This window comes from Amycolatopsis sp. cmx-4-83, assembly GCF_046548815.1.
Lineage (GTDB): Bacteria > Actinomycetota > Actinomycetes > Mycobacteriales > Pseudonocardiaceae > Amycolatopsis > Amycolatopsis pretoriensis_A.
This window is the reverse complement of sequence record NZ_JAEBEF010000018.1, coordinates 1-112,657: the sequence shown is the minus strand read 5'-3', so window position 1 is coordinate 112,657 and position 112,657 is coordinate 1. Positions and strand designations below refer to the sequence as shown.

Sequence of the window (112,657 nt, the reverse complement as noted above, 5' to 3'; positions counted from 1 at the left end):
GTACGCGCTCGGCATCCTCGGCGACATCGAGCACGCGCGCGGCCGGTACGACGAAGCCGCGGAGCACCTCGAGCGGGCGATGGAAATCGCGCGGGAGACGGGCAGCCCGACCAACCGCGGGGTCGCCTTGAAGCACCTCGGCGACGTCCGGCTGGCGCAGGGACGGCCCGAGGAAGCGGCCCGGCACCTGGAAGAAGCACTGGGCCTGGCCCGGGAATGCGGCGACCGGGGCGTCGAATCCCGCGTGCTCAACAGCCTGGGCGCGGTGGCGGCGGCGCGGGGAGCGGCGTCGGACGCCCTCGACCACCACCGCGCCGCCCTCGCCGCGGCCAAGAAGACCGGGTGCGGTCCCGAACAGGGCCGTGCCCACTGCGGCCTCGGTGAAGTCCACTGTGGACTCGGCGACGCCGTGGCCGCGCGCGAGCACTGGGAACGCGCGCTGGCCTGCTACGCGGGGGAGTGCGTACCGGGCGCGATCCGCGTCCGCCACCACCTCGCCGCCTTGGACCGCACCGTCGGGTGACGGCGGTCAAGCGCGGCGAGGTCGTTTTCCAGCCGTTCGCGGTCGCGGTCGACGAAATTGGTGCTGCCCGCGAGCCGCCGGGTGATCACGACGTCCTCGCGGTGGCCTTGAAGAACGTGTAGTGGAAGGTCTCGGTCCGCCGCAGGTCCGCGACACCGCGAGCCCAGCTCTCGGTGGTCGCCAGACCCCGGGCGACGGCGGTTTCGCCGACGCCTTCGACCATCGCGGTGAACGTGTCGCGGGTGAATCCGGTGACCAGCCCGGGCCGGGACGCGTCGACGTAGACGGTCCGCGGCTCGACCACGACGTCGTCGAAGCCGGCGCCGTCGAGCAGCGGGTACAGCCGCCGCCCGATCAGCGCGTCACCGCCGGCGTCGGCCTGGAGGCGGACGAGGCAGTCGATCGCGGCCTGGGCGGGCTCGCTGCGCGGGTGGAAGAACGCCGAGCCGTGGTCGCCCTCGATCACGGTGAGCGTGCCGCCGGGCCGCAGCAGGGTCTTCAGGTGGGTGAGGGCCTTCTCCGGCTCCGGCAGGTGTTCCAGCACGAAGCAGACGAAGAGGTGGTCGTACTCGCCGTCGAGGGCGAACAGGTCGGCCTGGCGGAAGTCGACGCCAGGGACCCGCGCGGCGGCCTGCCGCAGCGACGCTTCGGAGACGTCGACCGCGATCAGGTGCGCGTCCGGGCTGCGGGCCGCGAGGTGGACGGTCTGGGCGCCGACGCCGCAACCGACCTCGAGCACGCGGCTGCCGGCGGGGAACGCCGTGCCGTCGTGCAGGAGGGCGGCGAGGGTGTCGGCCTGGTCGCCGAGGCGGCGGGCTTCGGGAGCGGCATACCCATGCACGTAAGTGGTGTCCATGAGCCCAGCGTGCTGCGACAATGGTCCGGTGGACAGAGCCAAAGCAGGTCCTTCGGAGGGGTCCATAGGGTCGGATTTCCTCCAGCTCGACGTGCGCGAGGCCCCGCCGGGCGGCCTCGCGGACTGGCTGGCGGGCCGGCTGCGCGCCGCGATCGCCGACGGCAGGCTCCCGGTCGGCGGCCGGCTGCCCGCGTCCCGGGTGCTGGCGGCCGAGCTGCGCGTGTCGCGCGGCGTCGTCACCGAGGCCTACCAGCGGCTCATCGACGACGGGCACGCCGCCGGGCGCGGCCGCGCGGGCACGGTCGTGGTCGCCGCGCCGGTGCTGCCGCCGGACCCCGCGCCCGCCCGGGTGCCGTCGAAGGTGATCACGCCGCTGCCCGGCGTCGAGGTCTTCGACGCGATCCGCGCGATCCCGGCCCGGCTCGACCTGACGCCGGGCGTCCCGGACCTGACGGCGTTCCCGCGCGCGGCGTGGCTGCGGGCCGAGCGGGCGGTGCTGGACGAGCTGGAGCCGTCCCACTTCGGCTACGGCGACCCGCGCGGCGCGCCGTCGATGCGGCTGGCGGTGTCGCACTGGCTGGCGCGCAACCGGGGCATCCGCGTCGACCCGGGCGAGATCATCGTGGTGGCCGGGGTCGCGCAGGCGCTGACGCTGCTGGGGGAGGTGCTGCGGCAGCACGGGATCTCGGAGATCGCGGTCGAGGACCCGGGCTCGCTGGGCGCGCGCCAGCACCTGCACCACTGCGGCCTGGCGACCCCGCCGGTCCCGGTGGACGACGACGGCGTCCGCGTGGCCGATCTGCGCGCGCCGGCGGTGCTGCTGACGCCCGCCCACCAGTTCCCGATGGGCGTGGTGCTGGGCGGCGAGCGCCGCCGCGAGCTGATGCGCTGGGTGGCCGGCGGCGGGATCGTGGTGGAGGACGACTACGACGCCGAGCACCGCTACGACCGCTCGCCGGTGCCCGCGGTGCGGTCGATGCTGCCGGAGGTCTGCTACACGGGGAGCGTGTCGAAGCTGCTGGCGCCCGCGCTGCGGGTGGGCTGGCTGCTGGCGCCGCCCCGGTTCCGCGACGACCTGGTGGCGGCGAAGCGGTTCGCGGACCTGGGCAACGCGGTGCTGGCCCAGCTGGTGCTGGCCCGGCTGATGGAGACGGGCGAGCTGGAGCGGCAGCTGCGCGTGGTGCGGGCCCGCCACCGGCGTCGCCGGGACGCGATGATCCGGGCCTTGGCGACGTCGATGCCGGCCGCGCGGGTCCACGGCGCGGCAGCCGGTCTGCACCTGACGATCACGTTCGACGGCGAGGTCGACGACGTCGCGGTGGCGGCGGCCGCGCTGGCGGAGGGGGTGAAGGTCCAGCCGCTGTCCTGGCACCGCCAGCGGCCGGGCCGCCCCGGCCTGGTGCTGGGCTACGCGGCCCGGACGGCGACGGAGATCGAGGAGGGCGTCGCGCTGCTGGGCCGGCTGGTCCCTCGGTAAAGGATCCACAAAGGACAGTCAACCCATTGTGATCATGCTCTCCCAAGTGTTTCGCGTACTTGGTTGCCATACGCAAGCAACTTGCTTAGCCTAGCTAAGGGACTTGCCAGCAGAAGGGTTGCACAGTGGCGGAACGCCGGACGTATTCGATCGCGGAACTGGGGCCGCGGTACAAGTGGATCGCGCTGTCCAACACGACGCTGGGCATGCTGATCGCCACGATCAACTCCTCGATCGTGCTGATCGCGCTCCCCGACATCTTCAAGGGCATCGGGATCAACCCCCTCGAGCCGGCCAACACCAGCTACCTGCTGTGGATGATCATGGGCTTCCTCGTGGTCACCGCGGTGCTGGTGGTGAGCTTCGGGCGGCTCGGCGACATGTACGGCCGCGCGAGGATGTACAACCTCGGCTTCGCCGTCTTCACCGTTTCTTCCGTCATGCTGGCCGTCACCTGGTTCGGCGGTGACGCGGCCGCGCTGTGGCTGATCGGCTGGCGGATCGTGCAGGGCGTCGGCGGCGCCTTCCTGATGGCGAACTCCTCGGCGATCCTCACCGACGCCTTCCCGGCCAACCAGCGCGGCCTCGCGCTGGGCATGAACGGCGTGGCGGCCATCGCGGGCTCGTTCCTCGGCCTGGTCGTCGGCGGCGTCCTCGCGCCGGTCGACTGGAACCTGATCTTCCTCGTCTCGGTGCCGTTCGGCGTGATCGGCACGATCTGGGCGTACCTCAAGCTGCACGACACCGGCATCCGCAAGCACGCGCGGATGGACTGGTGGGGCAACATCACCTTCGCCGTCGGCCTGATCGCGGTGCTGGTCGGCATCACCTACGGCATCCAGCCCTACGGCACGTCCCCGACCGGCTGGGGCAGCCCGATGGTCCTGAGCTGCCTGATCGGCGGCGTCGCGGTGCTGGTCGCGTTCGTGGTCATCGAAACCAAGGTCGACAACCCGCTGTTCCGGCTCTCGCTGTTCAAGATCCGCTCGTTCACCTGGGGCAACATCGCGAACCTGACGGCGTCGCTCGGCCGCGGTGGCCTGCAGTTCATCCTGATCATCTGGCTGCAGGGCATCTGGCTCCCGCAGCACGGCTACACGTTCGAGCAGACGCCGTTGTGGGCGGGCATCTACATGCTCCCGATGACGGTCGGCTTCCTGCTGGCCGCCCCGACGTCGGGCATCCTCGCCGACCGCATCGGCAGCCGCCTGCTGGCGTCCAGTGGCCTGCTGATCACGGCGATCACGTTCCTGCTGCTGATCATCCTGCCGGTGAACTTCGACTACTGGGCGTTCGCGGCGATCCTGCTGGTCAACGGCATCGGCATGGGCATGTTCTCCTCACCCAACCGCGCCGAGGTGATGAACAGCCTCCCGGCCGACGCGCGCGGCTCCGGCGCGGGCATGATGACGACCTTCCAGAACGCGGCGATGGTCCTGTCGATCGGCTTCTTCTTCAGCCTGATCATCTCGGGCCTGTCGAGCAGCCTCCCGTCGACGATGCACGACGGCTTGGTCTCCCACGGCGTCCCCGAGGCAGCGGCGGCCCAGGTGGCCAACCTCCCGGCGGTGGCGGTGCTGTTCGCGGCGTTCCTGGGCTACAACCCGATCCAGCAGCTCCTGGGCAGCCAGCTGTCGTCCCTGCCCCCGGACCAGGCGTCGTTCCTGGCCGGCCGCAGCTTCTTCCCGAACCTGATCTCGGGCCCGTTCCAGTCCGGCCTGGCAGTGGCGTTCGGTTTCGCGATCGTGGTCTGCCTGATCGGCGCGGTGGCGTCGTTGCTGACGAAGGACGCCCGCCCGAAGGACCGCGAGTCGGTGGGTTCGGAGCTGGCGGCGGTCGCCGGGGAGGCCGGTGGCGGGCCGAGCGAATTGGTGTCGCCTTCGCGCGAACGCTAGACAGAGCACGGAAAACGGGCCGGGTGTCACCTTCGCGGTGGTACCCGGCCCGTTGTTTCCGGTGGCTGGCACACTTCCCCGGTGGATGCTTTCGACCTCGGACGGCTGAGTCCCTACGACTTCGAAATGCTCTGCCGCGATCTTTTCGAGCAGATCACCGGGCTGGCTTTCGAGGTCTTTCCGCAGGGACGGGACCAGGGAATCGACCTCCGGCACGTCGCGGACGACGGACGGTTGACGATCATCCAGTGCAAGCACTGGCCACGTGGCAGCAGCGCCCGCCTGGTGAGAACGATGCTCGGGGACGAACGCACGAAGGTCCGGGCGCTGGCTCCGGCCCGGTACCTGCTCGCGACCAGCATCGAATTGACCGCCGCCGCGAAGGACCAACTTGCCGAGGGTCTCGCCCCGTACGTCACGGGAGTGGGGGACATCTACGGTGTGGATCAGCTTGTTGAAGAGCTTCGCAAACGGCCGGAGATCGTCGACCGGCACTTCCGGTTGTGGCTGAGCAGTACCGCGGTGCTGCAGACGCTTCTGCGCAAGGAGAGCGTGGTGCGGTCCGCCGCTCTGTTGTCGGACATCGAGCAACGCGCGCTGACCTTTGTGCCGACGCCGGCGTTCCTCGAAGCGAAGCTGCTGCTGGCCGAGCACTCGGTCTGCATCGTGACCGGCGGTCCGGGAATCGGCAAGACCAGCATCGCCAAGATGCTCGCCGCCACCTATCACCAGCAGGGTTACGAGCTCGTCGAAATATCGCGGGACGCCGACGAGATCAACGCCGCTTGGCGGGAGGACACCCCGCAGTTCTTCTACTACGACGACTTCCTGGGCCGCAGCACGTTCGGCGACAAGCTGGGGAAGAACGAAGACGGACGTCTCCTGCAGGTCGTCGAACGCGTCCGGAGCACGGCGGGGAAACAGCTCGTGATGACGACCCGTGACTACCTCTTCAAGCAGGCCGAACAGGCTTACGGGCGGCTGGGGGAGACGGATCTTTCACCGGTCATGTACTTCGTCAACCCAGTCGGGTTCGACGCCGATGTAGCCGCGAAAGTGCTCTACAGCCTCGTCCACCATTCCGGGATCCCCGTTGCCGAAAAACGCCGCTTCGGCGACCAGTGGGTCTGGTTCGGCCTGGTTTACAGCCCGAACTTCAACCCACGGCTGGCCGAGCGGACGCTCGGGCTCAGCGGGTTCTCCGGAGCTCCGGCCTCACGGGTCGCGGAAGAGATGGCGCTCAACTTCGAGAAGCCGGAGCGGGTGTGGGAGCGAGTCGTCGAGGAGGAACTGGACGACACTTGCGTCCACGTTCTCGAGCTGATCTCGGTGCTCGATGCCGGCTCGGGTGTTTCGGTGGAGGAACTGGGTGGGGTGTGGCGCCGCTACGCCCGGGCCGCCGGGAAGTCGCACGACCTGCCGGTTCTGCACCGGTCGCTCAAGGCGCTCGATGGCGCGCTGCTGACGATCTTCGACCGCGGGGCGGGGCGCCCGTGGGTGCGCCTGCACAACCCGTCAGTGCAGGAGTACCTCCAGGGGCGGCTGCATCGAGGTCGCTGCGACCTCGACGCCTTGATCGATTGTCTTGAAGAGCCGGAGCACCTGGCCCGGCTGTTCATCGTCGGAACCAACGTGCGGGATGGTCTGATCACCGAAAAGCTGAGCCAGCGCCCGCAGGTGATGACGGGAGTGGTCTTGAACCACCTCGCCGATCCCTGTCCTTTCGAAATCCGCGATGTCCCCCGGATCTTCCGGCGCAGGCCGTTCAGTCGGTCAGGTTCGATCGGCCACCTGACAGATGTCGTCGTGCACGCCAACATCTTGCGGTCGGTGCCGCTCGCCCAGCACGCCGCGGACGATCTGGCGGAGCTCGAGGATTTCCGGCCGGTTCCGGAAAATTTCCCCGACCTCGCCGACTTGCTGGCCTCCGCCGAGGACTGCGAGGTGCTGCCTCGTACCCTCGTCGCTCAGTTCCGCCGCTCGGTGCTCGCGTGCGCGCACGAGCTGGTCCGCGGCTTCGAACCCCAGTCGTATTCCGAGTCGGAGTGGACGGGCATGGGGTGGGCGGTAGATTTCATCAAGAAGTCTTCGCCGGATCATCGCCCGCCGGGGTTCGACGTCGTCGAGGCGACCGTCGAGTCACGTCGACCTCGGAACGGTTCGGCGCGGCAGCCGGCTCTCCGAACCAGTCGGGCCGGCAGCGCGGAAGGTCGGCAGGACAAACCCACGTTCGTGATCGAACAGCTTCGGGTTCTGCTGGCGACCGCCGAGGACGAATGACCTACCAGCCCACCGAAGCCCGCTGGATCTTCACCGGATGAGCCGGTGCCCCGTCCAGCGGTCCGTCCGGGTCGGTCGGGATGATCCCGTCCGCCACCATGTGATCGATCGCCGACATCCCGCGCACCACCGTCCCCAGCACCGAATAGTTCGCCGGGATGTTCGCGAACGAATGCACGATGAAGAACTCCGACCCGTTGGTCCCCGGCCCCTGGTTCCCCATCGCGACGGTCCCGCGCGGGTAGGTCTCGGCACCCGAAACCTCGTCCGGGAACTTGTACCCCGGCCCGCCCTTCTCGACCTCGTAGATGTCCCCGCACTGCAGGACACCCAACCGGGAAGAGTTCGAAAGCCGCCAGCACTGGGACCGGTCGTAGAACCGCTGCAGAATCAGCGAAACCATGTTGTGCACCGCGCACGGCGCCGCCCCCGCGCGGTTCAGCCGGACCGTCACCGGCCCGTAGTTGAACCGGAACGTCACATCCACGGTCCCGCGGGTCGAAGCGAACGGCAGTGGGCGCACCACCGGCCGCGCCGCCGGGTTCGAAGGGGTCGGCGTGAACGTGCACCGGACCACCGGCGCGGATGCAGCCGAAGCCGCCCCCGGCGCCACCAGCAACGCACTCAGGACAGCGAGCAGAGCCAAACCCCAGCGCAGCTTCATGCCCGGAGACGTTAGCGAAAAACGGACTACTTGCGCCAGGCCGTGCGCCGCTTGCGGATGTCCAGCACGAGCAGCAGGATCAGGAACAGCGAGAGGCCGACGAGCCACACGTTCTCGGTGTTGTTCTCGTGGTTGCCCTTGATCATCACCAGCAGGATGATCGCGCTGACCCAGCCGGCGATCCGGGTGCCCTTCGGGAACGAACCGTGCCAGCCCCAGGCCGCGGACGGCTCGTCGCGGGGGTCGACCTCGGGCCGCTTCTCGACCGCCTTGCCTGCCACGATGAACTCCTCAAGACCCGTGAACCACGTACGCGCCGATGATCCCACACCTCCGGGTGCGCCGCGGACACGGGCCGCGCGACAATGGCCCGCGATGACTACCTCGCGAAGCGTTCTCGTGCTCGGCTCGACCGGGTCCATCGGTGTGCAGGCCCTCGACGTCGCGGCCCGCAACCCGCACCTGTTCCGGGTGGCCGGGATCGCCGCGGGTGGGGCGGATCCGGCCGCGCTCGCCGCGCAAGCGCTCGCCCACGGGGTCGAGGCCGTCGCCGTGACCAAGGCCACCGCCGCCGAAGATGTGCAGCTTGCGCTGTACGCCGAAGCGCAGCAGCGGGGCTACTCCCGGGGCGAGTTCAAGCTGCCGCGGCTCTTCGCGGGCTCCGACGCCGTCACCGAGCTGATCGACGCCGTCGAGGTCGACACCGTCCTCAACGCCCTGCCCGGCTCCCGCGGCCTCGAGCCCACGCTCAAAGCGCTCGCCACCGGCGCCACCCTCGCGCTCGCGAACAAGGAGTCGCTGATCGCCGGCGGGCCGCTGGTGCTCGCCGCGGCCAAGCCCGGGCAGCTGGTGCCCGTCGACTCCGAGCACTCCGCCATCGCCCAGGCCCTGCGCGCCGGGCGCAAGGAAGAGGTCGCGCGGCTCGTGCTCACCGCGTCCGGCGGTCCCTTCCGCGGCCGCAAGCGCGCCGAGCTGGCCGGGGTCACCGTCGAGCAGGCGATGGCGCACCCGACCTGGTCCATGGGCCCGCTCATCACGATCAACTCCGCCACCCTGGTCAACAAGGGCCTGGAGCTGATCGAGGCGGCCCTGCTGTTCGACATCGAGCCGGCGCGGATCGACGTCACCGTGCACCCGCAGTCGATCGTGCACTCGATGGTGACCTTCGCCGACGGCTCGACGATCGCCCAGGCCAGCCCGCCCGACATGCGGCTGCCGATCGCGCTCGCCCTGCACTGGCCGGACCGCGTTCCCGCCGCCGCACCGGCCTGCACCTGGGACAAGGCCGCGACCTGGACGTTCGAGCCGCTCGACGACGAGGCCTTCCCGGCCGTCGAGCTGGCCCGGCACTGCGGCACCGTGGGCGGCTGCCTGCCCGCCGTCTACAACGCCGCGAACGAGGAGCTCGTGTCCGCTTTCCTGGCGCAGAACACCAGCTTCACGTCGATAGTGGACACTGTTTCCGAGGTGGTGGGAGCCGCCGACGAGTGGCGTCGCGAACCGCGCGACGTCGACGACGTTCTCGCCGCCGAGCGCTGGGCTCGCGCGCGGGCCGGTTCGATCATCGAGGGGAAGTAGCGGTGTCCTACATCATCGGCGTGGTGCTGTTCGCGCTGGGGATCTGCATCTCGGTCGCGCTGCACGAGGCCGGGCACATGGTCACCGCGAAGGCCTTCGGCATGAAGGTCCGCCGGTACTTCGTGGGCTTCGGGCCCACGGTGTTCTCCTGGCGTCGCGGCGAGACCGAGTACGGCCTCAAGTGGATCCCGCTGGGCGGGTTCTGCGACATCGCCGGCATGACCGCGCTCGACGAGGTGACGCCGGACGAGGCGCCGCGCGCGATGTGGCGGTTCAAGACCTGGAAGCGCACCGTCGTGATGTCGGCGGGGTCGATCACCCACTTCATCCTGGGCTTCGTGGTGCTCTACCTGATGGCCGTGACGATGGGCCTGCCGAACCTCACGCCGCCCCCGGCGGTGCTGTCGGCCACGTCGTGCGCCCAGTCGATCACGACGGAAGAGCAGGCCAAGGCGCAGGCGCAGAACCCCACCTGCGCCGCGGACGCGCTCACCCCGGCCAGGACGGCCGGGCTCCTGGCGGGTGACAAGATCCTGTCGGTCGGCGGGAAGCCGATCGCGAGCTGGGACGAGATGCTCACCGCGGTCCAGGCCACCAGCGGCCCGACCGCGTTCGAGGTGCAGCGCGGTGAGCAGCGGCTTTCGCTCACCGTCGACGTGCCGAAGGTGCAGCGCTGGACCGCCGAAGGCGTCAAAGAGGTCGGCATGATCGGTGCTTCGCCGCAGAAGTCCTCGGCGACCACGCAGTACGGCCCGGTCGCCGCGGTCGGCGCCACGTTCAGCTTCACCGGCACGATGTTCGCCGAGACGGCGCAGCGGCTCGTCGAGTTCCCGGAGCGCATCCCCGCCGTGGTCACCGCGATCTTCGGCGGCGAGCGCGACCCGAACACCCCGGTCAGCGTCGTCGGCGCGAGCCGGATCGGCGGCGAGGCCGTCGAGCGGGGCATCTGGGTGCTGTTCTTCTTCCTGCTGGCCAGCCTGAACTTCTTCATCGGCGTGTTCAACCTGCTGCCGCTGCTGCCGCTCGACGGCGGGCACATCGCGGTGGTCTGGTACGAGCGCGTCCGCGACTGGATCCGCGCCCGGCGCGGCAAGACGGCGGGCGGCCCGGTCGACTACACGCGGTTGTCCGGGATCACCATGGTCCTCGTGCTCATCGGCGGCGCGGTGACGCTACTCACGGTGACGGCGGACATCGTCAACCCGATTCGAATCGGGCAGTAGCCGCCACGGAGGGGTTCCGGCCCCTCCCTGGCGGGTCGCACAGGCCGTAATGCTGCTCACCGTGACGGTTGACATGGTGAAGGTGGCTCGGTCGGGGTAGGTACGCTGGAAAGCGTGACCGTCGCACTCGGTATGCCCGCCCTGCCCCCGCCCGTCCTCTCCGAGCGCCGCAAGACCCGCCAGCTCCAGGTGGGCGCGGTCGGCGTCGGCAGCGACTTCCCGATCTCCGTCCAGTCGATGACGACGACGCTCACCTCCGACGTCAACGCCACCCTGCAGCAGATCGCCGAGCTGACCGCCGCGGGCTGCGACATCGTCCGCGTCGCGTGCCCGTCGGCCGACGACGCCGAGGCGCTGCCCGCGATCGCGAAGAAGTCGCAGATCCCGGTGATCGCCGACATCCACTTCCAGCCGAAGTACGTCTTCGCGGCGATCGAGGCCGGCTGCGCGGCCGTGCGCGTGAACCCGGGCAACATCCGGAAGTTCGACGACCAGGTCAAGGAGATCGCGCAGGCCGCGAAGGACCACGGCACGCCGATCCGGATCGGCGTCAACGCCGGCTCGCTCGACAAGCGGATCATGGACAAGTACGGCAAGGCGACGCCGGAAGCGCTGGCCGAGTCGGCGCTCTGGGAGGCGTCGCTGTTCGCCGAGCACGACTTCCACGACATCAAGATCTCGGTGAAGCACAACGACCCGGTGGTCATGGTGCGCGCCTACGAGCTGCTGGCCGAGCAGTGCGACTACCCGCTGCACCTCGGCGTCACCGAGGCCGGCCCGGCGTTCCAGGGCACCATCAAGTCGGCCGTCGCGTTCGGCGCGCTGCTGCGCCAGGGCATCGGCGACACCATCCGCGTCTCGCTGTCCGCGCCGCCGGTCGAAGAGGTCAAGGTCGGCATCCAGATCCTGCAGTCGCTGAACCTCAAGCAGCGCAAGCTGGAGATCGTGTCCTGCCCGTCGTGCGGGCGCGCGCAGGTCGACGTCTACACGCTCGCCGAGCAGGTCACGGCCGGGCTCGAGGGCATGGAGATCCCGCTGCGCGTGGCCGTCATGGGCTGCGTCGTCAACGGCCCGGGCGAGGCCCGCGAGGCCGACCTGGGCGTCGCGTCCGGCAACGGCAAGGGCCAGATCTTCGTCAAGGGCGAGGTCATCAAGACCGTGCCCGAGCACGCCATCGTCGAGACGCTGATCGAAGAGGCCATGCGCATCGCCGAGGAGGCCGGGGAGTCCCTCGGCCAGGGCGAGCCCGTGGTCACCGCCGGCTGAGTCTGGCCTGGGGGGAGCGTCAGCCCTGCAGGTGGTGCTGAGCGGCGTCCCGGATCTGCAGGCGGACGTTCTCGAGCGCGGCCGCCACCTCGTCGATCTGCTGCGAAGCCAGCTGGATGGCGCCCTGGATCGAGGTCGCGGTGGACGTCTCCCCGAGCAGGCCGAGCACCTGGGCCTGCAGGTCTTCGAGGTCGCTCTTGGTCGCGAGCGCGATGCCGGTCGGCACCTGGTCGGCGAGCAGCTCCAGCTGCTGCGCCTGCTCCTGGATCGTCATCGGTGGTTCCTTCCGCGGTGGGGGACGCACCCTCCGTGTTAGCAGAACCGGAACTGTCGGTGGTGACGTTTACGCTGGCATTCGTGACCGTGACCTGGGCTGTTCACGAGCCGCACCCCGTGGTGCGGCCCCTGGTCACGCGCTATGTCGGGTACCGGCAGGACGAGGTGACGCTGCCGGTCCACCGCGGCCTGCCGTCCCGGCACGTGACGTTGGTCATCAGCCTCGCCGGGCCGGTCCGGATGGCCGGGCACAGCCTGCGGGCGCTGATCGGCGGGCTGCACACGAACGCGGTCCTGATCCGGCAGGACCGCGTGCAGGAGGGCCTGCAGCTGGAGCTCGACCCGCTGGGCGTGCGCACGCTCTTCGGCGTCACGGCGGCGGAGCTGAGCGGCGAGGTGGCCGACCTCGCCGGCTTCGGCCTCGGCTCGCTGCCGGACCGGCTGCGGGAGCTGCCGACCTGGCCGCAGCGGTTCGCGCTGCTCGACGACGTCCTGGCCGCCCGGGCCGTCGAGCCGGTGGCGCCGCCGCCCGAGCTGGGGGAGGCGTGGCGCCGGCTGCGGGGTTCCGACGGGCGGGTGCGCGTCGGCGACCTCGCCGGTGAGGTCGGCTGGAGCCGCCGTCACCTGGGGGAGCGGTTCCGCGCGGAGCTGGGCCTGGCGCCGAAGCAGGCGGCGCGGGTCCTGCGGTTCGAGCGGGCCGGGCGGCTGCTGCGCCGGGGCCGCACGGACCTGGCCGCGCTGGCGGTGGAGTGCGGCTACTACGACCAGGCGCACCTGAGCAACGAGTGGCGCGCGCTGGCCGGGTGCACCCCGGGCACGTGGATCGCCGAGGAGCTCCCGTTCCTCCAAGACCAGGAGGGGGCCGCCGGGCAAGACTCGCGAGCATGACTCCTGAACCGAACGTCTGGCCCGCTCTCCGGTACGACGACGCCCCGGTCGCGGTCCGGTTCCTCGTCGACGTCCTGGGCTTCACCGAGGCACTGGTGGTGCCCGAAGGCGACCTGATCGCGCACGCCGAACTGCGCTGGCCCGAGGGTGGCGCGGTGATGCTGGGCAGCGTCCGCGGCCCGGACGGCGTCCACGACGCGATGAAGCCGGGCACGGGCGCGGTCTACGTCGTCTCGGACGAGGTGGACGAGATCCACGCGCGGGTGCGGGCCGCCGGCGCGGAGATCACGGCCGCCCTGACCGACACCGAGTACGGCTCGCACACGTTCAGCCTCCGCGACCCGGAGGGCAACTCCTGGACGATCGGCACCTACCGCGGCGCGGCCTGAAGCTCGTGAACGACTCGTTCACGTCACCAGGCGACATGAACGAGTCGTTCACGCCATCAGTCCACCGGCTTCTCGAAGGTGACCAGCAGCCCCTCGACCCCGCCGGGCCCGACCCGGCCCTTCACCTCCGCCGAAGTGATCGCCTTGAGCTGCCACCCGTCGGCCGCGTGGTCGTTGAGCAGCTTCTCGAGCTTGCCGCCCGACATCTTCCCGCCGAGCAGCTTCTCGCGGACCTCGACGACCTTGTACGTGTACCGCTGCATACGCCCGATTCTGCCCGCGGAACGCGAACCGGGCTGTTCATCTCAGCGTGTCGACGACCTCGCGTTCCGTTTACCGGCCGAATCTGGCACCCTGGACCTCGTGTTGCGGCTTGCAGGTGCACGGCTGCTCGATGATCGGGACTATCCGGCGGTCCGTGCCGCGCTCGCCGCCGACCCGGTGGGCAGCTGCATGGTCAGCGCCCGGGTCGAGGCTGCCGGTCTCGACCCGTGGCGGCTCGGTGGTGAGCTTTGGGCCGCCGACAGCCGCCCGGTTCGCGCCGGGCGGCTCCAAGGGCTGTGCTTCTCCGGGCCGAACCTGATCCCCCTGCGCGGCAACGCGCCCGCGTTGCGGTCCTTCGCCGACCGCGCGCTGCGAAGACAACGCACCTGCTCGTCCCTCGTCGGCCCGGCCGAGCAGGTGCTCGGGCTCTGGGACGAGCTGGAAGACGAGTGGGGCCCGGCCCGCGAGGTCCGGGACGACCAGCCGCTGATGGCGCTCGACGCCATGCCGCTCGTGGCCGCCGACCCCCTCGTGCGGCCGGTCCGGCCGGACGAGCTCGAGCGGTACCTGCCCGCCGCCGTGTCGATGTTCATCGAGGAGGTCGGCGTCGACCCGCGCAGCGGCGACGGCGGCGCCAGCTACCGCGCCCGCGTCACGGAGCTGATCGGCGCCGGGCGCGCGTTCGCCCGGTTCGAAAACGGCGAAGTCGTCTTCAAGGCCGAGATCGGCGCCATGTCGGCGACGGTCGGGCAGATCCAGGGTGTCTGGGTGCACCCCGAACGCCGCGGCAGCGGGCTCGGCACCGCCGGCACGGCCGCGGTCGTCAACCGGCTCGTCCGCGGCCTGGGCCGCACCGCGAGCCTGTACGTCAACGCGTTCAACACCCCCGCGCTCGCGGCCTACCGCAAGATCGGGTTCCAGCAGGTCGGCCAGTACGCGACGGTGCTGTTCTAGCCACTCTTCCGTGGCGGCGTTTCAGCCCGGCGGACACCCGCTGACCAGGCATTATCCCGCCATGAGTGCACGTCGACGCCGCGGTGTGCTCGCGGTGCTGCTGCTCGCCGCCGCGACCACGGCCGGGTGCTCGGGCGACGGTCCCGAGGACGCCCTCTCCGCCTTCCTGGACGCCGTCGCGTCCGGGGACATCGCCGCCGCCGCGGCGAACACCGACTCGCCCGACGCCGCGAAGACCGTGCTCAGCCAGGTCCGGGGCGTGCTCGATCCCGAGTCGCTCGACGTCGACGACGAAGAGGTGAAGCAGCCGGACGGCGACGTCGTCACGGCCGGCTACCGGCTGACCTGGCACCTGCCGCACGGCCGCAGCTGGTCCTACCGCGCCGACGCGCAGCTGCGCGCGGCCGAGAACGGCTGGCAGGTGCACTGGCAGCCGACCGTCGTGCACCCGCAGCTGGCCGTTGGCCAGACCCTCGGCTTGCTGCCCCAGCTGCCGGAGACCGCGCCGGTCCTCGACCGCGACGGCGTGCCGCTGATGCGCCCGCAGACCGTGATCGGCGTGGTCGTCGACCCGCAGAAGGCCGGCGACCCGAGCGCCGTCGCCGGGACGCTCGCCAAGGCGCTGCACCGGTACGAGCCGTCGGTCACCGGCCGCTCGGTGCTGGACGGGATGAGCAAGACCAAGCCCGGCGACGCCTACCCGGTGATCAGCCTGCGGGCCGGCGACTACCAGCGGGTCAAGCCGGTGATCTACGACCTGCCCGGTGTCCGCTTCGCCAGCCAGGAGCGGCTGCTGCCGGTGACCCGCGGGTCCGGGCAGCAGGTCCTGCCGGGCATCCGCGCGCTGGTCGAGCAGGAGCTGGCCGGGGCGGCGGGCTGGCGGATCGTCACCCGGGACGTCACCGGCGGCGAGTCGGCCGAACTCAAGGCCGAGCCGCCGCGGCCCGCGCCCGCCGTGACCAGCACGCTCAGCGCGCGGATCCAGGTCGCCGCCGAGAAGGCCCTCGAGACCGAGGAGTACCCGGCCGCGCTGGTGGCGATCCAGCCGTCGAGCGGCGACATCCTCGCCGTGGCGCAGAACGCCGCCGCCGACGGCGAAGGCTCGCTGGCGCTGGCCGGGCGCTACCCGCCGGGGTCGACGTTCAAGATCGTGACGGCGGCGGCCGCGCTGTCGACCGGCGACGTCGACGCCGAAAGCCCGGTCGACTGCCCCGGCACCACGACGATCGAAAACCGGGTCGTGCCGAACGAAGGCCGCTTCGACCTGGGCCGGGTCCCGCTGAAGACGGCGTTCGCGCGGTCCTGCAACACGACCTTCGCCCGGCTCGCCGCGGGCCTGCCTGCCTCGGCGCTCACCGACACCGCCCGCTCGTTCGGGCTCGGCGCGGACTTCGTCGTGCCCGGCCTGACCACGGTCACCGGCGCCGTCCCGGCCAGCGACTCGGCCGTCCAGCGCGCCGAAAACGGCTTCGGCCAGGGCACGGTGGTGACCAGCCCGTTCGGCATGGCGCTGGCCGCGGCGACCGTGCAGGCCGGGAAGGTGCCGACGCCGTCGCTGGTGAAGGGGATGCCGGCGAGCACGAAGAACGTCGGCGACGCGCCGTCGCAGGACGTCCTCGACGCGCTGCGCGGGATGATGCGCGAGGTCGTCACCGCGGGGACGGCGACCGGCCTGCGGGACATCCCCGACGTCGCGGGCAAGACCGGTACCGCCCAGTTCGGCGACGGCTCCCGCTCGCACGGCTGGTTCGTCGGCTACCGCGGCGACCTGGCGTTCGCCGTGCTGCTGACCGAGGCGGGCTCGTCGAAACCCGCGGTGCAGGCGGCCCACCGGTTCCTGGCGGGGCTCGGCTGAGCGGGCCGTCGTAAAGTGGGGGCATGTCCGTTCGTGCCCCGCTGGTTCCCGGCGTCCAGACGCCGCGCCGTGACGTCCCCAGTTCCATCGCCCGTCCCGAGTACGTGGACAAGCCGGCGCCGAAGCGGGACACCGGCAACGGCGTGCGCACGCCCGAGGTGATCGAGGCGATGCGGATCGCGAGCCGGATCGCGGCGCAGGCGCTGGAAGAGGGCGGCAAGGCGGTCAAGCCGGGCGCCACCACCGACGACATCGACAAGGTGGTGCACGAGTTCGTCCTCGACCACCACGCCTATCCCTCGACGCTGGGCTACCGCCACTTCCCGAAGTCGTGCTGCACCTCGCTCAACGAGGTCATCTGCCACGGCATCCCGGACTCGACGGTGATCGAGGACGGCGACATCTGCAACATCGACGTCACCGCCTACATCGGCGGCGTCCACGGCGACACGAACGGGACGTTCCTGGCCGGCGACGTCTCCGAGGAGGCTCGCCTGCTGGTCGAGCGCACCCGCGAGGCGACGATGCGGGCGATCAAGGCGGTCCGGCCGGGCCGCCGGCTCAACGTGATCGGCCGGGTCATCGAGTCCTACGCCAAGCGCTTCGGCTACGGCGTGGTCCGCGACTTCACCGGCCACGGCGTCGGCCCCGCGTTCCACACGCCGCCGACGGTCCTGCACTACGAAGAGCCCTCCGTCGACACGATCATCGAGGAGGGCATGACCTTCACGATCGAGCCGATGATCACGCTGGGCACCATCGACTACGACATCTGGCCCGACGACTGGACCGTCACCACGAAGGACAAGAAGTGGACGGCCCAGTTCGAGCACACCCTCGTGGTGACGGCCGACGGCAGCGAGATCCTCACGCTGCCGTGAGTCAGTGGCTCGTGGCCTTCTTGTAGCAGCGCACCGAAAGCGGCACGAAGACCGCCAGCAGCACCGCGATCCACAGCACCGAAGCCAGCACCGCGTGCTGCATCGGCCAGACGTCGTGCACCGGCATCGACGCGCTCGTGTTGCCGAACAGCTCCCGCGCCGCCTGCGTGATCGCCGAGACCGGGTTCCAGTCCGCGATCACCCGCAGGGGGGTGGGCAGGCGGCCGCTGTCGACGAACGTGTTGGCCAGGAACGTGAGCGGGAAGATCGCCACGCTCGAGACGTTGTTGAACACCTCGGGCTTGCGCACGGCCAGGCCGAGCGTCCCCATCACCCACGAAAGCGCGTAGGCGAAGGCGAGCAGCAGGACGACGCCGCCGAGCGCTTCGAGCGGGCCGGTGTGGATGCGCCAGCCGACGAGCAAGCCCACGATCCCCATGATGAGCAGGCTCGTCACGTTGAGGATCAGATCCGCCGTGGTCCGTCCGATCAGCACCGCGGCCGGGGACATCGGCAGCGATCTGAACCGGTCGATGATGCCCTTCTGCAGGTCGTCGGTCAGCCCGTAGCCGGTGACGATGCTGCCCATCGCCACCGCGAGGGTGAAGATCCCCGGGAGCATGAACTCGCGGTACGACATGCCGGGGATGTCGATCACGCTGCCGAACACGTAGCCGAAGAGCAGCACGAACATCACCGGCATGAACACGATGGACCCGAGCAGGTCCAGCGACCGGACGATCTTGATCGAGTTGCGCTTGGCGACGGTCACGCCGTCGGTCACGGCCATCTGCACCGCGTTCATCACACGGCCTCCTTCGCGGTCTCGGCCACGTCGTGGCCCGTCAGAGTGAGGAAAACGTCGTCGAGGGTGGGGCGGCGGACACCGACGTCGCGGACGTCGACGCCGTCGGCGGCGAGCAGGGCGAGCGCTTCGGTAAGCGCTTTCGCGCCGTGGGTCACGGGCACGGTGAGCCGGAACGCCTCGGCCTGCGGCTCCCCGCTGGCCAGCCGCGCCAGCGCCCGCTGCGCGACTCCGACGTCGGCGTGCGTGCCGACGGTCAGCTCGATCCGCTCGCCGCCGACCAGGTCCTTGAGCTCGTCGGCGGTGCCGCGGGCGATCACGCGCCCGTGGTCGACGACGGCGATGCTGTCGGCCAGCCGGTCGGCCTCTTCGAGGTACTGCGTGGTCAGCAGCAGCGTGGTGCCGCCGGCGACCAGTTCGGTGATGACGTCCCACAACTCGGTGCGGGCGCGCGGGTCGAGCCCGGTCGTGGGCTCGTCGAGGAACAGCACCGGCGGGTTGGCCACCAGCGCGCCGGCCAGGTCGAGCCGGCGCCGCATGCCGCCGGAGTAGCCCTTCACCGGCCGGTCGGCGGCGTCTTCGAGGCTGAACCGGGCCAGCAGTTCCCGGCCGCGGGCCTTGGCCCGCTTGGTGCCCAGGTGGTAGAGCCGCCCGACCATTTCGAGGTTCTCGGCCCCGGTCAGCTCCTGGTCGACGGCGGCGTACTGCCCCGACGCGCCGATGTGCGAACGCAGCTCGTGCGCGTCCTTCACGACGTCGAACCCGGCGACGGTCGCGTGGCCGGCGTCCGGCTTCTGCAGCGTCGTGAGGATCTGGACGGTGGTGGTCTTCCCGGCGCCGTTCGGCCCGAGCACGCCGAGCACGGTGCCTTCCGGGACCCGCAGGTCCATCCCGTCGAGCGCGGTGACGGAGCCGTACTTCTTGACGAGCCCTTCGGCCACGATGGCGTCTGGCATGGTCTTCCCCTTGTCTGCGTGGAGTTCAGGCCCGGCGGATGACGATGTCGCCGGTGTAGGTGTGGGCTTTGACCTCGACCGTTTCCGTGGTCCCGCCCGGCCCCTCGGACGGGGTGAGCGTGTTGCGCACGGAGCCGGTCAGGGAGTTGAGCTCGAGCCAGGCTGCGGTGCCTTCGCGGACGCCGACCTCGATCTCGCCGACCGCGGTCTCCAGGACGACGGCGTCGCGGATGACCTCGTTGATCCGGATGTCGCCGGACGCGGTCTTGGCGTGCACGGCCGCGTGGGCGAGGGAGACGAAGATGTCGCCGTTGGCGGTGCTGACCCGCAGGTCGCCGGTGACCTCGCCGATGCGGGTCTCGCCGTTGGAGTTCTTCAGCACGGCGGTGCCGTCGATCTCGCGGATCCGCAGCTCGCCGGAGCCGGTGTGGGCCTCGACGTGCCCGGTGGCCCGCTCGACGGTGACGTCGCCGGTGGCGGTGCTCGCCTCGAGCCGGGCGGCTTCGTCGACGTGGATGTCGCCGACCGAGGTCTTGATGCGGCTGTCGCCGACGTGACCGCTGACCCGGATGTCGCCCATGGCGGCCGTGGACCGCAGGCGCGAGCCGGCGGGCAGTTCGACCGTGATGTGCAGGGAGCCGCCCCGGCCCCACAGCTTGGTGGCGTACTTCGGGCCCTTGACCAGCAGCTCGCCGCTCGCGAACTCGACGCGGGTCTTGGCGACCGCCTTCACGTCTTCGGGTTCGGACGGGTCGGCGGGCTCGACCTCGACGGTGGTTTCCGCGCGCTCGCCGGCGACGATCCGGATGTCGGCGATGCTGACGTCGAGCGTGGCCGAGATCGGCTCGGGGGTGGCGAAAACGGGCATGGCTGCGCCCTCCTGGGGTGCTCGGGTGGCGTCTCCGCAGGTCGGAGACGTGCAGGGAAGAGGGGTGGGTTACTGGACCCAGCCGGTGTACTTCTCACCGAAGGCCGAACGGCGCTGGGTCTGGCTCTTGCCGGGACGGAGTGCGGCGTTCGCGGCCCGGACGAGCCACGCGTTGGTCGAGAGCATTTCGCGGTTCGCCGCCTCTTCGACGCGCTGCTTGAGCGCTTCGGGCAGCCGGAGGTTGATCCGGGCCACGGCGCCGTCATCGGTTTCCGGGGGTGCCGGCGGCGTTTCCTGGGGCGGCGGTTCGGGAGCGGTCGGCAGCGCGACGGCGAATTCGGCTTCGCGGCGGCGCAGGCGGACTTCGACGGAACCGGGCGCGAGGTCGCGGGTGATCTCGTCGGCCGCCGCGGAAAGGGCGTCGAGCAGGGTGAGCCGGATCGCCGATTCGAGCGGCGCGGTGAGCCGCTCGGCGAGTGCGACGGCTTCCTCGCCCGCCGCTTCGGCGGCGACCGCGAGCTCCCGGCGGAGTTCGTCTACGAAGGGCGTCAGGTCCATGGCACAACTATGGCGCCACGGTGGTGCCATGGCAACCCTGAACTGGCACCCTTAGGGGTCGATCGTGGTGCCAGCGTGGCGAATGTGCAGGTCAGGCGCTTTCGATGCGCTCCAGCAACTCGTCCAGGAACCCGCACGCCTCGGCGGCGGCCCGATCCGCGTCGCGGTCGGCGATGGCCCGGGCGAGCCCTTCGTGGCCGATCTCGGGCGCATGCTCCGCGCCCGGAGTGATGCTGGACGTCGCCGCGACGCTGGCCGTGATGACCTCGGTCAGCCCGCGGTAGAGCTCGGTGAGCAGCCGGTTGTGACCGGCGCGCACGACGGCGCAGTGGAACTCCGCGTCCGTGCGCGCGAAGTCCTCCCACCGCCCTTCTCGCAGCTCGGTCTCCCGGCGGGAGAGCACGGCCCACAGCCCGGCGACGTCTTCCTCGGTTCGCTCGGCTGCGGCCAGGCGCGCGCCTTCGACTTCCAAGGTGCGCCGGACCTGCAGGACTTCGCGCAGCTCCGACCCGCAGAGCCGCCGGATCGCGCCGGACACCTCGCTCGTGGCGCGCACGTACGTGCCATCGCCCTGCCGGACCTCCAGCAGGCCGGTGTGGGCGAGCGCGCGCACGGCTTCGCGGACGGTGTTGCGCCCGACGCCGAGCTGGTCGACGAGCTCGGCCTCGGTGGGGATGCGTTCGCCGATGGGCCATTCGCCCTGCGTGACCGCGGTCCGCAGCTGGTCGATGACCTGGTCGACGAGGCCTGCTCGCCGGGTGGTGGCCAGAGGCACAGGATTATCCCTTCATCCAATCATCCTACGTATGCGATAGTAGCGGTCATGCACGTCGAACACCGTGAATCCGGCCTCGAACCCGAACTGGACGGCGCCGTGGAGTTCCGCGCGCCGGGCGTGGTCGCCGCCGGCGTGCTGCTCGCGGTCGCGGTGGTGCTCACCGCCCTCAACCTGCGCCCGGCCATCACCGGCGTCGGCCCCATGCTCGCGGAAATGCGCCAGGACCTGGGGACGTCCGGCGTCTGGGCCGGTGTGCTCACGACGTTGCCGACGCTCTGCTTCGCCGGCGCCGGGCTGGCCGCGCCGCTGCTCGCCCGCCGGGCCGGCATCGGCGCCGCCATCGGGATCGCGCTCGGGACGCTCGCGACCGGGCTCGTGCTGCGCGTGCTCGACGGCCCGGCCGTGGTGCTCGGCGGGACGCTCGTGGCCACTGCCGGCATCGCCCTGATCAACGTGCTGATCCCGGTGGTCATCAAGGACTCCTTCCCGGCCCGCATCGGCGTCATGACCGGTGTCTACACCGCGGCCCTGCAGGGCGGCGGCGCGCTCGGGTCGGCGGTGACCCCGCAGCTCGGCGACGCGTTCGGCGGCTGGCGCCCGGCACTGGGCAGCTGGGCCGTGGTGGCCGTCGTCGCGTTGCTGGCGTGGATTCTCGCAGCCCGCGGCACCGGCCGGGCACCGAGGCACACCGATGCCGCCCAGGCCGGCCGGTCGCTGCTGCGCAACCGCCTGGCCTGGATCGTCACGGTGTTCTTCGGGCTGCAGGCGTTCTACGCCTACGCGGCGATGGGCTGGTTCCCGCAGGTGCTGATGGACGCGGGCGTGTCCCGCGACGACGCCGGCCTGCTGTTCGGCCTGGTCTCGCTGATCGCCGTGCCGATCAGCCTCTTCGTCGCGCCGATGGCCGCCCGGCAGCGCGGGCAAGGTCCGTGGATCGCGGCCCTCGGCGTGTTCGGCTTCGCCGGCACCGCCGGGCTGATGCTCGCCCCGGCGTGGTCGCCGCTGCTCTGGAGCCTGCTGATCGGGCTCGGCATGAGCGTGTTCTCGCTGGCGCTGACCGTGATCGCGCTGCGGGCGCGGACCGGCGCGGACACCGCCCGGCTGTCCGGGATGGCGCAGGGCTTCGGCTACCTGTTCGCCGCGCTCGGGCCGTTCCTCTTCGGCCTGCTGCACGACGTCGCGGGCGGCTGGACCGTGCCGCTGGCGATGCTGCTCGGCCTGCTCGTCGTGCAGGTGGTGTTCGGCGCGCTCGCCGGTCGCGGCCGGTTCGTCTGATTCTTAACTGTTAACGCCGTTCGCCGGGCCGGCGCGGCTTAAGCTCGTCCGGTGGCCGTGCCGTCCCCCGACCTCGGGGCGTTGCTGCGCGAGGGCCCGTTCGACGCCGCCCTGCGCGCGGCGATCCGCGCCCGCGGGCTGAGCCTGGACCGGCTCCGCGAACACCTGCGCACCCGCGGCGTCTCGGTGACGACGGCGACGCTGAGCTACTGGCAGTCCGGCCGCAGCCGCCCGGAACGGCGGGAGTCGGTGCGCGGGCTGCGGCAGCTCGAAGCCGTCCTGGAGGTGCCGGCCGGGTCGCTCGTCGCCTTGCTCGGCCCGCCCCGCGCGCGCCGGTCCGCGGCCGCGGAGATCGGCCGGTTCTGGCCGGACGAACGGCGGATCGACGCCGCGGTGTCCGATGTGGACACCCGGTGGGACGAGCGGCTGACCCGGCTCAGCCAGCACGACGTCGTCACCGTCGGAGCCGGCCGCGAGGAGCTGGAGTTCCGGTCGCGGCAGGTGCTGCGGGCCGAGGCCGACGGCCCGGACCGGTGGGTGGTGATCCTGCACCTGGACGAGCACGACCGGCCGCTGCCGGAACTGCGTTCGCTGCGCGGCTGCCACCCCGGCCGCAGCGTGCTGAAGCCCGAAGACGGCCTCCTCGTCGTCGAACTGCTCTTCGCCCGGCCCCTCGAACGCGGCGAAACGGTGATCACCGAGCACACGCTCGTGAACCGCGCGCCGTACCCGGTCGCGACGAACTACGAACGCAAATTCCGGCTCCCGGTCCGCGAATACGTACTCGAAATCCGGTTCTCGCCGGCCGCGGTCCCGCCGGTCTGCCGCCGCTTCGCCGAGCCCGGCGAAGAAACCGAAGTGATCCCGGAAGCCGGTGCGGTGCACGGAGTCGCGCTCAACTTCGGCCCCGGCCGGTACGGCTTCGAATGGGAATGGCCCGCCAGTTAACTGTTAAAGACTTGCGGATCTGCAAAACCGGCTTTCCGGCGGCTTACCGTCTGCGCACCCCACTCGCCGATCCGAGGAGAAAATCGATGCGCAGATTCGTTTCCGTCGCCGGCGTGGCCGCGCTGGCCGCGCTCGGGCTGGGTGTCTCGCCCGCCGAAGCGGCTCCGGGGCACCCGGACGCCGAGGTGACGGGCGTCGCCGCGGCGTTCGGGCTCACCGCGGACGAGGCCCGGGCCCAGCTCACCGCCCAGGACGACGCCCACCGGCTGGCCGCCGCCCTGCCCGCTTCGGTGCGCGCGCGGTCGGCCGGGCAGTGGTTCGACGCCGCCGCCGGGAAGCTGACCGTCGCCGTCACGACGGCCGAAGCCGCCTCGCAGGTACGTGCCGCGGGGGCGGAGGCTCGCGTAGTCGCGCGGAGCCAGGCCGACCTGGACCGCACCGGCGCGGCCGTCCGCGCGCTGGTCGGCACAGGCGTGCCGGGCGTCTACGGCTGGGGCGTCGACGTCCGCGGCAACGAGGTCGGCGTGGACGTCGACCGGACGAAGAAGACCGCGGCGACCGAGAGTTTCCTTTCGCGCGTACGGGAAATCGGGGTCCGGATCACCGAAACGGGCTCGTCGCCGCGGCAGCAGTCCGGGACGATCCAGACCGGGAACCCGTGGTGGCCGGGCAGCGAGAGCAACTGCTCGGTCGGCTTCCCGGTGACGGATCCGGGCGGTGCCAAGCACTTCCTGACCGCGGGCCACTGCACGAACGACCGCGACCAAGCCGCGTACGGCGCGTCGGGGCAGCAGAACCGGATCGGCACGTCGAACGTCGGCGGCACCCACAGCGTCAACGCGCGTGAAGGCGACATGGGCGTCGTCGCGGTGACCGAGGCCGGGTGGAACCTGTCGGCGTCGGTCAACACCTGGGGCCAGCCCGCGATCACGCTGACCGGCGCGGCCGAGGCGATGGTCGGCGACCGCGTCTGCCACTCCGGCAACACTTCGCACTGGCAGTGCGGCGAGGTGAAGTACACGCACAAGTCCGCCGACTACGGCGGCGGCCTGGTCATCGACGACCTCACCTGGACGACGGCGTGCTCCCTCGGCGGCGACTCCGGCGGCGGCTGGCTGCTCGGCGACAAGGCCACCGGCCTGCACGACGGCGGCCCGTCGCAGTGCGTGGACAACCCCTCCGACGGAGACCTGTCCCTGTTCCAGCCGGTGGCCGAGGCGTTGACCAAGTGGCAGCTCAGGCTGGTGACCAGCGGTGGTACCACGCCGCCGGGCGCACCCGCCGCCCCGCGGGTCACCGGCACGACGGCCACCAGCGTCTCGCTGGCCTGGGACGCGTCCACCGGCGACGTCACCGCGTACGACGTCTACAACGGCTCCGCGCTCGCCACGAGCGTCACCGGGACTTCGGCGACCGTCACCGGGCTCTCGCCGGACACCGCGTACACGTTCACGGTCAAGGCCCGCGATGCCGCCGGCAACGTGTCGCCGGCCAGCGCCCCGGTTGCGGCGAGGACCCAGGCGGGTGGCAGCGGCCGGACGTTGACCAACGACACCGACTACGCGATCCGCGACTACCAGCAGGTGCTCAGCCCGATCACGTCCACCCTGACCGGCCAGGCGGCGACCCCGCTGTCGGTCGCGGTGACCATCCGCCACACGTGCGCCGAAGACCTCGGCGTCACGCTGCTGGACCCGAAGGGCAAGGCGTACGCGCTCAAGTACAGCGGCGGCGGCACGTGCACGGCCTGGACCGGCTTGCGGACGTTCACCGTTCCCGCGGCCGCCACGCCGGCGTCGGGCAAGTGGCAGCTGCGCGTCACCGACTACGGGCCCGGCGACACCGGCACCCTCGACACCTGGTCCCTCACGCTGTAGGACTCCCGCGGGCCGGGCGCTGAACCCCGCCCGGCCCGCGGTGACTCAGTCCAGCGGCAGGTTGAGCAGGGCGTTCTCGATCAGCTCCGGCATCGCCGGGTGGATCCAGTACTGCCCGCGCGCCATGCTCCGCGCGTCGAGCCCGAAGCTCATCGCCTGGATCAGCGGCTGGATCACCGACGACGCCTGCGGCCCGATGATGTGCGCGCCGAGCAACCGGCCGGTCGCCGGGTCGGCCAGCAGCTTCGCGAAGCCCGTGGTGTCTTCCATCGCCCAGCCGTAGGCGATCCCGGCGTAGTCCTGCTTCGAAGTCACGTAGGAGACGCCCTTTTCGCGCGCCTTCCGCTCGGTGAGCCCGACGGACGCGACCTGCGGGTGGGTGAACACCGCGTGCGGCACGAACCGGTGGTCGGCGGTGATCCGCTCGTCCGGGTGCGCCAGGTTGTGCTGCACCACACGGGCTTCGTGGTTGGCGACGTGCTTCAGCTCGTGCGGCGAAGAAAGGTCGCCGAGCGCGTAGATGCCCTCGACCACGGTCTCCTGGTAGTCGTCGACCACGACGTGCCCACTGTCCATTGTGGTCACGCCGGTGGCGGCGACGTCGAGCAGGTCCGAGTTCGGCCGGCGGCCGGTCGCGACCAGCAGCACGTCGGCCTCGACGGTTTCGGCGCCCTGCGGTCCTTCGAGGTCCAGCGCGACGCCGTGGCCGGTCTTGCGCGCCCGCACGGTCTTGCGGTCGAGGCGGACGTCGAAGCGTTCCGAAGCCAGCTCGGTGAACCGCGCACTGACGTCGTCGTCCTCGGAGCGCAGCAACCGCCCGGACCGGTTGACCAGCGTGACGTGGACGCCGAACGACGCGAAGACGTGCGCGAACTCGGCCGCGATGTACCCGCCGCCGAGGACGACGATGCGCTCGGGCAGTTCGTCGAGCCGCATCACGGTGTCGGAGGTGTGGTACTCGACGGTGTCGAGGCCGGGGATCTCCGGGATCACCGGGCGCCCGCCCGCGGCGAGCACGAACTTGTCGGCGGTCAGCACCTCGTCGGGGCGCCCGTCGGCGAAGCTGACGCGCAGCTCCTTGTGCCCGGTGAAGCGGGCGGTGCCGTCGTAGACGTCGACGTTCGCGTTGTCCTCGTGGCTGCGGCGGTACTCCGCGCCGCCCGCGGCGATCGGGTCGATCCGGCCGAAGATCCGGTCGCGGACGTCCCGCCAGCGCACGCCCTTCAGCTCTTCGTCGACGCCGTACTTCGCGCTGTGCGAAGGCGTGTACGCGACGTCGGCGGCGTACACGAACATCTTCGTCGGGATGCAGCCGACGTTGAGGCAGGTGCCCCCGAACGTGCCCTTCTCGACGATCGCCGTCTGCTTGCCGGCGAAATCCGGGCCGAGGATCGAATTCCCCGATCCCGTCCCGACGATCACCAGGTCGTAGTGGGGCACTGCATCCTCCGCGGGGTCGGCTCCGGTCGATTCACCCTAGCCAACCGGCTGCGGGGAGCGGGTGTTCCCCGATGTGCTTAACGTCGTATTACGTGGTCAGTGGCCGTTGCCGGTGAAGTGCATCCGGTCCTTGGGGCTGGTCCACGCGCCGCCCCAGCTCCAGCCGATCGCGGCGAACGCCCGCACGGTCGCGTCGCCGGCCAGGACCATGCCGGGCCGCCGGTTCGAGCGGTCGACGTAGGCCGAGGCCAGCTCGGGCAGCACGAGATCACCCTGGGTGTAGGGGTTGCAGAACGGGTTGACGTCGACGGCGAGGCCGTACGCGTGCGCCGACCACGACGTCTGCCCGCGGGCCGGGCGGCAGACGAACGCGCTGGTCGAGTTGCCGTCGCCGGTCGGCGGCAGCGTCAGTTCTTCCGGGCTGGTCACGCGCATCTCTTCGAGGGGGAAGCGCGCCGCGAAGAGCTTTCCGAAGACCTGGGTGATCCCGGCGGCGCCCTTCGCGTTGACCAGCATTTCGCCGGTGTGCGCGCGGCCGTCGAAACCCCAGAACGACATCGTCAGGTAGCGCAGGTCGGTCGCTTCGACCGGGCACCCGGCCTGCCAGGTGCTGCGCGCGAGGACGTCGGCCGGCACCGCGCTGACCGTCGAGGCGTACTGGTCGCCGGCGGGCGGCGGGAGGAGGTCTTTTGTCGGAAGTGCCCGGTTCACCAGTTCGGGTGGCGTCGGTTCGACCTCGCCGAACCCGTCCGGGCGCCGGGGGAGTGGCCGGGCACCCACCTGCCAGGTGACGGCGGGCGCGCTCGGCGCCGTCACCGGCGCTCGGGTTGTCGGCGCCGGGGTTGTCCTGGTGCTCGGCGTCGAGGGCACGGGTTGCGGCGTCGACGGCACTTCGGAGGCGCACGAGGTCAGCGTCAGGGCCAGTACCGCCCCGAACACCGCTGCCGTCCGCCGCATCCGGCCAGCTTGACAGAGGCGGCCGGAAAGCGCGGAGTCCACCCGTTCCAGTGACACCGCTTTGGGCCCACTCGGATTAGGGTATTCAGCGCACGGCGTTCACGCACCGGAGTCGCCCGGGTGCCGAGCGCTTGTTCTTTGCCGTGTCTGATGAGGGGAACGTCCCATGTCCGTGAAGTCCCGTCGATCCCTGCTGCTCGCGAGCGGCGCGCTCCTCGCCGTGGCCGCGGTGGCCGTCCCGGTCGTGGTCGGCACGGCGTCGGCGGATCCCGGATCCGGCAACCAGGCGCGCATCGTCGGCGGCGAAAAGGCGTCGCTCGGCGAACACCCGTACGCGGTGTACCTGACCGACAGCGGCGGAAACCAGTTCTGCGGCGCGGTGATCGTCAGCTCCACGGCGGTCGCGACGGCGGCCCACTGCGCGAAGGCGGTCGCGAAGCAAGACGTCCGCGTGGTGGCGGGCCGCGAGGACAAGCGCACGGAGGACGGTCAGGTCCTCAGCGTCTCGAAGGTCTGGATCAGCAAGGGCTACAGCGACCCGACCCAGGGCGACGACGTCGCGGTGCTGTCCGTCCGCGGCCAGCTCGACTACCGGCCCGCGCAGCTGCCGGGCAAGGGCGACGCGAGCCTGTACGCGGCAGGCACGAAGGCGACGGTCCTCGGCTGGGGCCGCGTCGCCGACGGCGGCGCCCGGTCGGACTACCTGCGCAGCGTCGACGTCCCGCTGGTCTCCGACACCGACTGCAGCTCCGACTACAACGTCTACAACCAGAGGACGATGGTCTGCGCGGGCTACCCCGACGGCGGCAAGGACGCCTGCCAAGGCGACTCCGGCGGCCCCCTGGTCGTGGGCGACACCCTGATCGGCATCGTCTCCTTCGGCGACGGCTGCGGCAAGGCGGGCAAACCGGGCGTCTACACCCGCGTCTCGGCGTACACCGACGACATCGAAGCCCAGGCGAAGCCGCGCACGCTCTTCCCGTAGAGCGTGGTAAGCAGGGGTATGCCGACCCTGCACGACGCGACCGGTCCCGGACTGACGGCCGCCCAGCTCCACGACATCCTCCGCCTGCGCGTGGACGTCTTCGTGGTGGAGCAGAAAGCCGCGTACCCCGAACTCGACGGCCGTGATCTCGCGCTCGACACCCGCCACCTGTGGTTCGAGACCCCGTCCGGCGTCGCGTCCTACCTCCGGGTGCTGCAAGACCCCGACAACGTCCGCCGCATCGGCCGGGTGGCGACGGCGGCGAACGCCCGCGGCCAGGGCCTGGCCGCCCGGCTGATGGACGAGGCACTGAAGATCCCGGGCGAGTACGTCCTCGACGCCCAGACGTACGTCCAGGGTTTCTACGCCCGCTACGGCTTCATCGCGGAAGGCGCGGAGTACACCGACGAGGACGGCATCCCCCACATCCGCATGCGCCGCTTAGCGCGCTGACTCGTTGCCACGCTGACTACGGCGGCCCGGTCCGACTGCGGACCTGAAGTTCACCCGCTGCTCGAGCACCCTCGCGGCGTCAGGCGATCGCGCCCGGCGGGGCGGTCGCGGTGATCACCTTCACTGCGCGGTCCACGTCGGCCTCCGTGAGGTCGGCCCGCGCGGTCAGCCGTAGCCGCGAGATGCCGTCCGGCACCGACGGCGGCCGGAAGCACCCGACGCGGATGCCGTGCTCCGCGCAGGCCGCCGCCCACGCGACCGCCGTCTCGGCCGAAGGAGCCTGGACCGAGATGACGGCGGCGTCCGGCAGGCTCGCCTTCAACCCGGCCGCCTTCAACGACATCGCGAGGTTGCCGGCGTTCTCGACGACCTTCTCCGCCATGCCGGGCTCTTCCTTCAGCGCGTGCAACGCGGCCAGCGCGGCAGCCGCACTCGCCGGCGCCAGCGCGGTGTCGAAGATGAAACTGCGAGCCGTGTCCACGAGGTGCTTGATCACGCGCCGCGGCCCCAGCACCGCCCCGCCCTGTGCACCCAGCGACTTCGACAGCGTCAACGTCGTGACGACATCGGGCGCACCCGCGAGCCCCGCCGCGTGGACCGCGCCGCGGCCGCCTTCGCCGAGGACACCGAAGCCGTGCGCGTCGTCGACCAGCAGCGCCGCACCGTGCTCGCGGCAGATGCCGGCCAGCTCGCCGAGCGGCGCGAGGTCGCCGTCCACCGAGAACACCGAGTCGGTCACCACCAGCGCGCGCGGCTTGCGCCGGGTCGAGAGCGCGTGCTTGATCGCCGACGGCGTCGAGTGCGCGACCGCGGCGACGTCGGCGCGCGACAGCCGGCAGCCCTCGATCAGCGACGCGTGGATGTACTTGTCGGTGACGATCGCGGACTCGGCGCCCGACAGCGCCGTCACCGCCCCGAGGTTCGCGGCGAAGCCGGAGGAGAACACGAGCGCCGACTGCACGCCGCAGAACCGGGCGAGTTCCAGCTCGAGCTCGGTGTGCAGCTCGGTCGACCCGGTGACCAGCCGGGACCCGGTCGCCCCGGCACCCCAGCGGAGGGCGGCGGCCGCGGCAGCCCCGGCGACGCGCTTGTCGCGGGCCAGCCCGAGGTAGTCATTGCCGGCCAGGTCCAGCTCGTCGACCCGCGCGGGACGCGGCCGCAGCTGCCGCACGAGCCCCGCGTTCGCCCGCTTCTCCGCCTCGACGTCGAGCCAGTCGAAAACCTCATCGGGCGGGGGCGTCGGCGGCGTAGTCACGTCCCGCAGTCTCCCATCCGCGATCCGCGTGCTCGTGTGGCGGGCCCTGGAAACGCCGGAAGCCCCGGACCGAGGTCCGGGGCTTCCTGGAGTGGATCAGCTGTCGTAGCCGCGACGCGGGCCACGGCTCGGGCGGCCGTAGCCACCGCCGTTGCCCGTCCGCGGCTGACGGGCACGGCCGCCGAAGCCGCCGGGGCGGCCTTCGCGGTGGCCGGAACCCTCACGCGCACCCTGGTACCCGCCACGGTCGCCACCGCGGTCACCACGGTCGCCGCCGTAGCTGCCCCGGTCGCCGCCGCGGTCGCGGTCGCCGCGGTAGCCGCCGCGACCCGAACCGCCGAAGCCGCGGTCGCCGCGGAAGCCACCGCCGCCACGACGCGGGCTCTCGCGCCGCCGCTCGATGACCGGCTCGCCGCTGGGCTCGCGGGCACCGGTGATGCGGGACAGCGCGTCGTCACCCGGACGGACCATCGTGGACTCGGCGCGCACGCCGGCCCGGTCGGTCATCCGCTTGACCATCCGGCGCTGGTCGTTGGTGACCACCGTGACGACGACACCGGACGCCCCGGCGCGCGCCGTGCGGCCCGCGCGGTGGAGGTAGTCCTTGTGGTCGGCCGCCGGGTCGACGTGCAGCACCAGCGAGATGTCGTCGACGTGGATGCCGCGCGCGGCGACGTCCGTGGCGACCAGCACCGGGGTGTGGCCTTCCTTGAAGTCGGCGAGGACTCGGTTGCGCTGCCCCTGCGTCTTCCCGCCGTGCAGCGCCGCCGCGTTCACGCCCTGCTCACGCAGGCGCTCGGCGAGGCGGTCGACGTGGTGCTTGGTGCGGACGAACATGATCGTGCGGCCCTCGCGGGCGCCGATCTGCGTGATGACGTCCTGCTTGTCCTGGTGCGAGACCTGGAGCACGTGGTGGTCCATGGTCGTCACGCTCGCGGTCGACGGTGCGACCGAGTGGGTGACCGGGTCGGTCAGGTACTGCTTGACCAGGCGGTTGACGTCACCGTCGAGCGTCGCGGAGAACAGCAGCCGCTGCCCGCCCGCCGGGGTGAGGTCCATGATCTCGCGGACCTGCGGCATGAAGCCCATGTCCGCCATCTGGTCGGCCTCGTCGAGGGCGATGAAGTTGCAGTCGCCCAGGTTCGCGGTGCCCTGCCGGACGTGGTCCGACAGCCGCCCCGGGGTGGCGATCAGCAGGTCGACGCCACGGGAGAGCGCGTCCGCCTGCCGGGCGAAAGCCATGCCGCCGACGGCGGTGCGGCACCACAGGCCGAGCGCCCGGGCCAGCGGGGTCAGCGAGTCGGCGACCTGCATGGCCAGCTCGCGGGTCGGGACGAGGATCAGGGCGCGGGGGCGCTTCGGGCGGGCCTTGCCGCCGTCGAGCCGGGCCAGCATGGCCAGGCCGAAGGCGAGGGTCTTGCCGGAGCCGGTCTGGGCGCGGCCCAGCACGTCGCGGCCGGCCAGCGCGTCCGGGATGGTCGCGGACTGGATCGGGAACGGGCTGTTGATGCCCGCGTCAGCGAGCGCGCGGAGCAGCGGCTCCGGCAGGCCCAGCTGGGCGAAGGTCTTGGTGGCCACGGTCTCGACCGCGTCGTCGCGCAGCATGTCCCCACCGGCCGGGCGGGTGCGCGGCTTGTGGTCGGGACGGTCCGCGCGCGCGGACGTCGAGGTGTGGCCGGAATTGAACGTGACTGTCACAAATGCCTCTCGGACGCGGTTCGTCACAAGGGAGGCCCGGGCTGCCCGCGCGCAGGCAGGGCAAGATGGTGTGCGGTGGGCGTTCACAGGGACGGACCCGGCACACCGTGTCTTCGCTTGCCGACACTGCGCGCCGCATGGGATTTACGGATCACCGCGAGCCATTCGGTGGCTCTGGAGGCGACGGACACCAACTCATCCACGCCGCCGGTTGCGGTCTGTACATACTGTACCCGAGTCGGAGCTGGGACTTCGCATGGAGGTCACTGGTTGTGGGCGGCGTCGCAGACGTGTTCCGCGCCACAGCCGCGACGCCGCCCCGCGTTCACCCGAGCCCGGCGGCGGACAGGAGCTCCGCCAGCAGCTCGTCGGTGTTCGTCACGTGCTCGCCGAGCCCGCGGCCGTGGAACCAGCCCGCCAGGTTGCGCACGTCCCTGGCCAGGAACTCGGCGCCGCCGGGGTTGGCCACGACGTCGACGATCTGCGGCAGGTCGATCACCATCAACCGGCCCCGGTGCACGAGCACGTTGTACGCCGAGAGGTCGCCGTGCGCGAGCCCCTCGGCGGCGAGCAGTTCGAGCGCCGCGGTGGCCTGGAACCAGAGGTCCTTCAGCTCCCCGGGCCCCGGGCGCGCCTGGGCGAGCCGCGGCGCCGCGGTTCCGTCCTCTTCCCCGAGGAATTCGAGGAGGAGTTCGGTCCCGTTGCGCTGCACCGGGTAGGGCACCGGTGCCCCGAGCGTCCACAAGCGACTCAGCGCGGCGAACTCCGCGACGGCCCACTGTTCGGCGATGAGGTTGCGGCCGAACGCCGTGCGGTGCTCGATCGCGCGCATCTCGCGGGAGCGGCGCATCCGCCGTCCTTCGAGGTAGCCCGCGTCGCGGTGGAACAGCTTGTGCTCGTCGCTTCGGTAGCGCTTCGCGGCGAGCAGCGTCCCGGGTGTGCCGGGCAACCCGCGCCGCAGCAGGTGGACGTCGGCCTCCTTGCCGGTCTTCAGGACGCCGAGGTCGGTGTCGACCGCGGCGAGCTCGGTGACCACCCAGTCCGGCCGGGGTCGCGGGCCGTGTTCGGCGTCGTCCCAGGTCGACCAGCGATCGGCGCCGTCGGGCAGCTGGTTTTCGGTGTAGGCGTCGTCACGGAGCTTGGCGAGCCGGACGCGCTCGCCTGCGGTGAGCCGCCCGCTGCGCGTGGGCTCCGGGTCGTCGAACCGCCCGCGGCGCGAACGCGCTCCGCGACGGCGGGAAGGTTGGTCGTCGAAGTGGTCGAAGTCTTCGAAGTCGTGCTGGCGCACTGGTGGGGTTCTCCTCGATCAGGGATGCCCCACCGGGCGCGTGGTCAGCTCCAGGGGGCGGGTGGGCAAGGGCGCGAAAGGGCCCGGACATCCATCACGACAGGCACCTCCCCGCTCTTGCACACCGGCTCCCTGCCGGATGCGTTCAGCTTGCCGGACCGTTCCCCGGCCGCGCAACCGAATAGCGCGAACGGTCCGTTCGTGACGTTTCCTTGAATTCCGCCCGCGGCCGTGGCCACGATGAACCGGCAGGCAGAACAAGGGAGGGCAGATGGACGCGTACGACGTGGTGATCGTCGGCGGTGGGCACAACGGCCTGGTCGCGGCCGCGTACCTGGCGCGGGCGGGCCGGTCGGTGCTCGTGCTCGAACGGCGGGGGGAGACCGGTGGCGCCGCCGTCTCGTTCCGCGCGTTCGAGGGCGTGGACGTCCGGCTGTCGCGCTACTCGTACCTCGTCAGCCTGCTGCCGAAGAAGATCGTGGCCGACCTCGGCCTCGACGTGGAGCTGCGACGGCGCCGGATGTCGTCGTACACCCCGTCGGGCGGCTCCGGTCTCCTTGTCGACACGGGCGACGACGGCCGGACGGCTGCGTCGTTCCGGGCGCTCACCGGGTCCACCTCGGACTTCGCGGCCTGGCAACGGTTCTACGAGCTGACCGGGCGCGTCGCCGGGCGCGCGTTCGGCACGCTCACCGAACCACTGTTGTCCGAAGTGGACTTCCGCGAACGCATCGGCGACGCCGATGCGTGGTCCTCGCTGTTCGAACGGCCGATCGGCGAAACGCTCACGTCGTGGTTCGGCCACGACACGGTGCGCGGCGTGGTGCTCACCGACGCGCTGATCGGCACGTTCGCCCCGGCGGGCGACGAGGACCTGCGGCAGAACCGGTGCCTGCTCTACCACGTGATCGGCAACGGCACCGGCGACTGGGACGTCCCGGTCGGCGGCATGGGCGCGGTCACCGGTTCGCTCGCGGCGGCCGCGGCCGCCGCGGGTGCGCGCCTGGTGACCGGTGCGGAGGTGCTCTCGGTGGACCCCGGCGGCGAGGTGCGGTACCGGCGTGACGACGCCGAGCACGTCGCCGTCGGAGGGCACATCCTGGCCAACGTCGCGCCGTCCACGCTGGCGAGGCTGCTGGGCGAGGAGCCGCCGAGCCTGCCGGAAGGCGCGCAGCTGAAGGTGAACATGGTGCTCTCGCGGCTGCCGAGGCTGCGTGACCCGGACGTCGACCCGGCCGAGGCGTTCGGTGGCACCTTCCACGTCAACGAAACCTTCACGCAACTGGAGGCGGCGTACCGCGAGGCGGCAGCGGGAAGGATCCCCACGCTGCCGCCGTGCGAAATCTATTGCCACTCGTTGACGGATCCGTCCATCCTCGGCCCGGCCGAACGCGCGGCCGGCGCGCACACCCTCACCTTGTTCGGCCTGCACATGCCGGCGCGGCTCTTCGAGGGGCGCAACGAAGAGGCGCGGGAAGCGGCGTTGCGCGCGACGCTCGCTTCTCTGGACAGCGTGCTGGCCGAGCCGATCGAGGACTGCCTGCTGTCCGCGCCGGACGGGAAACCCTGTGTGGAAGCCAAAACCCCGCTGGACCTGGAAGCCGAGCTGGGCCTGCCGGCGGGGCACATCTTCCACCGGGACCTTTCCTGGCCGTTCGCGGAGGATCCGGCCCAGGCCGGCCGCTGGGGCGTGGAAACACCGCACGAACGCGTTCTGCTGTGCGGCGCGGGAGCCGTGAGAGGAGGTGGTGTGAGCGGCATCCCCGGCCACAACGCGGCGATGGCGGTTCTCGGCGTCCGGTGATCCGGGTCAGGCGTCGTGTTCGGTGCACAGACACGCGACGCCCGGCTCGATCCACTCCCGGCCCGCCCATTCCGGGTGCCGTTCGACGAGCAGCGAGCGGACCTCGGCGACGACCTCGTCCACGCCCATCGCCGAGTCCCGCCGAAGCCAGGTCTCGTCCCGCAGTTCCCGCAGGTAGTCACGGACGTCGGTGAGTACGGCACCGCCGCCGACCTCTCCGTGCCCGGGAACCACCACGCGGTGCCCGGCGGCGGCCAGCCGGTCCAGGACGGCGAGCCAGCCCACGCCCGAGACGTCGGCGTCGTGCGGCGGGAACCACGGGAAGATCGCGAACTGCCCGGTTTCGGCCAGGTCGCCGGTGAACAGGACGCCGGCGTCCGGCACCTCGACGACCTGGTCGCCCTTGGTGTGGCCGCGGCCGGTGGGGCGCAGCCGGACGGTCCGGCCGCCGAGGTCGAGGTCGTACCCGTCGTCGAAGACGAGGTCGGGCACCGGCACCCGGACACCGTCGAGGCGGCGGGCGACCACCTCGCCCAGGCCCCGGAACATCTCCAGGTAGCCCGGGCCCTTGGTGGTCAGGTCGTCGGCTTGGGCGCGGTTGACCAGGTAGGTCGCCTCGCCGGCGAACACCTGGGCGCCGAAGGCGTGCTCGGGGTGGAAGTGGGTCGTGGTCAGGTACAGGCGACGGCCCTTCGCCACCTCCGTGGCGAAGGCGAGCACCTGCTCCGCGTTGGCGGTGCCGATGCCCGTGTCGACGACGAGGACGGCTTCCGAGCCGCCCACGACGCCGATGTTGGGCACCAGGTCGACCCGGCGGTTGGGGATCACCAGCAGGTCCGGGGCGATCTCGTCGGCGCCGTCGACGTGCACGGCGGGATCGGTCAGTTCGGTCATACCCCGATTCCACCGCCGCCGGTGCACGGGCGTCCAAGACCGGTTCGGTGGTGCCGATACCGGATGACTATCGTCGCCGGTCATGGAGCTGCGCACGCTGCGGTACTTCGTGGCCGTCGCCGAAGAACTCCACTTCGGCCGGGCCGCCGCGCGGCTGCACATGAGCCAGCCGCCGCTGAGCCGGGCGATCAAGCAGCTGGAGCGCGACGTCGGTGCCGTGTTGCTGCTGCGCTCGGCCACAGGGGTCACGCTCACCCCGGCCGGTGCGGCGCTGCTCGCGGAAGCACGGTCCCTGCTCGACCAGGCCGACCGCGCCCGCGTGCGCGTGGCCGCGGCGGCGGGCGAAGCGGTGCTCACCGTCGGCCTCCTGGGCGACAGCACCGACCCGCACGCGGTCCGGCTCGCCGACGCCTACCGGCAGCGGCACCCGGACGTCGAGGTCCGCGTGCGCGACACCGACCTGACCGACCCGACCTGCGGCCTGCGCGCGGGCCTGGTCGACGTGGCGCTGACCCGCGCGCCCTTCGACGAGACCGGCCTCGCGGTGCACGAGCTGCGGACGGACCCGGTCGGCGCGGTCCTGCGCGCCGACGACCCCTTGGCCACGCGCGACCGCTTGGACCTGGCCGACCTGGCCGGCCGCCGCTGGTTCCGCTTCCCGGACGGCACCGACCCGCGGTGGCAGTCGTACTGGCACGGCGGCGAACCCCGGGCGGGCCCGGTGGTGCGCGCGGTCCAGGAATGCCTGCAGGCGGTCCTTTGGAACGGCACTGTCGGCCTGACCCCGCTTGGGCACCAGCCGGCCGGCGACCTGGTCGTGGTGCCGCTGCCCGCGATGGCGCCCAGCCGGGTGGTCATGGCGTGGCAGCAGGGCACCACCAACCCGCTGGTCCACTCGTTCGCCCACCTCGCGACGGCCGCGTACCGCACCTGAGCGTCCTTGCGGCTCCGTCCTAGATCACCGGGGGGCGGCGGACGTCGTAGAGGTCCCAGTCCAGCTGCCAGAACGCGTCGATGCCGTGCTCGCGGATGAACTTGCGTTCGGCGTCGTGCACCGGGTAGCAGCCGGCGATGCTGATCGGGGCGCCGCCGACGTCGATCAGCGTGTACTGGTGCGCGTCGAGGCCCGCGGGTGCGGAGACGGCGAACGCCGTCATGGCGGACTCCTCGGCGATCGGCTGGCCGAAGTCGATGGTGTCGCCGTAGACGAACGGGCAGGTGCCGCGCAGCTGCTCGGCGAGGTAGCCGATGGCCAGGGCCCACGTCGGGTCGTCGGACCGGACGCTGATCCACAGCTCCGGTCTCATGCCGTGCCAGTCCGGGTGCTCGGCCAGCGAAAGCCCGTAGGTCGCGCCGGTGAGGTAGCGCGGTTCCGGTTCGTCGGCGTAGACGAACGCGATGACGTCGTCGAGCCCGTCGTGGGTCGACGCGATCGGCTGCAGGCGGGGTTCGCTGGTCCCGGTCAGGGTGTCGAGATGGGCGACATACCGCTCGGCACGGCTGGGCATGGCGCGCAGCATACGACCGACCGGGCGGCCGTGCGGGACAATCCCGCTGGCTCGGGCGCGGCATGTTCGGGCAGGGTGGAAACCATGCGAGTGCTCGTGATCGGAAGCGGAATCGGCGGCGCGGCGACGGCTTGGCACCTGGCGCGCCGCGGTGTGGAAGTGGTCGTGGCGGACGCGGCGCGGCCGGGGACGGCGACCGAAGCCGGTGCCGGGATCGTCAGCCCGTGGACGTCGCGGTGGGAAGACGCGGTGTACCCGCTCGCCTCGGCCGCCGGCCGGTACTACCGCGAATTCGCCGCGGAGCTCGAGGGTTCGTCGTTCGAGGTCGTCGGCGGGATGATCGTGTCGGCCGACGAGGCCGAACTCGACGAGGCACAGGAACGGCTGGCGAAGCGGGTGGCGGACGCGCCGGAAGTCGGCGAGGTCCGCCGGCTCGACCCGGCGCAGGCCCGCGAACTCTTCCCGGCGCTGGCGCCCGGGCTGGCCGCGGTGCACCTGAGCGGTGCGGGCCGCGTCGACGGGCACGAACTGCGCCGCGCGCTGCTGCGCGACGCCGAACGCCACGGCGCGAAATTCGTCGAAGTGGAGGTCGCGTTCCGGGCCGACGGCACGGTCGCGGGTGAGGCGGGACCGCTGGCGGCGGACAGCGTCGTGGTCGCGGCCGGCGCGTGGAGCCGCGGTCTGCTGGCGCCGCTGGGCATCGATCTGCCGGTGACGCCGCACCGCGGCCAGATCAGCCACTTCGACCTGCCGGGCACGGACACGGCGGCGTGGCCGGTGGTGCTGCCGCGCACCAGCCACTACCTGCTCGCGTTCGGCGGCGGCCGGGTCGTCGCGGGCGCGACTCGCGAGGCGGAGGCCGGCTTCGACTACCGCGTCACGGCCGCCGGGCAGCGTGAGGTGCTGGACAACGCGCTGGCGGTCGCGCCCGGCCTCGCGGACGCGACGCTTTCGGAGACCCGGGTCGGCTTCCGCCCGGGCACGCCGGACGGCCTGCCGATCCTCGGCTTGCTCCGCCCCGGGCTGGCCGTTTCGACGGGGTTCGGCGCGGGCGGGCTGACGAACGCGCCGTTCGCGGGCAAGCTCGTCGCGGCGCTGGCGGTGGGGGAGGACCCGGGCTTCGACCTGACGCCGTTCAGCCCGGATCGCTTCTGAACGGCCACCGCCTCCGCCCAGCGAAGGAGGCGGACCTCGCCGCGCTGCTCATGATTCTCGACGGCGCCGTCTCGTGGCTCGGCTCGCAGGGATTGGACCAATGGGCGGGAGCGCCGTGGCGTGCCGACGAGCTGCGGCCGGGCCTCGCGACCGGTGCGCTGCGGGTGGCGGAAACCGCGGGGCCGGCGCCGGTGCCGGTGCCGGTCGCGACGATGACTCTCGGCGAAGAAGCGGCGTCCTTCTGGCGTCCGGCGGACGAGCCCGCCGCCGCGCTGTACGTCAGCCATCTCGCGGTCGACCGCGCTGCTGCCGGGCACGGGGTCGGGGCGTGGTTGCTCGACGAAGCCGCGGAGGAGGCCGCGCGGCGCGGCAAGCGGTGGCTGCGGCTCGACGCGTGGAAGAGCAATGCCCGCCTGCACGCCTACTACCGGCGGTCGGGCTTCCGGCTGGTGCGGATCGCCGACGGGGCCGGCGGTTCCGGCGCACTGTTCGAGCGGGCCGTCAGCCTTCGGTGACCAGTTCGAGCGCGTGCTCGCCCGTGCGCTCGACGACCAGGCCCGCCTTCGTGATGACCTTCGCCAGCTGGTCCACAGTGGACGGTTCGGCGCGGGTGGCGGCCAGTACGTGCGCCAGACGGCCTTTGTACGCCTTGTTGAAGTGGCTGACCGTCACGCGTTCGCCGCGGGCTTTCTCGGTGACCACGCGGACCGTCACCGCGTCCGGGCGGAGCTTGGCGAAGGCCGAGTACGTCCCGGAACGCAAGTCCACGACCAGGCCTTCGACCGCTTGCAGCACCGGCTCGAGGACCGGCTTCCAGTGGCCGCGCACGGTGCCGAGGGAAGGCAGGGAGTTGCCGCCCGACAGGCGGTACGCCGGGATCGGATCGGTCGCCGAGACCACGCCGAACAGCGAGGACGTCACCGCCAGGCGGCGGTGGGCCTTCTCCAGGCCCGCTTTCGTGAAACTCTTCACGTCGAGTGCGTCGTAGAGGACGCCGGTGTAGCGGCGCAGGGCCGGCATCGTCGGGGACGTCCAGAGCTCGGCGTTGCGCGCGACCTCCCCGGCCTGGCGCTCGGTGAGGCCCAGGGTCGCGAGGCTGGCCGGGACGTCGGCGGCGAGCTCGACCAGCGCGTCCGCGAGCTTCGCGCGCGCCGGGTTCAGCTCGGGGAACGACAGCGCGCCGAGGTCGAGGGGGCCGCCGCGGCCGCCGTCGGCTTTGGTCTCTGAAGGGGGGAGGAGGACCAGCACGGTCCGAGCGTAAATCGGGGTGCGCGGGCGCCGCCGTCCGGCCTAGCCTCCCGGCATGGACCTGACCTGGCGCCCGTTGACGCTCGCCGACGTTCCGGCGCTGACCCGCCTGTACGCGGCGGCCGAGGAAATCGACCGGACGGGTGAGCACTTCAGCGAGGAAGACCTCCGCGAGGAGCTGGAAGGTCCCAGCATCGACCTGGCCCGCGCCACGACCGGCGCCTTCGCGGGCGACCGGCTCGTCGGGTACGGCCTGATCCGCCGCCGTGACGCCGCCGACCCCGTGCACATGATCCGGCTCCAGTCGATCGTGCACCCGGACCACCGCGACGACGTCCTCGGCGCGCACCTGGCCGAGTGGTTCTCGCGGACGAGCCGCGAGGTCCACGAGCGCGCCTTCCCGGGCGCGCCGCTGGAACTGCACCACGGTCTGCACGAGAACGAGCGCTGGGTCGCCGGGGTGCTCGCCGGAGCGGGCTACCGGCATCGCCGGACGATGGTGACCATGCGCGTCGGGCTGGCGGACCTGCCGCCGCAGCCGCCGTTGCCGGACGGTTTCGAGGCGGTGCCGTTCGGGTTCGAGCACGACCGCGCCGTCCTGGACGCGCGCAACGACACGTTCGCCGACCACTGGGGCAGCACGCTCTACGAGCCGGAGGCGTGGCGGCACCTGGTCACCGGCTCGAAGGACTTCCGGCCGGACCTGTCGTTCCTCGTCCTCGACGGGGAGAAGGTGCTCGCGTTCGTGCTGAGCCACTTCTACGCGTCCGACGCCGCCGCGACGGGCATCCGCGAGCTCAACGCCAGCTGGGTCGGAACGCGCGAAGCGCTGCGCGGGCGCGGGGTCGCCTCCGGCCTGCTGGGTCACACGCTCCAGGCCGCGAAGGCGGCGGGGTTCGACCGGTCGGCGCTCAACGTCGACGTCGACAACGCCCACCGGGCGCTCGGTGTCTACGAGCGGTGCGGGTACCGCGTCGCCGAAGAGTGGTACGTGTACGTGCTGGCGTGAGCCGGAGCCTCAGTGCTCCACGAGGTTGAGGAGTTCCTCACCCTGCACGTACCGCCGCAGCTGTTCGGCCGCCAGTGTCTTCGCGCGCGGGTAGAAGGACGCCGAGCCGCCCGCGATGTGCGGGGTGATCACCACGCCCGCAACAGTCCACAGTGGATGGTCGGCGGGCAGGGGTTCCGGGTCGGTCACGTCGAGGCCCGCGCGCAGCCGGCCGGTGCGGGTCTCCGCCACCAGCGCGTCGGTGTCGATCGCCGTGCCGCGGCCGACGTTCACCACCAGGGCGTCGTCCGGGAGCGCCGCCAGCTCCGCGCGGCCGACGAGGCCGCGGGTCGCCGGCGTGTCCGGCAGGATCAGCACCACGATGTCGGCGTGCGGCAGCAGCTCCGGGAGCTCGGCGACGCCGTGGACGTCTTCGTCCGGACGCGGGTGGCTCGCCACCCTCGTCACCACCGCCTCCGCCGCCACGAGCTGGCGCTCGATCGCCTGCCCGATCGAGCCGTGGCCGATCAGGAGGACACGGCTGTCGGCCAGCGACCGCGTGTGCTCGCGCACCCATTCGCCCCGCGCCTGCTGCGCGAACCAGCGGGGCAGGTCCCGCTGGGCGGCGTGGATCAGCGCGAGGGCGTGCTCGGCGACGCTCAGGTCGTGCAGCCCGCGCCCGTTCGCCAGCCGGACGCCCGGGGGCAGCAGCGGCACCAGCGCCTCGACCCCGGCCGACAGCGACTGCACCACCCGCAGCGCGGGCAGGTCCTTGATCAGCTTCGGCGGCTCGGGCCCGCGGTCGTAGGGCAGCACGTAGAACTCGACGTCGGCGAGGCCGTCCGGCACCGCCTCGCCGCCGTCGTAGTACGCGGCCTCGACCCCTTCCGGCACCTCGATGTCGGTCCAGGGCAGCAGTACGCGAGCGCTCATGCCGCCTTTCTACCCGCTCGCCGGGCGCCGCCGCGCGCTCAGTGCTCACCTCCCGAAACGCAGAACTCGTTGCCCTCGGGATCGGCCAGCACCGTCCAGGTCAGGCCCGGTACCTGGTGCACCGCGAGCTCCTTCGCACCCAGCCCCACCAGGCGTTTCACCTCGACTTCGCGATCGTCGCCGCCGAAGTCGACGTGCATTCGGTTCTTGCCCGCCCTCGGCTCCGGGACCCGCTGCAGCGCCAGCGGGAGACCGCCCTCGGCGGGCGCGAGGATGAGGAACTCGCCCGCGTAGTCCTGCGCGACCGTCGTCTCGAGCGCCGCCGTCCAGAACTGCGCCAGACCGCGCGGGTCCGCGCAGTCGATCGTGATCATGCCCATGTGGATCGCCATGCCCCGAAGCTAGCGGCGACCTCCGACGAAAACGGCCGCCGAGTAACCCGTTGGAGTCACGGCGGGGTGAGTGACTACCCTGAGCGGGACTTTCACACCCGCCCGGCGCAGGGAGCCCCGCAGTGATCACCAGGACTTCGTCGTTGTTCCTTCGCACGTTGCGCGAGGATCCGGCGGACGCCGAGGTACCGAGCCACCGGCTCCTGGTACGCGCCGGCTACGTCCGCCGGGTCGCCCCGGGCGGGTACTCCTGGCTGCCGCTGGGCCTGCGGGTGCTGCGGCGCGTCGAGAACGTCGTGCGTGACGAGATGAACGCCATCGGCGCGCAGGAGATCCAGTTCCCCGCGCTGCTGCCGAAGGAGCCCTACGAGGCGACCGGCCGCTGGACCGAGTACGGCGACAGCCTCTTCCGCCTCAAGGACCGCAAGGGCGCCGACTACCTGCTCGGCCCGACGCACGAAGAGCTCTTCACGCTGACGGTGAAGGGCGAGTACAGCTCGTACCGCGACTACCCGGTCACGCTGTACCAGATCCAGACCAAGTACCGCGACGAAGCGCGCCCCCGTGCCGGCATCCTGCGCGGCCGCGAGTTCGTCATGAAGGACTCCTACTCCTTCGACCTCGACGACGAGGGTCTGGAGCGCTCCTACCAGGCCCACCGCGACGCCTACACGAAGCTGTTCGACCGCCTCGGACTCGAGTACGTCGTCGTGAAGGCGACGTCGGGCGCGATGGGCGGCTCGGCGTCCGAGGAGTTCCTCGCGGTCGCCGAGACGGGCGAGGACACCTACGTCCGCAGCACGGACTCCGGTTACGCGGCGAACGTCGAAGCCGTCGTGACGCCCCCGCCGCCCGCGCAGCCGATCGAGGGCCGCCCCGAGGCGCAGGTGCACCACACGCCGAACACGCCGACCATCGAGTCGCTGGTGAACTTCCTCAACGCGGCCGGGCTCGGCCGCGAGTTCACCGCCGCGGACACGCTGAAGAACGTCATGCTCAAGACGCGCCAGCCGGGCGCGAAGGAGTGGGACCTGGTCTGCGTCGCGGTCCCGGGTGACCGCGAAGTGGACATGAAGCGCCTCGAAGCGTCGCTGGAGCCCGCCGAGGTGGCGCTGCTCGAAGAGGCCGACTTCGCGAAGAACCCGTTCCTGGTCAAGGGCTACATCGGCCCGAAGGCGCTGCAGGACAACGGCGTGCGCTACCTCGCCGACCCCCGGATCGTCCCCGGCACCGCCTGGGTCACCGGCGCCGACAAGGTCGACCACCACGTCGTCGACCTGCTGGCCGGCCGCGACTTCACCCCGGACGGCACGATCGAGGCCGCCGAGGTCCGCGAGGGCGACGCGTCGCCGGACGGCCAGGGCACCCTGGTCGCCGCGCGCGGCATCGAGATCGGGCACATCTTCCAGCTGGGCCGCAAGTACGCGGACGCGTTCGAGCTGGACGCGCTGGGCCCGGACTCCAAGCCGATCCGGATCACGATGGGCTCGTACGGCGTCGGCGTCTCGCGGCTGGTCGGCGTGCTCGCCGAGCAGAACCACGACGACCTCGGCCTGATCTGGCCGCGCGAGGTGTCGCCGTTCGACGTGCACGTCGTCATCGCGGGCAAGGACGACGCGGTGCGCGCCGGCGCCGAGAAGATCGCCGCCGAGCTGGACAACGCCGGTCTGGAGATCATCCTCGACGACCGCAAGGCCACGCCCGGGGTCAAGTTCGCCGACGCCGAGCTGGTCGGCGTGCCGACCATCCTCGTGGTCGGGCGCGGCCTGGCCAACGGCGTCGTCGAGGTCAAGGACCGGCGGACGGGCGAGCGCGAGGAGATCGCGGTCGACGCCGTCGTCGAGCACCTGGTGAAGCTCGTCCGGTCCTGATGGCCCGGTTCCACCGGCGATCCGACGACCCGACGCCGGGGTACGAGGACAACGCGGCGCTCCGCGGGTTCGGCGGTTACGAACCCGCGGACACGCCGGAGTTCCAGCGCGCGCGGCCGAAGCGGATCCGCCCGGCCGCGAAGCCGCTGAAGTGGCGGCGGGCGCCGTGGTTCGGCCTGGTGTTCATCGCGCTGGTCGCCGGGGTGCTCAACGCGCTGGGCGTCGGCAAGCCGCGTGACGCGTCCTCGACGCCGTCGCCGCGTTCGCCGGTGGTGGTCACGCCCTCGCCGCGCGCAGCGGTTCCGCCGGCGGTCACGGGCTGGCAGTCGGTGGCCGGCCGCGACGGTTCCTACGCCTACGACGTTCCGCCGAGCTGGAAGCCCGAGCCCGGCACGCTGCACGGCTGGGAGCAGACCGGCGCGATCCCGGGGCTCCGCCTGATCACGAGCGCGTTCCTGGGCGAGCACTTCTGCGGCACCAGCGACCTCGGTGGCGCCGGCGTGTCCACGGAGCCGCTGACCGATCTCGACGCGGCGGCCCGGAAGGCGGTCACCGACGTCGGGGTCAGCGCGTTCAGCCCGGTCGACGGTCCGCTTGCCGCGGTGACCGCCGGCGCCGGGACCGACGCGCAGCTCACGAAGGCCGACGGGACGAAAGCGCCGTCGCGGATCGTCGTCGCGGAAGTCGTCCCCACGGAAACGGGGGAGTGCGCGGCGAAGCACGCGCTCGTGGCGGCGATGGCGTTCGGCGGGGACTCGGGGACGGCCGGGATCGTGGTGGCGTACGCGGACAGCGACCGGGGCGGCCCTTCGGTGCGTGACGACCTGGTCGGGATCGTGCGGAGCTACCGGTTCGTGCCGCCGGCCGACCGCGGCACGACGACTCCGCCGCCGACCACCTACCGCTAGCCGGAATTCGGCGAGCCGCTCGCATGGGCGGTGACGCGGACAGACGGCTCACACGGATCCGGAACTGCGCGAGCGGCAGGAGCAGGCGGCGAAGGTCACCGCGTGGACCGGGGCGGGCGAGGACGACGGCACCGTGCTGATGGCCGCCGCCGACGCCGAGGCGGTCCACCACGTCGTCGTCTCGTTCGACCGCTTCCCCCTGCGGATCAGCGTGCCCGAGAGCTGCTGACCAGCTTCGCCAGCTCCCGCAGGCGGACGTCCGGCAGGTACGCCCGGCTCAGCGCCAGCCCGATCCGGGGGAGGTCGGCTTCGTCGCGGAACGCCAGGTACAGCGGGACGTGGCGCGGCTGGAACTTCGCCTTGAACGCGTGCAGCGACCGGAAACCGTAGTACGGCTCCATCACGCGGCCCAGCGACTCCAGTGCCCGGTCCACCGGCCGCGCGGAGCCGGAGCCGCTGCGGGCCAGGGGTGCGCCGGACAGCGAGACGAACCGCGCGCCCTCTTCCCGGAACGCCAGGCAGGCCGAGGCGATGAGGAACTCCATCACCGGGCGGAAGCCGTGGGCGCTGCGGCGCATGACGTCGAGCGTCCAGCCGCCGATCTTGCCCGCGCCGGTGTGGACCGGGAGCCACGACGTCACGCCGTGGACGGTGCCCTCCGCGTCGACCGCGAGGCCGACCCGGGTGGCCGGGTCCATCGCCTCGTCGAGCCCGCCGAGCGTGAAGCCCATCTCCGGCATGCCCTTGTCGGCGATCCACTCCTCCGAGAGGGCCCGGACCTGGGCGAGGATGGGTTCCGGCTGGTCGGCCAAGCGCACCAGCCGGAAGTCGATCTGCTGCTTGGCGGCCTTGTTCAGCGCGGACCGGACGTCCTGCCACGCCTTGCCGCGGAACTCGAGGCCCTCGAGGTCCAGCACGTTGTCCTCGGCGACCTGGACGTGCTGCCAGCCCTGTTCGCGCGTCGCCGCGACGGTGGCCTCCGTCGCCGAGAACACGCACGGCACCAGGCCGGAGTTCTCGCACATCGTGGTGAACTCGGTGACCGTGGCCGCCGCGGTGCCGTCCGGTGCGATCGGGTCGCCGAGCGCGACCGCGACCCCCGCGTGCCGCCGGTAGGCGAGGTAGGACCGGCCGTCCTCACGGACGAAGTAGGTGTTGCGCGGCCAGGTCGTCATCCACGACAGCGTGCTGCCGCCGTGGTGGCCCAGGAGCGTGCGGGCCAGCGCGGGACCCGGGCCCTGCGCGTGGCGCCGCAGCCGGCGTCGCGAAGGCACGCGGAAGGCGTGGCGGGCGGCGATCAGGACGCCCAGCTCGACCGTCCACAAGAGATTGTCGACGAAGAACAGCGGCAGGCCCTCGGTGTCGTAGTCCCCGCCGAAGACGTCGGCCAGCCCGACGAGCGTGGCGACGGCGAGCCCTTGCAGCGTCACGAAAGCCGACAGCGCGACGGCCCAGCGCCACGCGACGCGCCCGCCCCGGCGCAGCCCGTTGAGCATCGGTACCACGAGCACCACCAGGACCGCCAGCTCCGGCGCCGACAGCGAAACCCCTTCGTCCGAGCCGAACGGGCCGTCGCCCGGCACCAGGAACATCACGATCTCGGCGACGGTGAGCAGCAGCAGCCCGGCGACGGCCAGCAGCCGCCATTCCCGCAGGTTCGGGCCCGTCGTTTCCTCGGCGCGGTGCCGGCCGACGAGCCGCTTGCCGAGCGGGATCGCGAGCAGCAGCGCGAAGAAGTGCACGAGGTCGGCCAGGGTGCCGACGTAGACGATCGCGACGCCGGCGTACACGCACAGCCCGGCCCGCAGCCGCAGCGCCCACGGCGGCCGCAGCGTCGCGCTGGCGACCGCGACCGCGGCGAGCGCGCCGCCGGAGAACCCGACGTCGAGGCTGCCCGCGACCCGCTCGGCCCACAGCCAGCCGGAGTTGCGGCACAGCGCGAGGAACTGGGTGGCGACGAGGACGGAGGCGAGCTGGCCGCCGATGGTCACGGCCATCGTCCGCCGCGTGCCCAGCTGCCACTCGGCGAAGCCGGCGAAGAGCGCGAAGCTGCCGACCATCGGGAGGTAGTACCAGGGGATGACGGCGAAGAACGGCCCGGTGAGCATGGTCCACCACCGGCCCGCTTCCAGCGACGGCAGGCCGTAGGCGATGAACGGGTAGGCCGCGCGGTCTTCGGCCGCGCTCCAGAGCGCGCCGGACGCGACGGCGAGCACGAGCATGGCGGCCGTGACGCTGCTGGTGAACGGCAGCCGCTCTCTGAGCACCGCGACGGTCCCCCGGACGCGTCCCCCTCCGGCGAGCTTCCCCGCCGCCCCTGTTTGAGTCATGGGAAGAGTCTGTCGAGCGGTGGCGCCCGTGGACATCGGGCATGGGGACGAGATTTCCCCTAGGGGAGTCGTCCTTTCGACTGAGGGGTTTCCCCCTCCTCAGGAGGATGTCAGCGGAGGACGGCGGCCCGGACGGCGTCGGTGTCGGCCAGGTCCGGCAGCACGGTGTGCGCGCCCGCCGCGGACAGTTCCCCGGCGGAGAAGTGGCCGGTCGCGACGGCGACGGAGACCGCGCCGTTGTCCAGCGCCGCCTTGACGTCGTTGGGGGTGTCGCCGATGACGACGACCTCGTCGGCGTCGAACTCGGTGCCGTGCTTGGCCGCCGCCAGCCCCATCGCGTGCGGGACCAGGTCCGGGCGGTGCACCGAGAGCGTGCCGTAGCCGCCGATCTCCAGGTCGAGGTGCTCCTGGAGGCCGAACGCGACGAGCTTGTGCCGGGAGATCTCCGGCAGGTTGCCGGTGACCAGCGTCTGGACGACGCCGTCGTGCCCAGCGAACGCGGTCAGCGCCTCGGCCGCGCCCGGCAGCACGCGGGCCTCCACCGGGAAGCGGTGCGCCGCGCGTTCGGACTCCGCGACCAGGGCCTTGAACAGCGCCTCGATCGTCTCCGGCGCGGCCTCGAAGCCGTTCGCGGTGAGCAGGTCGGTCGTCGTGGCGAGCTCCGTGCGGCCCCCGAACACCGGGTTGACGCGCAGGGTGGCCCCGGTCGCGGCGGTGAACGCCGTCGCGTACCAGGCCGAACCCAGCTCGGTGAAGTCCACGAGGGTGTGGTCGATGTCCCAGAGCACCAGCCGCTTCTTCGTCACGGGATCGAGGCTACCGGGGACGCTATTCAACACGTGTTGACTTCTGGGGTCAGGACGTCGTAGCTTGAATTCAACAAGCGACGAATAACTGGAGGTTGTCATGACCGGTCCTGTCCGGCGTCCCGCCGGGGCGCTCGCCCTGGTCGCCGCCGCGGCCGGCGCGCTGGTGGCGGTGGTGCTCGGGTTCCTCACCTTCGGCGCGCAGGCCACCGTCGCGCCCGACGGCGTCCCGGTCGCCGTCGCCGCACCGCCCGAAATCGCCCAGCGCCTCGCCGCGCACGGCGGGGGCCAGCTCGCCTGGACCGTCGCGACCCCGGCCCAAGCGCGGCAGCTGCTGGCGGACAAGAAGGTCTACGGCGTGCTCGAACTGGCGCCGGGCCCGGTCGCCACGGTCGTGACGTCGGGCGCGGTCAACCCGGCGGGCACGCAGGTCGCGCAGCAGGCGCTGACCGGCGCCGCGACCGCGCTGGCCGGGCCGCCGAAGCAGGAGGTGCTGCACCCGGTGAGCCCGGCCGGGCGGACCGCGCCGCTGGCCGCGTCCGCGCTGACCTGGATCGGCGCGCTGGTCGCCGGCCTCGGCCTGACGCAGCTGGCGAAGCGGACCGGCCGCGAGATCGGCGCCGGAGCGCGGTTCCTGCAGGTGGTCGCAGTCGGCGTGCTGCTCACGGCGGCGGTGGCCGGGTTCTTCGCGCTGTGGGACTCCGCGCTCCCGCTGGACGCCGGCGTGCTCGGCTTCGTCTTCTTCGCGGCGACGGCGTTCGCGGCGGTGCAAGCCGGGCTGCTGCGCCTGCTCGGGCTGCGCGCGATGGCCGTGCTCGGTCCGCTCTACCTGGTCGCGCCCGCGGTCGCCGGCCAGGTGCCGGAGCTGCTGAACCCGGCCTACCGCGCGCTGCTGTGGTCGTGGACGCCGTTCCGCTTCCCGGCCGAGGGACTGCGCAGCCTGCTGCAGGGCGTGCCGGGCGCGCCCGACGTCACCACCGGGCTCTGGGTGCTGGGTGCCCTGCTCGCCGCGGGCCTGCTGGTGACGCTGTGGCCGGCCCGCTCAGCCCGCCAGGAGGCTGAACCGCACCCGGCGGACCGGGTTGTCGAGGTTGGTGTCCACTAGGCAGATCGACTGCCAGGTGCCCAGCGCGAGCACGCCGCCGAGCACCGGGATCGTCGCGTAGGGCGGCACCAGCGCCGGGAGCACGTGGTCACGGCCGTGACCCGGGGTCCCGTGCCGGTGCCGCCAGCGGCCGTCGCGGGGGAGGAGCTCGTCGAGCGCGGTCAGCAGGTCTTCGTCGCTGCCGGCGCCGGTCTCCAGGATCGCCAGCCCGGCGGTGGCGTGCGGGACCCAGACGTGCAGCAGCCCGTCGGTCGCGTCGGCGTCGCGCAGGAAGGTCTCGGCCTCGTGGGTGAGGTCGTGGACGACGGCTTCGGAGCCGGTGCGGACCTCGATCTCGGTGGAGTACATGACTCCCAGCGTAAGGCTCAGGAGTCCAGGTAGCGCAGCACCGCGAGCACCCGGCGATTGTCCCCTTCGGACGGTGGCAGGCCGAGCTTGCCGAAGATGGACGTCACGTACTTCTCCACCGAACCGGCCGAGAGGAACAGCTTCGCCGCGATCGCGGAGTTCGACCGGCCTTCGGCCATCAGGCCCAGCACTTCGCGTTCCCGCGGGGTGAGGCCGCCGAGCGCGTCGGTCTGGCGCGTCGCGGAGAACAGCTGGCTGACGACTTCGGGGTCGAGCACGGTTTCGCCGTCGGCGACCCGGCGCAGCGCGTCGAGGAAGTCCGACACCTCCGCGACGCGGTCCTTCAGCAGGTAGCCGACGCCGCCGGCGCGGTCGGCCAGCAGCTGGGCGGCGTACTTCGTCTCGACGTACTGGGAGAACAGCAGGATCGCGCAGCCGGGGAGCTCACCGCGCAGGGCGATCGCGGCCCGCAGGCCTTCGTCGGTGTGCGTCGGCGGCATCCGGATGTCCACAATGGACACGTCGGGGGTGTGGCTCTCGACGGCGGTCCGCAGCGCGTCGGCGTCCTTCACCGCGGCGACGACTTCGTGGCCGCGGAAGGTCAGCAGCTCGACGAGACCCTGGCGCAGGATGGTGGAGTCCTCCGCGATGACGATCCGCATGCCGCGACCCTAGCGGGGGAGCGGCACCCGTGCGATCACTTCGGTCGGACCACCCACCGGGCTCGTGACGGCCAGCTCGCCGTCGACCGTCCGCAGCCGTTCGGCGACGCCGGCCAGCCCGCCGCCGGGCACGATCCGGGCGCCACCGGTCCCGTCGTCGCGCACGCGCAGCCAGAGGACGTCGCGCTCCTCGGTGACTTCGACGGACGTCGTCCCGCCGTGCTTCGCGGCGTTCGTGAGCAGCTCGGCGGCGCTGAAGTAGACGATCGTCTCCAGCGACGGCGGCGGGCGGCGCGGCAGGTGCACGGTGACCCGCGCGTCGATCCCGGACGTCGCGACGAGCGTGGCGAGCGCGACGTCGAGCCCGGCGTCCAGAGCGGGCGGGTGGATGCCTCGGGCGAGGTCGCGCAGCTCGGTCAACGCCTGCTTCGCGTTGGCGTGCGCGGCGGTGACCAGCTCCTTCACCTGGGGCAGGTCAGCGCCTTCCAGCTCTTCCTTGGCCAGCCCGAGTTTCATCGACAGCGCGACGAGCTGCGCCTGGGCGCCGTCGTGGAGATCGCGTTCGATGCGCCGCAGCCGGAGAGCGGCGTCCTCGACCGCGGTCGCGCGGCTCGCCTCGAGGTCGCGGACCCGTTCGGACAGCACGCGTTCGCCGAGCAGGCCGACGACGAGCAGCCGGTCGAGCGCGGTGAAGGCGTGGGTCACCCACGGAAGCACCACGAGCACCAGCAGTCCCGACGCGGACCAGGCGAGCGCGCCCGCCCAGTGGTCGGCCCGGATGCCGAAGGTCGGCAGCTCCCGTTCGCCGAGCGGGAACCAGAAGAGGGCGAAGCTCGACGCGGCCACGCCGTAGACCGTCGCGGAGCCCACGGCGAGCAGGCCGGCGAAGGTCAGCGGGAGGCGCAGCAGCAGGTAGCCGGCCGTGCGCCAGCCCGCGGGGTCGCCGACGCGGGCCTTCACCCAGCTCCAGAGCCCGGGCTTCAGTTCGGGACGGCGCGGCGCGGGGACGCTGACGCCGAGCAGGGCTTTCGCCAGGCCGCGGTGGGCGGCGCCGAGGGCGCGGGCGTAGAGGAGCGCGCCGGCGAGGACGAGGAAGCCGAGCAGGACCGGCGTCAGCCAGAGGCCGGCGATGACGACGACGACGAAGGTGAAGAGGGCGAACAGGCTGAGCGGGCCGGCGAGCCACAGCCAGGCGTACTCGGCCCAGAAGTCCCGCGCGGCGAGGGGGCCGAAGACCCGGCGGAGCGGGTGGGGACGGGGCAGGTCGAGGCTGGTCACGCGTTCAGTTTCGCCGGGGTGGGGAGCGTTGCCCATCCGGTTTTCCCCCGGGGCGGACTCGGGGAAGCGCCCGGGTTGGGGCCGGTTCGGATGTTGTGAACGGGTCGTTCACGGCGTCTGGTGACGTGAAAGGGTCGTTCATGACGTCCCGGGCCGGGCTCTCCGCGGTCGGCGAGGCGGCTCGCTCGCGTCGCGAATGACTCGCTGGGGACCTCGGAGGTCGCGAATGAGTCATTCGCGACCTGCGCGGCGAGCGGAGGTGGCCCGGTGCGGATGACCGGGCTCGCGGGGCGCCGCTCTTGCCGTTGCGGTGGGGCGTGGAGCGGCGGTCCGCAGACGGGTCGGTTCGGCGGCCGGCCGAGAAATCGCGGAAGCCGGCGCGGACGACCGGTGCCCGCGGGGGCGCCCCCCCGTCTTCCACGCTACCGGGGACCACTGACAGTTCCGGACCGCGAAAGCCGTGAAGGCCACCTTGAGGAACGCTGGGTTCCTCGAGGTGGCCTTCACGAAGGTCGGGTCACGGGGTGTCCGGGTCGTCCTCCCGGGCGCGCTGCGCGGCCTCGCGCATCTCGATGACGTCCGTGAGCCAGTCGCCCGTTTCGCGGGCGATGTCGCGGATCGCGCCGGTGATGATCGACGCTATGTTGCCGACGTGCGTCGCGGCCGATTCGGTGATCACCTGCAGGGTGTCCTTGTCTCGTTCGAACTGGCCCACCATGTCACCCTCACGCTGCTCGGAGCTGCCGGTCGGGTTCCACGGTAGTCGGCGACGGCGAAGTCTGCGGGAGAGCCAGCTTCACGATCTTCTTGGCGACCGACCAGAGCTGCTTGTGCAGCGGCCCCGTGTGGTACGGCAGGCCGTACTTCTCGCAGATCGCGCGCACCTCGCCCGCGATCTGCGGGTAGCGGCGAGCGGGGATGTCCGGGAACAGGTGGTGCTCGATCTGGTGGGACAGGTTGCCGCTCATGATGTGGAACAGCGGGCTGCCCGAGATGTTCGCCGAGCCGAGGATCTGGCGCAGGTACCACTGGCCGCGCGACTCCGAAGCCGTCTCCTCTTCGGTAAAGCTCTCGACGTCGGCGGGGAAGTGGCCGCAGAAGATGATCGCGAACGCCCACAGGTTGCGCGTCAGGTTGGCCGTCGCGTTGCCGAGGAACGTCAGCGGCGCCAGCGGACCCGTCAGCAGCGGGAAGAGGACGTAGTCCTTGCCGACCTGCCGGGACGCCTTGCGCAGGATCTTCTTCAGGACCGGCACGTTGTCGGCCCACGACCGCTCGCCCTTGACGACGTTCTCGACCTCGAGGTCGTGCAGCATCACGCCCCACTGGAAGAACAGCGCCAGCAGCGTCGCGTACACCGGGTTGCCCAGGTAGTACGGGTGCCACTTCTGGGCGGTGTCCATCCGCAGGATGCCGTAGCCGACGTCGCGGTCCTTGTCGACGATGTTCGTGTACGTGTGGTGGATGTAGTTGTGCGAGTGCCGCCAGTTCTCCGCCGGCGCCACGGTGTCCCACTCGAAGCGCTGCGAGCTCAGCGCCGGGTCGCGCGTCCAGTCGTACTGGCCGTGCATGACGTTGTGGCCGATCTCCATGTTGTCGAGGATCTTCGCCACCGACAGCGCGCCGACGCCGGCGAGCCACGCGGGCGGGAAGAACCCGGCGAACAGCAGCGCCCGGCCCGCGACCTCGAGCCCGCGCTGGGTCTTGATGACGTTGTGGATGTAGTCGACGTCCTCCTGGCCGAGGTCGTCGACGATCCGCTGGCGCAGCGCGTCGAGCTCGCGGCCGAACTCCTCGACCTGGTCCGGGGTCAGCCGGTCCTGCAGTCCCGTCATGGCAGTCTCCTCACGCGTCGATCTCGACGTCCCCGACGGGGACGGAGATGCAGAGCTGGATTTCTTCGTCTTCGTCGCCGGAGATCTCGCCGGTGCGCGCGTTGCGGACGCGCCCGGCGGTCTTGAGCTGGGTGCAGGAGAAGCAGATGCCCATCCGGCAGCCGTGCTCCGGCGAGAGCCCGGCCTCCTCGGCCTGCTCCAGCAACGGCTTCCCCGAATTCGCGCACTCCCGGCCACTGCGCTTGAAGCGCACCTGGCCTTCCGCGTTCGCCGTGTCGAAGGTCAACGCCGGCGGCGTGAACTCTTCGGTGTGCACGCGTTCACCGAGCTTTTCGCGCACCGCGTCCATCAGCGGCTTCGGGCCGCAGACGAACGTCTCCGCGTCGCGGAACCACGGCGCCACCTGGTCGAGGTGCGCCGGGGAGAAGAAGCCGTGCAGTTCGCCGCCCTCGGCGTGGGTGTGGGCGTGCACGACCCGCAGGCCCGGGTGCCGCGCGGCGAGCTCGGCCAGTTCGGTGCGGTAGAGCGCGTCGGCCGGGCCGTTCGAGTACTGCACGAACACGATCTCGCCGGTGTGGCCCTCGTCGACCAGGGTGCGCGCCATGGCGAGCACCGGCGTGATGCCGCTGCCGCCCGCGATCAGCAGCACGCGCTCCGGCCGGGTGGCGGGCAACGTGAAGCCGCCGTCCGGAGTGGACAGGTTGACGACCGAGCCGACGCCGAGCGCGCGGTTGAGGTGCCCGGACACCAGGCCCTGCTCCTTGACCGTGAACTCCAGTTCGCCGTCGTACTGCGAACCGCACGGCGAATAGCACCGCGTGCGCCGGACGCCGTCGATCTCCACCTGCACGCGGACGTACTGGCCGGCGGTGAAGCCCGGCCACGCGCGGCTCGGCCGTACGGTGAGGGTGACGCTGTCCGGCGTTTGCTTGCGCACCGCCGTGACCAGCCCGCGGATCTCGCGGCGGACCAGCATCGGGTCGACGAGCTCCAGGTACCGGTCCATCCCGTGCGGCGTCAGCAGGGCCTCGGCCAGCGAGGCGAGGCTGCGCACCCGCCGGGGGATGAGCGCCGTCATCTCGTCCTCCTCGATTACAGTGAACGACTGTACACTGAACAGTGCACTGCAGGAGTGGAGCCGCTGTCAACGCGGGAAGGCGAGGATGTGACGTGAGCAACGCGGTGGACATCCGTACGCTGGTCGATGTGTCAGAGGAGCCGGTGAGCCGTCAGGAGCGCAAGCAGCGCACGCGTCAAGCGCTGCTGGACGCCGCCCTCGACCTGCTGGCCGACCGCCCCTTCGCCACACTCTCCCTGCGTGAGGTCGCGAAGGGCGCGGGCCTGGTGCCGACGGCGTTCTACCGGCACTTCGCCACGATGGAGGAACTCGGCGTCGCGCTCGTCGAAGAAGCGACGCGGACGCTGCGCGGCATGATGCGCTCCGCCCGCACCGACCCGGACACCTACCAGGGGATGATCAGCGCCTCGGTGGCCACCGTGCACCAATTCGTGCGCGCGAACGAGGACCATTTCCGGTTCCTGACCCGCGAGCGCTACGGCGGCGGGCCGCTCGCCCGCGCCATCGCCGTCGAACTGCGCATGTTCTCCGGCGATCTGGCGATCGACCTGGCCCGGTTCGCGCCGCTGCGGTCGTGGAGCACCGAAGACCTGCACATGCTGGCCGACTTGATCGTTTCCGTGATGATCACGACGACCGTCGAACTGTTGGAAGCCCGCCCAGGTGAAGACGCGAAAATCACCGGAACGGCGGAAAAACGGCTGCGGTTGATCCTGCTCGGCATCCCGCACTGGAAAACTCGCTGAACGTTTCCCGCACGACGTTCGTATTTCCCGGCAGAACCCCGAGACTTGCGACTCACGTCACTGGGGACTGTCGGTCCGGCGTGGTACAACCCTCGGACCGTGCCTCGCCGATGAGGAGGTCGTGTGACGGACAGCGAACAGAGTCAGCAGCTCACCGTGGGTGTGGTGACCGAGTCACGCCCCGGGGAGCGCCGGGTGGCGATGGTGCCCAAACTGGTCGGGCGGCTGGCGCAGCGAGGGCTGCGCGTGGTCGTCGAACCGGGTGCCGGGGCCAGGGCGCACCTGAGTGACGACGCGTACACCCAAGCGGGCGCCGAGCTCGGCGACGCGTGGGGCGCGCAGATCGTCGTGAAGGTCAACGCGCCCGCGCCGGAGGAAGTCGCGAAGCTGAGCCGGGGATCCGTGCTCGTCGGCTTCCTCGACCCGCGCGGCAACCCGGAGGGGCTCGCGAAGCTCGAAGAAGCGGGCCTGCGCGCGTTCGCGATGGAGGCGATCCCGCGGATCTCCCGCGCGCAGGCGATGGACGCGCTGTCGTCGCAGGCCAGCATCGGCGGCTACCGCGCCGTGCTGCTCGCGGCGCAGAAGCTCCCGCGCTTCTTCCCGATGCTCACCACCGCGGCGGGCACGGTCCCGCCGGCCAAGGTGCTGGTGCTCGGCGCCGGTGTCGCCGGCCTGCAGGCGCTCGCCACGGCGAAGCGGCTCGGCGCGCAGACCACCGGCTACGACGTGCGGCCCGAGGTCGCCGAGCAGGTCAAGTCGCTCGGCGCGCAGTTCCTCGACCTCGGCATCGAAGCGGTCGGTGAAGGCGGGTACGCCCGCGAGCTGACGGCCGAGGAGCGCGAGGAGCAGCAGCGGCGGCTCACCGAGGCCATCACGAAGTTCGACGTCGTGATCACCACCGCGCTGGTGCCGGGCCGCAAGGCACCGACGCTGGTCACCGCGGACGCCGTCAAGGGCATGCCCGCCGGGTCGGTCGTGGTCGACCTCGCGGGCGAGACCGGCGGCAACTGCGAGCTGACCAAGCCGGGCGAGGACGTCGTGGAGCACGACGTCACCATCTCGTCCCCGCTCAACCTGCCCGCCGAAATGCCTTCGCACGCGAGCGAGCTGTACGCGCGCAACGTCACCGAGCTGCTGGAGCTGCTGGTGACGAAGGAAGGCGCGCTGGAGCTGAACTTCGAAGACGAGATCGTCGCCGGTGCCTGCGTGGCCGGGCGCGAAGGGAGCCCGGCATGAGTCCCCTGGTGCAGAACCTCGCGGTGCTCGTGCTCGCCGGGTTCGTCGGCTTCGCCGTCATCTCCAAGGTGCCCAACACCCTCCACACGCCGCTGATGTCCGGCACCAACGCCATCCACGGCATCGTGCTGCTCGGCGGGCTGGTCGTGCTCGGCCTCGGCGTCGACGGCGTCTTCAACAAGATCCTGCTGGTGATCGCCATCGCCTTCGGCACGATCAACGTCGTCGGCGGCTTCCTGGTCACCGACCGGATGCTGTCGATGTTCAAGGGCAAGAAGCCCGCTCCCGCCGATGAGGAGGAGCAGAAGTGACCGACTTCGTCGCGATCCTCTACATCATCGCGTTCGCGCTCTTCATCTACGGCCTGATGGGCCTGACCGGCCCGCGCACCGCCGTCCGCGGCAACTGGATCGCCGCGGTCGGCATGGGCATCGCGGTGCTCGCCACCCTGCTCACCCCGGGCATGGGCAACTGGCTGCTCATCGTCCTCGGCGTCGCGATCGGCGCGGTGGTCGGCGTCCCGTCGGCGCGCAAGGTCAAGATGACGGCAATGCCGCAGATGGTGGCCCTGTTCAACGGCGTCGGCGGCGGCGCGGTCGCGCTCATCGCGTGGGTGGAGTTCAACTCGACCGACGGCTACGCGCACGAACCGGCCTACATCGCGATCGCGTCCCTGTTCGCCGCGATCATCGGGTCGATCTCCTTCTGGGGCTCGAACGTGGCGTTCGGCAAGCTCCAGGAACTGATCAGCGGCCGCCCGATCAGCATGGGCAAGCTGCAGCAGCCGGTCAACGCGCTGTTCCTGCTGGTCGCGCTCGCCTGCGCGGTGGCCATCATCGCCGGCGGCGACTCCTGGCTGCTCATCGTCGGGCTGCTCGTCGCGGCGGGCATCCTCGGCCTGACCGTCGTGCTGCCGATCGGCGGCGCGGACATGCCGGTCGTCATCTCGCTGCTCAACGCCTTCACCGGCCTGTCGGCCGCGGCGATGGGCCTGGCGCTGGACAACACGGCGCTGATCGTGGCGGGCATGATCGTCGGCGCGTCCGGCTCGATCCTGACCAATCTGATGGCCAAGGCGATGAACCGGTCCATCCCGGCGATCGTCGCGGGCGGCTTCGGCGGCGGCCCGGCGGTCTCGGCCGGCAGCGGGACGAAGGAAGAGCGCCCGGTGCGCTCGACCAGCGCGGCCGACACGGCGATCCAGATGGCGTACGCGAGCAAGGTCGTCGTGGTGCCCGGCTACGGCATGGCCGTGGCGCAGGCCCAGCACACCGTCCGCGAGATGGCGAAGCTGCTGGAAAAGAAGGGCATCACGGTCGCGTACGCGATCCACCCGGTCGCCGGCCGGATGCCCGGGCACATGAACGTGCTGCTCGCGGAGGCCGACGTGCCCTACGAGCAGCTCAAGGAGATGGACGAGATCAACTCCGAGTTCGCCCAGACCGACGTCGCGCTGGTGATCGGCGCGAACGACGTCACGAACCCGGCGGCGCAGACCGACCCGAGCTCGCCGATCTACGGGATGCCGATCCTCAAGGTCAACGAAAGCCGGTCCGTGATCGTGTTGAAACGCGGCATGAGCTCCGGCTTCGCGGGTATCGACAACGACCTGTTCTACGATCCGAAGACCAGCATGCTCTTCGGGGACGCCAAGTCGTCGGTGGGCGAGATCGTGGAGGAACTCAAGGCGTTATGACGACCGGGTCGGATGTGCGTGCCGCGTTCACCGACCCCGCCGAGAACCTCGCGTTCGACGAAGCACTCCTCCGGGTTGCGCCCGAGTCACCGGTCCTGTGGCTCTGGCGCAACCCGGTTTGCGTCGTGGTGGGGCGCGGCCAGCGGATCGCGCGCGAGGTGCGCGTTCCGGAGTGCGAGCGCGACGGCGTCCCGGTGCTGCGGCGGGCCAGCGGCGGCGGCACCGTGTTCCACGACCCGGGCAACCTGAACGTGACCCTGGTGCTGCCCGGCCCGGCCGACCGGCCGCTGGAGGCGCTCGGCCAGGTGATGAGCGCCGCCGTCGACCAGCTCGGCCTGGTGCCGCGGATCGGCGACCGCGGGCTGTTCATCGGCGACGCGAAGCTGTGCGGGTTCGCCGTGTTCCGCACCAAGACCGGGCTGCTGGCGCACTCGACGCTGCTGGTCGAGACGTCGGCGGCGCTGGTCGGGCGCTACCTGACGAGCGCGCCGGCGGACCCGCGGCCCCTCGATTCGCACCGCAGCCCGGTCGCGTCGCTGGCCGAGCACGGCGTCCGGCCCGGCTTCCCGGCGGTCGAGGCGGCGGTGCGGGCGGCGGCTTCGCAGATCCTCGGGACCTTCGTGCCGCGCCCGCCGACCGAGGCCGAACGGACGCGGCAGCGGGCGTTGCTGCACACCCGCTACCACTACCCGTCGTGGCACGCGGACGGCGCCCAGCGCGCGGCCTGATCGCTGTCTACAGTGGACTTACTCGGCGGCCGAAAACGTGACGCCGGGCACCTTCCGCGTCGTCGCGCGCGTGGTCTTCTTCGGCTCCGCCGCCTTCCGGGTGCGGGTGGTCTTCGCCGGTTCGGCCTTCGCGGTGGCCGTCTTCGCCTTGGCCGCGGCCTTCGGCGCCGCCTTCGTGGTCTTGGCAGTGGTCTTGGTGGTGGTCTTCTTCACCGCGGCCTTCGCACGGGGCCGCTTGGCGCCCGGCACGATCCGCGGACGGCGCTTGCGGCCCCCGGTGCGGCGGCCGGCGTCGGCGTAGCGCTGCAGGAGCTCGCGCAGCGCGTCGGCGTTGGCGAAGGAGAGGTCGATGTCGTAGTCGATGCCGTCCAGCCCGAACCCGACCGTCTCCGCCGCGGCCTCGCCGGTCAGATCATCCAGCACCCGCACAGCCGTGTTCTTGGCCACGACAACCTCCCGTGCTCCGGTCTTCGCGCGCACCGGGCCGACGGCACCCGGTACCGCCGAGGAAAACTTGCAGCTTCCTGACGAGGATAGCCGCTGGCTTGCGCGATCCCGCGCGGTGGTGTGCGCTGAACCCATGGCTGCACAGACTTTTGACGTAGTGGTGATCGGCGCGGGCCCGGTGGGGGAGGTGGCCGCCGAACGGGCCGCTCGCGGCGGCCTGAAGGTCGCCCTCGTCGAGCACGAACGCTTCGGCGGCGAGTGCTCGTACTGGGCCTGCATCCCGAGCAAGGCGTTGCTGCGGCCGGGAAACCTCCTCGCCGCCGCTAAGCGCGTGCCCGGCGTGCCGGTCGGCGACCGGGTCGACCCGGAGGCGGTCTTCGCGCGCCGTGACTGGTTCACCGGCAAGGGCGACGACTCGGGACAGGTCGACTGGGCGCGCGGCGCCGGCATCGAACCGGTCCGCGGGCACGGCGCGATCACCGGTGAGCGGGAGGTGACCGTCGGCGGCGACCGCGTGCTGACCGCGCGGCACGCGGTGATCGTGTGCACGGGCAGCGTGCCCAGCACGCCGAAGATCCCGGGCCTCGACACGATCCGGCCGTGGGGTTCGCGCGAAGCGACGTCGGCGGAGTCGGTCCCGGCGCGGCTCGGCGTCCTCGGCGGCGGTGTGGTCGGTGTCGAGATGGCGCAGGCGTTCGCCTCGCTCGGCTCCGAGGTGCACCTGGTGATCTCCGGCGAGCGCCCGCTGCCGCGCAACGCGCACTTCGCCGGCGACCTCGTGCTGCACGGGCTGCGCGAAGCCGGCGTGTACGTCCACACGGAGTCGGGCGTCGAGCGGGTCGCCGCCGGGGCGGCCGGCACCGAGCTGACCTTGAAGGACGGCGAGACGGTCGTCGTCGACGAGTTCCTGGTGGCGACCGGGCGCCGTCCCGCGACCGCCGGGCTCGGCCTGGAGACGCTCGGCGTCGAGGCGGGCTCCGCGCTGGAGGTCGACGACACCGGCCGGGTGTCCGCAGTGGACGGTGGCTGGCTGTACGCGGCGGGCGACGTCACCGGGCGCGCCCCGCTGACCCACCAGGGCAAGTACGGCGCCCGCGCGGCCGGCGACACGGTGGCGGCGCTGGCGGCGGGGACCGAAGTGGCTCCGGCGCCGTGGAGCCGCTTCACCGCGACGGCCGACCACCACGCCGTGCCGCAGGTGGTGTTCACCGACCCGGAGGTCGCGGCGGTCGGGCTGGCGGACGCGCGGCCGGGGTCGGCCGACCGGGTCGTCGACATCGACATCGCGGTGGCGGGCTCGTCGCTGCACGCGGACGGCTACACCGGCAAGGCCCGGATCGTCGTCGACACCGAGCGGAACGTGCTGCTCGGCGTGACGTTCGTCGGCCCGGACGTCTCGGAGCTGCTGCACTCGGCGACGATCGCGATCGTCGGCGAGGTGCCGCTGGACCGGCTGTGGCACGCGGTGCCGTCGTTCCCGACGATCAGCGAGGTGTGGCTGCGGCTGCTCGAGGCCTACGGGCTCTGAGTCACTGCGTGGGCAGGTCGAGCGCCGCCTTCGCGGCGCGGCCGAGGCCGGGATCGTCCGGAGTGGACGGTCCCGGCGCCCAGACGGCCTGCACCAGCCGCACGGACGTGCCTTCGACCTTGGAGGCGTAGGCGGCGTTCTCGAAGCGCGGCGGGGCGGTGTCGCCCCACTTGCCGGTCTCGGTGGCGAGGTCGAGGATGCCGCCCCCGCCCGGCGTGTCCGCGACGGCCTTGAAGGCGGCCGCCTGCGAGGCGTCGGGGAACTGGACGATCCCGACGGTGACGGCCCCGGGCCGCCCGTCGACGGTCGCGGCGTAGCTGGCGCGCCGCACCCCGGAGCAGCTGGTCCGCTGCAGGCTGGCTTGGGCGTCCCCGAAGGCGTGCGATGCGCACCGCTGATCGGCGTCGGCGGCGCGCAGGGCGAACTGCAGGCTCTGCGCGGGAGCGGCGTTGCTCGGACTGGCCGGCGGCGGCTGGGTACCGGGCGTGGGCGGCCCGGTCGGCGCGGCGGCGGTGTCGTCCCCGGTGGTGGCGACGGCGATCGCGGCGACGACCAGGAGCACCAGCAGGCCGATGGCGCCGAGGGGGAGCCAGCGGACGGTGCGGGAGGTTTCTTCCGGTTGGGGCTGGGGTCGGGGTCGCGGCTGCGGCGAGGGCTGTGGCGCTCGTGCTGCGGGGAGGGGGAGCTTGTCGGTGCGCTCGGTGCGCTCGGTGTCCGGGGTGGACGGTGCGGGCTCACTCGGCCGGGTGGACTTCGGTGCTTCGGTGCCCGGGAACACCGGCGGTGCGAGGGGGAGGACTTCGGTGCGTTCGGTGTCCGCGAGCGCGGGGTCCGGAGCCGACGCGACCTCGGCGAGCGAGATTTCGGCGGCGATGGGGAGTTTCGGCTGCGGCGCGGGCTTGGCGGGCGAGGTATCGGCGGCGGGAGGTGCCGGCATGGGCTTGGCAGCCGCGGGTTCGGCGGTGGGAGGCTCGGGCACGGCTCCGTAAGCGGCGGACGGGCTCAGCACGGCCTCGGCGGGCGGGGTTTCCGAGGTGGCGGGTGGGTTCGGCGTGGGCTGAGCGGCCGCGGTTTCGGAGGTGGTGGGCGGGTTCGGCGCGGCCTCGGCAGGCGTGGCGTCGGTGGCGGGAGCTTCCCGCTCCGGCGCGACCTCGGCTTCCGCGAGCGGTGCGGCGAGCGCGGGTTCGGCCGGTGGGAGTTCCGGCTCTGGCGCGACTGCTATTTCCGCGAGCGGTGCGGCGGGCTCGGCGGCCGTGGGCTCGGCGGCCGGAAGGAGTTCTGGCTCCGGTGCGGGCTCGGCGAGTGCGGGTTCGGGGGCCGCACTGGTGTCGGCGAGTGCGGTTTCGGGCTCGGCGACGGGCGCTTCGGCCGGCACCGGCACCGGCATCGGCACCGGCTCGGGCTGGGGCTGGGGCGGGACCGGGGTCGCGGTCCGCCAATCGGACACGCCGGACGGGGCCGAAGCCGCGGCCGGGCCGGCGGCGGCCGCCGGGCTCGCCGTTTGCTTCGGGACCTCCGGGCCGCTGTCCCAAAGGGACTCCGGGGGCGCGTCGTCCGTGAAGCGGCTGAAACCCTCGCCCACCAGGATGTCGTCCGAAAACTCCGGGGCCTCCGGGGCCAGGCCGCGGATCAGCGCCCTGACCTGGTCGACCGACCGGGGCCGGTGCGCTGTTGCCAGCGAGACCGTCGCCGCCAGCATCGTCGTCGGGGTCGGGTGCAGGACGCGGACCGGGCCGGCCAGGTCGCTCGCCGGCTGGTCGACCGTCTCCACGTACGGGCCCACCGCGATGATCGTGCCCACCGGGGCCGTGCCCGGGACCACCGCCGCGATCTTCCGCTCGCACGCCTGGGAGACGTCCAGGGCCTCCGTGGCCGGGTTGACCGCGTCGTCGTCGGCCACCAGGGGCCAGCCGTCCGCGCGCCACGACGCTCCCAGCGGGGCTTCCAGGCGCAGGGCCGGGTCCGGGAGGTCCACGCCGATGACGATGATCACGCCGTGGGGCAGGATGACCACCGCTTCGATCGGGCGGTCCGTCACCGTGCCGACGCCGATCAGGGCGATGCCGCCGATCACGGTGCTGCCGCGGCCCAGGGATGCCAGTGCCGCCCGGATGTCGTCCGCCACCCGGGACTGCTGCCGCTCCAGGCGCACCAGTCGCACCGAAAACCCCTCCCTGCTCGTCGTTCCGGGTCATCACGCTAGCGCGCGTGGCCGTATCCATCGTGCGACACGGGGACGACGCGGCCGCGTGCCCTCCGAAAGTGGTGCCCCGGGTGACTTGTGGTGTTCATGTGGCCAAACAGCACGGTTGGGGTGCAGAATGTGCTTCAACGCATCGGAGGCGGCATTCGGGAGCCGCACTGAAGCCGTTCCGCAGCTCGAGTCAGGGCGTAGGGGAAGACGTCCCTCGTCGAGCAACAAGCGGAGGTAGCAGTGAGCACCCGTGGCAGCACCCGAGGTGTGGTGTACGTCCACTCGTCGCCGTCTGCGGTGTGTCCGCACGTCGAGTGGGCCATTTCGGGCACCCTGGGTGCCCGCGTTGACCTGAAGTGGACGGCGCAGCCGGCCAGTCCGGGTCAGCTTCGCGCCGAATGCGGTTGGCGCGCGCCCGCGGGCACCGGCGCCAGACTGGCGTCCGCCCTCAAGGCGTGGCCGATGATCCGGTTCGAAGTGACCGAAGAGCCCAGCGCGGGCGTCGACGGCGAACGGTACTGCTTCGCGCCCGGCCTCGGCCTGTGGCACGGGCGGACCAGCGCCAACGGCGACATCGTGGTGGGCGAAGACCAGCTGCGCGCCCTCGTCGCCATGACCCGCGGAGGTGAGTCCCTCGCGCACAAGCTCGACGAACTCCTCGCCGCGAGCTGGGACGAGGCGCTCGAGCCCTACCGCCACGCCGGGGACGGCGCCCCGGTGACCTGGCTGCACCAGGTCGGGTAGCCGCGGGACGGGGGCCGGTACGCTCACGGCGTGACCACCCCCGCCCCCAGCTCTCGCCAGCGCTGGCTGGTGCCCGTCGTGGTCGTCGTGCTGTCCGTGACCGTCGGGGCCGGCCTGCTCGCGCGCGAGCTCTACCGCCGTCCCGACCAGTCGGCCGACGACACCTCCGCCGCGGTTTTGCCGCCGTCGACGTCGGGCAGTGGCGAGCCGGCCGCCGCGGACGCCGTGCGGATGACCGACGACGCGCGGGCGCACCCGCAGGCCGACGCCGTCCGCCGGGTCATCGAGACGTACTTCTCGGCCATCAACACCAAGCAGTACCAGCAGTGGACGAGCGTGGTCAGCGCACAGCGGGTGGCCGAACAGTCACTCACCGCCTGGAAGAACGGCATCCGGACCACAAAGGACCGGGACGCCGTCGTCTACCGGATCGAGCGTGGCTCCGGCTCGTCGTTGCGGGTCCTGGTCGGGTTCACCAGCGTGCAGAACCCCGAGGACGCCCCGCAGTTCTTCCAGGAGCCGTGCATCAAGTGGCGGCTGGTGCTGCCGATGGTCGTCGAGCAGGCGGCGCTGAAGATCGATTCGATCGACAAGGGCCCGCCGCCCGAACACGAAAAGTGCTGACGAAAAAAGGGGCCCGGCCGAAGCCGGGCCCCTTTTCTTTCGCGTCCGTCAGGCCGCGGGGGTGAACAGCAGGGCGGTGTTGTGACCGCCGAAGCCGAACGAGTTGCTGATCGCCGCGGTCAGCTCGACCTTGCGCGGCTCACCCGAAACGACGTCCAGCTGCACCCGCGGGTCCAGGTCGGTCAGGTTCATCGTGGCCGGCACGATGCCGTGGTAGAGCGACAGGATCGTGATGATCCCCTCGACCGCGCCGGCGCCGCCGACGAGGTGGCCGAGCGCGCCCTTCGGCGCCGTCACGACCGGGTGTTCCCCGACCGCGTTGCGGATCGCCGCCGCCTCGCCGATGTCACCGACCACAGTGGACGTCGCGTGGGCGTTCACGTGCCCGACGTCCGCCGCGGTGACGCCGGCCATCTTCATCGCCGCGCGCATCGCGGCGATCTGGCCGATGCCCTCGGGGTGGTTGCCGGTGATGTGGTAGGCGTCCGAGGTGATGCCGTGCCCGGCGATCGTCGCGTAGATGCGCGCCCCGCGGGCCTTCGCCAGGTCCGCGCGCTCCAGGATGACCACGCCGGAACCTTCGCCGAGGACGAAGCCGTCCCGGTTGGCGTCGAACGGCCGCGAGGCCGCGCCCGGGTCGTCGTTGCGCGTGGACACCGTGCGGGCCTGGGCGAACCCGGCCAGCGTGATCGGGTGGATGCACGCTTCGGCACCCCCGGCGACCACGACGTCGGCGCGGCCGGAGCGGATCATCTCGACCCCGCTCGCGATGCCTTCGGCTCCCGAAGCGCAGGCCGAAGCCGGCGAATGCACGCCGGCCCGCGCCTTCAGGTCGATGCCGACGTGCGCGGCCGGGCCGTTCGGCATCAGCATCGGCACGGTCAGCGGCGACACCTTGCGGAGACCCTGCTGGTGCAACAGATCGTTCTGGGTGAGCAGGGTGACCGGGCCGCCGACGCCGGTGCCGATCGACACGCCGAGGCGGTCGGGGTCGACGTCGGTGTGCTCGTCGGTCGGCTCGCTGTACCCGGCGTCGGCCCACGCCTGACGCGCGGCGATCAGCGCGACCTGCTCGCAGCGGTCGAGCCGGCGGGCCTGCACCCGCGGGAGGACCTCCGAGGGATCGACGGCCAGCTGACCGCCGATCTTGACCGGCAGCTGCAGTTCCTCGACCCAGTCGGCCTCGATCGCCCGGACCCCGCTCCGCCCGGCCAGCAGACCGTCCCAGGTGGACGTCACGTCCCCGCCGAGCGGTGTGGTGGCGCCGAGACCGGTGATCACGACGTCGATGTTGCTCATGGGAGTCTCCTCAAGGAGGGGAAGAGGACTTACTTGGAGTTGGCCGAAACGTAGTTCACGGCGTCGCCCACGGTCTTGAGGTTGGCGAGCTCGTCGTCCGGGATCTTGACGCCGAACTTGTCCTCGGCCTGCACGGCGATCTCGACCATCGACAGCGAGTCGATGTCCAGGTCGTCCACGAACGACTTCTCGGCGGTGACGTCGTCCTGAGCCACACCGGCCACCTCTTCGACGATCTCGGCGAGGCCGGCGAGGATCTCAGCGTTGTCAGCCATGGGGTAGTTCCCTTCTCGGTGTTTCTGGGGTCTCTGGTCCGCGGGCGAAATTGCCCGCGGGGAGCGTAACGGTGGTCAGGGGCAGACGAACGCCTGCCCGGCGTAGGACAAGCCCGCGCCGAACCCGACCGCCAGCACCACGTCGCCGGACTTCGCCGTCCCGGCCTTGCGCATGTGGTCCAGCGCGAGGGGGATGGACGCCGACGAGGTGTTGCCGGAGTACTTGATGTCGTCCGCGACGACCATGTCCTCACGGGCGCCCTGCGCCCGCAGCTTCTTCGCGATCGCCTCGACGATGCGCAGGTTCGCCTGGTGCGGGATCAGCACGTCCACATCGGACGGCTTCAGCCCGGCGACCTCCAGCGCGCGCAGGGCGATCGGCGCGATCTGGGTGGTCGCCCACCGGAAGACCGACTGGCCCTCCTGGTAGATGAACTTCTCTTCGGTCATCCCGATCAGGTCGACCAGGTCGCCCGCGCTGCCCCAGGAAACCGGGCCGATCATCGGCTCGTCGGACGCGCCGACGACCGCGGCACCGGCGCCGTCGGCGAAGATGATCGCGTTCGCGCGGTCGGTCGGGTCGATCGAGTCGGTGAGCTTCTCGGCGCCGATCACGAGGACCTTCTTGGCCGAGCCGCCGCGGATCAGGTCGGAGGCGACGCCCAGGCCGTAGCAGAACCCGGCGCACGCGGCGTTGAGGTCGAACGCGCCGGGGCTCGGGATGCCGATCCGCGCGGCGACCTGCGCGGCCGCGTTCGGGATCGGCGTCGGCATCGTGCAGTTCGGCAGGATGACGGTGTCCACTTCGGACGGATCGACCCCGGCGTCGGCCAGCGCGGCGGTGCCGGCGGCGACCGCCATGTCGGTGAGCAGCTCGCCCTTGTCGGCGAAGCGGCGCTCGATGATGCCGACGCGCGTCCGGATCCACTCGTCGTTGGTGTCCATGACCTTCGAGAGGTCGTCGTTGGTGACGACCTTCTCGGGCTGGTAGCTGCCGACGCCCAGCACGCGGCTGCCGCGGGAGCCCGGGTTGAGGCTCAGGGCCGGTCGGTCGGTCACGAGGCGTCCTCCTGGCGCAGCGCGGCCAGTTCGGCCGGCGTCTTCAGCGCGGTGGTAGTGGTGACGACGCCCTTGAGCTGCCGCTTGACCAGGCCGGTCAGCGTGCCCGCGGGCGCGAGTTCGACGGTGCGGGTGACGCCGAGCGAGACCAGGCCGTCCATCGTCAGGTCCCAGCGGACCGACCGGGTGACCTGGGCGACCAGGCGCTCCAGGTACTCGGCCCCGCTGGTGACGACGGTGCCGTCCGCGTTGGACAGCAGCGGCCGGGTGGGGTCGGCCGGGGTGAGCTCGGCGGCGTGGGCGCGCAACGCCTCTTCGGCGGGCGCCATGTACTGCGTGTGGAACGCGCCGGCGACCTTGAGGGCGCGGATCTTCGTGCCTTCCAGGGGCTCGGCGACGATCTTCGCGACGGCGTCGGCGGCGCCGGAGGCGACGATCTGCCCGGCTCCGTTGCGGTTCGCGGCGGTCAGGCCGCGTTCTTCCAGCCAGGCGACGACCTGCTCGGGGTCCCCGAGCATGACCGCGGCCATCGACGTCGGTTCGAGCGCGCAGGCCTTCGCCATCTCGGCGCCGCGGACGGCGGCGAGCGCGACGGCGTCCTCGGGCTTCAGCACGCCGGCGATCGCGGCCGCGGCGAGTTCGCCGACGGAGTGGCCGGCGACCGGCGCGTCCGCGGCGACCGGGGCGGTGGCCTGCAGGTGCTCGAAGGTGAGCAGCGAGAGGGCGACGATCAGCGGCTGTGCGACCGCGGTGTCCTGGATCTCGTCCGCGTCCGCCTCGGTGCCGAGGTGGAGCAGGTCGAGCCCGGCGTGGTCGGACCACTGGGCGACGCGCTCGCGCGCGCCGTCGAGGTCGAGCCAGGGCGTGAACATGCCGGGGGCCTGGGACCCCTGACCGGGAGCGAGGACTGCTGCTGTCACCCTCTAAGACAACACGGCGAGGGTGCTTTCCCGGGATGCCGACGCTCACAGTGTCTACGCGGCGTCTTTGTCGGAACCCTCCAAAGACGCGCCGGAGAAGCTCGCGCGTAACCCGGATGCCTTGTCGGGTTCAATCACCTTTCGCTGTTAAGTCCATCACGTGACGCGGCCCTCACCAGAGGCCGCGGGCGCGGGCCAGCCTGCCCACCGTCAACGCGATCCGCAGCACCAGCGCGTCCCGCGGGTCGGTCGGCTGGCAGCCGGTCAGCTCCGCCGCCTTCCGCAACCGGTACCGGACGGTGTTCGGGTGCACGAACAGCGTCTTCGCGCACGTCTCGAGCACGCCGCCGCTCTCCAGGTACGCCTCGACCGTGCGCTGCAGCGTCGGGCCCGCTTCCTCCAGCGGGCGCGCGATCGAGTCCACCAGCAGGCGCTCGGCCTCGGCGTCCCCGGACAGCGCGCGCTCGGGCAGCAGGTCTTCCGACCGGACCGGCCGGGGCGCGTTCGGCCAGCCGACCACCGCGCGCAGCCCGGAGAGCGCCTCCGTCGCGCTGTGGTGGGCTTCGGCCAGCGACGGGACCGTCGGGCCGGCGACCACCGGGCCCTCGGCGAACGCGACCGACATGCGCGCCAGGATTTCCCGCTCCTTCACCCCGCCGTCGGTCGGCCCGCCGACCACGACCACCAGCCGTGAGCCCTGGACCGAGAGCAGCACCGGGCGGCCGACGCGGGCGGCGCGGCTGCGGACCTCGAACACCACGGCGGGCGGGTCGTCCGACGGCGGGTTGCCGACCAGGACGGTCGCCGCCGCGGTTGGGTCCCACCCCAGCGCCGTGGCGCGCGAAAGGACCGACTCCTCGGCGTCGCCGCGGACGATGCCGTCGACGACCAGCGCCTCCAGCCGGGCGTCCCACGCGCCGCGCGCTTCCGCCGCGGCGGCGTAGGAATTGGCCGCCGCGAACGCGATTTCCCGGCCGTACCGCAGGATTCCTTCGATCAGCGCCGCGCGTTCCCCTTCGCTCGCGGCGAAATCGGGCAGCTGCTCTTCGAAAACCTCGATCGCCAGCCGCACCATGCCGACGGCCTGGCGCAGGCTGATCCACCGGGAGAGCTCGGCCGGCGCGTCGCGGAACGCCTCGGTCGTCAGCTTCAGCGCTTCCTCCGAGTCCCGCAGCCAGCTGACGAACCCCGCGGCGCCGGCCTGGGTGATCAGCAGCACGCTCGCGCGCTGGTCGGCGGGCAGCCGGGCGAACCAGGTCAGCCGCTGCTCCATCACCGCGATGCTGGCGCTGGCCAGGCTGCCGGACGCGTGCTCGAGCCGCCGGAGCGTCTTCGCGGACAGTCCGTGGTGCTTCGGCACCCGGCGCGGCGTGGGGGTTCCATCCATGGCTGACGCGATCCTACGTGCTCCGCAACTTTCGTAGCCCCCGGTGGCAACGCCGGACGCTATGCGGTGCGTGCACGTACTGCCTAGGATCGCGGGCACCGGGGAACACAAGAGAATGGGGGACCGGGATGACCGGTTTAGAGATCGACGCGATCTCCAAACGCTACGGCGACGTGGTCGCTTTGCGGGAAATGACCTTCGACGTCCGGCCGGGCGAATTGTTCGGGTTCGTCGGCAGCAACGGGGCGGGGAAGACCACGACGATGCGCATCGCGCTCGGCGTGCTGTCGGCCGACGCCGGCGAAGTCCGCTACGACGGGCGGCCGGTGACGCACGAAACGCGGCGCCACATCGGGTACATGCCCGAAGAACGCGGGCTCTACCCGAAGATGAAGGTCGCCGAGCAGCTGACCTACCTCGCGCGGCTGCACGGCATGTCCGCGGCCGAGGCGCGGACGTCGACGGAGAAGTGGACCGAACGGCTGGGCGTCGCCGCCCGCCGCGAAGACGAGGTGCAGAAGCTCAGCCTCGGCAACCAGCAGCGCGTCCAGCTGGCCGCGGCGCTGGTGCACGAGCCGCGGATCCTGGTGCTCGACGAGCCGTTCTCCGGCCTCGACCCGGTCGCGGTCGACGTGATGAGCGCGGTGCTCAAGGAAAAGGCCGCCGAGGGCGTGCCGGTCGTGTTCTCCAGCCACCAGCTCGACCTCGTCGAGCGGCTGTGCGACCGCGTCGGGATCGTCCGGAGTGGACAGATGGTCGAGGTCGGCACGGTCGGCGAGCTGCGCTCCGGCGGCGCCGTGCGGCTGCGCGTCGACGTCCCCGAAGCCGGTGACGGCTGGGCCGACGGCGTCCCGGGTGTGCGGGTGCTCGGCCGCAAGGGCACGGTCACCGAGCTGGAGCTGGGGGAGGACGCCGACGACCAGGACGTCCTCAAGGCGGCGCTGGCCTCCGGGCCGGTGCGCGAGTTCGCGCGCGAACAGCCTTCGCTGGCCGACCTGTTCCGTTCCGTCGTGACGACCGAGGAGGTTCCCGCATGAGCACGCCGCTCCCGGACGTGCGGATGAGCCCGATGAGCGCGGTCGGCCTCGTCGCCTCGCGCGAGATCGGCACCCGCGTCAAGTCGAAGGCCTACCGCGTCACCACCGTGGTCATGCTGCTGCTGATCGTGGTCGGCATCGTGCTGATCAAGCTGATCTCGGGCGGCGGCAGCGCCGACTCGACCGTCGGCTACACGCCGGCGACCGCGCCGCTCTCGGCGTCGCTGAAGGCCGGTGGCCAGGCCGTCGACGAGAGGATCGACGTCACCCAGGTCGCCGACGAGGCCGCCGGGCGCGCCAAGCTGGCCGACGGCTCGATCGACGCGCTGCTCACCGGCGACGGCAAGACCGTGCACGTCCAGGTGAAGAAGGACCTCGACGGCAAGCTCGCGAACGTCCTGCAGCTGCTGTCCCGGCAGGTCGCGCTCGACCAGCAGATCACCGCGCTGGGCGGGAACCCCGCGCAGTTCGAGGCGGCGATCGCCTCGGCGAAGTTCATCGAGGACCCGCCGCTGGAGCAGCCGTACGACTACAACGGCCAGCAGCTGGTGCTGGGCATCGCCGCGGGCATCCTGATCTACCTCTCGCTGATGATCAACGGCCAGAGCGTGGCGCAGGGCGTGGTCGAGGAAAAGACGTCGCGGGTCGTGGAACTGCTGCTGTCGACGATCAAGCCGTGGCAGCTGATGGCCGGGAAGGTGCTCGGCATCGGCGTGGTCGGGCTGATCCAGATGCTGGTGATCGGGGCCGGCGGGGTGATCGCCGGATTGGCGTCCGGCGTGCTCACCATTTCCGTTTCGGCCGCCGTCGGCACGGTCGTCTGGCTGATCGTGTGGTACCTGCTCGGGTTCTTCATGTACTCGATCGTGTTCGCCGCGCTGGGCGCGCTGGTTTCGCGCCAGGAAGACGTCGGCGGCGCGACGATGCCCGCGTTGATGTTCGTCATCGCCGGGTACGTCGTCGGCATTTCCGTGCTGCCGTCGGACCCGGGGAACACGTTCGTCGAGGTGCTTTCCGTGATTCCGGTGTTCGCCCCGACGCTGATGCCGATGCGGCTGGCGATGGGCGGGGTCCCGGTCTGGGAAGCCGTGTTGTCGGTGGGGCTCGTGGTGCTGATGATCCCGGGGTTGATCTGGCTCGCCGCGCGGATCTACCGGAACGCGGTCATGCGCAGCGGCGCGAAGGTGAAACTGCGCGACGCCCTGCGCGCCGCCTGAGGTTCGCCGATTGTTCATCCGGCCCTCGGACGCTCAGGTGTCCGGGGGCCGGAACACTGATGTCCGATAATTGCTCGAGGCCGCCCGGCGCTCGCGGTTTACGCTGCGCCGGACGGCCTCGTCTCCCCGGTCCCCACCGGTAGAACCAGTATGGCCACCGGTGATCTTTCCGCGCCAGTCGTCTCACTCGATCGTGGGGCGCACGAGTTGCCGTCGCTGGGTACCTGATCAACGATCCGGTGCAACACAGCGGCACCACCCCGAATCCGCGGGTGGAGATTCGGGCGCAAAACCCGTGGAGGGAGTCATATGGGCCAGCAATTGAAGGACGGGCTCGGGCAGGCGTGGAACCTGGTGGCCACGTTCGTCCCGAAACTCGTGGGATTCTTGATCATCCTGCTGATCGGCTGGCTGATCGCGAAGGCGATCTCGAAAGCGCTGGGGCTCGTCCTCGGAAAGGTCGGGTTCGGGAAACTCGTCGAGAAGACCGGGCTTTCCGGCAGCGTCGGCAGCCAGAAGATCGACGCGGCCGGGATCCTCGTGAAACTGGTCTACTACTTCGTCCTGCTGATCGCGCTGCAGCTGGCGTTCGGCGTGTTCGGGCCGACGAACCCGGTGAGCCAGCTGCTCAACGACATCATCGCGTTCCTGCCGCGGATCGTGGTCGCGCTCGTGCTCGTCGTGGTGGCCGCGGCCATCGCGAAGGTCGTGCGTGACGTCGTCGCGTCGGCGCTGTCCGGCCGGGGCGCGGCGCGGCCGCTCTCGATCGGCGCCTACTGGCTGATCATGGCGTTCGGCATCATCGCGGCCCTCGGCCAGGTGAACATCGCGACGGCGATCACCGGCCCGGTCCTGATCGCGGTCCTCGCCACGATCGGCGGTGTGATCGTGGTCGGCTTCGGCGGCGGCCTGATCAAGCCGGCCCAGGACCGCTGGCGCGGCTGGATGGCGAACATGGAGCACCAGCTGGAGACGCCGCAGCAGCGCACCGGCGAGATGGGCACCGCCGCGCGCCCGCGCACGCCGGTGGGTGCGGACAACACCCCGACGCCGCCGGCGGGCACCCCGCGTCCGCCGGTCTGATCCGGCAGCGGTGAAAACGGGAACGGGCCCGGCGGACGAGGAAGCCGCCGGGCCCGTTCCCGCGTTCCTGGCTTTCTCCTGCCGGTCCAGGCGCCGCAGGCGACGTCATGAACGAGTCTTTCACCGCGTCGGACGCGGTGAAAGGGTCTTTCACTGCGTTAGGGGGAGGCCCGCGACTCCGTTCGGGCTTGGTGGAGGAGGAAGCTCCCGTTCAGGCGAGTCTTGAATGGGTCATTCAAGACCTCCGAAGACCTGAATGACCCATTCAAGACGGGCGGGCGGCCGATACCCTGGGGCGATGGGGGTCGTCGCGGCGCTCTGGCGCTATCCGGTGAAGTCGATGGCGGGGGAGCGGCTGACCGAGGTCGCGGTCGGGGAGCGCGGCCTCGACGGCGACCGCCTCTACGCGGTCCACGATCCCGGCGGCAAGTTCGGCAGCGGCAAGAACTCCACCCGGTTCCGGCGGATGCCGGGGCTGCCCGCGTTCGCCGCCCGCTACGACGGCGACGTCCCGGTGCTGACCTTCCCGGACGGGCGCGTGCTGCGCGGTGACGACGGCGGCGTGCACGCCGAGCTCGCCGCCGCGCTGGACTTCCCGGGCGTCAGGCTGGTGGCGGAAGGCGAGCTCCCGCACCACGACGAAGCCGCCGTCCACCTGGTCACGACGTCGTCGCTGGCCTGGCTGGCCGAGCGCACGCCGGGTGTCGCGCTCGACGAGCGGCGCTTCCGGGCCAACCTGCTGCTCGACACCGGCCCGGCGCCCGGGCTCCCCGAAGAAGCCTGGGTGGGGGAGCGGCTCCGGATCGGCGAGGTCGAGCTGGAGGTGCTCCGCAAGGCCGTCCGCTGCGTGATGGTCGGGCTGCCGGCCGGCGGGCTGCCCGCCGCGCCCGGGCTGCTGAAGACGATCTCCGAGGTGAACGGCGTGACGTTCGGCGTGCAGGCGCGCGTGGTCCGCGGCGGCGCGCTGCGCGTCGGGGACGTCCACGAGGTGGGATGTTCCGCCCCTCACACTCCCTAGGGAATTCACCTCCCGCGGAGCATGTTGGGAGCGGTAGGACGAAAGGGGCGTGCCGTGGACTTCCTGCTGCACCACGGAATCACCGTGCTGGGCCAGTGGATCTCGATCGCCGAGCTCGCCGGGCAGGTGTTCGCGCTGGCGGTCGTGTTCCTCGCGCAGCGTCGCACGCTGTGGACGTGGCCCGTGCAGGTCGGGGCCACCGTGCTGCTGTTCGCCGTCTACGTCTCCGCGCACCTCGGCGGGCTCGCCGCCCGGCAGGTCGCCATCCTCGCCATCTCGCTCTACGGCTGGTGGGCCTGGACGCGCCGCAAGGACCCGGTGTTCGGCGTCGTCGTCCGCTCGGGCCGGCTCGCCGAACGGCTGGCCATGCTGGGCGCGTTCGTCGTCGGCACGACGGTGATGGCGCTGGTCCTGGACGCGCTGCACGCCTCCTGGGCGCCGTGGCCGGACGCCGCGATCTTCGTCGGCACCCTCGTCGCCTTCGGCGCGCAGGGCGCGGGGCTCGTCGAGTTCTGGCTGGTCTGGCTGGTCGTCGACGCGATCGGCGTGCCGCTGCAGATCTCCTCCGGCCTGTACTTCTCGGCCGCGATCTACATCGTGTTCGCCGGGCTCGTCGTGCACGGCTGGTGGAGCTGGAACCGCTCCGCCAAGCGCGTCGCGGCCTCGGCCGGGGTCATGGCAGCATCCAGCTGAGCACCGGCGTGCTCTGCCCGAGCACGATCAGGCACATCACCAGCAGCAGCCCCAGGCTCCACGGCAGCACCTTCCGCAGCAGCTTGCCCTCCTCACCGGGCAGGTTCGCGGCCACGCAGGCGATCGTGAGGTTCTGCGGCGACACCATCTTGCCGAGGACGCCGCCGGAGCTGTTGGCCGCGGCCAGCAGGTCCGCCGGCAGGCCGGTCTTGGTCGCCGCGGTCACCTGCAGCGCGCCGAACAGCGCGTTCGCCGAGGTGTCGGAACCCGAGACGGCGACGCCGAACCAGCCCAGCACCGGCGACAGGAACGCCAGCCCGGCGCCGGCCGCCGCGATGAACGTGCCGATCGCGGGAGTCTGGCCGGACAGGTTCATCACGTAGGCCAGCGCGAGCACCCCGGTGACGGTGAGGATCGCGAACCGCAGCTCCTTGACGGTGGCCAGCCACTCCTGCGCGGTGCCGCTCGCCGGGACGGCCAGGATCACCGCCGTCAGCACGCCAGCGATGAGCACGAGCGTGCCGCCGGTGTTGAGGAACGGCAGCGAGAAGGTGTTGCCGGACACCGGTTTCCCGTTCGGCCCGGCCACGTCCAGCCCGGGCCAGTGGAACTTCCAGGTCGCCTTGTCCAGCAGCTTCTTCACCGGTGGGAGGACGGCGATCGAGAAGATCACGATGATCAGCGCGTAGGGCAGGTAGGCCTTCACGACGTCGTTGCGGGAGTCGTGCGGCGGCTCCTCGGCGGTCGCCGTCCCGCCGGTGCCGATCCGGACCTCCGCCGGGACCGGGCGGCGGGTCTGGGGCAGCGCCACGAGCGCGGCGGCGCCGGCGAGCGCGGCGCCGATGTCGGCCAGCTGCGGCGACACGAAGTTGGACGCGAGGAACTGCACGAGCCCGAACGCGACCCCGCAGACCAGCGCGGGCAGCCAGGTGTCCTTCAGTCCGCGCTTGCCGTCGACGATGAGCACCAGCAGCAGCGGCACGACCAGCGCGAGCAGCGGCGTCTGGCGCCCGACGATCGAGGACACCTCCTGCAGCGGCAGGCCGGTGACCTGGGCCAGGGTGACCACCGGCGTGCCCATCGCGCCGAACGCGACCGGGGCGGTGTTCGCGACCAGCGCGACGACCGCGGCCTTCACCGGGTGGAAGCCGACGGCCACGAGCATCACGGCGCTGATCGCGACGGGCGCGCCGAAGCCGGCCAGTGCCTCCATCAGGGCCCCGAAGCAGAAGGCGATGATCAGCGCCTGGATCCGCGGGTCGTCGGAGATCCGGCCGAACGAGCGGCGCAGGACGTCGAAGTGCCCGGTCCGCACGGTGAGGCGGTAGATCCACAGCGCGTTGACGACGATCCACATGATCGGCCACAGCCCGAACGCGGCGCCCTGCAGCGCGCCGGAGACGGCCTGCACGACGGGCATCCCGAACGCGGCGATCCCGACGACGAGCGCGACGAGCAGCCCGATCAGGGCCGCGTGGTGCGCGCGCATCCGGACGGCGCCGAGGAGCACGAGGACGGTGGCCAGCGGCAGCACGGCGACGAGCGCCGACAAGCCCAGCGAGCCGAGGGGAGTCACGTCTTGCACGAACACTGCCTGCACGAACACGGGCGACCTCCGTTTTCCACGATGCGAAAACGGCCTTTCGGCGGGTGCCCGAGATCTTCGTCACAAACCGGTCGGTCCGTCAAGAACTTGAGACCGGTTGGCCCAACGCGTCAGCCGTTCACTTCCGGGGCAGCACGGCGAGCGCCGTCTCGGCGATGGCGCGGAGCTCCGCCGGCTCGACGCCGCCCTTGCCCAGCGCTTCGAGGCCGCGCAGGACGGCCAGCACGAGCCCGGCCAGGTGGGCGGGGTCCGCACCGGCGTCGAGGTCGCCCGCGCGCTGGGCGCCCGCGATGCACGCCGTCAGGTAGTCCTGCAGGTCGTGGAACGCCCGCCCGGTCCGCGCGGCGACGGCGTCATCGTGCTCCGAGCATTCGGCGGCGCCCTTCGCCATCAGGCAGCCGCGGCGCTCCCGGTCGGCGGCGACCGACTCGGCGATGGCCCGCACGTGGTCGCCGAGCCGCCGGAGGGCCGTGTTGTCGGGGCCTTCGAGCTGGTGCCGCACGCCATCGGTCGATTCGGTGCAGTAGTAGTCGTAGACGCGCAGGTAAAGCGCGTGCTTGTCCCCGAAGGCGCCGTAAAGGCTGCCCTTGCCGAGGCCGGTCGCGGTGGCGATGTCGTCGACCTTCGTGCCCGCGTAGCCGTGCTCCCAGAACTGGTCCCTGGCCGCGCGCAGGACCGCTGCCTCGTCGAAGCTCCGGGGTCTCGCCATGAGATCAGCCTACCCATTCTTGACTATCTCGTCCAGAACGGCGTACGTTCTGGACGAGATAGTCAAGAACTCGGAGGGCATCGTGAACCTGGAAAACAAGACCGCCGTCGTGACCGGCGGGAGCACCGGCATCGGCCTCGCCATCGCGAAGCGGTTCGCGGCCGAAGGCGCGCACGTGTTCATCACGGGCCGGCGCAAGGAGGCCCTCGACGACGCGGTCGCCGAGATCGGCGGCGACGTGACGGCGGTGCGGGCGGATTCGGCGAACCTGGCCGACCTGGACGAGCTCTACCGCGCGGTGGCCGAGCGCGGCCGCGGCCTGGACGTCCTGGTGGCCAACTCCGGCGGCGGCAGCTTCGCCCCGCTCGGCGAGATCACCGAAGAGCAGTTCGACAGCACCTTCGCCACGAACGTCAAGGGTGTCATCTTCGCCGTCCAGAAGGCGCTGCCGCTGCTGAACCCGGACGCCTCGATCATCCTCACCGGCTCGACGGCGTCGACCCGGGTCGACCCGGCCTTCAGCGTCTACGGGGCGACGAAGGCCGCGGTTCGCAACCTCGCCCGCGGCTGGGCGGTCGACCTGAAGGGGACCGGGACGCGGGTCAACGTCCTGAGCCCGGGGCCCACGCGCACCCCCGGCCTGCTCGGCCTCGTCGCCGAGGACGAGCAGCAGGGCTTGGTCGACAACCTCGCGGCGCAGGTCCCGCTCGGCCGGGTCGGCGAACCGGCCGAAATCGCGGCCGCCGCGCTGTTCCTGGCTTCCGCGGAGTCGAGCTTCGTCAACGGCGTCGAGTTCTTCGTCGACGGAGGCCTCGCGCAGGTCTGACTAACGCAGGGTGGCGTGGCCCGGGGTCAGGTCCTTCAGGGTCCGGACTCCCAGCAGCTGCATCGTGCGGACCATCTCCGTGCGCAGGATGTCGACGCAGCGCTGGACCCCGCGCTCGCCCCCGGCCATCAGGCCGTACAGGAACGCGCGGCCGATCAGCACAGCGTCCGCGCCGCGCGCGATCGCCGCGACGATGTCGCCGCCGGAGAGGATGCCGGTGTCGATCCAGACCTCGGCGCCGCCCTGGAGCTCGTCCAGCACCGCCGGGAGGAGCTCCAGGGGCGTCGGGGCGCGGTCGAGCTGGCGGCCGCCGTGGTTGGACAGCAGGACGGCGTCCGCGCCGTGCTTGACGACGTCGCGGGCGTCGTCGACGTTCTGCACGCCCTTGACCACGAGCTTGCCGGGCCAGGTCTGGCGGACCCAGTCGAGGTCGTCGAAGTTGAGCGTCGGGTCGAAGAGCTTGTTCAGCAGCTCGGCGACGGTGCCGTCGAAGTGGCTGAGCGAGGCGAAGTTCAGCGGCTCGGTGGTGAGCAGGTTGAACCACCACGCCGGGTGCGTGGCGCCGTCGAGGAACGTCTTGAGCGTCAGCGCCGGCGGGATGGTCAGGCCGTTGCGGACGTCCCGTAGGCGCGCGCCGCCGACCGGGGTGTCCACGGTCAGCATGAGCGTGTCGAAGCCGTTTTCCCACGCCCGATTCATCAGATCTTCACCGGCGGCGTGGTCGCGCCAGACGTAGAGCTGGAACCACTTGCGGGCGCCGGGCGCGGCCGCCGCGAGGTCCTCGATCGACGTCGTCGCCATCGTCGAGAGGCCCATCGGGATGCCGTTGCGCTCGGCGACGCGCGCGACCGCGCTCTCGCCCTCGTGCTGCATCATCCGCGTGAACCCGGTGGGGGCGAAGGCGAACGGCAGCGCCGAGGTCTTGCCGAGGATCTCCCGCGTGGTGTCCACATCGGACACCCCACGCAACACGTTCGGGTGGAACTCGACCCGGCGGTAGGCCTGCCGGGCGCGGAGCAGGCTGTCCTCGAGCTCGGCGGCGCCGTCGGTGTAGTCGAAGGCCGCTCGCGGGGTGCGCTTGCGCGCGGCCGTCCGCAGGTCGGCGATGGTGTGCGCGTTCGCCAGCCGCCGTTCGGTCGGGTTCAGGACGATCGGCTTGGGTCGCAGGATCTGCTTCAGCTCGGCCGGCTTCGGCAGGCGGCGCTTGGTCACCTTCATCAACTCCCTAACGAACTACGCGGCAAGAGGAGCCCGGCAGACATCGGATGTCTGCCGGGCTCCTTTCTAGCACCAGGTCACGCGCTCCCGGAATCCGACGTCTGCGGCCCGGCGGCCGCGATGTCGTCGAGCCGGTACTTCGTGGCCGCTTCGAGGACCTTCGCCTGCTCGACCTCGCCGCGCTTGGCGAGGATCGACAGCGCGCCGACGGTGATCGACTCGGCGTCGACCAGGAACTTCCGCCGCGCCGCCGGCCGGGTGTCGGAGAACCCGAACCCGTCGGTGCCCAGCGTCAGCATGTCGGTCGGGACGTACGGGCGGATCAGGTCCGGCACCGCGCGCATCCAGTCCGACACCGCCACGACCGGCCCGTTCGCGCCCTGCAGCTTCTCGGTCACGAACGGCACGCGCGGCTCGCTGCCCGGGTAGAGCAGGTTGTCGTGGTCGATCGCGACGGCTTCGCGCCGCAGCTCGGTCCACGACGTCGCCGACCACACCGCGGCCCGCACGCCCCACTCTTCGGCCAGCAGCTGCTGAGCCTTGAGCGCGTCCGGCATCGTGACGCCGGAGACGAGGATCTGCACCTCCGGGCCGTCGCCTTCCGGGGCCTCGGCGTACTTGTAGAGACCCTTGAGCAGGCCGTCGACGTCGAGGTTCTCCGGCTCGGCGGGCTGCTGGTACGGCTCGTTGTAGATCGTCATGTAGTAGAAGACGTTCTCGCCGTTGCCGTCCGGGCCGGTCTCGCCGTACATCCGGCGCAGGCCGTCCTTCACGATGTGCGCGATCTCGAACGACCACGACGGGTCGTACGCCACGGCGGCCGGGTTGGTCGCCGCCAGCAGCAGCGAGTGCCCGTCGGCGTGCTGCAGGCCCTCACCGGTCAGCGTGGTGCGCCCGGCGGTGGCGCCGATGACGAACCCGCGGGCCATCTGGTCGGCGGCGGCGTAGAGGCCGTCACCGGTGCGCTGGAACCCGAACATCGAGTAGAAGATGTAGATCGGGATCATCGGCTCGCCGTGCGTCGCGTACGACGTGCCGACGGCGGTGAACGACGCGGTCGAGCCCGCCTCGTTGATGCCCTCGTGCAGCAGCTGGCCCTTCTCGGACTCCTTGTAGGCCAGCATCAGGCTCGCGTCGACCGACGTGTACGTCTGGCCGTGCGGGTTGTAGATCTTGGCCGTCGGGAACATCGAGTCGAGGCCGAAGGTACGGGCCTCGTCCGGGATGATCGGGACGACGCGCTTGCCGATCTCGGAGTCCTTCGCCAGCTCGCGGACCAGCCGGACGAACGCCATCGTCGTGGCGACCTCCTGCTTGCCGGAGCCCTTGCGGACGCCTTCGTAGATCTTGTCGCCGGGCAGCACGAGCGCCTTCGCGGCCTTCGGTCGGCGTTCCGGCAGGAAGCCGCCGAGCGCCTTGCGTCGCCCGATCAGGTACTCGATCTCGGGCGAGTTCGCACCCGGGTGGTAGTAGGGCGGCAGCTTCGGGTCGCGCTCGAGCTCCTCGTCGCTGATCGGGATCCGCTGCGAGTCGCGGAACAGCTTCAGGTCGTCGAGGGTGAGCTTCTTCATCTGGTGCGTGGCGTTGCGGCCCTCGAACGCCGGGCCCAGGCCGTAGCCCTTGATCGTGTGGGCCAGGATCACCGTCGGCTGGCCGTGGTGCTCCAGCGCCGACTTGTAGGCCGCGTACACCTTGCGGTAGTCGTGGCCGCCGCGCTTGAGGTTCCAGATGTCGGCGTCGGAGAGGTCCTTGACCAGGTCCTTCGTCCGCGGGTCGCGGCCGAAGAAGTGCTCGCGGACGAACGCGCCGTCGTTGGCCTTGTACGTCTGGTAGTCGCCGTCCGGCGTCACGTTCATCAGGTTGACCAGCGCGCCGTCGCGGTCGGCGTGCAGCAGCGAGTCCCACTCGCGGCCCCAGATGACCTTGATGACGTTCCAGCCGGCGCCGCGGAAGTACGACTCCAGCTCCTGGATGATCTTGCCGTTGCCGCGCACCGGGCCGTCGAGCCGCTGCAGGTTGCAGTTGATCACGAAGGTCAGGTTGTCGAGGCCCTCACCGGCCGCGATGTGGATCAGGCCGCGCGATTCGGCCTCGTCCATCTCGCCGTCGCCGAGGAACGCCCAGACGTGCTGGTCGTTCGTGTCCTTGATGCCGCGGTCGCGCAGGTAGCGGTTGAACCGCGCCTGGTAGATCGCGTTCATCGGGCCGAGGCCCATCGACACCGTCGGGTTCTCCCAGAACTCCGGCATCAGCCGCGGGTGCGGGTACGACGGCAGGCCGCCGCCCTCGCCGGCGTGGCTGTACTCCTGGCGGAACCCGTCGAGCTGCTGCTCGGACAGCCGGCCCTCGAGGAACGCGCGGGCGTAGATGCCGGGGGAGGCGTGGCCCTGGATGTAGATCTGGTCGCCGCCGCCCGAGTGGTCCTTGCCGCGGAAGAAGTGGTTGAACCCGACCTCGTACAGCGCCGCCGAGGAGGCGTAGGTCGAGATGTGGCCGCCGACGCCGACGCCGGGGCGCTGCGCGCGGTGCACCATGATCGCCGCGTTCCAGCGGATCCAGGCGCGGTAGCGGCGCTCGATCTCCTCGTCACCGGGGAACCAGGGTTCGTTCTCGGTGGGGATCGTGTTGACGTAGTCCGTCGAGGTCAGCGCCGGGACGCCGACGTTCCGCTCGCGGGCCCGCTCGAGGATGCGCAGCATCAGGTACCTGGCCCGCTGCTGCCCGCCCCTCGCCAGAGCCTCGTCGAACGAGTCCAGCCACTCGGCGGTCTCCTCCGGGTCGATGTCGGGCAGGTGCGCCGCCAGTCCGTCACGGATGACGCGTACGCGTGCCGGGGTCTCCTTGCCGGAGGCGCCGTCGTTCTGCGGGGCCAAGGGGTCTCCTTGCGAAAAAGTCGTAGCCGGTGGTGCTCGTGCGCGGGCGTGTACGACTCTCCATCGTCGTCTTCCGTCCCGGCTTCCGCACCGCTACTTGGCGGTAACATGGGCCGACCCGGTCGGGCCACTCCCTGCGCGCGGTGTATCGCGCGCGCGTTTTCTTCTCCCCCACCCTAGGGGACGGCCCCCGGCGGGGTGGCAGACCGGTGGTGCGAGGCACCCGAAACGCCGTCGCGGCGAGCCCCTCCCGGGCCGTATCCTGCGACACGAGTTGTCACAGATCCGGTGTGGACGGTTGCGCGCGGAGCCGCACCAGTGTTCGCTATCGGCAACCGGGTAGCCGAGTGTGGCGGAGCCGTACTCTCCGAAAGAGGGTGGGGAACGCCACGCTCCGTCGCAGTTGGAGGAGTGAAAGCAGTGGTCGCCGCGGGAGACGCTGATCAGAGCAGCGTCGCCGAGAGGCTCGGCATCAAGCCCGAGATGGTCGTCCAGGAGATCGGCTGGGACGAGGACGTCGACGACGACCTCCGTGCGGCGATCGAGGAACAGATCGGCGGGGACATCCTCGACGAGGAGGCCGACGAGGTCATCGACGTGGTGCTGCTGTGGTGGCGCGAAGACGACGGCGACCTCGGCGACGCTCTCATCGACGCGAGGGGTCCCCTCGAAGAGACCGGCGTGATCTGGGTGCTGACCCCGAAGACGGGACAGCCCGGGCACGTCGAGCCGAGCGAGATCGCCGAAGCGGTACCCGTCGTCGGACTGGCCCAGACCGCCAACATGAGCGTCGGCGCGAACTGGATCGGCACCAGGCTGGTGTCCCCCAAGTCGAAGTCGAAGCAGCGCTGACCCGGCCCGGGCCGGCGGACACGATAGGGTTGTCGTCGCAGGCACGTGTCCGTACGGGAGAGGAAACGCGGTATGGCAGTCGAGGTCGGTTCCGAGGCCCCTGACTTCACGCTCAACGACTACAACAAGCAGCCGGTCCAGCTGTCCTCCTTCCGGGGCGACAAGCCGGTACTGGTGGTCTTCTACCCGTTCGCGTTCAGCGGCATCTGCACCGGCGAGCTCTGCCAGCTCCGCGACGAGTTCGCCGACTACGACGGCAAGGGCGTCCAGGTCCTGGGCGTCTCGGTCGACACGCCGTTCTCGCTCAAGGCGTGGGCCGAGAAGGAGGGCTACCAGTTCCCGCTGCTGTCCGACTTCTGGCCGCACGGCGAGGTGGCGCGCGCGTACGGCGTGTTCAACGAGCAGGCGGGCCTGGCCGTGCGCGGCACCTTCCTGATCGACACGTCCGGCGTCGTGCGCTTCGCCGAGGTGAACGCACCGGGCGAGGCCCGCGACCAGCAGGGCTGGAAGAAGGCCGTCGCCGAACTGGTCTGATTTCTTCCCGGCGGCGGTCCCCCTGGTGGGGGGATCGCCACCGGCGGGGCGCATAGCTCAGCGGAAGAGCACTCGGTTTACACCCGAGCGGTCGCAGGTTCGAACCCTGCTGCGCCCACCGAACGACCACCCGGGAGAGGACAGGCTGAGCTCGTGCCCGCTTCCGCCTGGATCTTCGTGGTCCTCGGTGCGCTCGAAGCCGTGGCCGGCGGTGTCTGGCTGTGGTTGCGCCGGTGGTTCGCCCGCGGGCTGAGGCCGTTCCGGGTGGAGGCCGTTCGCCCGCTGCCGTCGATTCCCCGCGTTCCCCTGGTGGCCGGGACCGTCGTCGACGAGCGGACCGGCGAGGAACGCGAACTGCTGCGCACCACCGTGCCCGTCCTGGCCGGTGACGTCGCGCGGTGCCGGCCCGCCGGTGGCGGGCGGGCGCGGTTGCTGCCGACGCCCCGGACCGCCTTGCCCGGCACTTTCCTCGTGCGGGGCGCGCTGCTCGTCGTGTTCGGGGTCGCGGTCGGCCGGACCGGGCTCGACGAGGACGTCACCGGTGGTCAGAACGCTTCGTACCTGTTCGTGGCCTGGTTGTTCACCCTGTTCGGCGCGGTCGCGGTCGGGATCGCGGCGGGCCGCCTGCGGTTCGCGCGGCACGTGCGCGAGGTCGAAGGTCACGTCGTCGACGAGCGGCGGTGGCTGAACCGGGCGCCGAGTGAGCCGAAGGTGCGCTACACCGCCTACGGCCGGACCCGTTCGGCCTGGGCCGGCCGGTACAGCTTCCGGTCGCCGCGGCCCGGGAAGCCGGTCGTCGTGCTGCTGGACCCGCGCACCGAAGCCGTCGCCCGCAGGGTGGGCGGCAGCTTCGGCCTCCTCCAGTTCTTCGGCGTTCTCGCCGGCCTGCTCGGCGCGCTGCAGTTCGTCGGCGCGCTCGGCCTGCTCGGCTGACGCTCACCCCGCCATGGCGGGTTCCGGAGCGGGCGCCGGGCGCATCGCCCGGACCAGCACCGCCAGTCCCGCGAACAGCACCGCCGCGAGCACGCCCGTCACGTTCAGCGCCGTCGTGAACGCCTCCTTCGCCTGGGCCGCCAGTTCCGGGTGCGTGACGTCCACGGCGAGCGTGGAACCGGCCGGGAAGACGCCGTGGTAGATCGTCGTCGCGGTCAGGCCGATCAGGGCCAGGCCCAGGGAGCCACCCAGGTAGTTGCCCGTGTCCGCCATCGAGGCCGCCGAACCCGCGCGCTCCGGCGGGACCGCGCCCATCACCAGGCCGATGCCCAGGGCGAACAGCGGGCCCGTGCCCAGCGTCAGGATCGCGATCGCCGCCATCACCGGGGCCGCGCCGTCGGCGAAGACCAGCAGGAGGCTGCCCGCCGCCGAGACGACCAGGCCGCCGGCGATCGCCGTGGCCGGGGTGAGCCGGCGGGTCAGGGACAGGGCCGTCATCGTGCCCAGGGCCACGCCGAGGCCCATCGGGGCGAACATGACCGCCGACAGCAGCGGGGAGTAGCCCAGGACGCTCTGCAGGTACTGCGTCACCAGCAGGCCGACGCCCGCCATCGCGACACCGGCGAAGACCAGGGCCACCAGGACTGCCGTGAACGGGCGGTTGCGGAACAGGCGCAGGTCCAGCAGCGGGGACGCCGTCGTCAGCTGGCGGTGGGCGAAGACCGCACCGAGCAGAGCGCCGAGGGCGATGGCACCGAGGGGGACCAACAGGCCGCCGGTGGTCAGCTGCTTCAGGCCGAACACGATCAGCAGGACCGCCGCCAGGGACAGCGCGACGCCGGGGAAGTCCAGGCGGCCGGCTGCCGGGGCGCGGAACTCCGGGAGCAGGAACGGGCCGGCCGCCAGCAGCACCGCCACCGCCGGGACCGCGACCAGGAACACCGAGCCCCACGTGAAGTGCTGGAGCAGGAAGCCGGCGAACACCGGGCCGGCCGCGCCGCCCGCGAACTGGCACGTCGCCCAGATCGAGATGGCCTTTCCGCGCCGGCGGCCGTCGCGGAACATGTTCGTGATCAGCGCCAGCGTCGACGGCATCAGCGTCGCCCCCGCCACGCCGAGCGCGCCGCGGACCACGATGAGCATCTCCGGGCTCGTCGAGAACGCGGCGACGATCGAGAGGATCCCGAAGGCCGCGCCACCGATCAGGAGCAGGCGGCGACGCCCGATGCGGTCGCCGAGGGTGCCCATCGTGATGACGAACCCGGCGACGACGAACCCGTAGCTGTCGGTGATCCACAGCTGCTCCGTGGCGCTCGCCCCGAGATCCGCGCTGAGCTGCGGCAACGCGAGGAACAGCGAGGTCATGTCCATCGCGACGAGCAGCGTGGGCAGCACGAGCACCGCCAGGCCCAGCCACTCCCGACGTCCGGCGACGTTCTCCATTTCGACTCCTTCTCGGTGGTGCGGACACCAGGGGGTCGGAGCCGCCCGCGCGGACCGGACACGGCGCGGAAACTTTCTTGAGGCGATCTTGAGGAACGGCGGAGGGACGCCGGAGGTCCGGGCCCGAACCTGGTTCCAGCGCACCACACCGGGTGGTGCCCGCCGGACAAGGACCGCCATGGCCGACCACGCCCTCCCCGCCCGCCGCCGCTCCCCGTGGCGCCCCGTCGCCCTCGCCGTCGTCGGCGGCTCCGTGCTCGTCGCCATGGGCGCCGGCGTCTGGGCGACGCTCTCGGCCACCGCCGCGAACGTGACGCCCGAGACGATCAGCAGCGGCACCCTCAAGCTCACCCTCGCGGCCAACGGCGCCGGGTTCGACCAGGCCGTCGCCAACCTCGCCCCCGGCGACACCGTCAACCGCTACGTCGACCTCACCAGCGGCGGCAGCCTCGACGCCCAGGCGCTGACCGTGCAGGTCGCCGCCACCGGCTCGGGCGCCCTCGTCACCGACGGCGCCACGACCAAGGCGCTGCGGGTCACCGTCAAGCAGTGCCCGGGCACCTGGAACACCTCGACCGGCGCGTGCGGCGGCGGCACCGCGACGACGCTGCTCCCGGCGACCGCGCTGAGCGGCCTCAGCAGCGCCCAGTCGCTGATCGCCGGCGCGGTGACCGCGGGCTCCGTCTCGCACCTGCAGGTCTCCGTGCAGCTGCCGGACCAGGCCGAGACGACGGTCAACGGCGCGCTGCCGGCGTCGACCATCCAGGGCCTGACCGCGAACCTGACCTACACCTTCGCCGAGACCCAGCGCTCGGCCACCACCACGAACTCCTGAGCCGTGCGCCGGTCCTGGTCCGTCCGGGCGGCGGCCGTCACCGCGACGGCCGCCGCGCTGGCCGCCGTGCCCGCCACCGCCGGCGCCGCCGGTCTCGCCACCGCCGCCGACGCGGTCCGCGCGACGACGGTGACGTGGTCGGCGGTGCTGGCCGACAGCTCGGGCGCGGTCCAGACCGGCAAGCCGCTCACCGTCTCGTGGGGGCTGTTCGACACCTCGCCGCGCTACGCGTCGGTCCGCAACAACGGCACGGTCGCGCTCACGGGGGAGACCTACGCGGTCGCCGTCACCGGCGGGTTCCTCCCGGCGGGCGTCCGCCTCGACGCCTGCGCCGGCGGCAGCTGGTCGGGCGGCACGTGCCCGGGCACGGTCGTCGCGCTGACCGACTCGGCCGCGGGCCCGACGGCCGTCGTCCGCGCGCTCGCCGCCGGCGACCAGCTGAGCCTGCGGATCGCGCTCACCGGCACCGGGGTCACGACCACGGCGACGGTCGGCGTCTCCGTGTCCCGCACCCAGATCCGCGCCGCCACCACCACGAACTCGTAGGAGCCACCCGATGGTCACCACCGCGCCCGCCCCCGGACGGCACCGCACGAGCCGCCCGCCGCGCCGGCTGCCGGGCGTGCTGCTCGGCCTGGTCGCGGTGCTCGCCGTCGCCGGTGCCGTCGCGGTCTTCGTGCTCCGGGCCGGGTTCGCGCCCGTCCTGTCGCCGAGCATGGAGCCCGGGTTCGCGCCGGGAGACCTGCTCATCACCCGTCAGGTGGACGCCCGATCGGTGGATGTCGGCGACGTCGTCGTGCTGCCCCGCCCGGACGCGCCGGCGGAGCGGTACGCCCACCGCGTCGTCGAGGTCGACCGGTCGCAGGCCGAGCCGCGGGTGCGGACGAAGGGCGACAACAACGCCGCCGCCGACCCGCAGCGCCTGCGCATCACGTCGCCGGCGGTGCCGGTGGTCGCCGGGCACGTGCCGTGGATCGGGCGCGTGGCGCTGCTCGGCCAGTACGGCGGGGTGCGCGTCGCGGTGATCGTGTTCGCCGGGCTTTGCCTGCTGGTCGCGGCGAAGCGGGCGTTGTGGTGAAGCTGCCGGCCCGCCGCCGGGCCGTCACAATCGCGACCATGGCCAAGGTTCTGGTGGTGGAGGACACCGACAGCATCCGGGAGGTCGTCGAGCTCGCGCTGGACGACGCCTGTTTCGACGTGCGCACCGCCGCCGACGGCGACCGCGCGCTGGCCGAGCTGCGGGCGTGGGACCCGGACGTGGTCGTGCTCGACCTGAACATTCCCGGTCCGGACGGCCTTGAAGTGTGCCGACGGCTGCGCGGGTTCTCCGAGGCCTACGTCGTCATGCTCACCGCGAAGTCCGACGAGGTCGACAAGCTGGTCGGGCTGGCCAGCGGCGCCGACGACTACCTGACGAAGCCGTTTTCGCCGCGCGAGCTGGTGGCGCGGATCCAGGCGATGCTGCGGCGGCCGCGTTCGTTCGCCGCCCCGGCTGCCGGCCGGGTGGTCGGGCCGGTCCGCATCGACGTCGAAGCCCGCGACGTGACGGTCTCGGGGGTGCACGTCGAGCTGACCCGGATCGAGTTCGAGCTGCTGGACGCGCTCACCGAGAACGTCCGCGCGGTGTGCGGCCGCGAGGCGCTGCGCCGCCGGGCGTGGGGCGAGAGCTGGCTGGCCGACGACCACGCCGTCGACGTCCACCTGTCCAACCTGCGCCGCAAGCTGGCGGCGGCGGGCGCGCCGGGACTGATCGCGACCGTGCGCGGGGTCGGCTACCGGATCGACCGGGGCGTCCGGTGACGCGCACGGTCCTGGTGGTCGACGACGACCCGGACGTGCGGGAGGTCCTGAGCCTGGCCCTGAGCGCTTTTGCGGACTGGCGCGTGGAGACGGCGGCGGGCGGCGCGGAGGCGGTGCTGCGGTGCGGCTCCGGCGGGGTGGACGCGGTCGTGCTGGACGTGGAGATGCCGGGCTACGACGGCCGCCGCACGTTGCGTGAACTGCGGGCGGCGCACGCGGCGCTGCCGGTGGTGTTCCTGACGGCGGCCGCGGACACGACGGGGCTGGCGGAGCTGGGCGCGCTCGCGGTGCTGGCGAAGCCGTTCGACCCCCTGGGCATCGGCACGCGGCTGGCGGGCCTGCTGCGCTGGGACGGCTGAAGCCGCCGAGCTACCACCAGGCGCGTTCGGTGTCCGGGCCCGCCGAGGGCAGGCGGACCGTGAACGCGCTGCCGCCGCCCGCTGCCGCGCTCGCACGGACCGTGCCGCCGTGGGCCTGGACGATTCCGCGCGTGATCGCCAGGCCCAGGCCCGCACCGCCGGTGGGAGCGCCTGCTTGGGCGAACGGCTCGAAGATGCGCTCCTCCTCACCCGGGGGTACGCCGGGGCCGTGGTCGCGGACCGAGACCTCGGCCCACGTCCGGTCGTCGCGGGCGCCGACCGTGATGGCCGTGCCTTCCGGGGCCACTGCCGCCGCGTTGGCCAGGAGGTTCGTGAACACCTGGACCAGGCGGTCGGCGTCACCGCGGACCGGGCCGGTTTCGCCCGCGCGCTCGATGCGGACGCCCATCCGCTCGGCCGCGCCTTCGACGCTGTCCACCGCGCTCTCCAGCACTGCCGCCATGTCCACATCGGACAGCCGGAGGCGCAGTCTGCCGCCCTGCAGGCGGGTCAGGTCGAGGACGTCGTCGGACAGCCGGATCAGCCGGTCGGTGTTCTTCGCCGCGATCGCCACCAGACGGGCGGCGCGCTCGCCGAGCTCGCCGAAGCGGCCGGAACCCACCAGCTCCAGCGAACCGTGGATCGACGTCAGGGGCGTCCGCAGCTCGTGGCTCACCAGCGAGACGAGCTCCTCACGCACCTCGCGGGCGCGGTTCGCGTCCCGCCGCGCCTGGACGACCGCCACCTCCAGTTCGACCCAGTGCGCGAGGTCCCGCAGCCGGCCGCGCTCGGCCGCCGTCAGGCGCCGCGGTTCGCGGTCGATCAAGCACAGCGTCCCGGCCTTGTGCCCGGACGGCGTGGTCAACGGCTGCCCGGCGTAGAACCGGATGTACGGCGGCCCCGTCACCATCGGGTTGTCCGCGAAGCGCGGATCCAGGTGGGCGTCCGGGATCTCCATCAGGTCGTCGCGTTCGATGGCCCGCGCGCAGAACGAAACACTGCGCGGGGTTTCCCGCTCGTCGAGCCCGGCGCAGGACTTGAACCACTGCCGGTCCAGCTCCACCAGCGACACCAACGCGATCGGCACGCCGAAGGTGTGCTGGGCGAGCCGGGTGATCCGGTCGAAGCGTTCTTCGCTGGGGGTGTCGAGCAGGTCGAGCGCGCGCACGGCGGCGACCCGCGCCAGCTCCGCGTCCCCGTCCACGGCCCCAGTATCGAAGCGCGCGGCCCCGCTGTCCTGCCGGCGACCCGATCAGGTGACGGTAGCGTCAGCGGGGTGAAGATCATCGTGCTGGGCGCGACCGGGCTCGTCGGGCGAGCCGTCGTCGCCGCCTTGGAGCCCCGCCACGACGTCGTCCGTTCCTCGCGGACGTCCGGGATCCGGGCCGACCTGGGTGCTCCCTCCTCTCTCGACGCGGTGCTTTCCGCCGGTGCCGATGCCGTTGTGTGCTGCGCCGCCAACGTGCCGCTGCGGGCACTCGCCGACCTGACCGACGAGCAGGTGCTCGACGACCTGCGCGGCAAGCTGCTCGGCCAGGTCGCCCTCGCCCGGCGCGCCGCCGGGCACCTGAGCGACGGCGGCTCGATCACGCTCACCGGCGGCACGTTCACCGAGCCGATCCCCGGCAGCGGGCTCGGCGCGCTGGTGAACGCCGGGCTCGAGGGGTTCGTCCGGTCGGCCGCCGCGGAACTGCCGCGGGGCCTGCGGATCAACCTCGTGAGCCCGGGCTGGATCAGCGAAACCCTTGAGGCCATGGGGGAAGACGGCGCCGGCGGGACGCTGGTGGCGGCCGTCGCCGAGGCCTACCGCGGCCTCGTCGAAGGGGACGCCACCGGCACCACCGTCGTTCCCCGGTAGCCCGGCTCAGCGGGGCACGAAGCCCACGTCGTTGTTGGCCTTGTACTGGTCCGGCCACACCGGCATCGGGTCGGTCGACAGCGTGCTTCCCAGTCCACCGTGGAAGTCCGAGTCCAAGTACCACTCCGTCGCCGCGTGGAACTTCGTCGCCGTCAGGCCCGGCGGGGGCGTCGTCCGCAGCTTGTACGTACCTTGCGGGACGTCTTCGAAGTAGTAGACCTCGCCGCCCGTCGTGGTCACCGTGCGGTTCAGCAGGCCTTCGAACGCGCTCGGGCCCACCAGCGAAATCTGCGTTTCGCGCAGGGGTTCCGTGCTCTGGCGGACGCCGTCGCCGTTCGTGTCGTCCCAGGCGCGGCCGTGGATGCGGGCGCCGATCTGGGCGAATTCGTCGTACCCGGACCAGTACTGCGCCGTCAGCGTCCGGTCGTGGGTGTTCGAGCTGATCGACCGGTAGCCGTCGTCGACCGCGTGGATCCGGTAGTCGCCCAGTGGCAGGCCGGTGAACGCGTAGCCGCCTTGGGCGTCGGTGAACGTGACGTAGTCCGTGGGTGGCGCGACCAGGTGCAGCGTCACCTTGGCGCCCGCGCGGCCGGGGTCGCCCGGGTCGTGGCGGAAGTCGCCGTTGCGGTCGAACCAGACCAGGCCGGTCAGGTCACCGATGTCCGCCGCCGCCGCGGCCGGGCCGGCCAATACCCCCGTCAGCACCGCGGCCACGGCCCCCAGAACAGCCGCTCTTCGCCGGAACTCCATGGTGGATCCCCCTTCTCGGGCGGCCCCTCGCCGCCGGTGGAAAGAAACTACCGCGAGGCACCGACAGTTTCGGGATCCCAAGCGTGAGCAGCGAAAGCTTCGTCCAGCGGCGCCTGGATCAACCGGTTCGCGTACGTCGAAACCGTGTACGTCCCGATCCCCAGCACCACCTCCAGCGCGTTGCGCGGGGTGAAGCCGGCCTCGACGAAAGCGGCCAGCGACGCGGGCGGGACATCGCCGGTCGTGTCCATCACGGTCGACGCGAACCGACGCAGCGCTTCCAGCCGCGCGGACGGCAGGGGAGCCTGCGCCCGCAACGCCGTCACCAGCTCCGGCGCCGCCGACAGCCCTTCCAGCGAAGCGGTGTGCATCGCGACGCAGACGTGGCAGCCGTTGCGCGTGGCCACCGTCATGATCACGACCTCGCGCTCGAGCGCCGGCAGCGTCGTGGCTTCGAAGATCGCGTTCAGCTTGAGGAAGCCGTTCAGCAGTTCCGGGGACGTCGCCATCCGGGCGACGGCGGCCGGGACGTGGCCGAACTTCTTCGCGGTGGCCGCCATCGTCGGGCGCGCGGCCGGGGGTGCAGACTCCGGGGTGTGATCGGGGAACAAGACGTCTCCAGAGGTAGGATCGACAACGTGGTTGTCGAAACCGTAAACCTGGTTGTCGAAAAGGGCAAGGGGCGATGACCGAACCGCCGGGCTACGAGCTGCCCTTCCTCCTCTTCGGCGGCTTCCGCACGCTCATCGACCGCCTGCACGCCGAGCTCGCGCGCCGCGGCCACCCGGACGTCCGGCCGTCGTACGGCTTCGCCATGCAGGCCATCGGCGCACAGGGCGCGACGGCGTCGGAGATCGGCCGCCGCCTCGGCGTGTCCAAGCAGGCCGCGGGCAAGACCGTCGAACGGCTGGAAGCGCTCGGGTACGCCGAACGCGCCGACGACCCCGCCGACGCGCGCCGCAAGATCGTGCGGCTCAGCGCGCACGGCGTCGACGCGCTCACGAAGTCGGCGGAAATCTTCGACGACCTGCGCGCGGAGTGGGCGCGCGCGGTCGGCGCCGAGCGGATCGGCGCGCTCGAAGCCGACCTGCGCAAGGTCGTCGGGCCCGCGGCCTACCGGCTGGACGCCGCGGGCTGGTTCACGAGCTAGTACCCGCAGCCCGGGTCCGGCGCGTCCTCCGACAGCGGGCTGCCCGCCGGCAGCACGTACAGGACCTCCAGCACCAGCGGCGTCGACCCGAGGTTGCGGCCGATGTGCACCTGGTCGGGCTTCTCGGTGAACGCGCGCCCGGTGCCGAAGACGCCGTCGAGGCTGCAGTCGGCCAGGTTGTGCGTCAGCGTCCCGGCCTTCACGTACGCGTAGAGCGTGCCGTCGTGGAAGTGCCAGCCGGTGTAGCCGCCGGGCTGGATGGTGATTTCCCGCAGGGTGTAGTCGGTTTTGCCGATGGTCTTCTGAGCCAGGACGGTGCCGGCGACGCCGCTGCCGGGCGTCGCGGACGCGGTCCCGGAGGCCAGCGTGACGGCCAGGGCGGTCGTGGCGAGGATCGTGACGAGTTTGCGCATCGGGCGGTACTCCTCAGGACGGGCGCAGGGTGCGCCGCATCATCTTGCCCGATTCGGTGCGCGGCAGGCGATCGGTGAAGTCGAACCGCTTCGGCGTCTTGAACCCCGCCAGCTCGGCCCGGCAGTGCTCGGCCAGCCGCGCGGCCAGGTCGTCGCCCGGAAGAACGCCGGGCACCGGCTCGACGACGGCGACCACGCGTTGTCCCCATTCGTCGTCTGGCTCGCCGATCACGGCCGCGTCGGCGACGTCGGGGTGCGAGAGCAGCCGCGCCTCGACCTCGGCCGGGTAGATGTTGACGCCGCCGGAGAGGATCAGGTCGGTCCGGCGGTCGAGCAGGAAGACGCGGCCTTCGGCGTCGCGGTGCCCGAAGTCGCCGACGGTGATGAACTCGCCGGACCGGTTCGCCGCGGTCTTCTCCGGATCGCCCAGGTAGTCGATCGCGGTGTGGGCCGAGCTGAACCAGATCGTGCCGGGCTCGCCGTCCGGGACCTCGGTGCCGTCGTCGTCGAGGATCTTCAGCCGCACGCCGGTCAAGGGCCGGCCCACGGTGCCCGGCGCGGCCAGCCACTCGGCTGCCGTGACGCCGCAGATCAGCCCTTCCGAAGCGCCGTAGTACTCGTGCACCACCGGGCCGAGCCAGGCGATCATCCGCTCCTTGACCTCGCGCGGGCAGGGCGCCGCGCCGTGGATCACGCTCACCAGGCTCGACGTGTCGTACCGCGCGCGGACGTCTTCGGGCAGCCGCAGCATCCGGTGGAACATGGTCGGCACGAGGTGGGTGCTCGTGACGCGGTGCCGTTCGATGAGCCGCAACGTCCCTTCGGCGTCGAAGCGGTCCATCAGCACCGCGCTGTGCCCGAGGTGCATCGCGTTGACGGCGAACGAACCGGGCGCCGCGTGGTAGAGCGGGCACGCCACCAGGTGCACCCCCGGCCCCGGGAGAACGCCGAACGCGGCCAGCAGGTCGCGGTGGATCGGGTGCAGCGCGGGCGGGTTCCCGCTCAACGCGCGCCGGACGCCCTTGGGCCGCCCGGTGGTCCCCGACGTGTAGAGCATCGTCTGGCCCGCGGTCCGCGGCTCGGGCGGCGTCGACGGCTCGTCCTCGCCCCAGGTCGCGTAGTCGCCCCAGCCCCCGGCCGCACCGATCGAGAACCGCGGCACGTCGAGGTCGCACTCCCGCGCGATGGCCGCCTCCGCGACGACGACCCGGGCGCCGCTGTTCGCCACCACGTAGGCGACTTCGGCAGGCGAAGACCGGTAGTTGACCGGGGTGAAGTACATCCCGGCCTGCAGGGTCGCGAACAGCAGCTCGAAGTACGGGAGTCCGTTGTGGACGATCGCGACGACGCCGTCGCCCGGGCCCAGCCCGAGCCGGTGCAGCGCGTGCGTCAGCCGGTTCGCCCGCGCCGCCAGCTCGCCGAAGGTCGCGGCGGTCCCGTCGGGCGCGAGCACCGCGAGCCTGCCCGGGTGCTGCTCGGCGACGTCGAAGAAGGTGCTCACGCACCGCACGCTACCGGGTACCGTGCGACGCATGGACGCGGACGTTTTCGGGCAGGTCCTCGGCGCGGTGCGGGAGTTCGTGCGCAAGGAGGTCGTGCCGCGCGAGGCGGAGATCGACGAGCACGACGAGATCCCGGCCGGGATCCGGGAGAAGGCCGCCGAACTCGGGTTGTTCGGCTGGGCGCTGCCGGAGGAGTACGGCGGACTCGGCCTCGCCATGGCCGAGGACGTCCGGCTGGCGATCGAGCTCGGCTGGACGACGCCCGCGTTCCGGTCCCTCTTCGGCACCAACAACGGCATCGCCGGCCAGGCGATCGTGCACTACGGGACGCCCGATCAGCGCACCCGCTGGCTGCCGCGGCTGGCCGCCGGGCAGGCGATCGCCTCCTTCGCGCTCACCGAGGCCGAGGCGGGCTCGGACCCGGGCGGGCTGACCAGCCGCGCGGTCCGCGACGGCGACCGCTACCGGCTCTCGGGCACCAAGCGGTTCATCACGAACGCGCCGCTGGCCGAGGTCTTCGTCGCCTTCGCGCGCACCGACCTCGAAAGCACCGGCAGCCGCGGCATCTCGGCGTTCCTGGTTCCCGCCGGCGCGGAAGGGGTCACCGTCGGCCCGCACGACGCCAAGATGGGCCAGGCCGGGGCGTGGACGTCGGAGGTGGTCTTCGACGACGTCGAGCTGCCGGTGGACGCGCTGGTCGGCGAGGAGGGCAAGGGCTTCGGCATCGCGATGGCCTCGCTCGCCCGCGGCCGGCTGCACATCGCCGCGCTGTGCGTCGGCATGGCCGAACGCGCGCTCGCCGAAGCCGTCGAGTACGCGCGGACCGCACGGCAGGGCGGCCGCGTGATCGGGGAGTACCAGCTGGTCCAGGCGCTGCTCGCGGAGTCGCACGCGGAGCTGGCGGCCGGTCGCGCGATGGTGCACGAAGCCGCCGCCAAGTACGACTCGGGCGAGGACCGCAAGCTCGGGCCGTCGTCGGCGAAGCTGTTCTGCACGGAGATGCTCGGCCGGGTCGCCGACCGCGCGGTGCAGGTGCACGGCGGCATGGGGTACGTCCGCGGGGTGACGGTCGAGCGGATCTACCGGGACGCGCGCCTGTTCCGCATCTACGAGGGCACCAGCGAGATCCAGAAGCTCGTGATCGCGCGCCAGCTGCTCAAGGACTGAACTTGCGCTGGAGTCCGCTCCAGCTCTTACTGTCGGGAGCATGAGCACCCCACAGCACAAGATCGGCTCCGGGTTCGGGGCCGAAAGCACCGCGGCCGAGGTCGTCGCGGGGATCGACCTGACCGGCGAGCTGGCGATCGTCACCGGCGGCTACTCCGGCCTCGGCCTGGAAACCACCAGGGCGCTGACCGCGGCGGGCGCGCACGTCGTCGTCCCGGCCCGGCGGCGGGCCACCGCCGAAGAAGCGTTGCGGGGCATCGGGAACGTCGAAGTCGACGAACTCGACCTGGGTGATCTCGGCAGCGTTCGCGCCTTCGCCGAGCGGTTCCTCGCTTCGGGCCGGGGGATCGACGTCTTCATCGGCAGCGCCGGGATCATGGCGTCGCCGGAGACCCGCGTCGGACCGGGCTGGGAGGCGCAGTTCGCGACCAACCACCTCGGCCACTTCGCCCTGGTGAACCGGCTCTGGCCTGCGTTCACCGACGGCGCCCGCGTCGTCTCGGTGTCTTCGCGCGGCCACCACTACGGCCCGGTGCGCTTCGACGACCTCGAATTCCGGCAGGGCTACGACAAGTGGCTCGCCTACGGCCAGGCCAAGACGGCGAACGTGCTTTTCGCGGTCCGGCTCGACAAGCTCGCCGGGGACCGCGTCCGCGCGTTTTCCTTGCACCCGGGCCGGATCCTGACCGACCTCGTGCGCCACCTCGACCGGCAGGAGCTGGTCGACGCCGGGATGGTGGACGCCGACGGCCGGGTGACCGGCGGTGCCAAGACGCCGGAGCAGGGCGCCGCAACACAGGTCTGGGCGGCGACGTCCCCGCAGCTCGACGGCCTCGGTGGCGTTTACCTCGAAGACTGCGACGTCGCCGAGCCCGCCCCGGCCGACGGCACGCGCACGGGCGTCAAGGACTACGCGATCGACCCCGCCCTGGCCGAGCGCCTGTGGACGGTGTCGGCCGAGCTCACCGGCGTCAACGCCTTCTAGAGCTTCTCGATCTGCCGCACGAGCAGGTCGATCTCGTCCTCGGTGTTGTAGTAGTGCACCGAAGCGCGGAGCAGGTCCGGCAGGCCGCGCGCGGTGAAGTCGTACTGGGCCGACGGCCGTGACGACACCGACGTGTTGATGCCCGCTTCGGCCAGCCGGGCCTTGATCTCCTTGGCCGGCGTGCCCTCCACGGTGAAGGTGACGATGCCGCACCGGCGGGCGCCGATGTCGCGCACGAGGGCGCCGGCTTCGGTCAGCCGTTCGCGCAGCGTGGCGGCCAGCGAAGTGACCCGCGTTTCGATGGCCGGCAGGCCCCACTCGAGCGCGTAGTCGATGGCGGCGCCGAGGCCGAGGACGGCGGCGAAGTCCTTCTCCCACACCTCGAAGCGCTTGGCGGTCGGGTCGACGACGTACTCCGCCGGCGACGTCCAGCTCGCGGAGTGCAGGTCGAGCATCGCCGGCTCCAGCCGCTCCCGCAGCCGGGGGTGCGCGTAGAGGAAGCCGGTGCCGCGCGGGCCGCGCAGGTACTTGCGGCCGGTCACCGACAGCGCGTCGCACTTCAGGCGGGAGACGTCGAGGTCGAGCTGGCCCGCCGACTGGCAGGCGTCGAGCAGGAACGGGATGCCGGCGGCCTCGGCGATCGCGCCGATCTCCTCGGCCGGGTTCACCAGGCCGCCCTGGGTGGGCACGTGGCTGACGGCGATCAGCTTGACGTCGCCGCCCACGCGCCGGCGCAGCTCCTCGACGTCCAGCTGCCCGGACTCGTCGTCGCCGATCACCTCGACGACCGCGCCCGTGCGCTTGGCGACCTGCAGGAACGCGATGGCGTTGCTCGCGTACTCCGCGCGGGAGGTGAGGATCCGGTCGCCGGGACCGAACGGCAGCGCGTAGAACACCGCCTGCCACGAGCGCGTCGCGTTGTCGGTGAGGGCGATGTCGTCGGGTCCGGCGCCGACCAGCCGCGCCGCGGACACGTACACGGCGTCGAAGCGGTCCGACGCCTCGGCGATCGCTTCGTACCCGCCGGTCAGCGCCTCGTGGCGCAGGTAGTCGACGACCGTGTCGGTCACGACGGACGGCGGGAGCGCGGAGCCCGCGTTGTTCAGGTGGACAACTTCGGCGCAGCCGGGGGTCTCACGGCGTGCGCGCTCGACGTCGAAGGCCATACCAACTGAATACAGTAGATGGGTACTGTATGCAATACTTCCGGCCATGGCCCGGACCCCGCTGCGCAGCGACCTCATCGAGCGGATCACCGCCCGCGTGCTCGACGGCCGGCTCGCCGCCGGCAGCCGCGTCAACGAGGTGCACCTGGCCCATGAGCTGGGCGTCAGCCGGACGCCGCTGCGGGAAGCGCTGATCGGGCTCGCCGACCGGGGCCTGCTCGTCTCCGCGCCCGGCCGCGGTTTCCTCGTGCCGCCGTTCGACCCGGACGAGGCCCGCCGGCTTTACCCGCTGGTCGCCGAGCTCGAAGCCCTCGCGCTGCGCTGGACGTCGCCGCTGGAGCTGGCCGGGCTGCCGGACGCGCTCGACGCCGTCGCCGAAGAAATGGACGCCGTGCTGGCCGACGGCGGCGATCTGTCCGATGTGGACGACCGGTGGCACGCGCTGCTGCTGTCCCGCTGCCCGAACCCGCACCTGCTGCGGCTGCTCGGGCAGACCAAGCCGCTGCTCAAGCGGTACGAATCGTGCTACTTCGGCGGGGTGGGCCGGGCCGCGGAGAGCATCGGCGAGCACCGCCGGATCGCCGCGGCCCTGCGCGAGGGCGACCTGCCCGCCGCGTCCGCGGTGCTCGTCCGGAACTGGGTGAAAGCACTGGCCTACCTGGGGAAGGACGATCGATGATCATCGCGCACCTGAGCGATCTCCACCTCGACGGCGAGCCGCGGGCCGAAGAACGCGTCGCCGCCGTGATGGCCTACCTGGGCGGGCTGGCGCGGCCGGTCGACGCCGTCGTCGTCACCGGCGACATCGCCGACCACGGCGCGGCCGCCGAGTACGCGCGCGCCGCCGAGCTCCTCGAGCACCCGGCGCCGGTGCTGGTCTGCCCGGGCAACCACGACGTCCGCGCGGAGTTCCGGGCCGGGCTGCTCGGCTCTGCGCCGTCCGACGAGCCGATCGACTTCGCCCGTGAGGTCGGCGGCGTGCTGTTCGCCCTGTGCGATTCGACGATCCCCGGTGCGGGTGCGGGTTTCCTCGCCGACTCGACCTTGGACTGGCTCGACGGCGTGCTTTCCGGCGGGGACGGCCCGGCGATCGTCGCCTTCCACCACCCGCCGGTCGAGGTCGGCGTCCCGCTGGTGGACGCGATCCGCCAGAGCGGCGAAGAGCGGCTGGCCGCCGTCCTGGCCCGGCATCCCCGCGTGAAGGCGCTGCTGGCCGGGCACGTGCACACCGGCGCCTCGACGGTGTTCGCCGGGGTGCCGCTGCGCATCGCGCCCGGCGTCGTCTCGCAGTCGCTGCTGCCGGTCGAGCCGGGCGCGGACCGCGGCTGGGCCGACGGCGGCCCGCTGGACCACGAGCGGCCGCCGTCCCTGCTGCTGCACGTCCTGCACGACGACGGCCGGGTGACCAGCCACCACCGGGTCGTCGGCTGACCGGTCCTCGGCGAGGCGCGCGCCCGGTGCCGTCTGACCGGGTGGCGGCGATGCCCACAAGCGGCCGGTGCGCATCGCACACCGAGTGACTCCGCTTGACACGCGGTGGTGGAGGTCCTGAACGACGGCCGGGAAACCAGCCACCACCGGGCCGTCAGCGGCTGAACACCGGCAGCGTGATCCGGGACGGCCGGGCCGCGTCGTGGAAGATCTCGAAGCGGTTCGGTTTGCCGTCCACCGCCGACGTGATCGGTTCGCCCGTGCCGTGGTTGCGCGCGAAGCGGGGGAAGCCGCCGCCCGCCACCTGGACGCGCAGGCGGTGGCCGCGGCGGAAGCGGTACGCCGTCGGGTCGAGGTCGATCTCCGCCGTCACCACGCCGTCGGGGTCCGCGGCCGGGAAACCCGGGCGCAACCGGAGGATCCCGTCGGTCACGTTGCGCGACACGCCGTCCGGGTCGACGTCGCAGAGGCGGACGTAGACGTCGGCGTGGCCGAGCTCGGTGCGCACGTGCACGGTCGCGGCCACGTCGCCGATGACGTCGAGGTCCGCGGGCAGCGGCTCGCCGGTGAAGACGAGCACGTCCGGGCGGGCCTCGACCTCCTGGTTGTCGCGCTGCTTCGTGTCGCCGGTGAGCAGGGGACCGCCGACCGCCGGGGTCGGGTCGGCCGGGTCGTAGGTGAACGTCGCCGGCAGCGCCTGCTCGGCCACCTCGCCGAGCCCGCCGACCGGCCGCAGGTGCGACGCGGTCGCCGTCGACGGCGGCGGCCACGATTCGAAGTCCAGCCAGGAGTTCGCGCCCTGCAGGAACAGCCGGACCGGCGAGCGCTGCAGCTGGGCGCGGTCGCCGAGCAGGTGCGCGCGGAGAAACCCGAGCTGGTCGCGGATCATCGGGCCCATGCTCGCCGGCTCGCCGTGCGCCCACGGCCCGATGGTGATCCGAGGCTTCTTGCCCGCTTCGGCGAGGATCCGGAAGTCGCGCAGCTGTCCGCGGATGAACAGGTCGTACCAGCCGGTGACCATGGACACCGGGACGTCGAGCTTCGCGACTTCGGCGCTGTGGTCGGACATCACCCAGTAGTCGTCGTCCGGCACGAAGTGGGTGGTGATGTCCTGCAGGAACCGCACCGGCTTCCCGATCGCGGCGACGTCGGCGCCGCTGAGCGGCAGGTGCGCCATCGCGCGGCGGGTCTTGCGCTTCTGGATCGGGTTGGGCAGCGCGGCGAACCGCTCTTCCTGGCGGCCGATCATCGCCGACCAGGACACCATGTTGTCCGCCGCGAGCACGCCGCCCGGGTAGAACGTCGAGACGAACTCCGACGCGGTCACGCCGAGGCACATCGCCTCGAGGGGAGGTTCGAGGTACGGGCCGACCGCCCACTGCGTGTGCCCGAGGTAGCTGGCGCCGGCCATGGCGACCCGGCCGTCGCACCACGGCTGCTCCCGCAGCCATTCCGCGGTCGCCACGCCGTCCTCGCGCTCGAGGTGGAACGGCCGGAACTCGCCGCCGGAGCCGAACGAGCCGCGCGTGCTCTGGATGACCGTCTGCAGCCCGTGCCGGGCGAACGTGTCGCCGAAGAGCTTGGACAGCAGGCCCGTGCGCCCGTACGGCGTGCGGATCAGCACCACCGGCGCCGGCGTGGTCCCCTCGGGGGCGTACCGGTCGGCCAGCAGCGTGACGCCGTCGGGCATCGTCGTTTCGAGGTCGCGCGTCACGACCGGCTTCGGCCCTTCGGCACGCGGGAGCCCGAGCAGCTTGTCGACAAGTCGGTCCAGCACGGGGTCCCCTGTCAGCCGAAGCGGAGTCGATCCTTCCGGATCCGACCGTACCTCAGTTCGCGCGGGCGAGCGTCTCGGGACGCAGCAGCCTGGCCAGCTCTTCGGCCGGGATCAGGCCCTTTTCGACCACGAGTTCGGCCACGCCCCGGCCGGTGGCCAGCGCCTCCTTGGCGATCTCCGTCGCGGCCGCGTAGCCGATGGCCGGGTTCAGCGCGGTCACCAGCCCGATGGAGTTCTCGACGTAGGAGCGCAGGACGTCGACGTTGGCCGTGATCCCCGAAACGCACTTCTCGGCCAGCGTCCGGCAGGCGGCGCCCAGGTGCGTGATGCTCTCCGACAGCGCGTGCAGGATGATCGGCTCGAACGCGTTGAGCTGCAGCTGCCCGGCTTCGGCGGCCATCGTCACGGTGACGTCGTTGCCGATCACCTCGAACGCGACCTGATTCACCACCTCGGGGATGACCGGGTTGATCTTGCCGGGCATGATCGACGACCCGGCCTGCACCGGCGGCAGGTTGATCTCGTTCAGGCCGGCGCGCGGGCCCGAGGACAGCAGGCGCAGGTCGTTGCAGCTCTTCGAGAGCTTGACGGCGATCCGCTTGAGCACCCCCGAAAGGTGCACGAACGCGCCGCAGTCCTGAGTGGCTTCGACGAGGTCCGCTGCCGTTTCCACCGGCAGCCCGGTGATCTCGCGCAGGTGCCGGCACGCGGCTTCGGCGTACCCCGGCGCGGCGTTGAGGCCGGTGCCGATGGCGGTCGCGCCGAGGTTGATCTCGTGCAGCAGGGCAACGGCTTCGTTCAGCCGCAACCGGTCCTCGCCGAGCATCACCGCGTAGGTGCCGAACTCCTGGCCGAGCGTCATCGGGACCGCGTCCTGCAGCTGCGTGCGGCCCATCTTCAGCACGTCGTGGAACTCGACGGCCTTGGCCGCGAACGCCTTTTCGAGCACGACCATCGACTCGGCCAGCTCGCGCACGGCGATGATCGTCGCGACGTTGACCGCGGTCGGGTAGGCGTCGTTCGTGGACTGCCCGAGGTTGACGTGCTCGTTGGGGTGCACGACGTGGTAGTCGCCCTTGGCGTGCCCGAGCAGTTCGAGCGCGCGGTTCGCGATCACTTCGTTGGCGTTCATGTTGGTCGACGTCCCGGCGCCGCCCTGGATGACGTCGACGACGAACTCGCCGTGCAGCGCGCCTTCGCGGATCTCCCGGCAGGCCGCGGTGATGGCGTCGGCGATCTCGGGCTGGAGCAGGCCCAGCTCGGCGTTGGCGCGCGCCGCGGCCTCCTTCACCGACGCGAGCGCCTCGACCAGGTGCGGGTACGCGGCGATCGTCGTGCCGGTGATGGGGAAGTTCTCGCGGGCGCGGGCGGTGTGCACGCCCCAGTACGCGTCGGCGGGGACGTCCTTGTCGCCGAGCAGGTCGTGTTCGCGGCGGGTGGTCATCGCAGGCTCCCCACGGGCAGGTTTCCGACGAAACGCAGGTTTTCCGGGCCGGGCGGCACGTCGATGCCGCACAGCTTCAGCGCGGCGGCCAGCACCGGGTAGCGCGCCCGGTCGCCGCCGTCGGCGATCTTGACGGCGATCGCCGTGCCGTCCGGCAGCGCGGCGACCTGGACGGCCTCGAAGCCGTCCTTCGCGAGCAGCCCCGGCACCGCGCGCATGACGGCGGTGACGTCGCGGCGGCTGCCGCCGACCAGCTCGGGGTGCCGCCGGACGCCGTCGGCGACCAGGTGCTCCGGCGTTCCGGGCGCGGCCGTGGCGATCTTCGAAACGGCGGTGGCGAGACCGCGCAGCGTCGTCGCGAACAGCGGCGCGCCGCAGCCGTCGACGGCGACGCGCTCGATGCCGTGCCCGGTCAGGTCCTCGACGGTGGCGGCGATCGCGCGCTGCAGCGGGTGCGCCGGATCGAGGTAGCCGCCGGTGTCCCAGCCGTTCAGGTCGCACGTCGCGAGCATCGCCGCGTGCTTGCCGGAGCAGTTGTGCGCCACGCGGCTCGGGGTGCGGCCGGCCGCGAGCCAGGCGTCGCGCTCGACCGGGTCGTAGGGGAAGTCGGCCGGGTTGCCGAGCGCGTCGGCGGAGCGGCCGCCGAGCACGTCCGCGACGGCGTCGAGGTGCATCCGCTCGCCGGAGTGGCTGGCCGCCGCGATCGCGAAGCCGGCGGGGGACAGGCGCAGCCCGAGCCGCGCCATCGCCGTGGCCTGCAACGGTTTCGCCGTCGAGCGCGGGTACATCGGGACGTCCGGGTCGCCCGCGGCGAACAGCGTCGTGCCGTCCGGGGCGAGCACGACCAGGGAGCCGTGGTGCACGCCCTCGACCAGGCCACCGCGGACCAGCTCGACCAGGGGTTCGTGGCTCACACGCCCTCCTCGTCGAACGCGCGCATGTCGATCCGCTTGCGCACGGCGAACCAGCCCACGACCAGCGCGACGAGGATCACGGGCAGCGCCAGGAGGGTGATCCGGCCGGTCTCGTCGAAGCCCATCAGGACGACGACGGCGGCGAGGAACACCAGCGTCGCGATCTCGGTGCAGGGCGAGAACGGCAGCCGGAACGACGGCCGCTCGAAGCCTTCGCGCTCGGCCTTGCGGACGAACAGCAGGTGGCAGAGCACGATGATGGCCCAGGTGGCGAGGATGCCGATCGCGGCGAAGTTCAGGACGATGTCGAAGGCGTCCTTCGGCACGACGTAGTTGAGCCCGACGCCCAGCACGCAGACGGCCGCGGTGAGCAGGATCCCGCCGTAGGGCACGTGGTTGCGGTTCATCACGCCGGTGAACTTCGGCGCCGAGCCCGCCGTCGCCATCGACCGCAGGATGCGGCCGGTCGAGTAGAGGCCGGAGTTCAGGCTGGACAGCGCGGCGGTGAGCACGACCAGGTTCATCACGCTGTCCGCGGCGGGCACGCCGAGGTGGGAGAGCACGGTGACGAACGGGCTCTGGTCCTTCGTGTAGGAGCTCCACGGCAGCAGCATCGCGAGCAGCACGACCGAACCGACGTAGAAGACCGCGATCCGCCACATGATGGAGTTGATCGCCTTCGGCATGATCTTCTCCGGGTTCTCGGTCTCGCCGGCGGCGACGCCGACCAGCTCGACCGAGGCGTAGGCGAACACCACGCCCTGCACGATCAGCACCATCGGCAGGAGCCCGGTGGGGAAGATCCCGCCGTGCTCGGTGATCAGCTGCGGGCCCGGCACGCTGCCGTCGATCGGCGTCTGCGTCACCAGCAGGAAGATCCCGATCGCCATGAACAGCACGAGCGCGGCGACCTTGACGATGGCGAACCAGAACTCCATCTCGCCGAACAGCTTCACCGAGACGAGGTTCAGCGTCAGGACCACGGCGAGCGCGATGAGCGCGAGCACCCACTGCGGGATCGGCGAGAAGAACGACCAGAAGTGCGCGTAGAGCGCGATCGCCGTGATGTCGGCGATGCCGGTGGTCGACCAGTTGAGGAAGTGCATCCAGCCGGCGACGTACGCGCCCTTCTCGCCCATGAACTCGCGGGCGTAGGAGACGAAGGCGCCGCTGGAGGGCCGGTACAGGATGAGCTCGCCGAGCGCGCGGACGACGAAGAAGGCGAAGAGCCCGCACACGGCGTAGACGATCGCGAGCGCCGGGCCGGCCTGGGCGAGCCGGCCGCCGGCCCCGAGGAAGAGGCCGGTGCCGATGGCCCCGCCGATGGCGATCATGTTCACGTGCCGGGGCTTGAGCGCCTTCCGGTAGCCGGCGTCGCCCGCGTCGGCTGACGGCGTGAGGGTCTGTTCGGTCACTGGTCCCCGTTCACGATGCTGGTCAGGGTGGCCTCGACGTGCTCGAGGTGCGCGGTCATGGCGGCGACGGCGTCCGCTTCGGAGCCGCTCGCGATGGCCGTGACGATCTCGCGGTGTTCGGCGTCGGACCGCGCGCGCCGGTCGCCGAGCTGGTTGAGGAAGGCGGACTGGCGGGCCAACGCGTCCCGGATCTCCTCGATCACCTTCCCGAACACGGGGTTGCCCGAGGCCTGGGCGATGGTGATGTGGAAGAGCGAGTCGAGCGCGACCCACGCGGTGTTGTCGGTCTCGGCGTCCATCCGGTCCAGGAGATGGCCGAGCAGGTCGAGGTGGTCCTGGTCGCGCCTGAGGGCGGCGTACCCGGCGACGGGGATCTCGACGTGCCGGCGCACCTCGATGAGGTCCCGGGCGGAGTAGGGCCCGAAGGTGGGGTTCTCGGCGGGCCCGGTCGCGGTGACGAAGGTGCCCTTGCCGGTCTTGGACTCGGTCATCCCGAGGGCCTGCAGACCGCGCAGCGCTTCCCGGATGACCGACCGGCTGACCTCGAACTCCCTGCTCAGGGAGGCTTCGGAGGGCAGCTTGGCGCCGACGGGGTAGTCCCCGCGTTCGATCAGCTGCCGAAGATGCGCCAGCACGGCTTCCATGGCACTCACCCGGCGAGGACCACCTTGTCCGGCTGTCTGGCTGTCAGACAGGTTCATGCGGGGAATGCTCGGTCCCGCACCCCCGGGTGTCAACGCGAGCGGGCGCGGCTGTGGCTCACCTCACCGGCGGCTTCACGGGGCCCGCCACGCGCGGCTCGGCGCTTGCGCTCGGTCCGGCGGGGGGCTAATGACTCATTCGCGACCCCGCCACGGCCGCCCGAGCCGCCGTGACGCCGTACCCGCGGCGGTCGTCCTCGCCCACCCCGCCGGCCGCTCCGCGTGATCGCCCGGCCGCACCGCGTGCCGTGATCATCACCGCCCGAAATGAGTGCGAGTCGTGCCTCCGCTCCCGGCCCCCAGAGGCGCACAATCGAGCCCGGTGAGTGCGGGATAGGCTGGGGGACCCGGGCGCGCCGGTCCCATCCAGACAGGGGAGGTTTTCGCTGGTGTCGAACGATTCTTTCGTCCACCTGCACGTCCACACCGAGTACTCGATGCTCGACGGTGCGGCGAAGATCGCCCCTCTCTTCGCGGAGGCGGCGCGCCTCGGCATGCCCGCGGTCGGCATGACCGACCACGGCAACATGTACGGCGGCGACGAGTTCTACCAGCAGTCGAAGAAGCACGGCCTCAAGCCGATCATCGGCATCGAGGCCTACATCGCGCCGGAGAGCCGCTTCCACAAGAAGCCGGTCTTCTGGGGGCAGTCGAACCAGCGCGGCTCCGACGAGCTGGGCGAGGGCGGCGACGTCTCGGGCGCCGGTGCCTACACCCACATGACGATGCTCGCGCAGAACGCCACCGGGCTGCGGAACCTCTTCAAGCTGTCCTCGCTGGCCAGCATGCAGGGCTACTACCGCAAGCCGCGCATGGACCGCGAGCTGATCGCCGAAAACCACGCCGGCATCATCGCCACCACCGGCTGCCCGTCCGGTGAGGTGCAGACCCGGCTGCGGCTGGGGCAGAAGGAAGCGGCGATCCAGGCCGCGTCCGACTACAAGGACATCTTCGGCGCGGACAACTTCTTCCTCGAGCTGATGGACCACGGCCTGCCCATCGAGCGGTCGGTCCGCGAGGGCCTGCTCGAGGTCGGCCGCCTGCTCGACCTCAAGCCGATCGCCACCAACGACTCGCACTACGTCACCAAGGACCAGGCCGACACGCACTCGGCGCTGTTGTGCGTCCAGGCGGGCAAGACCCTCAACGACCCGACCCGCTTCAAGTTCGACGGCGACGGCTACTACCTCAAGGCCGCCGCCGAGATGCGCGAGTACTGGGACAAGGAGGTGCCCGGCGCGGCCGACAACACGCTGCTGATCGCCGAGCGCGTCGAGTCCTACGACGACGTCTACGCGCACAAGGACCGGCTGCCGTTCTTCGAGGTGCCGGAGGGCTACGACCAGGGCGGCTGGCTGCGCGAAGAGGTCCAGCGCGGTCTCAAGTGGCGCTTCCCGGACGGCGTGCCGGACGAGTACTACAACCAGCGGATCGAGATCGAGCTCGACGTCATCATCGGGAAGGGCTTCCCGGCCTACTTCCTCATCGTCGCCGACCTCATCAGCTACGCCCGCCGCGTCGGCATCCGGGTCGGCCCGGGCCGAGGTTCGGCCGCCGGCTCGCTCGTCGCGTACGTCCTCGGCATCACCAACCTGGACCCGATCCCGCAGAAGCTGCTGTTCGAGCGGTTCCTGAACCCCGAGCGCGTCTCGATGCCCGACATCGACATCGACTTCGACGACCGCCGTCGCGGCGAGATGATCCGGTACGCCACCGAGAAGTACGGCGCGGACAAGGTCGCCCAGGTCATCACCTTCGGCACCATTAAGACCAAGGCGGCGATCAAGGACTCCGCGCGCGTCCACTTCGGGCAGCCGGGCTACGCGATCGCGGACAAGATCTCCAAGGCGCTGCCGCCGCCGATCATGGCGAAGGACATCCCGCTCTCGGGCATCGTCGACTCGAAGCACGAGCGCTACGGCGAGGCCGCCGAGGTCCGCGCGCTGGTCGAGACCGACGAAGAGTGCAAGACGATCTTCGAGACCGCCCGCGGTCTCGAGGGCCTGATCCGCAACGCGGGCGTGCACGCCTGCGCGGTCATCATGTCGTGCGACCCGCTGACCGACGCCATCCCGCTCTGGCAGCGCGACGACGGCTCGATCATCACCGGCTGGGACTACCCCTCGTGCGAGGCCATCGGCCTGCTCAAGATGGACTTCCTGGGCCTGCGGAACCTGACGGTCATCGGCGACGCGATCGACAACATCAAGGCCAACCGCGGGATCGACATCGACCTCGACACCCTGGGCGTCGAGGACCCGGAGACCTACAAGCTGCTCGCCCGCGGCGACACGCTCGGCGTGTTCCAGCTGGACGGCGGGCCCATGCGAGACCTGCTCCGCCGCATGGAGCCCACGGTGTTCGACGACATCGTCGCGGTCGGCGCGCTGTACCGCCCCGGCCCGATGGGCATGAACGCGCACAACGACTACGCCGACCGGAAGAACAACCGGCAGAAGGTCAAGCCGATCCACCCGGAGCTCGACGAGCCGCTGCGGGAGATCCTGGCCGACACCTACGGCCTGATCGTGTACCAAGAGCAGATCATGCACATCGGCCAGAAGGTGGCCGGGTACACGATGGGTCGCGCGGACGTGCTCCGCCGCGCGATGGGCAAGAAGAAGAAGGAAGTCCTCGACCTCGAGTACGAGGGCTTCGAAGCCGGGATGAAGGCGAGCGAGCTGGTCCCGGGCGGGTTCTCCGCCGAGGCCGTCAAGGCGCTCTGGGACACGATCCTCCCGTTCGCCGGCTACGCGTTCAACAAGAGCCACGCGGCCGCGTACGGCCTGGTCTCCTACTGGACCGCGTACCTCAAGGCGAACTTCACGCCGGAGTACATGGCCGCGCTGCTGACGTCGGTCGGCGACAACAAGGACAAGTCGGCGGTCTACCTGTCCGAGTGCCGCCGGCTCGGCATCAAGGTGCTGCCGCCGGACGTCAACGAGTCGGCCCTGCGGTTCGCGGCCGTCGGGGACGACATCCGCTTCGGCATGGGTGCCGTCCGCAACGTCGGCGCGAACGTCGTCGAGTCGATCATCAAGACCCGCGAGGAGAAGGGGAAGTACGCCTCCTTCACCGACTTCCTCGACAAGTCCGAGCTCGTGGCCTGCAACAAGCGGGTCATCGAATCGCTGATCAAGGCGGGCGGGTTCGACTCGCTCGGTCACACGCGGCTGTCGATGATCCAGGTCCACGAAGACGCGGTCGAAGCCGTCGTCCCGCTCAAGCGCCAGGAGGCGATGGGCCAGTTCGACCTGTTCGGCTTCGGCGGGGACGACGGAGACGACACCGCAGCGGCTTCTTCCTCGCCGCTCGCGCACCTGAAGTTCGGCGAGGAGGAGTACCCGCGCAAGCAGCTGCTCGCCTACGAACGCGAGATGCTGGGCCTGTACGTCTCGGCGCACCCGCTGGACGGCGCCGAGCGGATCCTGCGCAAGCACGCCCCGAAGCCGATCGCCGGGATCCTCGCCGATCCGCCGCGGGAAGGCGAGATCGTCATCTCCGGGCTGATCACGTCGCTGGAGCGGCGGGTCAACAAGAAGGGCGAGCCCTGGGCGATCTGCACGGTCGAGGACATGGACGCCTCGCTCGAGGTGCTGTTCTTCCCGAAGTCGTACGCGCTGTTCTCGAGTGAGCTGATCGAGGACAACGCGGTGCTGGTCAAGGGCCGGGTCAACTGGCGCGAGGACAAGATGTCGATCTTCGGCGGCGGCCTCGCGACGCTCGACCTGTCCGAGGTCGGCACCGGCAACGGCGACGACGAACCGCCGCTGGTCCTGCTGGCCGCGGCGGAGAAGATCGACCAGTCGGTGGTGAGCGAGCTGAGGTCCACGCTGCTCGCCCACAAGGGCGAAACGATGGTCCACCTCAAGCTGGTGGGCCGGAACCAGACGGTGTTCGCGCTCCACGATTACCCGGTGAAGGTCAGCTCCATGCTGATCGGCGAGCTGAAGGGCATCCGCGGCATCACCGCGTCGACGTGAGCCCCCGGAGGGCGGGGTTCGCGGGCACAACGCGCGCGGACCCCGCCCTTCGTGTTTGCTGGACGGGATGACCCACGAACCCGACCCCCGCCGCTGGAAAGCGCTCGCCGTCTCGCTGACGGCCGGGTTCATGGGGCTGCTCGACGTCAGCATCGTCAACGTCGCCCTCCCGTCGATGCAGTCCGGGCTGCACGCGAGCAGCGGCGGGATCCGCTGGGTCGTGTCCGGGTACGCGCTGGCGTTCGGGCTGGTCCTGGTCACCGGCGGCCGGCTCGGGGACGCGTTCGGCCGCCGGAACATGTTCCTCGGCGCCCTCGCCGCCTTCGTCGTCACGAGCGCGCTGGCCGGCGCGGCCCCGAACGAGACGACGCTGGTGCTCGCCCGCCTCGCCCAGGGCATCGCGGCGGGCATGCTGACCCCGCAGAACACCGGCCTGATCCAGGACCTCTTCCGCGGCGCCGAGCGCGGCCGGGCGTTCGGGATGTTCGGCGCCGTCGTCGGGATCTCCACGGCGGTCGGCCCGATCCTCGGCGGCGCCATCATCGCGGTCTTCGGCGCCGAGGACGGCTGGCGCTGGGTGTTCTACGTCAACGTCCCGATCGGCGTGCTCGCGTTCGCGCTGGCCCTGCGGCTGCTGCCGCGCAGCGAGAAGAAACAGCTCAAGATCCGGTCGGAGATCGATTTCGTGGGCATCGTGCTGCTCGCGGTCGCGGTGCTCGGCGTGCTGCTGCCGGTCGTCGAATCGGACGACGACGGCCTGGCGCGCCTGTGGTGGCTGTTCCCGATCGCCCTGGTCTTCGGCGTCGCCTTCATCCGCTGGGAGCACTCGGTGTCCCGGCGCGGCCGGACGCCGCTGCTGGACACGCGGCTGTTCACCGGCACCCCCGGTTACGCGACCGGCGCGGCGGTCGGCGCGCTCTACTTCTGCGGGTTCGCCGGGATCTGGCTGGTCTTCGCCATGTTCTTCCAGCAGGGCCTCGGCTACTCGCCCCTGCAGTCCGGGCTTTCGGTGACGCCGTTCGCGCTCGGCTCGGCGGTGTCGGCGGCCGTCGCCGGGCGGCTGGTGCCCCGCTTCGGCAGGCGGCTCACCGTCACCGGGCTGGGCATGGTCGCCCTCGGCCTGCTCCTCGTCGCGCTGCTCGCCGAGCTGGTCCCGCCCGCGTCGTCCGGCTGGGCGTTCGCGCTGCCGCTGCTGTTCGCCGGCGTGGGCGGCGGGATGGTGATCTCGCCGAACACGACGTTGACGCTCGAATGCGTGCCGGTCCGGATGGCCGGCGTCGCGGGTGGCGCGCTGCAGACCGGGCAGCGGATCGGCACCGCGATCGGCACCGCGGTGCTCGCTTCGGTGTTCGGCGCGGTCGTGGGCACGGGCTCGGCCTACCCGGTCGCGCTGACCGTCGCGCTCAGCTGCGCGGCCGTCCTGACGTGCTGCGCGCTGGCGCTGGCGGTCGCCGAGCTCCGGGCGCGCCGGCACCGCGCCTCGGTAGAAGAGCGCGAAGCGCGGGAGGCGCACAGCTCGGCCGCGGACGTCCAGCGGGGCTGAGACACTACTTTCCGCAGACCTTCGATGCTCCATCCGGGTGACGAGCGCGGGAATTCCCTGGTGCTACGCAGAGCGACCGGGTAGATCTTATGGAGCCTTCACTGCGCGGCTTCGGCTACCGACAGTGGCAATCAGTCGGCCACCCGGGGATGGGGTGACCGGCTTGAGCGATCGAGGCGTCCGGAGTTCGAGGGAATGGACACGCTCGGTCACCTTCCGTCCAGTGAGTTGTCGGCGTCCGCGGGGGACCGTCCGGCACTCGCGGAAGGGCTGCCCGTCGGTGCCGCCGGCGCGTGACGGCGCGGGCGGGCCCGGGGGAGGGGGAACCGGGCCCGTCCGTCACACCTGGGGCTTCGTGTCGGGTTTTGCGCACCGGCTCGTGATCATGTGGGATGACGGCGTCCGACAGGCACGAGCCCGGGGAGCACCGATGACCGAACAGCCGTTGCGCCCGGAGATCCGGGTGTGGCGCCGCCCCATGCGATCGCGAGACCGCGGTGAGCACCACCGCGTCGCGACGCCGCTGGAACTCCTGTTCGACCTCTGCTTCGTGGTCGCGGTCGGCCAGGCGGCCGCGCAGCTGCACCACGCGCTGGCCGAAGGCCACACCGCCCACGGCGTCCTGTCGTTCGCGATGGTGTTCTTCGCGATCTGGTGGGGCTGGCTGAACTTCAGCTGGTTCGCCTCGGCGTTCGACACCGACGACGTGCCGTACCGGCTGGCGACGCTCGTGCAGATCGCCGGCGGGCTGACCGTCGCGGCGGCCGTGTCGAGCGCCTTCGAAGGCGACTTCCGGCTGATGGTCGCCGGCTACGTCCTGATGCGGCTGGCGCTGGTGGTCCAGTGGCTGCGCGCCGCACGGTCCGACCCGTCGTGCCGTCCGGCCGCCCTGCGGTACGCGGCCGGCATCGCGGGGGTGCAGGTCCTGTGGGTCGCGTTCCTGTGGGTGCCGCACGGTGCCCAGCTGCCCGCGTTCGTCGTGTTCGCCGTCCTGGAGATGGCCGTGCCGGTGTGGGCGGAACGCCGGCAGGGCACGACGTGGCACCCGCACCACATCGCCGAGCGGTACGGCCTGTTCACCCTGATCGTGCTCGGCGAGGTGATCCTCAGCGCGACGAACGCGCTCAAGGAGGGGACCGCGGAGCCGGGCCACCTCGGCGCGCTGATCTCGCTGGCCGCGGCCGCGCTCGTCCTGGTGTTCTCGATGTGGTGGCTGTACTTCGACCGCCCCGGCCACGCGCGGCTCGTCCGCCGCCCGACCATGTTCACGTCGATGAGCTGGGGCTACGGCCACTACTTCATCTTCGCGTCGGCCGCGGCGGTGGGCGCGGGGCTCGAGGTGGCGGTCGCCTACGACACGGGCGCGCTGTACGACCTCGGCGGCGTGGCGGCGGCGATGGCCACGACGGTGCCGGTCGCCGTCTTCCTGCTGAGCGTGTGGCTGCTGCACATCGGCCCGACCAACGAGTGCCGCCCGATCGCCATCGGGTTCCCGGTGACGGCGGTCCTCGTCCTGGCGGCGTCGTTCACGCCGGCGCCCGTCCACGTGACCGCCGTGCTGGCGGCCGCGCTCGTCGCGCTGACGGTCGTCGCGACGCACGGGGAGCCGCAGCCGCGGTGAGCGCCGATCGGTGCAGGTCAGCGGCCTGGCGTGAAAAAAGGGACCCCCCTGTGCAAGGGTGTTTCGGGGGCATGTAAAGTTCTCCAAGTCGCCAGGGAAACCGGGTGGCCGCCGGGAACACGAACCAAGCTCCCACAGTCGTGGTAGAGTGGGTGGTCCCGAACCAGGGTGGTATCCCTGGAACAAAGCTTGAAACAAAAGCCGAAAACCAAGGCGCTTCGCAGCGCGGCGGTCCGAAGTGTGTTGCTTGAGAACTCAACAGTGTGCTAGTGAACTAAGCCAGTAGAGCTTATGTATTGAACCTCGTATGAGGTTCCTTTGAGAGCATTAAATTGCCTCGATTAAACTGTTCATTGTTGGAGAGT

General features: G+C 71.6%; 107 protein-coding genes and 1 tRNA gene (1 of these 108 cut by a window edge). 57 read left to right on the top strand and 51 right to left on the bottom strand.

The window, feature by feature from the left end; translation table 11 throughout:
* A protein-coding gene (locus ACLJQM_RS42320; RefSeq protein WP_410635956.1) for a tetratricopeptide repeat protein crosses the window boundary here: on the top strand, positions 1–523 show its 3' end. Its footprint begins 2,723 nt before the window's first position; only the last 523 of its 3,246 coding nucleotides appear in the window; its start codon lies beyond the left edge, outside the window; its stop codon occupies positions 521–523.
* Between the two features lie 85 nt (positions 524–608).
* Here ACLJQM_RS42320 and ACLJQM_RS42315 read toward each other — a convergent pair whose 3' ends face one another.
* Complete coding sequence (locus tag ACLJQM_RS42315; RefSeq protein WP_410635954.1) at positions 609–1,379, bottom strand: class I SAM-dependent methyltransferase; 771 nt, start codon at positions 1,377–1,379, stop codon at positions 609–611.
* 28 nt (positions 1,380–1,407) lie between these two features.
* Between ACLJQM_RS42315 and ACLJQM_RS42310 the strand changes: the two genes are divergently transcribed.
* From ACLJQM_RS42310 to ACLJQM_RS42300, 3 genes are all read left to right on the top strand, one after another.
* Positions 1,408–2,856 carry a PLP-dependent aminotransferase family protein gene (locus ACLJQM_RS42310; protein WP_410635952.1) on the top strand — a complete coding sequence of 483 codons (1,449 nt, stop codon included), beginning with the start codon at positions 1,408–1,410 and terminating at the stop codon, positions 2,854–2,856.
* A 125-nt stretch (positions 2,857–2,981) separates the two neighbouring features.
* Entirely contained in the window at positions 2,982–4,751 is a 1,770-nt protein-coding gene (locus tag ACLJQM_RS42305) for an MFS transporter (protein WP_410635951.1), read from the top strand.
* 81 nt (positions 4,752–4,832) lie between these two features.
* Entirely contained in the window at positions 4,833–7,031 is a 2,199-nt protein-coding gene (locus tag ACLJQM_RS42300; protein ID WP_410635949.1) for a restriction endonuclease, read from the top strand.
* 1 nt (position 7,032) lies between these two features.
* Here ACLJQM_RS42300 and ACLJQM_RS42295 read toward each other — a convergent pair whose 3' ends face one another.
* A complete protein-coding gene (locus ACLJQM_RS42295) occupies positions 7,033–7,695 on the bottom strand; it encodes a peptidylprolyl isomerase (protein WP_410635948.1) in 663 nt (220 codons plus the stop codon).
* Between the two features lie 26 nt (positions 7,696–7,721).
* Positions 7,722–7,976 carry a DUF2631 domain-containing protein gene (locus ACLJQM_RS42290; protein WP_410635947.1) on the bottom strand — a complete coding sequence of 85 codons (255 nt, stop codon included), beginning with the start codon at positions 7,974–7,976 and terminating at the stop codon, positions 7,722–7,724.
* Positions 7,977–8,070: 94 nt separating this feature from the next.
* On the opposite strand from ACLJQM_RS42290, the gene dxr reads away from it, so the two are divergent.
* From dxr to ispG, 3 genes are all read left to right on the top strand, one after another.
* The gene (dxr, locus tag ACLJQM_RS42285) at positions 8,071–9,273 is read left to right on the top strand and encodes a 1-deoxy-D-xylulose-5-phosphate reductoisomerase (protein WP_410635946.1); all 1,203 of its coding nucleotides are present in this window, start codon (positions 8,071–8,073) and stop codon (positions 9,271–9,273) included.
* Positions 9,274–9,275: 2 nt separating this feature from the next.
* Positions 9,276–10,496, top strand: coding sequence for a M50 family metallopeptidase (locus tag ACLJQM_RS42280; protein ID WP_360780802.1), 1,221 nt, complete (start codon positions 9,276–9,278; stop codon positions 10,494–10,496).
* Positions 10,497–10,628: 132 nt separating this feature from the next.
* A complete protein-coding gene (gene ispG / locus ACLJQM_RS42275; protein WP_247025242.1) occupies positions 10,629–11,762 on the top strand; it encodes a flavodoxin-dependent (E)-4-hydroxy-3-methylbut-2-enyl-diphosphate synthase in 1,134 nt (377 codons plus the stop codon).
* Between the two features lie 19 nt (positions 11,763–11,781).
* On the opposite strand, the gene ACLJQM_RS42270 is transcribed toward ispG, so the two are convergent.
* Entirely contained in the window at positions 11,782–12,036 is a 255-nt protein-coding gene (locus ACLJQM_RS42270) for a hypothetical protein (RefSeq protein WP_020644535.1), read from the bottom strand.
* 83 nt (positions 12,037–12,119) lie between these two features.
* Here ACLJQM_RS42270 and ACLJQM_RS42265 point away from each other — a divergent pair, with 83 nt between their 5' ends.
* Complete coding sequence (locus tag ACLJQM_RS42265) at positions 12,120–12,926, top strand: helix-turn-helix domain-containing protein (protein ID WP_360780805.1); 807 nt, start codon at positions 12,120–12,122, stop codon at positions 12,924–12,926.
* Positions 12,923–13,315 (top strand): VOC family protein, encoded by a 393-nt coding sequence (locus ACLJQM_RS42260; protein ID WP_410635944.1) that lies wholly within the window; start codon positions 12,923–12,925, stop codon positions 13,313–13,315. Before ACLJQM_RS42265 ends, ACLJQM_RS42260 begins: the two co-directional genes overlap by 4 nt.
* A 56-nt stretch (positions 13,316–13,371) precedes the next feature.
* Here ACLJQM_RS42260 and ACLJQM_RS42255 read toward each other — a convergent pair whose 3' ends face one another.
* Positions 13,372–13,578 (bottom strand): DUF4177 domain-containing protein, encoded by a 207-nt coding sequence (locus ACLJQM_RS42255; protein ID WP_360780811.1) that lies wholly within the window; start codon positions 13,576–13,578, stop codon positions 13,372–13,374.
* 100 nt (positions 13,579–13,678) lie between these two features.
* On the opposite strand from ACLJQM_RS42255, the gene ACLJQM_RS42250 reads away from it, so the two are divergent.
* From ACLJQM_RS42250 to map, 3 genes are all read left to right on the top strand, one after another.
* Positions 13,679–14,533 carry a GNAT family N-acetyltransferase gene (locus ACLJQM_RS42250; protein ID WP_247012807.1) on the top strand — a complete coding sequence of 285 codons (855 nt, stop codon included), beginning with the start codon at positions 13,679–13,681 and terminating at the stop codon, positions 14,531–14,533.
* A 61-nt stretch (positions 14,534–14,594) separates the two neighbouring features.
* Complete coding sequence (locus ACLJQM_RS42245) at positions 14,595–16,388, top strand: penicillin-binding transpeptidase domain-containing protein (RefSeq protein ID WP_360780814.1); 1,794 nt, start codon at positions 14,595–14,597, stop codon at positions 16,386–16,388.
* 23 nt (positions 16,389–16,411) lie between these two features.
* Positions 16,412–17,269 carry a type I methionyl aminopeptidase gene (map, locus tag ACLJQM_RS42240; RefSeq protein WP_360780817.1) on the top strand — a complete coding sequence of 286 codons (858 nt, stop codon included), beginning with the start codon at positions 16,412–16,414 and terminating at the stop codon, positions 17,267–17,269.
* Between the two features lies 1 nt (position 17,270).
* Here map and ACLJQM_RS42235 read toward each other — a convergent pair whose 3' ends face one another.
* The 5 genes from ACLJQM_RS42235 to ACLJQM_RS42215 all read right to left on the bottom strand — a co-directional run bounded on the left by ACLJQM_RS42235 (position 17,271) and on the right by ACLJQM_RS42215 (position 21,231).
* Positions 17,271–18,074: an ABC transporter permease gene (locus ACLJQM_RS42235; protein WP_410635943.1), complete on the bottom strand. Its 804-nt coding sequence runs from the start codon at positions 18,072–18,074 to the stop codon at positions 17,271–17,273.
* Positions 18,074–19,030, bottom strand: a complete 957-nt coding sequence (locus ACLJQM_RS42230) for an ATP-binding cassette domain-containing protein (protein WP_410635942.1) — start codon at positions 19,028–19,030, stop codon at positions 18,074–18,076. The genes ACLJQM_RS42235 and ACLJQM_RS42230 overlap by 1 nt, the downstream gene beginning before the upstream one ends.
* A 25-nt stretch (positions 19,031–19,055) precedes the next feature.
* Positions 19,056–19,898 (bottom strand): DUF4097 family beta strand repeat-containing protein, encoded by an 843-nt coding sequence (locus ACLJQM_RS42225; RefSeq protein WP_360780821.1) that lies wholly within the window; start codon positions 19,896–19,898, stop codon positions 19,056–19,058.
* Positions 19,899–19,967: 69 nt separating this feature from the next.
* On the bottom strand, positions 19,968–20,456 hold the full coding sequence (locus ACLJQM_RS42220) for a hypothetical protein (protein WP_410635941.1): 489 nt from the start codon (positions 20,454–20,456) through the stop codon (positions 19,968–19,970).
* A 91-nt stretch (positions 20,457–20,547) separates the two neighbouring features.
* Positions 20,548–21,231: a FadR/GntR family transcriptional regulator gene (locus ACLJQM_RS42215; protein WP_410635939.1), complete on the bottom strand. Its 684-nt coding sequence runs from the start codon at positions 21,229–21,231 to the stop codon at positions 20,548–20,550.
* A gap of 48 nt (positions 21,232–21,279) precedes the next feature.
* On the opposite strand from ACLJQM_RS42215, the gene ACLJQM_RS42210 reads away from it, so the two are divergent.
* The 3 genes from ACLJQM_RS42210 (at position 21,280) to ACLJQM_RS42200 (ending at position 25,334) form a co-directional block, all read left to right on the top strand.
* Entirely contained in the window at positions 21,280–22,509 is a 1,230-nt protein-coding gene (locus ACLJQM_RS42210) for a CynX/NimT family MFS transporter (RefSeq protein WP_360780830.1), read from the top strand.
* A 51-nt stretch (positions 22,510–22,560) separates the two neighbouring features.
* Positions 22,561–23,457, top strand: coding sequence for an XRE family transcriptional regulator (locus ACLJQM_RS42205; RefSeq protein WP_410635938.1), 897 nt, complete (start codon positions 22,561–22,563; stop codon positions 23,455–23,457).
* An 86-nt stretch (positions 23,458–23,543) separates the two neighbouring features.
* Positions 23,544–25,334: a proprotein convertase P-domain-containing protein gene (locus tag ACLJQM_RS42200; RefSeq protein WP_410635937.1), complete on the top strand. Its 1,791-nt coding sequence runs from the start codon at positions 23,544–23,546 to the stop codon at positions 25,332–25,334.
* 45 nt (positions 25,335–25,379) lie between these two features.
* Here ACLJQM_RS42200 and ACLJQM_RS42195 read toward each other — a convergent pair whose 3' ends face one another.
* Positions 25,380–26,774: a mycothione reductase gene (locus ACLJQM_RS42195; protein ID WP_360780839.1), complete on the bottom strand. Its 1,395-nt coding sequence runs from the start codon at positions 26,772–26,774 to the stop codon at positions 25,380–25,382.
* A 96-nt stretch (positions 26,775–26,870) separates the two neighbouring features.
* Positions 26,871–27,731 carry a M15 family metallopeptidase gene (locus ACLJQM_RS42190; protein ID WP_410635936.1) on the bottom strand — a complete coding sequence of 287 codons (861 nt, stop codon included), beginning with the start codon at positions 27,729–27,731 and terminating at the stop codon, positions 26,871–26,873.
* 166 nt (positions 27,732–27,897) lie between these two features.
* On the opposite strand from ACLJQM_RS42190, the gene ACLJQM_RS42185 reads away from it, so the two are divergent.
* Together ACLJQM_RS42185 and ACLJQM_RS42180 are read left to right on the top strand one after the other, a co-directional pair.
* Entirely contained in the window at positions 27,898–28,716 is an 819-nt protein-coding gene (locus tag ACLJQM_RS42185) for a S1 family serine peptidase (protein ID WP_410635934.1), read from the top strand.
* An 18-nt stretch (positions 28,717–28,734) separates the two neighbouring features.
* Entirely contained in the window at positions 28,735–29,169 is a 435-nt protein-coding gene (locus ACLJQM_RS42180) for a GNAT family N-acetyltransferase (RefSeq protein WP_360780848.1), read from the top strand.
* A gap of 79 nt (positions 29,170–29,248) precedes the next feature.
* On the opposite strand, the gene ACLJQM_RS42175 is transcribed toward ACLJQM_RS42180, so the two are convergent.
* The 3 genes from ACLJQM_RS42175 to ACLJQM_RS42165 form a co-directional block, all read right to left on the bottom strand.
* Entirely contained in the window at positions 29,249–30,424 is a 1,176-nt protein-coding gene (locus ACLJQM_RS42175) for an 8-amino-7-oxononanoate synthase (RefSeq protein WP_360780851.1), read from the bottom strand.
* A 96-nt stretch (positions 30,425–30,520) separates the two neighbouring features.
* On the bottom strand, positions 30,521–32,122 hold the full coding sequence (locus tag ACLJQM_RS42170; protein ID WP_247012777.1) for a DEAD/DEAH box helicase: 1,602 nt from the start codon (positions 32,120–32,122) through the stop codon (positions 30,521–30,523).
* A 325-nt stretch (positions 32,123–32,447) separates the two neighbouring features.
* Positions 32,448–33,410, bottom strand: a complete 963-nt coding sequence (locus ACLJQM_RS42165) for an RIO1 family regulatory kinase/ATPase (protein WP_410635932.1) — start codon at positions 33,408–33,410, stop codon at positions 32,448–32,450.
* Positions 33,411–33,681: 271 nt separating this feature from the next.
* Between ACLJQM_RS42165 and ACLJQM_RS42160 the strand changes: the two genes are divergently transcribed.
* On the top strand, positions 33,682–35,214 hold the full coding sequence (locus ACLJQM_RS42160) for a phytoene desaturase family protein (RefSeq protein WP_410635931.1): 1,533 nt from the start codon (positions 33,682–33,684) through the stop codon (positions 35,212–35,214).
* 6 nt (positions 35,215–35,220) lie between these two features.
* Here ACLJQM_RS42160 and ACLJQM_RS42155 read toward each other — a convergent pair whose 3' ends face one another.
* Positions 35,221–36,108 (bottom strand): MBL fold metallo-hydrolase, encoded by an 888-nt coding sequence (locus ACLJQM_RS42155; RefSeq protein ID WP_410635929.1) that lies wholly within the window; start codon positions 36,106–36,108, stop codon positions 35,221–35,223.
* 82 nt (positions 36,109–36,190) lie between these two features.
* Here ACLJQM_RS42155 and ACLJQM_RS42150 point away from each other — a divergent pair, with 82 nt between their 5' ends.
* On the top strand, positions 36,191–37,042 hold the full coding sequence (locus tag ACLJQM_RS42150) for a LysR family transcriptional regulator (protein ID WP_410635927.1): 852 nt from the start codon (positions 36,191–36,193) through the stop codon (positions 37,040–37,042).
* Positions 37,043–37,061: 19 nt separating this feature from the next.
* On the opposite strand, the gene ACLJQM_RS42145 is transcribed toward ACLJQM_RS42150, so the two are convergent.
* Positions 37,062–37,616, bottom strand: coding sequence for a suppressor of fused domain protein (locus tag ACLJQM_RS42145; RefSeq protein ID WP_247012767.1), 555 nt, complete (start codon positions 37,614–37,616; stop codon positions 37,062–37,064).
* 84 nt (positions 37,617–37,700) lie between these two features.
* On the opposite strand from ACLJQM_RS42145, the gene ACLJQM_RS42140 reads away from it, so the two are divergent.
* Together ACLJQM_RS42140 and ACLJQM_RS42135 are read left to right on the top strand one after the other, a co-directional pair.
* Positions 37,701–38,771: an NAD(P)/FAD-dependent oxidoreductase gene (locus ACLJQM_RS42140; protein WP_410635925.1), complete on the top strand. Its 1,071-nt coding sequence runs from the start codon at positions 37,701–37,703 to the stop codon at positions 38,769–38,771.
* A 50-nt stretch (positions 38,772–38,821) separates the two neighbouring features.
* Positions 38,822–39,286: a GNAT family N-acetyltransferase gene (locus tag ACLJQM_RS42135; RefSeq protein WP_410635924.1), complete on the top strand. Its 465-nt coding sequence runs from the start codon at positions 38,822–38,824 to the stop codon at positions 39,284–39,286.
* On the opposite strand, the gene yaaA is transcribed toward ACLJQM_RS42135, so the two are convergent.
* The gene (yaaA, locus tag ACLJQM_RS42130) at positions 39,273–40,019 is read right to left on the bottom strand and encodes a peroxide stress protein YaaA (protein ID WP_410635922.1); all 747 of its coding nucleotides are present in this window, start codon (positions 40,017–40,019) and stop codon (positions 39,273–39,275) included. The two genes, ACLJQM_RS42135 and yaaA, sit on opposite strands and share 14 nt — an antisense overlap.
* 55 nt (positions 40,020–40,074) lie before the next feature.
* Here yaaA and ACLJQM_RS42125 point away from each other — a divergent pair, with 55 nt between their 5' ends.
* Positions 40,075–41,028 (top strand): GNAT family N-acetyltransferase, encoded by a 954-nt coding sequence (locus ACLJQM_RS42125; protein WP_410635920.1) that lies wholly within the window; start codon positions 40,075–40,077, stop codon positions 41,026–41,028.
* A 9-nt stretch (positions 41,029–41,037) separates the two neighbouring features.
* Here the strand turns inward: ACLJQM_RS42125 and ACLJQM_RS42120 are convergent, their stop codons facing one another.
* Positions 41,038–41,940: a 2-hydroxyacid dehydrogenase gene (locus ACLJQM_RS42120; protein ID WP_410635919.1), complete on the bottom strand. Its 903-nt coding sequence runs from the start codon at positions 41,938–41,940 to the stop codon at positions 41,038–41,040.
* 38 nt (positions 41,941–41,978) lie between these two features.
* Positions 41,979–42,332, bottom strand: a complete 354-nt coding sequence (locus ACLJQM_RS42115) for a VOC family protein (RefSeq protein ID WP_410635917.1) — start codon at positions 42,330–42,332, stop codon at positions 41,979–41,981.
* 122 nt (positions 42,333–42,454) lie between these two features.
* On the opposite strand from ACLJQM_RS42115, the gene ACLJQM_RS42110 reads away from it, so the two are divergent.
* Both ACLJQM_RS42110 and ACLJQM_RS42105 read left to right on the top strand, forming a co-directional pair.
* Entirely contained in the window at positions 42,455–44,203 is a 1,749-nt protein-coding gene (locus ACLJQM_RS42110; RefSeq protein ID WP_247012754.1) for a proline--tRNA ligase, read from the top strand.
* Entirely contained in the window at positions 44,203–45,111 is a 909-nt protein-coding gene (locus tag ACLJQM_RS42105; protein WP_410635916.1) for a hypothetical protein, read from the top strand. The genes ACLJQM_RS42110 and ACLJQM_RS42105 overlap by 1 nt, the downstream gene beginning before the upstream one ends.
* A gap of 206 nt (positions 45,112–45,317) precedes the next feature.
* On the opposite strand, the gene ACLJQM_RS42100 is transcribed toward ACLJQM_RS42105, so the two are convergent.
* Positions 45,318–47,441, bottom strand: a complete 2,124-nt coding sequence (locus tag ACLJQM_RS42100; RefSeq protein WP_410635914.1) for a bifunctional lysylphosphatidylglycerol flippase/synthetase MprF — start codon at positions 47,439–47,441, stop codon at positions 45,318–45,320.
* 110 nt (positions 47,442–47,551) lie between these two features.
* Positions 47,552–48,247, bottom strand: a complete 696-nt coding sequence (locus tag ACLJQM_RS42095) for an HAD family hydrolase (RefSeq protein WP_247012746.1) — start codon at positions 48,245–48,247, stop codon at positions 47,552–47,554.
* 100 nt (positions 48,248–48,347) lie between these two features.
* Here ACLJQM_RS42095 and ACLJQM_RS42090 point away from each other — a divergent pair, with 100 nt between their 5' ends.
* The gene (locus ACLJQM_RS42090; RefSeq protein ID WP_410635912.1) at positions 48,348–49,352 is read left to right on the top strand and encodes an ABC transporter permease; all 1,005 of its coding nucleotides are present in this window, start codon (positions 48,348–48,350) and stop codon (positions 49,350–49,352) included.
* Here ACLJQM_RS42090 and ACLJQM_RS42085 read toward each other — a convergent pair.
* From ACLJQM_RS42085 to ACLJQM_RS42060, 6 genes are all read right to left on the bottom strand, one after another.
* A complete protein-coding gene (locus tag ACLJQM_RS42085; RefSeq protein ID WP_360780900.1) occupies positions 49,290–49,700 on the bottom strand; it encodes a secondary thiamine-phosphate synthase enzyme YjbQ in 411 nt (136 codons plus the stop codon). The two genes, ACLJQM_RS42090 and ACLJQM_RS42085, sit on opposite strands and share 63 nt — an antisense overlap.
* 17 nt (positions 49,701–49,717) lie before the next feature.
* Positions 49,718–50,362, bottom strand: coding sequence for a response regulator transcription factor (locus tag ACLJQM_RS42080; protein WP_125306195.1), 645 nt, complete (start codon positions 50,360–50,362; stop codon positions 49,718–49,720).
* Positions 50,363–50,371: 9 nt separating this feature from the next.
* On the bottom strand, positions 50,372–51,676 hold the full coding sequence (locus ACLJQM_RS42075) for a sensor histidine kinase (protein WP_410635910.1): 1,305 nt from the start codon (positions 51,674–51,676) through the stop codon (positions 50,372–50,374).
* Between the two features lie 481 nt (positions 51,677–52,157).
* Positions 52,158–52,358, bottom strand: coding sequence for a hypothetical protein (locus ACLJQM_RS42070; RefSeq protein WP_086859936.1), 201 nt, complete (start codon positions 52,356–52,358; stop codon positions 52,158–52,160).
* A gap of 7 nt (positions 52,359–52,365) precedes the next feature.
* Entirely contained in the window at positions 52,366–53,475 is a 1,110-nt protein-coding gene (locus tag ACLJQM_RS42065; protein ID WP_360780906.1) for a fatty acid desaturase family protein, read from the bottom strand.
* A 10-nt stretch (positions 53,476–53,485) separates the two neighbouring features.
* On the bottom strand, positions 53,486–54,553 hold the full coding sequence (locus ACLJQM_RS42060; protein WP_410635907.1) for a ferredoxin reductase: 1,068 nt from the start codon (positions 54,551–54,553) through the stop codon (positions 53,486–53,488).
* A 92-nt stretch (positions 54,554–54,645) separates the two neighbouring features.
* On the opposite strand from ACLJQM_RS42060, the gene ACLJQM_RS42055 reads away from it, so the two are divergent.
* The 5 genes from ACLJQM_RS42055 (at position 54,646) to ACLJQM_RS42035 (ending at position 58,959) form a co-directional block, all read left to right on the top strand.
* Complete coding sequence (locus ACLJQM_RS42055; protein ID WP_247012734.1) at positions 54,646–55,299, top strand: TetR family transcriptional regulator; 654 nt, start codon at positions 54,646–54,648, stop codon at positions 55,297–55,299.
* Positions 55,300–55,422: 123 nt separating this feature from the next.
* The gene (locus ACLJQM_RS42050; RefSeq protein WP_360780915.1) at positions 55,423–56,535 is read left to right on the top strand and encodes a Re/Si-specific NAD(P)(+) transhydrogenase subunit alpha; all 1,113 of its coding nucleotides are present in this window, start codon (positions 55,423–55,425) and stop codon (positions 56,533–56,535) included.
* Positions 56,532–56,846, top strand: coding sequence for an NAD(P) transhydrogenase subunit alpha (locus tag ACLJQM_RS42045; protein ID WP_086679991.1), 315 nt, complete (start codon positions 56,532–56,534; stop codon positions 56,844–56,846). Before ACLJQM_RS42050 ends, ACLJQM_RS42045 begins: the two co-directional genes overlap by 4 nt.
* Entirely contained in the window at positions 56,843–58,231 is a 1,389-nt protein-coding gene (locus ACLJQM_RS42040) for an NAD(P)(+) transhydrogenase (Re/Si-specific) subunit beta (RefSeq protein WP_410635904.1), read from the top strand. Before ACLJQM_RS42045 ends, ACLJQM_RS42040 begins: the two co-directional genes overlap by 4 nt.
* A complete protein-coding gene (locus tag ACLJQM_RS42035; protein ID WP_247012728.1) occupies positions 58,228–58,959 on the top strand; it encodes a lipoate--protein ligase family protein in 732 nt (243 codons plus the stop codon). The genes ACLJQM_RS42040 and ACLJQM_RS42035 overlap by 4 nt, the downstream gene beginning before the upstream one ends.
* An 18-nt stretch (positions 58,960–58,977) precedes the next feature.
* Here ACLJQM_RS42035 and ACLJQM_RS42030 read toward each other — a convergent pair whose 3' ends face one another.
* Positions 58,978–59,406 (bottom strand): histone-like nucleoid-structuring protein Lsr2, encoded by a 429-nt coding sequence (locus tag ACLJQM_RS42030; RefSeq protein WP_410635903.1) that lies wholly within the window; start codon positions 59,404–59,406, stop codon positions 58,978–58,980.
* Positions 59,407–59,539: 133 nt separating this feature from the next.
* On the opposite strand from ACLJQM_RS42030, the gene ACLJQM_RS42025 reads away from it, so the two are divergent.
* On the top strand, positions 59,540–60,934 hold the full coding sequence (locus ACLJQM_RS42025; RefSeq protein WP_410635902.1) for a dihydrolipoyl dehydrogenase family protein: 1,395 nt from the start codon (positions 59,540–59,542) through the stop codon (positions 60,932–60,934).
* Position 60,935: 1 nt separating this feature from the next.
* On the opposite strand, the gene ACLJQM_RS42020 is transcribed toward ACLJQM_RS42025, so the two are convergent.
* Entirely contained in the window at positions 60,936–63,095 is a 2,160-nt protein-coding gene (locus ACLJQM_RS42020; protein ID WP_410635901.1) for a hypothetical protein, read from the bottom strand.
* A 273-nt stretch (positions 63,096–63,368) separates the two neighbouring features.
* Here ACLJQM_RS42020 and ACLJQM_RS42015 point away from each other — a divergent pair, with 273 nt between their 5' ends.
* Together ACLJQM_RS42015 and ACLJQM_RS42010 are read left to right on the top strand one after the other, a co-directional pair.
* Positions 63,369–63,872, top strand: a complete 504-nt coding sequence (locus ACLJQM_RS42015) for a DUF3145 domain-containing protein (protein ID WP_290054326.1) — start codon at positions 63,369–63,371, stop codon at positions 63,870–63,872.
* A gap of 30 nt (positions 63,873–63,902) precedes the next feature.
* The gene (locus tag ACLJQM_RS42010) at positions 63,903–64,496 is read left to right on the top strand and encodes a hypothetical protein (RefSeq protein ID WP_360780935.1); all 594 of its coding nucleotides are present in this window, start codon (positions 63,903–63,905) and stop codon (positions 64,494–64,496) included.
* 48 nt (positions 64,497–64,544) lie between these two features.
* Here ACLJQM_RS42010 and ACLJQM_RS42005 read toward each other — a convergent pair whose 3' ends face one another.
* The 5 genes from ACLJQM_RS42005 to ACLJQM_RS41985 form a co-directional block, all read right to left on the bottom strand.
* The gene (locus ACLJQM_RS42005) at positions 64,545–65,795 is read right to left on the bottom strand and encodes a beta-ketoacyl-[acyl-carrier-protein] synthase family protein (protein WP_247012718.1); all 1,251 of its coding nucleotides are present in this window, start codon (positions 65,793–65,795) and stop codon (positions 64,545–64,547) included.
* A 29-nt stretch (positions 65,796–65,824) separates the two neighbouring features.
* The gene (locus tag ACLJQM_RS42000; protein ID WP_004559006.1) at positions 65,825–66,070 is read right to left on the bottom strand and encodes an acyl carrier protein; all 246 of its coding nucleotides are present in this window, start codon (positions 66,068–66,070) and stop codon (positions 65,825–65,827) included.
* 75 nt (positions 66,071–66,145) lie between these two features.
* Positions 66,146–67,129 (bottom strand): beta-ketoacyl-ACP synthase III, encoded by a 984-nt coding sequence (locus ACLJQM_RS41995; protein WP_410635899.1) that lies wholly within the window; start codon positions 67,127–67,129, stop codon positions 66,146–66,148.
* Entirely contained in the window at positions 67,126–68,049 is a 924-nt protein-coding gene (locus tag ACLJQM_RS41990; protein WP_410635898.1) for an ACP S-malonyltransferase, read from the bottom strand. The genes ACLJQM_RS41995 and ACLJQM_RS41990 overlap by 4 nt, the downstream gene beginning before the upstream one ends.
* Positions 68,050–68,221: 172 nt before the next feature.
* Complete coding sequence (locus ACLJQM_RS41985) at positions 68,222–69,436, bottom strand: PucR family transcriptional regulator (protein WP_360780945.1); 1,215 nt, start codon at positions 69,434–69,436, stop codon at positions 68,222–68,224.
* Positions 69,437–69,564: 128 nt separating this feature from the next.
* Here ACLJQM_RS41985 and ACLJQM_RS41980 point away from each other — a divergent pair, with 128 nt between their 5' ends.
* The 5 genes from ACLJQM_RS41980 to ACLJQM_RS41960 all read left to right on the top strand — a co-directional run bounded on the left by ACLJQM_RS41980 (position 69,565) and on the right by ACLJQM_RS41960 (position 74,484).
* Positions 69,565–70,473, top strand: coding sequence for an ABC transporter ATP-binding protein (locus ACLJQM_RS41980; RefSeq protein WP_247012710.1), 909 nt, complete (start codon positions 69,565–69,567; stop codon positions 70,471–70,473).
* Entirely contained in the window at positions 70,470–71,690 is a 1,221-nt protein-coding gene (locus ACLJQM_RS41975) for an ABC transporter permease (protein ID WP_410635897.1), read from the top strand. The genes ACLJQM_RS41980 and ACLJQM_RS41975 overlap by 4 nt, the downstream gene beginning before the upstream one ends.
* 309 nt (positions 71,691–71,999) lie before the next feature.
* Positions 72,000–72,773: a mechanosensitive ion channel family protein gene (locus ACLJQM_RS41970; protein WP_360780949.1), complete on the top strand. Its 774-nt coding sequence runs from the start codon at positions 72,000–72,002 to the stop codon at positions 72,771–72,773.
* Positions 72,774–73,071: 298 nt separating this feature from the next.
* Positions 73,072–73,791, top strand: a complete 720-nt coding sequence (locus tag ACLJQM_RS41965) for an MOSC domain-containing protein (protein WP_247012705.1) — start codon at positions 73,072–73,074, stop codon at positions 73,789–73,791.
* Between the two features lie 54 nt (positions 73,792–73,845).
* The gene (locus ACLJQM_RS41960) at positions 73,846–74,484 is read left to right on the top strand and encodes a nicotinamide riboside transporter PnuC (protein ID WP_247012703.1); all 639 of its coding nucleotides are present in this window, start codon (positions 73,846–73,848) and stop codon (positions 74,482–74,484) included.
* Here the strand turns inward: ACLJQM_RS41960 and ACLJQM_RS41955 are convergent.
* A complete protein-coding gene (locus tag ACLJQM_RS41955) occupies positions 74,465–76,075 on the bottom strand; it encodes an L-lactate permease (RefSeq protein ID WP_360781041.1) in 1,611 nt (536 codons plus the stop codon). The two genes, ACLJQM_RS41960 and ACLJQM_RS41955, sit on opposite strands and share 20 nt — an antisense overlap.
* A gap of 133 nt (positions 76,076–76,208) precedes the next feature.
* Positions 76,209–76,799 (bottom strand): TetR/AcrR family transcriptional regulator, encoded by a 591-nt coding sequence (locus ACLJQM_RS41950; protein ID WP_410635894.1) that lies wholly within the window; start codon positions 76,797–76,799, stop codon positions 76,209–76,211.
* Between the two features lie 79 nt (positions 76,800–76,878).
* On the opposite strand from ACLJQM_RS41950, the gene ACLJQM_RS41945 reads away from it, so the two are divergent.
* A complete protein-coding gene (locus tag ACLJQM_RS41945) occupies positions 76,879–77,625 on the top strand; it encodes an SDR family oxidoreductase (protein ID WP_410636050.1) in 747 nt (248 codons plus the stop codon).
* Here the strand turns inward: ACLJQM_RS41945 and ACLJQM_RS41940 are convergent, their stop codons facing one another.
* The gene (locus ACLJQM_RS41940) at positions 77,626–78,837 is read right to left on the bottom strand and encodes an alpha-hydroxy acid oxidase (protein ID WP_247012697.1); all 1,212 of its coding nucleotides are present in this window, start codon (positions 78,835–78,837) and stop codon (positions 77,626–77,628) included.
* Positions 78,838–78,920: 83 nt separating this feature from the next.
* Entirely contained in the window at positions 78,921–81,716 is a 2,796-nt protein-coding gene (gene aceE, locus ACLJQM_RS41935) for a pyruvate dehydrogenase (acetyl-transferring), homodimeric type (protein ID WP_360780962.1), read from the bottom strand.
* Between the two features lie 420 nt (positions 81,717–82,136).
* Here aceE and ACLJQM_RS41930 point away from each other — a divergent pair, with 420 nt between their 5' ends.
* The 4 genes from ACLJQM_RS41930 (at position 82,137) to ACLJQM_RS41915 (ending at position 84,035) form a co-directional block, all read left to right on the top strand.
* On the top strand, positions 82,137–82,568 hold the full coding sequence (locus tag ACLJQM_RS41930) for a DUF3052 domain-containing protein (RefSeq protein ID WP_247012693.1): 432 nt from the start codon (positions 82,137–82,139) through the stop codon (positions 82,566–82,568).
* A gap of 72 nt (positions 82,569–82,640) precedes the next feature.
* Positions 82,641–83,102 carry a peroxiredoxin gene (locus ACLJQM_RS41925; RefSeq protein ID WP_247012691.1) on the top strand — a complete coding sequence of 154 codons (462 nt, stop codon included), beginning with the start codon at positions 82,641–82,643 and terminating at the stop codon, positions 83,100–83,102.
* Between the two features lie 46 nt (positions 83,103–83,148).
* Positions 83,149–83,220: transfer RNA gene (locus ACLJQM_RS41920), tRNA-Val, on the top strand.
* A gap of 35 nt (positions 83,221–83,255) precedes the next feature.
* Positions 83,256–84,035, top strand: coding sequence for a hypothetical protein (locus tag ACLJQM_RS41915; protein WP_410635893.1), 780 nt, complete (start codon positions 83,256–83,258; stop codon positions 84,033–84,035).
* A gap of 3 nt (positions 84,036–84,038) precedes the next feature.
* Here the strand turns inward: ACLJQM_RS41915 and ACLJQM_RS41910 are convergent, their stop codons facing one another.
* On the bottom strand, positions 84,039–85,478 hold the full coding sequence (locus ACLJQM_RS41910; RefSeq protein ID WP_410635891.1) for an MFS transporter: 1,440 nt from the start codon (positions 85,476–85,478) through the stop codon (positions 84,039–84,041).
* Positions 85,479–85,656: 178 nt separating this feature from the next.
* Here ACLJQM_RS41910 and ACLJQM_RS41905 point away from each other — a divergent pair, with 178 nt between their 5' ends.
* From ACLJQM_RS41905 to ACLJQM_RS41885, 5 genes are read left to right on the top strand one after another with little or no spacing between them, the layout of a single operon-like run.
* Positions 85,657–86,313 (top strand): TasA family protein, encoded by a 657-nt coding sequence (locus ACLJQM_RS41905; RefSeq protein WP_360780973.1) that lies wholly within the window; start codon positions 85,657–85,659, stop codon positions 86,311–86,313.
* 3 nt (positions 86,314–86,316) lie between these two features.
* The gene (locus ACLJQM_RS41900) at positions 86,317–86,859 is read left to right on the top strand and encodes a hypothetical protein (RefSeq protein ID WP_360780976.1); all 543 of its coding nucleotides are present in this window, start codon (positions 86,317–86,319) and stop codon (positions 86,857–86,859) included.
* Between the two features lie 10 nt (positions 86,860–86,869).
* Positions 86,870–87,391, top strand: coding sequence for a signal peptidase I (locus tag ACLJQM_RS41895; RefSeq protein ID WP_360780979.1), 522 nt, complete (start codon positions 86,870–86,872; stop codon positions 87,389–87,391).
* Between the two features lie 38 nt (positions 87,392–87,429).
* Complete coding sequence (locus tag ACLJQM_RS41890) at positions 87,430–88,113, top strand: response regulator transcription factor (RefSeq protein ID WP_410635889.1); 684 nt, start codon at positions 87,430–87,432, stop codon at positions 88,111–88,113.
* A complete protein-coding gene (locus tag ACLJQM_RS41885) occupies positions 88,110–88,472 on the top strand; it encodes a response regulator (protein WP_247012677.1) in 363 nt (120 codons plus the stop codon). The genes ACLJQM_RS41890 and ACLJQM_RS41885 overlap by 4 nt, the downstream gene beginning before the upstream one ends.
* 10 nt (positions 88,473–88,482) lie before the next feature.
* Here the strand turns inward: ACLJQM_RS41885 and ACLJQM_RS41880 are convergent, their stop codons facing one another.
* Positions 88,483–89,676, bottom strand: coding sequence for a GAF domain-containing sensor histidine kinase (locus tag ACLJQM_RS41880; RefSeq protein WP_360780985.1), 1,194 nt, complete (start codon positions 89,674–89,676; stop codon positions 88,483–88,485).
* Between the two features lie 72 nt (positions 89,677–89,748).
* Between ACLJQM_RS41880 and ACLJQM_RS41875 the strand changes: the two genes are divergently transcribed.
* Positions 89,749–90,330, top strand: a complete 582-nt coding sequence (locus ACLJQM_RS41875; RefSeq protein ID WP_410635887.1) for a short chain dehydrogenase — start codon at positions 89,749–89,751, stop codon at positions 90,328–90,330.
* A 6-nt stretch (positions 90,331–90,336) separates the two neighbouring features.
* On the opposite strand, the gene ACLJQM_RS41870 is transcribed toward ACLJQM_RS41875, so the two are convergent.
* A complete protein-coding gene (locus ACLJQM_RS41870) occupies positions 90,337–91,044 on the bottom strand; it encodes an SdrD B-like domain-containing protein (protein ID WP_360780991.1) in 708 nt (235 codons plus the stop codon).
* An 83-nt stretch (positions 91,045–91,127) separates the two neighbouring features.
* Positions 91,128–91,691 carry a carboxymuconolactone decarboxylase family protein gene (locus ACLJQM_RS41865; protein WP_410635885.1) on the bottom strand — a complete coding sequence of 188 codons (564 nt, stop codon included), beginning with the start codon at positions 91,689–91,691 and terminating at the stop codon, positions 91,128–91,130.
* Positions 91,692–91,765: 74 nt separating this feature from the next.
* Between ACLJQM_RS41865 and ACLJQM_RS41860 the strand changes: the two genes are divergently transcribed.
* Complete coding sequence (locus ACLJQM_RS41860) at positions 91,766–92,230, top strand: MarR family winged helix-turn-helix transcriptional regulator (RefSeq protein ID WP_410635884.1); 465 nt, start codon at positions 91,766–91,768, stop codon at positions 92,228–92,230.
* Here the strand turns inward: ACLJQM_RS41860 and ACLJQM_RS41855 are convergent.
* Together ACLJQM_RS41855 and ACLJQM_RS41850 are read right to left on the bottom strand one after the other, a co-directional pair.
* Positions 92,227–92,643, bottom strand: coding sequence for a cupin domain-containing protein (locus ACLJQM_RS41855; protein WP_360780998.1), 417 nt, complete (start codon positions 92,641–92,643; stop codon positions 92,227–92,229). The genes ACLJQM_RS41860 and ACLJQM_RS41855 overlap by 4 nt on opposite strands.
* A gap of 13 nt (positions 92,644–92,656) precedes the next feature.
* Positions 92,657–94,144, bottom strand: coding sequence for an AMP-binding protein (locus tag ACLJQM_RS41850; protein WP_410635883.1), 1,488 nt, complete (start codon positions 94,142–94,144; stop codon positions 92,657–92,659).
* 31 nt (positions 94,145–94,175) lie between these two features.
* Between ACLJQM_RS41850 and ACLJQM_RS41845 the strand changes: the two genes are divergently transcribed.
* Both ACLJQM_RS41845 and ACLJQM_RS41840 read left to right on the top strand, forming a co-directional pair.
* Positions 94,176–95,312, top strand: a complete 1,137-nt coding sequence (locus tag ACLJQM_RS41845) for an acyl-CoA dehydrogenase family protein (RefSeq protein WP_360781004.1) — start codon at positions 94,176–94,178, stop codon at positions 95,310–95,312.
* 40 nt (positions 95,313–95,352) lie between these two features.
* Positions 95,353–96,297 carry an SDR family NAD(P)-dependent oxidoreductase gene (locus ACLJQM_RS41840; RefSeq protein WP_410635882.1) on the top strand — a complete coding sequence of 315 codons (945 nt, stop codon included), beginning with the start codon at positions 95,353–95,355 and terminating at the stop codon, positions 96,295–96,297.
* On the opposite strand, the gene ACLJQM_RS41835 is transcribed toward ACLJQM_RS41840, so the two are convergent.
* Positions 96,294–97,463 (bottom strand): aminotransferase class V-fold PLP-dependent enzyme, encoded by a 1,170-nt coding sequence (locus ACLJQM_RS41835; RefSeq protein ID WP_410635881.1) that lies wholly within the window; start codon positions 97,461–97,463, stop codon positions 96,294–96,296. The genes ACLJQM_RS41840 and ACLJQM_RS41835 overlap by 4 nt on opposite strands.
* Positions 97,464–97,509: 46 nt before the next feature.
* Here ACLJQM_RS41835 and ACLJQM_RS41830 point away from each other — a divergent pair, with 46 nt between their 5' ends.
* Positions 97,510–98,142, top strand: a complete 633-nt coding sequence (locus ACLJQM_RS41830; RefSeq protein ID WP_410635880.1) for a GntR family transcriptional regulator — start codon at positions 97,510–97,512, stop codon at positions 98,140–98,142.
* Positions 98,139–98,894 (top strand): metallophosphoesterase, encoded by a 756-nt coding sequence (locus ACLJQM_RS41825; RefSeq protein ID WP_360781015.1) that lies wholly within the window; start codon positions 98,139–98,141, stop codon positions 98,892–98,894. The genes ACLJQM_RS41830 and ACLJQM_RS41825 overlap by 4 nt, the downstream gene beginning before the upstream one ends.
* A gap of 154 nt (positions 98,895–99,048) precedes the next feature.
* Here ACLJQM_RS41825 and ACLJQM_RS41820 read toward each other — a convergent pair whose 3' ends face one another.
* Genes ACLJQM_RS41820 through ACLJQM_RS41800 form a run of 5 tightly spaced genes read right to left on the bottom strand, consistent with a single transcriptional unit; the run spans position 99,049 to position 105,088 of the window.
* Positions 99,049–100,671, bottom strand: a complete 1,623-nt coding sequence (locus tag ACLJQM_RS41820; RefSeq protein WP_410635877.1) for a CocE/NonD family hydrolase — start codon at positions 100,669–100,671, stop codon at positions 99,049–99,051.
* 52 nt (positions 100,672–100,723) lie between these two features.
* Positions 100,724–102,115, bottom strand: coding sequence for an aspartate ammonia-lyase (aspA, locus tag ACLJQM_RS41815; protein ID WP_410635876.1), 1,392 nt, complete (start codon positions 102,113–102,115; stop codon positions 100,724–100,726).
* Positions 102,112–103,029 carry an asparaginase gene (locus ACLJQM_RS41810; RefSeq protein WP_410635875.1) on the bottom strand — a complete coding sequence of 306 codons (918 nt, stop codon included), beginning with the start codon at positions 103,027–103,029 and terminating at the stop codon, positions 102,112–102,114. The genes aspA and ACLJQM_RS41810 overlap by 4 nt, the downstream gene beginning before the upstream one ends.
* On the bottom strand, positions 103,026–104,444 hold the full coding sequence (locus ACLJQM_RS41805) for an amino acid permease (RefSeq protein WP_410635874.1): 1,419 nt from the start codon (positions 104,442–104,444) through the stop codon (positions 103,026–103,028). Before ACLJQM_RS41805 ends, ACLJQM_RS41810 begins: the two co-directional genes overlap by 4 nt.
* Positions 104,441–105,088: a FadR/GntR family transcriptional regulator gene (locus ACLJQM_RS41800; RefSeq protein WP_410636049.1), complete on the bottom strand. Its 648-nt coding sequence runs from the start codon at positions 105,086–105,088 to the stop codon at positions 104,441–104,443. The genes ACLJQM_RS41805 and ACLJQM_RS41800 overlap by 4 nt, the downstream gene beginning before the upstream one ends.
* 446 nt (positions 105,089–105,534) lie before the next feature.
* Between ACLJQM_RS41800 and dnaE the strand changes: the two genes are divergently transcribed.
* The 3 genes from dnaE (at position 105,535) to ACLJQM_RS41785 (ending at position 112,292) form a co-directional block, all read left to right on the top strand.
* Positions 105,535–109,128: a DNA polymerase III subunit alpha gene (gene dnaE / locus ACLJQM_RS41795; RefSeq protein WP_410635872.1), complete on the top strand. Its 3,594-nt coding sequence runs from the start codon at positions 105,535–105,537 to the stop codon at positions 109,126–109,128.
* A gap of 67 nt (positions 109,129–109,195) precedes the next feature.
* A complete protein-coding gene (locus tag ACLJQM_RS41790; protein WP_410635870.1) occupies positions 109,196–110,671 on the top strand; it encodes an MFS transporter in 1,476 nt (491 codons plus the stop codon).
* A gap of 430 nt (positions 110,672–111,101) precedes the next feature.
* Positions 111,102–112,292, top strand: coding sequence for a low temperature requirement protein A (locus ACLJQM_RS41785; protein WP_410635869.1), 1,191 nt, complete (start codon positions 111,102–111,104; stop codon positions 112,290–112,292).
* Positions 112,293–112,657: the final 365 nt, after the last annotated feature.

Bases quoted from the DNA above. Each gene is read 5' to 3' on its own strand.
- ACLJQM_RS42315 (WP_410635954.1), bottom strand. From the start codon at position 1,379: ATGGACACCACTTACGTGCATGGGTATGCCGCTCCCGAAGCCCGCCGC.
- ACLJQM_RS42295 (WP_410635948.1), bottom strand. From the start codon at position 7,695: ATGAAGCTGCGCTGGGGTTTGGCTCTGCTCGCTGTCCTGAGTGCGTTG.
- dxr (WP_410635946.1), top strand. From the start codon at position 8,071: ATGACTACCTCGCGAAGCGTTCTCGTGCTCGGCTCGACCGGGTCCATC.
- ispG (WP_247025242.1), top strand. From the start codon at position 10,629: ATGCCCGCCCTGCCCCCGCCCGTCCTCTCCGAGCGCCGCAAGACCCGC.
- ACLJQM_RS42270 (WP_020644535.1), bottom strand. From the start codon at position 12,036: ATGACGATCCAGGAGCAGGCGCAGCAGCTGGAGCTGCTCGCCGACCAG.
- ACLJQM_RS42260 (WP_410635944.1), top strand. From the start codon at position 12,923: ATGACTCCTGAACCGAACGTCTGGCCCGCTCTCCGGTACGACGACGCC.
- ACLJQM_RS42255 (WP_360780811.1), bottom strand. From the start codon at position 13,578: ATGCAGCGGTACACGTACAAGGTCGTCGAGGTCCGCGAGAAGCTGCTC.
- ACLJQM_RS42245 (WP_360780814.1), top strand. From the start codon at position 14,595: ATGAGTGCACGTCGACGCCGCGGTGTGCTCGCGGTGCTGCTGCTCGCC.
- map (WP_360780817.1), top strand. From the start codon at position 16,412: ATGTCCGTTCGTGCCCCGCTGGTTCCCGGCGTCCAGACGCCGCGCCGT.
- ACLJQM_RS42235 (WP_410635943.1), bottom strand. From the start codon at position 18,074: ATGAACGCGGTGCAGATGGCCGTGACCGACGGCGTGACCGTCGCCAAG.
- ACLJQM_RS42230 (WP_410635942.1), bottom strand. From the start codon at position 19,030: ATGCCAGACGCCATCGTGGCCGAAGGGCTCGTCAAGAAGTACGGCTCC.
- ACLJQM_RS42225 (WP_360780821.1), bottom strand. From the start codon at position 19,898: ATGCCCGTTTTCGCCACCCCCGAGCCGATCTCGGCCACGCTCGACGTC.
- ACLJQM_RS42220 (WP_410635941.1), bottom strand. From the start codon at position 20,456: ATGGACCTGACGCCCTTCGTAGACGAACTCCGCCGGGAGCTCGCGGTC.
- ACLJQM_RS42210 (WP_360780830.1), top strand. From the start codon at position 21,280: ATGCACGTCGAACACCGTGAATCCGGCCTCGAACCCGAACTGGACGGC.
- ACLJQM_RS42200 (WP_410635937.1), top strand. From the start codon at position 23,544: ATGCGCAGATTCGTTTCCGTCGCCGGCGTGGCCGCGCTGGCCGCGCTC.
- ACLJQM_RS42190 (WP_410635936.1), bottom strand. From the start codon at position 27,731: ATGCGGCGGACGGCAGCGGTGTTCGGGGCGGTACTGGCCCTGACGCTG.
- ACLJQM_RS42185 (WP_410635934.1), top strand. From the start codon at position 27,898: ATGTCCGTGAAGTCCCGTCGATCCCTGCTGCTCGCGAGCGGCGCGCTC.
- ACLJQM_RS42180 (WP_360780848.1), top strand. From the start codon at position 28,735: ATGCCGACCCTGCACGACGCGACCGGTCCCGGACTGACGGCCGCCCAG.
- ACLJQM_RS42160 (WP_410635931.1), top strand. From the start codon at position 33,682: ATGGACGCGTACGACGTGGTGATCGTCGGCGGTGGGCACAACGGCCTG.
- ACLJQM_RS42155 (WP_410635929.1), bottom strand. From the start codon at position 36,108: ATGACCGAACTGACCGATCCCGCCGTGCACGTCGACGGCGCCGACGAG.
- ACLJQM_RS42150 (WP_410635927.1), top strand. From the start codon at position 36,191: ATGGAGCTGCGCACGCTGCGGTACTTCGTGGCCGTCGCCGAAGAACTC.
- ACLJQM_RS42145 (WP_247012767.1), bottom strand. From the start codon at position 37,616: ATGCCCAGCCGTGCCGAGCGGTATGTCGCCCATCTCGACACCCTGACC.
- ACLJQM_RS42140 (WP_410635925.1), top strand. From the start codon at position 37,701: ATGCGAGTGCTCGTGATCGGAAGCGGAATCGGCGGCGCGGCGACGGCT.
- ACLJQM_RS42135 (WP_410635924.1), top strand. From the start codon at position 38,822: ATGATTCTCGACGGCGCCGTCTCGTGGCTCGGCTCGCAGGGATTGGAC.
- ACLJQM_RS42125 (WP_410635920.1), top strand. From the start codon at position 40,075: ATGGACCTGACCTGGCGCCCGTTGACGCTCGCCGACGTTCCGGCGCTG.
- ACLJQM_RS42120 (WP_410635919.1), bottom strand. From the start codon at position 41,940: ATGAGCGCTCGCGTACTGCTGCCCTGGACCGACATCGAGGTGCCGGAA.
- ACLJQM_RS42115 (WP_410635917.1), bottom strand. From the start codon at position 42,332: ATGGCGATCCACATGGGCATGATCACGATCGACTGCGCGGACCCGCGC.
- ACLJQM_RS42105 (WP_410635916.1), top strand. From the start codon at position 44,203: ATGGCCCGGTTCCACCGGCGATCCGACGACCCGACGCCGGGGTACGAG.
- ACLJQM_RS42100 (WP_410635914.1), bottom strand. From the start codon at position 47,441: ATGACTCAAACAGGGGCGGCGGGGAAGCTCGCCGGAGGGGGACGCGTC.
- ACLJQM_RS42090 (WP_410635912.1), top strand. From the start codon at position 48,348: ATGACCGGTCCTGTCCGGCGTCCCGCCGGGGCGCTCGCCCTGGTCGCC.
- ACLJQM_RS42085 (WP_360780900.1), bottom strand. From the start codon at position 49,700: ATGTACTCCACCGAGATCGAGGTCCGCACCGGCTCCGAAGCCGTCGTC.
- ACLJQM_RS42080 (WP_125306195.1), bottom strand. From the start codon at position 50,362: ATGCGGATCGTCATCGCGGAGGACTCCACCATCCTGCGCCAGGGTCTC.
- ACLJQM_RS42075 (WP_410635910.1), bottom strand. From the start codon at position 51,676: ATGGGCAACGCTCCCCACCCCGGCGAAACTGAACGCGTGACCAGCCTC.
- ACLJQM_RS42070 (WP_086859936.1), bottom strand. From the start codon at position 52,358: ATGGTGGGCCAGTTCGAACGAGACAAGGACACCCTGCAGGTGATCACC.
- ACLJQM_RS42065 (WP_360780906.1), bottom strand. From the start codon at position 53,475: ATGACGGGACTGCAGGACCGGCTGACCCCGGACCAGGTCGAGGAGTTC.
- ACLJQM_RS42060 (WP_410635907.1), bottom strand. From the start codon at position 54,553: ATGACGGCGCTCATCCCCCGGCGGGTGCGCAGCCTCGCCTCGCTGGCC.
- ACLJQM_RS42045 (WP_086679991.1), top strand. From the start codon at position 56,532: ATGAGTCCCCTGGTGCAGAACCTCGCGGTGCTCGTGCTCGCCGGGTTC.
- ACLJQM_RS42035 (WP_247012728.1), top strand. From the start codon at position 58,228: ATGACGACCGGGTCGGATGTGCGTGCCGCGTTCACCGACCCCGCCGAG.
- ACLJQM_RS42025 (WP_410635902.1), top strand. From the start codon at position 59,540: ATGGCTGCACAGACTTTTGACGTAGTGGTGATCGGCGCGGGCCCGGTG.
- ACLJQM_RS42005 (WP_247012718.1), bottom strand. From the start codon at position 65,795: ATGAGCAACATCGACGTCGTGATCACCGGTCTCGGCGCCACCACACCG.
- ACLJQM_RS42000 (WP_004559006.1), bottom strand. From the start codon at position 66,070: ATGGCTGACAACGCTGAGATCCTCGCCGGCCTCGCCGAGATCGTCGAA.
- ACLJQM_RS41985 (WP_360780945.1), bottom strand. From the start codon at position 69,436: ATGGATGGAACCCCCACGCCGCGCCGGGTGCCGAAGCACCACGGACTG.
- ACLJQM_RS41980 (WP_247012710.1), top strand. From the start codon at position 69,565: ATGACCGGTTTAGAGATCGACGCGATCTCCAAACGCTACGGCGACGTG.
- ACLJQM_RS41975 (WP_410635897.1), top strand. From the start codon at position 70,470: ATGAGCACGCCGCTCCCGGACGTGCGGATGAGCCCGATGAGCGCGGTC.
- ACLJQM_RS41970 (WP_360780949.1), top strand. From the start codon at position 72,000: ATGGGCCAGCAATTGAAGGACGGGCTCGGGCAGGCGTGGAACCTGGTG.
- ACLJQM_RS41965 (WP_247012705.1), top strand. From the start codon at position 73,072: ATGGGGGTCGTCGCGGCGCTCTGGCGCTATCCGGTGAAGTCGATGGCG.
- ACLJQM_RS41950 (WP_410635894.1), bottom strand. From the start codon at position 76,799: ATGGCGAGACCCCGGAGCTTCGACGAGGCAGCGGTCCTGCGCGCGGCC.
- ACLJQM_RS41925 (WP_247012691.1), top strand. From the start codon at position 82,641: ATGGCAGTCGAGGTCGGTTCCGAGGCCCCTGACTTCACGCTCAACGAC.
- ACLJQM_RS41910 (WP_410635891.1), bottom strand. From the start codon at position 85,478: ATGGAGAACGTCGCCGGACGTCGGGAGTGGCTGGGCCTGGCGGTGCTC.
- ACLJQM_RS41905 (WP_360780973.1), top strand. From the start codon at position 85,657: ATGGCCGACCACGCCCTCCCCGCCCGCCGCCGCTCCCCGTGGCGCCCC.
- ACLJQM_RS41895 (WP_360780979.1), top strand. From the start codon at position 86,870: ATGGTCACCACCGCGCCCGCCCCCGGACGGCACCGCACGAGCCGCCCG.
- ACLJQM_RS41890 (WP_410635889.1), top strand. From the start codon at position 87,430: ATGGCCAAGGTTCTGGTGGTGGAGGACACCGACAGCATCCGGGAGGTC.
- ACLJQM_RS41860 (WP_410635884.1), top strand. From the start codon at position 91,766: ATGACCGAACCGCCGGGCTACGAGCTGCCCTTCCTCCTCTTCGGCGGC.
- ACLJQM_RS41855 (WP_360780998.1), bottom strand. From the start codon at position 92,643: ATGCGCAAACTCGTCACGATCCTCGCCACGACCGCCCTGGCCGTCACG.
- ACLJQM_RS41845 (WP_360781004.1), top strand. From the start codon at position 94,176: ATGGACGCGGACGTTTTCGGGCAGGTCCTCGGCGCGGTGCGGGAGTTC.
- ACLJQM_RS41840 (WP_410635882.1), top strand. From the start codon at position 95,353: ATGAGCACCCCACAGCACAAGATCGGCTCCGGGTTCGGGGCCGAAAGC.
- ACLJQM_RS41835 (WP_410635881.1), bottom strand. From the start codon at position 97,463: ATGGCCTTCGACGTCGAGCGCGCACGCCGTGAGACCCCCGGCTGCGCC.
- ACLJQM_RS41830 (WP_410635880.1), top strand. From the start codon at position 97,510: ATGGCCCGGACCCCGCTGCGCAGCGACCTCATCGAGCGGATCACCGCC.
- ACLJQM_RS41825 (WP_360781015.1), top strand. From the start codon at position 98,139: ATGATCATCGCGCACCTGAGCGATCTCCACCTCGACGGCGAGCCGCGG.
- aspA (WP_410635876.1), bottom strand. From the start codon at position 102,115: ATGACCACCCGCCGCGAACACGACCTGCTCGGCGACAAGGACGTCCCC.
- ACLJQM_RS41800 (WP_410636049.1), bottom strand. From the start codon at position 105,088: ATGGAAGCCGTGCTGGCGCATCTTCGGCAGCTGATCGAACGCGGGGAC.
- ACLJQM_RS41790 (WP_410635870.1), top strand. From the start codon at position 109,196: ATGACCCACGAACCCGACCCCCGCCGCTGGAAAGCGCTCGCCGTCTCG.
- ACLJQM_RS41785 (WP_410635869.1), top strand. From the start codon at position 111,102: ATGACCGAACAGCCGTTGCGCCCGGAGATCCGGGTGTGGCGCCGCCCC.